The sequence below is a fragment of the Wolbachia endosymbiont (group B) of Erebia ligea genome (assembly GCF_947179575.1).
GTDB lineage: Bacteria > Pseudomonadota > Alphaproteobacteria > Rickettsiales > Anaplasmataceae > Wolbachia > Wolbachia pipientis_C.
The window spans coordinates 1-115,343 of sequence record NZ_CAMXBW010000003.1 but is presented as its reverse complement, the minus strand read 5'-3'; the positions used below and the strand labels follow the sequence as shown (position 1 = coordinate 115,343).

Here is a 115,343-nt window from a genome sequence, read left to right as displayed (position 1 = left end):
CTGGATATTCCTTTTTGATATTTGCCGCTGCAGCTTTTGCACTTTCTTCACTATCAAACATTCCAAAACACGCTACACCGCTGCCTGACATGCGAGAAACTATAGAGCCTTCTTGTGACTCTAGTGTTGATATTACATTCTGAATTTCAGGTACAAAACCTATTGCTGCTTCTTGAAGGTCATTTTTTGTCTCTTTAAGAAGCTCTAACAAATTCTCCTCAGTGTTATCACTCCACTTAATTGGCTGAGAGAAATCCTCTTTATACTTGGAAAATACTTCTGATGTATTCAAAAACTTTTTTTTTGGTTTCACAAGTACCAGACTTATGGGTAAAGAGCATTGTTTAATGGGACATAATTCCTCACCAACACCTCTAACAAAAACTGGCTTACTATCTACACTTGCAGGCACATCAGCACCAACGCTTAAAGCTATATCACTTAAAATTTGCCTATCAATATCCCACAGCTCTCCTAGCGTACGTATCACAGCTCCAGCATCTGAAGAACCACTACCAAATCCTGCAGCAATTGGTACATTTTTTATAACCTTTACAGTGACTTTAGTTCGTATAGGAGCATACCTAAGCAGTAGACTCAATGCTTTCGTTATAGTATTATATCGATAATTTATTTTAAACTCAGAGTTTACAAATTGAACTGTAGAGTTATCATATCTAAAGTTTTTTTCTCCTACTTTTATCTCTAAAAAATTAGAAAGTTTAGCAAAGACAACCAAACTTTCAATTAAATGATACCCTCTTTCTTCTCTATTTATAATATGTAAAAAAAGATTGATCTTTGCAGGAGCCTTTACACAAAAACTTTCCATCTGTATATCTTCACTAACACTATCTTATTTACTATACTTGAAATGCCACTTCAGTCAAACTTTATACACTCCTAATGAGATCAAATGCCATAAATCCTAACTTCTCTGTATGGGTAAGTGCATCAGCTGGTACAGGTAAAACAAAGATCTTAATAGACAGAGTATTAAGACTTCTATTAGAGAATAAGAGAAATATTCTCTGCTTAACATTTACCAATGCTGCAGCAAATGAAATGGAGGATCGCATTTACAGTACACTTAGTAAGTGGGCAATATGTCCAGAGGGTATATTGGTCTCAGATTTAGAACAATTAGCCCAGTATGTAACCAGAGAAAATAAAGATTATTTAACAAGAGCAAGAAGGCTTTTTTCTGAACTGGAAAATCTTGGTCTTAATATTCAAACTATACACGCCTTTTGTTACAAATTAATCTCCAGCTTTCCTACAGAAGCTGGTATCGCTCCAAATTGTACGTTGAGCGAATGTAAAGAATTGCATTCCATCGTATTTGAAAAAACGCTTCATAACGAAACTGTGCAGGACGATATCAATATCGTTGCAGCTGAAATTGATGAAAATAAGCTGCGTGATTTGCTCTATACCTTATGTATAAAGAGATCAGCTCTAGAAAATAATTTAGGATATATAAAAGATAAACTAAGCGTCCCAGACAAGATTGACAATTTACAGAATGAAACTATTGAGCAGATAAAAAGATTAGCTAAAATATTAAGTAAGGGAAGCAAAAGAGATCAGAGTTACAGTGCGATACTTTATGATTGGTGTAATAGCACAAAATCGTCCGTACCAAATGTTGTCATCCAAGTAGCTGACACTGGGATCCATATTTCTTTTTTTCTGGATCCCAGTGTCAGCTACTTGGATGACAACAAGATAGAGAACTTAGCTAAAGTATTTCTCAAATCAGAATCGTACGAAAAAAAGAGCATATCATCCATTATAACAAAGGGTGCTTTGGAAAAATTTGAAGACGTAGAGCAAATGATAGAAAGCATTCAAAATGCATTGTTTACCCATGCAAAGGACATAAATTCTTATCAAATATTCGCAAGAACCAGTAGTTTACTTAGTATATTTAAAGTATATGTTGATCTATATAATAGTGAAAAATCAAAGAATGCACTGCTTGATTATGATGATATCATCAATTTAGCAACAAATCTCCTTAGCAATCCAGGCTATAAAGATTGGATATTGTTTAATCTAGATCAAAAAATAGACCACATTCTTGTTGATGAGGCGCAAGACAATAGTATCAGTCAATGGAAAATTATAACAAATCTCTGCAATGAATTTTTTACCGGTGGTGACGAAAAGAGAACTTTATTCGTTGTTGGGGATGTAAAACAATCTATTTACAGATTTCAAGGAGCAAATCCCCATCTATTTAATTACATGCAGCAATATTTTCACACGAAAACCGGTGGCAGAGATTGGGTATCATGTCAACTTGAAAAGTCATTTCGCTCAACTCCAGAAGTTTTGATGCTTGTAGACAGAATATTTAACAATTTTCGTGAAGAAATATCTTTCAATGATAACAAGATAAAACATATTCCATATAGAGAAAACGATCAAGGATACATTGAAATTTGGCCGTTACTGCCAGGATATGAAGAGGAAGAGCAGCAAGCCTTACAAATTCATTTAACACAGAGGAAAGATTATGTAGTAAAGGATCGATTACTTGCTCAGGCAATAGCCCAAAGAATTCACAATTGGTTAAACGAAGGGCGGATTTTAGTCGCCAAAGATCGCCATATAGAACCAAGGGACATTATGATTTTGGTACGGCAACGAAATGCGCTAGTTGACTACATAATAAGTGAACTAAAAAAAGTAAATGTACCAGTTATAGGCCGAGATTATTTTAGAATTATGGATTACATAGCTGTCCAGGACTTAATAGCTTTAGCTGAATTTTTGCTCCTCCAGGCAAATGATCTTGCTCTTGCAAATGTTTTAAAATCACCGCTATTTAACTTCACTGAGGATGATTTATTCAATATTGCATACGATCGTAAAGAACAGTCGTTGTGGGAAAAACTTCAAGATTATCACGAGATTATCTCTAATGAATTAAACTATCTAATTAATTTATCTCAGACAAAATCCCCCCTTACACTATTCACGCATATATTGCGCACAGGCAGGAAGAAATTTGCTGCAAGGCTAGGTCTTGAGTGCTTCGAGATTCTAGACGAATTTATGAACCTCGTATTGCAATTTGAGCACCCATCTCTTCAAGCATTTGTTCAGTGGATCAAAGAAAATAATCCTGAGATTAAAAACGATATGCAATCAAAACTCAATGCTGTACGAATAATGACAATTCATAAATCAAAAGGTCTACAAGCTCCAATAGTGTTTTTAGTTGACACAAATACGGTACCAAGAAACAGCGAAAATATTTTGTTTGATGCAACGGAAGCACCATTTTGGTGTGGCAAAAATAGTAATGCTTATTGTAATCAAGTAAAAAGAGAGAAAAAACTAGAGGATTATAACGAATATTTGCGTTTGCTGTACGTGGCACTTACGCGTGCTGAAGATGAGTTATACATTTTAGGCAAAGAGCCAGTGCAAAAGGGCTCTTGGTATGATCTAGTTATTCAATATGGAGCATTATATGAGAGGAAAAAACTATACTTACAGCCGATATTTAAAGAAAAAGTTGAAGTGCTATGCATGAATGCAAACTACCCTTCTATTTATAAAAAACGTGATTATTTTGATGTTTCAGTGATTTCACCTCCATCAAACCTATCAATGTCATTGCAGCACGTGACGCTGGAACCTGGAGAAAAAAAGCCAGTGTCAAGTACTGGGATGACAGATGAGAATGCTGGAATGACAAAAAGGAGCATTGGGACGACAGACAGCTATGCAAGAGGCTTAATAATTCACAGTATATTGCAATATATGCCCAAGATAGAGAAAGACAGGAGAAAAAATTGGGTTAGGAAATATCTTGATAGCATAAACACTAGTGAAGATAAGGATGAAATTTACAGCAAAATATTAACCTTTAATGAAAAATATGATTACCTGTTCGACTTGGAGGGCAAATCAGAAATTCCACTTAGTGGAACAATTGACGGAAAACCAGTATTAGTGCGGCTAGACAGACTGTGCATAACAGAAGACAAAGCAATCATAATTGACTATAAATCACACCATAACGTTTCTATTTCCTCATCAAATGAAATAAAAAAGCAAATGTTGATCTATAAAACCTTAGTGCAAGAAGTCTATCCAGATAAGCAGGTAGAGTGCGTGGTTATTTGGATGGAAGATTTAACCTTACAATCTTTGATCTAAACTCAAATGTTCGTATAGTAGCTACTTGCATTTGTTGTAAACTCACTTTTACTCTATAGTTATCTTTTTACTACTTTATCTATTTTCTGAACTGATTTTCGTACTAGAAAACATCCAATAAGAAGAATTATAAAAGGAATAAACCATAAAATGTAGGTACTAGATTTTACAGGTGGTACAATGATAATTGAATCTCCATAAGAATTTTTTAACTCTGAAACTATTTGCTCGTTAGTATATCCATCACTGATCTTCTTGCGAATTGTCTTACGCATACCATATGCAACTTGAGACTCAGATTCGGATAATAATTCACCAGAGCATACTGGACACTTTATTACTGCAAATAAGCTACTTGCTCGCTCTTCCATGCTTTCGTCTCTTAGTTTATCATCCAAAGTAAAAGCATTTATGCTTAAATGGAATATCAATGTAAAAAGTAAGCTAATTACTATTCTCATTCTTGGTGAATTGAGTGATAAAATCAGTAGTGGATAATTTTCCAATAAAGCCTGAACCTACATTATTGTCGTACTTTATTGAAAATTGAATGTCGTTATTAGTGATTTTTTCTGATAAGGAAGATATTGATTTTTCCAATTTATCTGCAGTCTTTGAATCATTAGTCACAAACGAAATTAATTCTTTATAATTTGATATGGCTACATTGATTTTATCTTCAAATGAAGATGTAACTAAATTGTAATTACTTACTCCACCATTCGCAGCAATAGAAAAGTTATTACTCTCAATCAAAAATTTTTCTATGTTGAAATTAATCTTAGAAGCTGAAATATGGTTTACAAATTCATAATCTAATTTAGCGTCGACACTAAGGTAATTTTCAGGACTTGCAGTATGTTTATAACGGTAAGTATAAAAATCAAATTCTAGTTTAGTATTTTCATTCAGTTCTTTATCAAAGTGAAATTGAATGTAATTACTTTTATCATTCACTTCAGTTATAACACTTTGCTGATTTTCTAAAACATCACATTTTAATCCATAATCTTCGTAACGAAATGTATCTATATAGTCTATTACAGTGCTATTTCTGTTGAATTTTAATGAAGATAGTAAATCATTTAGTTTAACAACAAAGTGGCTACTCACGTGTGTGTGACACTTTATATTCTTTTTCTCATCACTACGGACAGCAATGTTTACTTTATTGCTTGGTATATAGATATATACTGACTTATCAAATAATCTGTTTTTTATCACTAAAGCTTCAGATGAAACAGTTAGTTGCTCATTAGAAAATTTTGGATTCGTTACACGAAAAACTAGGTTAAAAGGAAACCCCTTAAAATCATGTGAAATATCAACTTTTTCGTCATTAATGTAATCAGTTAAAAGACTTTTTACCTTAAATGCAGAAAAATACCAAAAACCACTGTAAGCTAGAGGAATAAACAAAGGTAAGGAGATGAGAATATAGATAAAAATTTTACGCATTATCCTCTTATTTATCTAATGATATATTTCTTGTACCTCTGGGCACGGTTACGCACAAACCGTCAATATCTTTTGTGATTTTTATTTGGCATCCAAGCCTCGATGTCTCTGTTAAACCGAAAGCTAGGTCCAGCATATCATTTTCCTCATCAGATATAGGGTTATGTGTTTCTACAACATCATAAAATTTTGAATCAACAATCACATGGCATGTAGAACAAGCAAGAGAGCCTTCACATGCACCTTCAAGCAGATCTGGATCACTTCTGTGGGCTAAATTAAGCAGAGTTTCTCCTTCTGCAGCTTCATAGCTTTTCTTACTTCCATCAGGTAAAATAAAAGTAACGGATGGCATACTATTAAAATCTCTATTAACTTTTCTATATTCTACAAATAATAACTATTATTTGCAAACTCTTTGAAATTCCATCGCCTATCTCTTGTAATCTGTATTCCTATTAGGAAAGTAAGACAGATACCACCAGCATCTCACATAATTGCAAGCATGGAATTCTCTTAGCTTGAGATATTACTAAATTAGCATCATTGAACTTGATCTGCCATTTCTTCTGATCTTAAGTTACAATTTTACTAATGCCATTTGATTAATTGCAACTTCAGCATTGCTATCTTTCAATAAATTTGCAGGACTATTACAATGGTATGTGATTGCAGCAACAACAAGACAACAAACTCCAATTCCTATCCCTAACGCTAACATTCCTGAGTAGACTGCAATAGCTACTTCTAAAGCAACTCCTACTACTGCTAACGTAGAAGCAACTATGATAGAAGTATTACGACACTTAATACGAAGCTCATTTAGTTTATCTAATGCAGGAGTACCATCTTTATATTTTAGCTCTCTTAGTACATCTTTATTTTCACATTTGTTAAACAACTTCCAAGCATAACTTAACCTTGACGCTTGACCATAAAACCCCTTCTCAACATATTCAACCAAGAGATCAAACGGAGTTTCACCTTGGTCATTTTTAACATCAAATCTCGCACCTGCACTCACAAGTGATTCAACTTTGCAAAGCATTGACTTATTGTAGTTCAAGTGTCTTAAAGCATGATGTAGAGGTGTATTCCCATTTTCATCCTGAAAATTACATTTCTTTCTATGTAAAAAGCAATCAAAAATCTTTTTATTGCAATTTCTTGTAACGATATTTTCTAAAGTAATACTTGAAATTTTTATGTTACTTTCGACTAGGAGATTTAGAGCTTCTTTATGGTTACATTCAACAATAATATCTACTAGTTTATTTAACGCAGGTGTACCTTCTAGCTTCTTTAGCTCATCGGTTTTACAACCAAGCACCACCGAAAGATTATTTAATTTTTCTACTACTTTTTCCTTACGAGAGAAGTATGTAGCATAATTGACCAAGAGATCAAATGGAGTTTCATCTTTGCTATTTTTAACATCAAGCCTTGCACCTTTACTAAGAAGTGACTTGACAAAACCTTGGTATTTCGATTTACCCAAATCCAACCATTTTAATGTATGATGTAAAGCTGTATTTCCTTCTTTATCTTTATAGTTGATATCTAATTTATCTAAGTAATTATTAAAAAAATAATCCAAAAACTCTTCAGATTGGTATTCATAAGCATAGCTTAAGATTTCATTTAGTGATATTTCTATCCTTCCTTCAAAGAGCTCGAAAAATTCCACAAGATCGTACGCAATAGCAATTTGCACTAGAAATTTAATGTCACGAGCATCAATTTTAACTTTCTTTATTATATCACAACACTCTTCATACTTATTTGACCAGATATTTAACAACAATCCCAGAATAGTGCTTACATATTCGCATTCAGTTGGTTCTTCAGTCTCTTTAGCTTTGCCCATCTTGCCTATTTCTTTTAAACTATTGTTTAGCCTTTCTACTTTCTCTTTGATTAATTTTTGACTTTTCGAATAATACATAATCCATATTTCATTAAAAATTTTTTCTCTTTTCTCTTCTTGTTTTAATTTACTAATCTCTTCCCGCAACAACTCCAGTTCATCACTACAATCCCCATCCTCATACTTTCCTCTATCGTACCGGCTTTTTTTTCTTTGGTCAGATAACACTTCGTATGCTGCTTGTATTTGATTGAATTTTGTCGATCCCTCTTCAAATGGAACTTGTCGATCTTCTTCCGACGATGATAGATGCAATTTATCTGGATGAAACTTAAGTGCCAATTTGCGATATGCTTTTTTTATCTCATCGTGAGTAGTATCTCTTTTTACTCCTAATATTTCATAATAATCAGGCATTTGTTCCTCCACTATTTTTATACATTTTTCATTATATCACTAATACCACATCTTTATGAAAGCACGGTACTGACATATAAACGTTTTAGCAAATATTGTAATAATTGTCAATTTATTAACAAATTGAGTGAAAATTTGTAGAAAAATGAGTTGTGAAAATGAAGGTTTAGAATTATTCCAACAACAGATTAATTTATATATTAATATTGCTCAACTTTACAGCATAATCAGTTAGCATAATTTCCACAAAGCTACAGAAGAGTTGTTTATGGTAATTGAGGAGCTACAACCGCATGACGTCTGCCATTAATAACTATTTCACTTATTGCAACTGCTGCAAAAACAAAACAATAATATACTTTTGTTAGTACAGCAATAGGTGAAAGAGAGGCAATGCTGCTTGCTAGCAATATTTGAGAACCATAAGGTAAGATACTTTTTGTGATCGCAGTAAATATTTCTAATAAATACGCACTACGGTGTGGTGCAATGTTATATCTTTGTGCAAGTCTTTTCGCAATATTACTAGTTAATAAAATAGCAACAATATTGCTGGAAACCAAAATAGTAAACATAGATGATATTCCTGCAATCATAAGTTCAGCTTGACTTCTTGTGAGATTCACCTCATCGGTGAATTTATCTATCTTTTTCTGACTGTATTCGTACATTAAGTGGCTTAATCCACTACTGAAAAGAATAAATATCATTACCTCATTCATCTTATTAAAACCCCTACATATATCATGAGAATAATCAATAATAGAATAATCAAAAAAAGCTATTCCTAATATTCCAGCAACAACCATATTAACAGCTAATGTTACCAGTGTGTTTATTTCAAATAAACCCATAATTATTAAAGATATATAAGGGATAATTTTGACTATGGATAAAGAATTCAGACTTGAGATAGAAACAACTTCTGTGCTATTTGAAATCATTACTAGATAAGTAAGTATTATAAGACCTGTAACAGATCCTGTCTTTAGGGTTAGTTTTAGTTTATCCTTTACTGAAGCTCCTTGTGAAGAAGTAGCAGCAATAGTAGTGTCAGATATCATTGAAAGGTTGCTGCCAAACATAGACCCACCTATCACAGCTCCAACGCCCACCGCACAATCAAAAGCTCCATTTTGTGCTAGATTCACAGCTATTGGTGTTATAAGTGCAATAACTCCGATTGATGTGCCTATTGCACTTGCAATAAACGCAGAAATTAAAAACATTCCAGGAAGTAATAATTGTGCTGGAAGAAAGCAAATAGTTAAGCTAGCAATAACATTTATACTACCAAGCGATTGAGTAACAGTAGAAAATGCCCCAGCAAGGAGAAAAATCAAACACACGGTAAGAGTAGTTTTATTTCCCATACCTTTTATAAGAGTATCAACGCTATGCTGAATTTCGTTTTTATTGAATAGAATAGCAAAAAATAATGCTGGTAATAGGCAAACTAACGGTGAAATTTGATGAAGAGGATTGTCAAGTCCTATAAAGGAAAAATAAGTACCACTACCAAGATATAAGGTTAAAAAAATAATGAGAGGGAGAAATGCAAACACTTGTCGTAATTAAATAAATTGAAAATATACTAGAATAAGCTATTTTAAGCAACTACTAATACAGTGTTTTTCTAATAATTTTGAACATCTTAAGCCATCTACTTTTGAATAAATTCCATTTGCATTTCTTGTATACTATCCTCTATTTGCTTTATTTGTTCTATTAGCCTTTCCTCTAAGTCAAAATTACCGCCCAGCCTTGCTTTAATTTTTTCTTCTTGTAATACATTTAATTCTTTCCGTAATACTATGTTATTCCAGACAGTTTCTGCCGATCTCTTCTCGCTTAATTGACTATTTAGTACGCTAGTTTTTTCAAATATAAACTTTATAACACTAGACTCCTGTAGCAGAATTTCTTTATTAAAGTTGCTCTCACTAGTTACCATATTAATTACGCACTGTTGTAATCTTTTCATCTCATTAGTAAATTCGAAATGAGAAAATTGCTCAAAAAATATAGGACGGTTCAAGATTTCAGGAAATTCTACGGCTATACGCAAAATTATGGCCTGATTTTGCTCTGCTTCAATTAGCTCTGGAGATTTATTGTAAAGATACTCACCTTGTGTTGCTTTGCTATTAAAAATCAGCTTTTTAAAGTTTCTTCTTAATTCACTGACCTTATTGTAAAAATAATCTCTATAATACCTTCTAATGCTGATGTTACTGATAGCATTTACATATTCCATAAATTTGTGCTCAAGAATTGAATATTTTTCCGGAGCAAATTTTTCATAATTTTGCAAATTGCTACCAATTATGTGATGCCATAAATATTCAGAGTGCAGTTCTGTTGAGCGGTTAAAAGCGGATAGTACATCTTCCGTCTTATATTCTAGTTCATTGCATATATCGTATGGGTCTTTATCGCTTGGCAAAGTTACAAACTTCAATGTATACCCAGGCTCCAGTATCGACAGAACAAGTTCTGCAATTCGAATAGCGGCACGACGTCCAGCACTATCGCCATCCATACAGATGGAGATTTCTTTAGCAAATCTCCATAGATTTTTTATCTGCTCTGCAGAAATTGCAGTACCAAGCGGGGCAACTGTATTGCTAATTCCCGCTTGATGTAGTGCTATTACATCCATATACCCTTCAACAACAAATATGTGTTGTTTTTTGCGTATTTCGCTTAAGGCAAGGTTTAGCCCATATAAATTCTCCCTCTTTTTGAAGAGCTGACTTTCTGGGCTGTTTAAATACTTCGGCTGTTGCTCAGAGTTCAGCGCACGTCCGCCAAAACCAATAACTTTGCCCGTGATGTTGTGTATAGGAAATATCAGCCGATCATAGAAATAATCACGAGAATTCTTATTTATTAACCCAACATCGATCAAAATCTCGTCTTTAATACCAGAGGAGTTCAAATATTCCTTCAAGCCAGAACTTGGTGCATAACCTATTCTAAATTTATCTATGATTTTGAGTGAGATCTTGCGCTGCCTTAAATAAGCCATAACACCTCGATTTTTCTGCGCGAACCAACTTGCAGCTAAGTCTAGCGTTGAAAACAATTTGTCGCTTTCTTTGGTAATATTGGGGTCTTTAGGTAACTCAACACCTGCAACTGATGCTAGCCTTTCCAATGCTTCTTTAAAGCTTAAGCCCTCAGTTTTTGAAATAAACTCAAACGCATCACCATGAGCTGAGCAACCGAAACAGTAATATAAGCCCTTAACATTGCTGACCGAAAAAGATGGGGTTTTTTCGTTATGAAATGGGCAGAGTCCAACAAAACTATCTCCTCTTTTTATTAACCTAACTTTTTTTCCTACTATGTCGGACAACAATAATTTTGACTTTATAATATCTATATGATCCATTTTACCGAATTAGTAGTTGTAGGATAAAAATTATATAGAATTTATGCATATCTGACTCGAAATTTATTCAGAAAGATCAGGAGAGCTTGACAAAAAGCTCAAAATAAATTACCCATATAAATACCCTTAAGTTGCAATTTCTTATATGTCAGATGTGATATCAGTTGCTTCAGACCACGCAGGTTATGAACTAAAATCAGAAATAAAGGCTTACTTGGAAACTTTAGATTATACAGTGATAGACCGTGGCTGCACTGCTGAACAAAAGAGTGTAGACTACCCTGACTATGCTGCTGAAGTTGTAGAAGATATAACAAACAAAAAAGCAAATTATGGAATATTAATTTGCGGTACAGGTTTGGGCATGAGTACTGTGGCAAATCGTTTTGAAGGAATCTACGCTGCTTTATGTAATAGTGTTGAGATCGCAAAATTAGCTCGCGAGCATGGCAACGCGAATATACTTTGTCTTGGTGCAGGGTTTACTGCGAGTGGATTAGCAAAAGACATAGTCAAACAATTCCTCGAAACAGAATTTTCAAAAGAAAGTAGACATAAAGAACGCCTTGATAAACTTAGCAATATTAACAAGAAAAAAACCACAAAAACTTATAACGAAGATGAAATATCAAAATTCGCTAAAATAGCAGGTGAATGGTGGGATGAGAATGGCAAATTCAAGCCATTGCACATGATGAATCCTGTGAGAGTATCATACATCGTTGAGAAAATAAAAGAATTAAAAAAATGCGATTTAAAAGAACTATCATTGCTCGATGTTGGTTGTGGTGGTGGCATTTTGTCAGAGTCAATGGCGCGTGTTGGTATTAGCGTTGCGGGAATAGATATATGTGAGGAAAACATAAAAGTTGCACAGTCGCACGCGAAGAAAGTAGGGTTAAATATAGAATACACACACACTAGCATTGAAGAGCTAAGCAATGACAAGAAGTATGACGTGGTTTTGTTGATGGAAGTGGTTGAACATGTCGATAATTTAGAGTTTTTCATGAAAAAAGCAATAGAGCTGTTGAAGCCAGAAGGGCTAATTTTTATATCGACGATAAATAGAACTATTAAATCCTTCTGTCTTGCAATAGTCGGCGCAGAGTACATATTAAACTGGCTGCCAAAAGGCACACATAATTGGAATAAATTTCTCAAGCCATCAGAAATTGCAAATCATCTAAGAGAGAACAATGTAACACTACAAGATATGACTGGTATGGAATATAATGTAATAAAGCGTGAATGGAACTTGACCAAAGGTGTGGATGTTAATTATATACTTTGTGGAAACGTTGTAATTTGAAATCTCATTCAAGTACTAGAAGGTAATGCAAATATTCTAGGCAGTTTTACTTTACTTAGCAGCTAATTTATCATATGTATTTCCATAGGGTATCGCTATATTAGAATATGTTACAATTACTAACCTTACTTGCTGTTATCACTTCGGTTGTATTTTTTGGTCATCTAGTTCCAATGGAAGTGAAAACCTTCTTGTATTCAATAAGCCTTAGTATAAAAGAGATCTTACTATTTATAATGCCTTTTATTGTTTTTGCATTAATCTTTAGTAGTGTTAACAATCTTAAGCAGTCGGCTATAAAGTTTATATTGTTACTTATTATAACGATTTTCTTGTCGAATCTAGCTTCAAGTTTAATAGCTTATTCTGTTGGGCATTTTATCACACAAAACACTTATTCAATACAAGATATAACATATGAAGAAACAATTGTTCCTTTATGGTCATTTAGGATACCTGCATTGCTTTCTAATTTTTATGCCCTTGCTTGTGGATTTGTGTTAAGCATATTAGTGTCCACAATATTACCAAAAAAAAGCAAAGAGCTCTCGAACAAAATGTTAGATTTAACTCTCTTTATTTTGAAGACATTTTTGACGCCAATTATTCCAATGTTTGTACTTGGTCTTGCTTTAAAAATGGAACATGATCAGGTTTTACCCATAATATTTAAGGATTACTCAATAATTTTTATTATTATATCATCTGCAACCTACCTTTATGTTTTTCTCTTATATGGAGCAGCAAATTCGTTCAAGATCACAAGCTGGATAGCTAGTATAGGTAATATGATACCAGCATTTATTACTGCAATGAGCACAATGTCTAGTAATATAGCTATGCCGCTTACTCTTGAAGGAAGCAAAAAAAATGTAAAGCAGCATGATATAGCATCGTCTGTTGTGCCAATAACCGCTAGCTTTCATTTAGTAGGTGATTGCTTTTTTATTATAATACTATCAATGATAATGACTTTTGGTGGTGCATTGTCTGCAACAGACTATGTGACTTTCCTTCTCTACTTTCTGTTATTTAAATTTGCTATTGTTGCAGTTCCAGCGGGAGGGATTATGGTAATGTTGCCCGTTCTTGAGAAGTATCTTAAATTCTCCCCAGAGATGCTTTCATTAATTACAGCATTGTATATAGTGTTTGACCCAATAATAACTTCAGCAAATGTTATGGGTAACGGTGCGTTCACTATGATGTTTACAAAGCTCTATGATAAGCTTAAGTGATGTCCATTCTAGCAATTAATACTGTAGGTGCTGGTAGTTCAATAGCAGTAATTGATTACGATGGTAATTGTTTTGTAGAACGCAATTCTGCAAACAATAGTCATGCAGAATCATTTTTTCAAATACTGAATACTTTGTTTGGTAAGCATAATTACAGCTACGATAAAATAGACCATTTAGCAGTGATAGTTGGACCAGGAAGTTTTACTGGAATCAGAGTTGGTATATCAACTGCACAAGGTATAAATCTTGCTACAAATAAGCCGTTATATGGGGTTAGTGCGCTGGAAGCTCAAGCATATGCAATATCGCTACTTTGTGCAAATAGCAAAAAAAATATTAAAGCTATAATCGAAGATGATCAAAAGTTTTATACGCAGTTATTTGATTTCAATTTGTTACCGCTATCAAATCCTGCTGTAGTAAGTGAACTCCAGCCTGAAACGCACTGCATTACATATATGGATTGCAGTTTACCAAAGTTGGATGCTAGCCATGCAGGGCTATTAGTCCGTTATAGACTAAAAAATAAACAAAAATTAAATGGAGTTGAGGCTCTATATTTAAATGAGCCTCAGTATATGAAATCTTTGCCTATTGCGTAAACACTATTAATTCGGCCAAGTTTGTACATCTGACTTACTATTTCTTCTGCTACTTCTTTTATACTCATATTTGAATTTTCTACCTCTATAGCATTTTGTGGTACAAATAAATCTTCCTCCCTAAATTTAATACTATTTATATTAGTAACCTTCCTATTTTTTCTTTGCTTTTTTGATATAGTACGCTCTTGTAATATCAATGGATTGCACCTAAGTACTATAGGGAGGATTTTTGTGCTCATTTTTTTACTAAGTTCTACTACTGAGTTATATATTCTTATGTTGTAATCATTATTTTTAATTAATTCATCAACAAATATATAATTTTTGTATCCGTTCAGAGGTGTGGTTTAAGAAACAACAGCTAGCAGGTTTTGAAAAGGGTTTAATTCCTTTTGTTTCCAAGTCAGATACAACGAAATTATCCGCTCAAGAAATCTATTCCCTCGCTCTGACTGTGCAAAATATGAATTCTTACGATAGACAACATAATGCCGTATCTGTCGCTCAACATGGTTATTCGTTAATGGAATATTCTCTGGGTCATCCAAAAATGTCCACATCATTGACTCGGATTTTATAATACCCTTTACCGTTCGTGAAGCTCCTTTTGCTTCAAGTATATAAGATATTTTTATCATGCAGTACTGTATGTATCTTCGTAATTCTTTAGCTTGCTTAGTGAACTTTGAAATACTAATTTCATTTTCTGACAAAGCGTTTTTTAATACAAACAATCCATTAGCTGCGTCTTTTAAACAATGGCCAAGTCTCATTACTTCACTATTCCAACTATGAGATAACCTCTCGAAATTTCTCAATAAGTGAGCCCAACAAATTTGTCGTTTTTCATCACTGAAGTGGTTGTAAACTGCATATCTGTCAGTAATTACCAGGTTTTTGTAATCACAAAATGCACTATTCTTTAAAAATTTCATTCCTCTTGTATCTGCTAACTTCATAAGACTTGCTTTATTGTTGGCAAACATCCAGCACCATCCCAATTTGCCTTTGTTGTAGTGACTGGTTTCATCAATATGCAAAATTTCGCTTGCTTTTATTTCTTCCTCTATTTGTTCATAGGCTTCTTTACATTTTGACGAAACCCTTGCTTCACTATTGGACACACTACCAACACTTATACTCATGTTAAAGATGTCTTTCATAATATTCGCTATTTCTCGCTTTGAATTCTTATAAAACCCACTTAGTGATGCAACTACTGACTTAACTCTAGGACCAAAGGTATCCGGTGTAACTCCTTCTGGTAATTTGCTACTCCTTCTTTTTCCGCATTTACGACAGCGACCATGTTCTAATTGATACTCAACTACGTAAGGCTTAATTTCTGGTAAATCAACTTTTTGATAGACATATGGTTTTTCCGATATTGCGATTTCTTCACCACACTCGCATCTATTTGGTAACTCTACCTTCACCACCTCATCTGCTTCCATTTTAGCTCGGCAATTCCCCTTATGTCCAACTTGACCACCTATCTTCCTGCCGCCCTCTGACTTATCTTCTGGTGTGTCTTTTTTTATTTTGTACAGCTCTTTTGAACTTGGTAAAGATGAATTCCTTGAGTTTAAGCCGAGTCTCTCTCTTAGTTCAGCATTCTCTATTTCTAAGATTTTATTTTTTTCTTCAATCTTTGCTACTTTCTGCTCTAAGTTTTTACATAACTCTACAATACTGATCAACAATTGAAGCATCTAGCCTTACTTTACTATCAACATTTTGTGTTATTACTACTTTAATATATTATGTCAATTGTTTTTTATCCTTGCCACACCTCTGAACGGATACTCTGCTTCCATTTTAGCTCGGCAATTCCCCTTATGTCCAACTTGACCACCTATCTTCCTGCCGCCCTCTGACTTATCTTCTGGTGTGTCTTTTTTTATTTTGTACAGCTCTTTTGAACTTGGTAAAGATGAATTCCTTGAGTTTAAGCCGAGTCTCTCTCTTAGTTCAGCATTCTCTATTTCTAAGATTTTATTTTTTTCTTCAATCTTTGCTACTTTCTGCTCTAAGTTTTTACATAACTCTACAATACTGATCAACAATTGAAGCATCTAGCCTTACTTTACTATCAACATTTTGTGTTATTACTACTTTAATATATTATGTCAATTGTTTTTTATCCTTGCCACACCTCTGAACGGATACTAATTTTTTGAGTCAATAGGATAGGCTTCTATTGCCTGAAACATAACATGTGTAGTGTTATATATTCTATCTCGAGCTTCTTTGGAAGTTTGATTATATTCAAGTCCACTTACAATTACTGCATTTATCATACTAGATAATACTATTGCTGTAGAAAGTTTACCACTTCCTGGAAGACCAGTGATATATATGAAAAATTTTATTAGCTGTTTTTTTATGTCAATATTTACCATATTATTTTTAATATTAAAACCTACACTTATAATAACATAAAAACGAGGCTTTAAAACATATGAAATATTACATAAAAAGTCGTTTTTATAGTTAAAATACTATGTAATCTAGAAATGTAAACTCTAATCACCTAAGGCAAGTAAAAGTGCTTAGTATTTTAATGTAGGTTCACCTTTTAGTTTGTAATAAACTTTTTTTCACGTATAAATCTTTAGAAAATTTTAGTCAAGAGCTATGTTATTAACAAATAGTGAGTTGAAAAGAGACCTAGTTAACGCCTATCAAATTTTATCTTATCTTAAATTAGATGATCATACGTATACTCATCTCTCTATACGTTCTGAAGATAAAAAGTCATTTTATGTTTATCCGTTTGGTATACGTTTTTATGAAGTAGATGAAAGTTCATTGATGAAAGTATCGTTTGATGGGAATATAATTGAAGGCAAAGAATATCAATATAATAAAACTGGCTATGTAATCCATGGCTTCATTTATCAAGCAAGGAAAGATATTCAAGCAATTTTTCATCTACATACCCTTCTATTGTAGCAGTTTCTTCTCTCAAGGATGGATTAATCCCAATAAGTCAGTGGGCGCTGCACTTTTATAATAAGGTATCTTACCATGATTATAATTCCCTGGCACTTGATGATACAGAAGGAAAAAAATTAATAGCTGATTTGAAAGAAAATTTTGTGATGTTAATGCGCAATCATGGATCTATAACATGTGGTCAGACTATACAAGAAGCAATGTTTTATACGTATCACTTAGAGCAAGCTTGTAAAACTCAATGCCTGACGCTAGCAATGAATAGGGAGTTGTCAATTCCAAGTGAAGAAATTTGCTCAAAAGCCGTAAAGGATCTTCTGTCTTTCGAAAGCAATCTTGGTGAGAGAGATTGGCACGCATGGGTTAGGTTGATTAAAGGTAAGTTATAAAAGTTTCTGACTCTTCGATAGATATTAGATTTCTTGCATAACCAGCCAGTCTGAAATCCAATAATGGTTTCATACGCTGTAATTCATGCAAGAAGTCTAATGTCTCCATCTCTACTTAAGTTAACACCCTTAACTAAGCAGATACAAGTAAATAACTAGTAAGTTTTTTCAATCCTGCTCCACAGCAAATTTTAATGCTATGTGAGTAGTTATAGTGCTGTTAACAATTAAAATGACAAAAATTAAGATGGTGATTAGTAGTGTATAAATATTCAAGGATAAATTTTCAAATTGAGTTAGCAATTTGAAATATACAAAAGTTGGCATTATCATTGGCAAAACAAGAATTTGCGACACTCCTGATACTAAGTTATTTCGACCAATCATTAATGCATTTCCAGTAGCTGAAATATTAATGATTATCAGCGTATTAAATAATAAAGACACTCCAACTGCTATTGAATGTTCAATATTATTGCCTAGAATTGCAAAGTTGAACATGAAAGAAATCACTGAAATCGGTAACCCAAATAACAACCAGTGAGCGAAGATTTTATAAGCAACTATCAGCCTAGAAGAGAGTGGCTGTACAAAGATTTGCTCTAATATTCCATCATGATAATCAGATGTAAATAAATTATTTGTAGAGATCTGCAAAACAAATGTAGCACATATCCATGTTAATGTTAATATGACTTCTTGTTTACTGTTGTTTTCAAGTGTATATGAAGATAAACTTAACATTATAATAAAAATACATACTATATAAGTAAGATTATTATTATTTATTACTAATTTTTTTACCGAACTAATCATACCAGGATTTTAAATGTTTATTATAAATTATAGTGTTTACTTTGAGGGTAGTATAATTTTTTGTGTTTACAAGTTATATAAGTTTTAGTATATTTTATTGATAATGCTATGGAAAAATTAATAAAAATAAAGTTACCAGAAGATTACGTTCCTTCAGAAAATGAAGAATATATGAACGTAAAACAACTGGAATACTTTAGCTTAAAGTTACAATCAATACTCTCTGAACTGGAGAAACAAGATCTAGAAGATAGTAGTATTTATTCTGATAGAGATAGTGAAAATGGAGAATTAATTAAGCGCCGAAAAGATAGAAAAGAAAAAATTAAGGAGGCGTTGGAAAAAATAAAATTAGGCATTTATGGTTACTGCGATGGAACGGGAGAAGAAATAGGAGTCGAAAGACTTAAAGCTAATCCGCTTGCTATGTATTGTATTGAAGAACAAGAGAGAATAGAAAAAGAAAGTATCCGTTCAGAGGTGTGGCAAGGATAAAAAACAATTGACATAATATATTAAAGTAGTAATAACACAAAATGTTGATAGTAAAGTAAGGCTAGATGCTTCAATTGTTGATCAGTATTGTAGAGTTATGTAAAAACTTAGAGCAGAAAGTAGCAAAGATTGAAGAAAAAAATAAAATCTTAGAAATAGAGAATGCTGAACTAAGAGAGAGACTCGGCTTAAACTCAAGGAATTCATCTTTACCAAGTTCAAAAGAGCTGTACAAAATAAAAAAAGACACACCAGAAGATAAGTCAGAGGGCGGCAGGAAGATAGGTGGTCAAGTTGGACATAAGGGGAATTGCCGAGCTAAAATGGAAGCAGATGAGGTGGTGAAGGTAGAGTTACCAAATAGATGCGAGTGTGGTGAAGAAATCGCAATATCGGAAAAACCATATGTCTATCAAAAAGTTGATTTACCAGAAATTAAGCCTTACGTAGTTGAGTATCAATTAGAACATGGTCGCTGTCGTAAATGCGGAAAAAGAAGGAGTAGCAAATTACCAGAAGGAGTTACACCGGATACCTTTGGTCCTAGAGTTAAGTCAGTAGTTGCATCACTAAGTGGGTTTTATAAGAATTCAAAGCGAGAAATAGCGAATATTATGAAAGACATCTTTAACATGAGTATAAGTGTTGGTAGTGTGTCCAATAGTGAAGCAAGGGTTTCGTCAAAATGTAAAGAAGCCTATGAACAAATAGAGGAAGAAATAAAAGCAAGCGAAATTTTGCATATTGATGAAACCAGTCACTACAACAAAGGCAAATTGGGATGGTGCTGGATGTTTGCCAACAATAAAGCAAGTCTTATGAAGTTAGCAGATACAAGAGGAATGAAATTTTTAAAGAATAGTGCATTTTGTGATTACAAAAACCTGGTAATTACTGACAGATATGCAGTTTACAACCACTTCAGTGATGAAAAACGACAAATTTGTTGGGCTCACTTATTGAGAAATTTCGAGAGGTTATCTCATAGTTGGAATAGTGAAGTAATGAGACTTGGCCATTGTTTAAAAGACGCAGCTAATGGATTGTTTGTATTAAAAAACGCTTTGTCAGAAAATGAAATTAGTATTTCAAAGTTCACTAAGCAAGCTAAAGAATTACGAAGATACATACAGTACTGCATGATAAAAATATCTTATATACTTGAAGCAAAAGGAGCTTCACGAACGGTAAAGGGTATTATAAAATCCGAGTCAATGATGTGGACATTTTTGGATGACCCAGAGAATATTCCATTAACGAATAACCATGTTGAGCGACAGATACGGCATTATGTTGTCTATCGTAAGAATTCATATTTTGCACAGTCAGAGCGAGGGAATAGATTTCTTGAGCGGATAATTTCGTTGTATCTGACTTGGAAACAAAAGGAATTAAACCCTTTTCAAAACCTGCTAGCTGTTGTTTCTTAAACCACACCTCTGAACGGATACTGGCATATATATTACAAAGATCCTGGAGATTTCGGCCTTCCTACTTCCTTTGACTGTCAGGGTAACATATCAAATATAGATATTCATTGGCCTACTCCCAAGGAACATGAAGATAAAGTTGGGGAAGTTACATTTGTTAGTAACATATATGAAGATATGGTGTTATTTCCCTTTAAAACTAATATCATTCCAAATCAGGAATACGTTGATATTAACTTTCATATAAAGTACGCAATATGTAAAGATAGGTGTATCCCTAAAAATGCCGAGATAAAAACCAGTCAACCACTAAAGGATTTTATGGATTCCGATATCAATAAACTCATAAATGAGTGGTATGAAAAATAGGATTTTAGCAGGCTTACTATAGCTTTTATAGTGTTACTTCTCATAAACAATAAGTTAGGTATTTTTCAATTTTTGCTATATACTCGAGTAAAAATCTCTCTTTTACAGATGGATACAGTAAAGTTTGTTTTATTACTGCCAACAATACTACTCATACTAGTTGCTGGTGTTTACCTATCGGTTAAACTAAAATGGTTACAGGTGTTTAGACTACCGTATGCCGTTTCACTTATTGGAGCTAAAAGAGGAGAAAATAAATTTTCTTCTATAGCCGCCCTGTTTACAATCTTAGGAGGAAATTTAGGAGTAGGAAACGTTTCAGGCACTGCTGTTGCTCTAAAAACCGGAGGACCAGGATCCATTTTATGGATGGCAATAATTATTGTTGTTACTTCTGTGATAAAATATGTTACTTGTTACCTAAGTATAAAAACCAGAAAAGAAAAAAATGGACGGTTTATAGGTGGACCTGTAGCCTACATGACTGATGCATTTAATTCTAGAAAAGCTACAGTTGTGTTTCTAGTTATTATGATGATGGTTTCAATAATAGTTGGTAACCTTGTTCAGGTAAATTCTCTATCAATACCACTCAGCATGGTAGATATACCTGTAGTCATTGGCGGCATTGTAATGGCCATAATATTTTTTGTTGTTGCAGCTCTCAGCTTAAAAAAAATTAAAATTTTTATATCGGCTATGATACCGATAATGACGGTAAGTTACCTCACACTTTGCGGTATCATATTATTTAAGTTTAGTGAAAATATTCTTCCTTCTCTAAAACTAATAACAAGCAATTTTTTTACAACTAGTAGCTTTAACTCTGGCTTATCTTTAGGTTTAATTTTAGAAATGTTGACTATTATTCAAGTAGGAACTCTGCGAGGTATTTTTGCAACAGATATAGGACTTGGCCTCGAAGGAATTGTACACTCCTCGATTACTCCTAAAAAAAATAACAATAAATTTATCATTGAACAGAGTCTAATCACAATAATATCTCCTTTTATAGTTGCACTCATAGTGTTCATTACAGCAATGGTACTGCTTGTCACAGATTCTTGGATTACTGATTTAGAGAGCACTAACATGTGCATTTTTGCTTTTAGAAAAGCTATGAATTGGCCCTATACTGACTATTTAATTATGGCTATAATGTTTTGTTTTGCCTTTACTACTATCTTTACTTGGTTTTTTTGTTCAAAACAAACAATACGCTATGTATCTATGGATAATAAATACACTAAAATCTGGACTGTAGTTTTTACCTTAATCATTCCATTTGGTGCAATCGGTGGAGTTAAGTTACTCTGGGATATCGCTGATATTTCAATTGCTGCTTTGCTGCTCATAAACATACTTGCTATACTCAAGCTCACTTCTCAAGATCCAGAAGTATTTACTATGAGTAGCAAATACTTGAAGTTGTAAAAACAGAGCTAAAGCAATATTTTAAGTTATCATCCCAGTCTGGAATCCAGCCTTTCATGCACTTCATCAAAAATGTTATGTTTTAACATAATACTTTTATGCTCACTAACTGAGTGCCACTGGATCCCAGTGTCAGCTACTCAAATGACATACTTTTTGGTGAAAATTACTCTTATATTACAACGTTTGTAGTTATGAATTTGACTATAGGATCAAGTCTAGAAAAATCTAGATTCCAGACTGGAATGACAACTTAAATTGCTTGATGTGAACATAAAATAGCTCATGTCATCACGTTAGCAATACAACTTCTTTAATAAAAACTAAATCAATTCCCGTAATAATTGTACTAGCTAAGGCTAAAAGGCAGAGGGTCATTAGTGAGGGAAAATATGAATACTCAAAGCACACAACAATATCATGAATTCATTCGAGGATTTTTTACTTTATTCGATGAAATAAAAAAGGAAGACGACCCAATTTATAATTCCAGAGTTGGTTTTAATGCAGTAAAGTTTCTAATAAAGCACTCCGTCTGGAATTTGGAGACAGATGAAGACAAAAATAAAGCTTATGAAGTTATTCTTCCAGAGCAGAACAAGATAAAGAAAGCCGAACAAAAGCTTGAAAGTGAAGTTAAAGCAAGGTTAAAAGAGTATGTTGATGATATCGCAGGAGTTTCAATATATGGCGATCACGCAAGTATTACACTGGGAGATGACAAAAAAGAGTTTAAAATCAGCGAGTTTTTAAATAGTGACTTTTGTCAGAAGAAAGGAATTTCGGGATTTTCAACGCTGCATAGTGATGGAAAGAGCGGAATGCACGGTTTTGTTGCCGAAGAAGGAGAGAAAAGAATAAGGCATTATGTTGTAACCGATGGTTCATATGAAATGACTTTGAATTGGCATGACAAAAATGGAAAAAAATGTACTATCAAAATCAAGATTGATAAAGATGGTGTAGATCTCACTGAACGTAATGGTGTTACTGAGGAACAATTAAAAGCAAACACAGATGTAAAAATAGGTGGCTTATTCCTATATCAAATACAATTCAAGGAGAAAGGACAAGAACAAGAGAATCAACAATCATCTGAAACTTTCATAGAAAATGATATTAGTAAAGGTGTTGGCGTTCAAGCTACTCAAGATCAAGAAGTTGAGTTTAAGCATGCAACGACTAGCACTACAAATTCTAAGAACGCATCTGCTAAAAAGATTCCACCGTCACTGCCACCTAGAGCTAGTTCATTACCTAATAATCAGAAAAAAGATGAGTATCAGCCAATACGGATTAATAGTAGAAATAACTACAATTCTCCATATTCTGATGCTTCTTCAAGCAGTACTATTTTCACCAAGTCTGTAATCTACAATCAAGATAATACACAAGAGGATGAACGGTATGACAATCCTACATTTGCTACATTTGGACATGCTGTACCTGGAAGCCGAAAATCAGATGAAAGTGAGCAAATATCTAATAATCGGCAAAAAGGTGCAATTTTTGATCCTACAACTACTGAAAGCGCTGCACCAGTACAAGACGTTGCATTCAAAAAAGTTAAAGATGCATTTAAGTATGAAAACGCTAAAGAATCACGCAATACTGGAAATAAGCAACCACTAAATGATGTAGCTTCGATTCTTGCATGGAAAGTAAAAAATGAGTTATTACGTAGTGAAAGTGAGTATGATGAAGAATTTTCTGACTTCGAAGATGGTTGGAGCGATAACGAAGATGAGTATATAACGCTTTCAAAGCGTCAATCAGATTATAAACAAGAAAAAGATTATCTTAGCACTAAGGAAAACGAAGAAAGAGGAAACGATAAACAAAAAGAAACCGAAGATAAATTACAAGAAAATGAATCTCTAGAATACAGCTCAACAGACATAAAAACAAACGATTCGGGCTATTCATCTCCAACTCACTCTAATCATGAAAAATCTCGAGTAAATTCTGGACAGTTAAAAGCGAGCCTAATGAATGTTGAACAAAGAGATGATAACCTACTTACGGAATTTACCAGTAAGTTGGATAAAGAAACTCAGAAATTCCTGCTAAAACCAGTAAATCAAAAGAAAATGAGTGGGCAAACAAAAGAACATTTATTAGCAGCTGGATTGCTAAAAGACAATGCAGCGGAGAAAGAAATAAACGACTCAGGTTACTCATCTCCAACTTACACTAGCCACTATAATTTTCAGGTCAATTCTGAGCAATTAGAGAAGAGATTAGAAACCATTGAACCAAAAGATACATTGGAAAAATTGAATAAAGGATTGAGAGAACCTTCACACCAGGCTACTAAAGATTTATTCTCAGAAAGTATGTTGAAAGAAGTAAAAGAAGGTAAAAAATATGACCCTGTACGTAAGTTATTAGAAAGAAAAGTGGCAGAACAAGAAGCAGAACAAGAAAATGATAATACTAATCTGACTATAGACAAAAATAGCGAACTATATAAATTGCTAGAAAAAGATGCAGCACAACTGAAAGCTGGAATAGTAGAAGAGGAAAGAAAAGATACTTTAACAGAACGCAATGATAGTCCTGATCGCAATAGAATTGCATTAGCAAATAGAAATAGAATCTGGGCTAAACTTATTGCTGAAGAAAAACAAAAAAAGGACAATGGTATTAGTATAGGTTAAAGGTATCCGTTCAGAGGTGTGGTTTAAGAAACAACAGCTAGCAGGTTTTGAAAAGGGTTTAATTCCTTTTGTTTCCAAGTCAGATACAACGAAATTATCCGCTCAAGAAATCTATTCCCTCGCTCTGACTGTGCAAAATATGAATTCTTACGATAGACAACATAATGCCGTATCTGTCGCTCAACAGGGAACGTTCAAAAAAGTGTGTCAAACCGTATTTTTAATTCAACTCAATTTTTAATCTATCAGGAAAAAAGATATCAAGTTGAGATATAGTTAAAGCCCAATTAGGTAAAGCCATAGCCCATTTTTGCTCTACTTTTTTTATAGCACAATATACCTGTTTATACAAGGCATTTGTATTAGTAAATGAGCCTTTGGTTTTAGTAAATTTTCTAATCTGTCTGTGCAGTCCCTCAATAGGATTAGTGGTATAAATTAGCCTCCTAACAGGACCTGAATACTTAAAATAACTGGACAAATTTTCCCAATTATTCTGCCAAGATTTTATGACTAATGGATACTTTTCGCCCCATTTTTCCTCCAGTTCAAGCAAATAATTTTCGGCAATTTCTTTACTTGAAGCACGATATATTTTTTTCAAATCATTCATGAAAACTTTTACATCTTTGCTAGATACATATTTCAGTGAATTCCTTATCTGATGCACTATACATAGTTGTACTTCTGCTTTAGGAAATATACTATTTATAGCTGTAGAAAAGCTTTTTAGCCCATCAATGCAGGCAATTAGAATATCTTCTACTCCTCTTTCTTTGAGGTCATTTAGCACTCCCAACCAGAAATTAGCTCCCTCACTTTCAGCCAAATAAAAACCTAATACTTCTTTTCTGCCATTTTGATCTATGCCTAATATGTTATACATACACTTGCTTACACAATGTCCATCCTCCTTAACCTTAAAAAACATGCCATCCATGAACACTATTGGATATACTGATTGCAGTGGACGGCTGCGCCATTCATTGATTATTGGTAGCAGTTTATCAGTAATACTGGATATCTCTGCTGCTGATATTTTGTGGTCATATATTTCCTCAACGTGTGAAGCTATGTCTCTGTATCCCATGCCACTGGCGTATGTACTTAATACCTTTGCTTCAAGTTCTGGATGTAGGCTTGTTTGCCTTTTTCTAACTATTTGTGGTTCAAAACTTCCCTCCCTATCTCTTGGTGTTAGCAGCTCAAATGAGCCTCCACTCGTGCGTAAAGTTTTTGCGTTTCTCCCATTTCTTCGGTTATTTTCTTCACTTTTAGCTGACATGTGGTTTTCTATTTCACCTTCCAGACTTGCCTCTAGCAACCTTTTTATAAACGGTGTTAATGCTCCATCTTTTCCTGTCAATGGTTTTCCTTCTCGTATAGATGACAGGATATTTGTTTCTAATTCTTTATAATCTACCAACCCATTAGTTCTATTTGCTTGACTCATATCAAACCTCCATTTTTTATATCAATTTATTACTTTACTTCTCGGTTTGACACACTTTTTTGAACGTTCCCGCTCAACATGGTTATTCGTTAATGGAATATTCTCTGGGTCATCCAAAAATGTCCACATCATTGACTCGGATTTTATAATACCCTTTACCGTTCGTGAAGCTCCTTTTGCTTCAAGTATATAAGATATTTTTATCATGCAGTACTGTATGTATCTTCGTAATTCTTTAGCTTGCTTAGTGAACTTTGAAATACTAATTTCATTTTCTGACAAAGCGTTTTTTAATACAAACAATCCATTAGCTGCGTCTTTTAAACAATGGCCAAGTCTCATTACTTCACTATTCCAACTATGAGATAACCTCTCGAAATTTCTCAATAAGTGAGCCCAACAAATTTGTCGTTTTTCATCACTGAAGTGGTTGTAAACTGCATATCTGTCAGTAATTACCAGGTTTTTGTAATCACAAAATGCACTATTCTTTAAAAATTTCATTCCTCTTGTATCTGCTAACTTCATAAGACTTGCTTTATTGTTGGCAAACATCCAGCACCATCCCAATTTGCCTTTGTTGTAGTGACTGGTTTCATCAATATGCAAAATTTCGCTTGCTTTTATTTCTTCCTCTATTTGTTCATAGGCTTCTTTACATTTTGACGAAACCCTTGCTTCACTATTGGACACACTACCAACACTTATACTCATGTTAAAGATGTCTTTCATAATATTCGCTATTTCTCGCTTTGAATTCTTATAAAACCCACTTAGTGATGCAACTACTGACTTAACTCTAGGACCAAAGGTATCCGGTGTAACTCCTTCTGGTAATTTGCTACTCCTTCTTTTTCCGCATTTACGACAGCGACCATGTTCTAATTGATACTCAACTACGTAAGGCTTAATTTCTGGTAAATCAACTTTTTGATAGACATATGGTTTTTCCGATATTGCGATTTCTTCACCACACTCGCATCTATTTGGTAACTCTACCTTCACCACTCATCTGCTTCCATTTTAGCTCGGCAATTCCCCTTATGTCCAACTTGACCACCTATCTTCCTGCCGCCCTCTGACTTATCTTCTGGTGTGTCTTTTTTTATTTTGTACAGCTCTTTTGAACTTGGTAAAGATGAATTCCTTGAGTTTAAGCCGAGTCTCTCTCTTAGTTCAGCATTCTCTATTTCTAAGATTTTATTTTTTTCTTCAATCTTTGCTACTTTCTGCTCTAAGTTTTTACATAACTCTACAATACTGATCAACAATTGAAGCATCTAGCCTTACTTTACTATCAACATTTTGTGTTATTACTACTTTAATATATTATGTCAATTGTTTTTTATCCTTGCCACACCTCTGAACGGATACGGTTAAAGTAATTACTTAGCAAGCAATGGGTTTCATGTAATGGTAACCCTATTACAGAAGAGTATGAGCCACGTAAAAATAATACAAACATTCCTGCAAGACCTTGTATGTTGTACCCCCCTGCCCTGTTTTTCCACTCTTCTGATGCTAAATAATATTTAATTTCTTGTTCGCTGAGACGCTTAAATTTCACTATTGTAACTACAGTCCTAATATGCTGTTTAGATTGATCAGGAGTTAATAAACACACACTGGTGTATACTCTATGCCTTCTTCCTGATAACAAGCGAACGCATTTTTCTGCTTGCTCAACGTTTTCAGCTTTGAGCAGTATCCTTCTACCACAAGCAACAACTGTATCAACACCAAGCACAAAGTAATTTGGATTTGCACTTTGTATTTTCTCGGCTTTACTTTTTGCCATACGGATTGAGTAATCTTTTGGCAGCTCTTTCTTCAAAGGCGATTCATCTGTATCTGCTGGCAAAACCAAACCTGGCTTAATATTTATTTGTTTTAGTAAGGCTACTCGCCTTTCTGATGATGAAGCAAGAATAAGATTATCTAGAGATTGTTCTATCACTTGAGCCTTTTTATTATCCTACCCTTTCTTGCATTCCTATCATAAATACTCATCTCAACTAACACTCTATCGCCTATAATAATACGTATTTTACTTCTTCTCACTCTTCCTGATACATGACAGATAATCTCATGTTCATTGTCCAGCTTCACTCTAAATTCTGCTGCAGGTAGTAAAGCAGTTACTGCCCCTTCCACTTCAAAAATTGTTTTTGATTTGTCTTCTTTTATCATTGTTGTATTATAATTTAATAATCTTTTTCAGTCTACTATAGATTTTAAATTATTATCAATACAGGAGATTTTTATACTCTACGTGAGTATTCCTCTTGCAACTTATCTCCATATAATACAAGAGGAAAGCAAGTTACCTACGTTTCTACTCTCTGCCACCTTCTCAACAGAACTTATAGAACTTATGTTAGAAGATAAATCATTATCACAATTTTCCTCATCGCTATCAAGTCCACTATCAAAACTTGAAGATCTGGATAACTCTGTCTTCTTTTGTGAGGCACTATCAGGCTCACTAAAAACGTTTCCTGCTAGAGTATAAAATTGATGATTGAAGCTTCTTTGTTCAATAGAACTCATGTTAGAAGATAAACCATTATCACTACCATATCCGCCATCAGAGCTTGAAGATCTGAGTAACGTCATCTTTTCTTCCAGTGGAACACAAGACTCATTATTAGTCTCATTAAAAATATTTCTTGTTGGAGTATAAAATTGATTATTGAGGCTTCTTTGTTCATCAGCATGAATTTTTTCTCCCAGTCCATCAGCTATTTCTACAACTTTATCATCCCATTCATTCTCACACTCTAGCTTGCTTCTTAACTCTTCAACTTCCCATGCTAGTTTGCATATCCCTTGTTCATAAGATTCCAGTTGTGCTTTATGCTCATCTTTCAACTCTTGCACTTGAAGTTTTAAATTGCTTATATACTGCTCCTTTTCCTTCATTATGTGTGCTGCTTCTTTTAATTTGTCTTCTAACTCCTTCTTTTCTGTATTAACACCTTTTAGCTTACCCTCTAGCTTTCCTTTTGCTTCACATACATTTTTAAGTTCTTGTGCTTTCTCTTGTAACTCTGCTAACACACTTGCTAACTTTTCATCTTTTTGTGCCAGTTCAGTTTGCAATTCCGTGTTTTTTCGCTCTTCTTTTTCAAAACTGTTTTGTAAATCAGTTATTTGTTGTGAAGCAATTTCTGGTTGAGTTTCAGTGTGCTGTAAATTGGCTTCCAATGCATTGCTATTAATAGAAGGAGAAGAAGGAAGGCTATTATCAGCATCAACTTTATGATCTAACTTCCCCTCTGGTTCCTTACCTTGATAAGCCACCATAGATTCATTGTAAAAATTAATAGGAGTAGCCCTATCCTCTTCTAGTGATTCCATTACAGCATCATATAAGGAGAGACCTTGAATATATAATTCATCGTTTTGCTTTATTAATTCTAGAATCTCCTTCGATGAAACAAAATCTTCACCATTAAATTTTAGTATTTCAGTTATGCCATCGCTACTCACATTCATAATCATGGTACACATTCCTGATCCATCTTTTGCAGCCCAAGTGCTTGTCATTTCATAATATGCACCTTCTTTAAATTCATAATATCTTTTCTTATCTTTTTTATGAGCGTGCATTTCATGTTTTTTATTGCAATAGATATTCAGTTCTTTAATATCTTTCTCTTGCTGTAAAACGTCATTAATCTTTGTTGGCTCACTATTGTCGTAATGAGTAAGGTTAATATTCAAAACTTTATTATTATTGTCAATTTCTTCACAGTAAACTTGAAAGTCCTCTTTCCATTTTCCAAAATACCTACTTGCAACTTCTTTTCCTTCCTTTACTAACTCTATGTATTTACCTATATTTTTCTCAAAGTCCTCATTAACAGGCTTTTCTCTTTCTTTTACTGCTTCATCCACATACATTCGCTTAAAATCATTATCACCTATTAGATTACTAAAACGCCAATTACCATAAGCTTTTTGTATATCAGTAAAGTCCATCTTTTCTCTTAAAAGCGCTAATAAGCTTATCCTATCTCTCAAATTTTCTAACTCACAATCGAGAAAATCATCGAAACTGCATAACTTTTTATACAGTTCTCTATCTTCTATAATTGAGCGAAGAAATTTCATTATAGTAAGGTTCTTAATGGAAGGCTCATTTTTTTCTACATCATTAATATAGCTTTTGAGAAATTGAAATATACCAAGCCCATCACTATCTTGGACAAACTTCTCTCTATCATTAACACAATTGTTGCCCTGTGATGAACATAATCTATTATGCAATTTTTGCAAGTCATGTATTGACTTAACTACATATTCTGCAACTGACAATTCTCTCAGCTGATCACTTGTTTTTTCCGCTTTTATTGCTTTGTCTCCCTTAGTCAAACCTGCAATCATAATACGCCTCCATTAACTATGTTTATATTATAACAATCAACATGTATTTAAGAAAAATCACACTACTCACTGTACGTTTACGCTGCTACTTTGCATAATAGATTGCTTGAAGTCACACAAGTATCGTTTTTTATTAGATAAAAGTTAACAAGACGTTTTCATAGATTTTTAAGCTTAATAACATCCTCTCTATTGGGACTAGTTGAAATTAGATGAATTGATACGCCTATTAATTCTTCTATTTTTCTCACATATTTCATCAAATTTGCAGGTAATTCCTTAACTGACCTTTTGCCTTGAGTTTTCTCTTTCCAACCAGGAAATTCTTCATATATTGGCTCTAATTCTTTTTGTATTGAATGTGATGCGGGTAAATAATCATACATTTTTCCGCCATACTTATAACCAGTGCCTATTTTAATAGTATCAAAAGAATCAAGAATATCTAATTTGGTTAATACAATGCTTGAAACTCCAGAGAGTTGTACGGCCTGGCGCACTAAAACTGCGTCAAACCATCCGCAGCGCCTTCTTCTATTGCTTACTGTTCCAAGTTCCTTACCTATAGAAAATAAGCTGTCTCCAATCTCGTTATTTTGTTCAGTAGGAAATGGACCATTACCCACTCTTGTTGTATACGCTTTTGCTACACCAATAATGTGCGCATTGTAGGATAATCCTGAGCCTGTTATCGCTTGAGATGCTACGGTATTACTTGAAGTAACAAAAGGGTAAGTTCCGTGGTCGATATCTAAAAATGCGCCTTGAGCGCCTTCAAATATTATTTTCTTACCTTCTTTCATAAAATCATTTAGTATCTTCCACACAGGTTTTTTATATAAAAGAATTTTTTCTGAAATCTCTTGAATTTCCTTTAATATTTCTTCTTTTTTAACTACCTGGTAGTTAAGTCCTTTTCTGATAGCATTATGGTAACTCAGGAGAGCGTCCACTCTTTGATTGAGCTCATCTGTGTTTTCTAAGTCACAAAGGCGTATAGCTCTCCTGCCAACTTTATCTTCATAACATGGCCCTATCCCTTTGTTTGTTGTACCAATTTTGTGATTTCCATTTAAATCTTCAAATAGCTTTTCCTTGTCCTTATGTACGCTAAGTATTAATGGACAGCTCTCGGATACCATCAAGTTGTTATAGTTTACGTCCACTCCTTTAACTTTCAATGACTCTATTTCTGAGACTAGAGCATGTGAATCAAGAGCAACACCGTTTCCTATAATAGATATTTTGTCCGCTCTCAAAACAGCAGAGGGCAGTAAATTTAATTTATAAACCTCATCATCTATTACTATAGTGTGCCCTGCATTATTTCCTCCCTGAAATCTCACAACTACATCTGCATTCTCAGAAAGATAATCTACTATTTTACCCTTGCCTTCGTCACCCCATTGCAGACCAACAATTACAATATTATTCATCACTATTTTCTAGATTAATACGTAAATATTAATGCAGCATGCTACAAATGAAAAGAGAAATCTACGCCTTTCCTATATCTCTAAAATAAAGAAATATACTATCGATTTTCTTAATATATTATCAAATTATTCATCATTATATGTTACAACTTACAGCATATTTATAGTAAGGTGTTAATTATGAAAGAGGCAAAGAAGAGTCCGGTAATTAGATTAAAGGCCACAGCTAAAGAATTCAATTTTAGTAAATTAAGAGCAGATCAAGATAATAAATTAGCGAATTCCGGTGAAACAATGTTCTTAGATTTTCAAAGAATGAATTTTATTATTAATGAAAAAGAAATAGATAAAAATTTTATTATTGCATTTAAGGAAGGAGCTAAAGATTATAAAAATGAGATTTTTAACCGTGATAATTTTGATAACCTCTCTGAAGAAGGTAAAGCTTTTATGGAACCAGTACTTAAGGAGCTTGATCAAGATAGACTATCTGAAGTTTGGGAAAATCATTGTAATAGCCCTACAGTTGCTGATGAAAAAAAAATTGATGAATATAGAAAGGAATTTGAGAGATTTTATAACGCAGGGAGAAGCTCTTATCATCTATTCTCCAAAAAAGATTACCGTGCATTAGCAAAGGAAATTTTTAAGGAAATGTTTAGATACGCTGGAGCAAGGGTTCCAAGTGATGCTATTTTAGAAGAGTTAGTCACCAATTGTAATCAAGCAGGGTATGGGGCTGGTATATTTAATGAATCTCATGCTGCACTCAGTAGTTGTAATTTAACTCCACACAGTCCTAAAAAAGTGCTAAACATTTACTGCACTGACCACAACCGCATAAAAGTGACGTCTGATATGGCAATACCTATAACCACGATTGACAATCCGGAAGAGAAAATATGTGACCTATCCAGCTCATTAGAATTTACACTTGAGTCTCAATATGGTGAAGACCTTGTAAAATATGGAGATGGTAAATTATCACTTACTATTCCTGAAGAGTTGAAAAACTATAAAGACAATGGCAAGACCTTGTTTGACATTATTAAAGAATATTTTCAGAAATTCTGTGCAAAACTAGGATTTAAACCTGAGGCAAAAATACAAATAGAGCATAGCTTAGGTACTCAAATCAAAGTAAACAACTATTTAGATGGTACAATATCTACTACAGGATCGGGTGCAAATGAAAAATTTACCAATCTTTTAAAGAAAAATCTCAGAGAGAGATTATTGGGATCAGGAGTTGCTCTAGGAGGTGAAGATGTTGATGATATTATTGAAGTCAGAGTATCTGCAGTTATGGATCTACTGCGTGATTATACTAAATTGGAAGATAATAAAGAAAACAGAGAGTTATTAATAAGTGAAGTAGCAGATAATTTAGGGCTTTCCACTCAAGATAAAACAGCATCAGAAGTATTGATGGAATTAAACTCTTTACCTTCTTCGATAAAAGGTCAGGTTAATCATAATCAAGTGCAGTTTGTTGTAAATATTTTTACCAATTTAATTGTTGAAGGAAAAAGCGAAGTATACAAAGAAAAAAATGCAATTAATGCAATTCATCAGAAGATAGATAAGGCAATTGTTGAGCAAGAAAAAAGAGCAACCAACAAACAAGATATAGAAAATGATAAATGGACAGATAAAATAAAAAAACAGAGATTATCTATGGAATCACATGGGCATTTGCATTAAAGATACTGTGTACAGAGGCGTAGTATGCTCAATTTTCGCCTTTCATTTAAAGAACTCAAATTGACCAAATACACTCAATCCAAAGCGTTTGTAGATTCGATATCTTGAGTAACTTGACGCAGAGAGAATTGTATACCTTAGTCAACTTTTCTATCGGTATCCATAAGGTAAATCATTATTTGAGTGTTACACCCAAGCCCTCTTTATTTTCCTCTGTTATCAAGCTGAAAATACCATTTGGTTTCATTATGTGTACGAAACTATTATGCTTGCAAGAAAAAAAACCTAAAAAACTGGAAAAGAGAATAGGGATTTGACATAAGCTATTCCCAAATTTTCAATGTTCATATGGTTATAAGAAGTATAGCTATTAATCATCCATTATTGATATACCTGAATTATTATCAGTAAATAAATCAAGTATAATGTTAGGTACTCTACCATCAACTATGTGAACAACCCCTGCACATTCTTCTACCATTTTAGTATATGACATAAGCCTTTCAACAAATTTTTCTCCTTTAATTTTTCCACAATCAATCGATTCTTTTAAATTTTTAATCAAGACTCTTCTATTGCCAACTTTGCTTATTTCTTCATCTGTATCACTCAAGATTATCATTTTAGATGCGTAAACTGCAAGTGCGATTGCACTTGCAGTGCTATCAGTATCAATATGATATGTTTCTCCATTTTTTCCATAACCGATAGGTGCAATAACTGGTATAGAATCTGATTCTTCAATAAAGAATAATATATCAGGATTGATTTCAGTTGGTCTACCGATAAATCCCATGTCTAGTATTTTTTCAATATTATTTAATCTATTTTCCCTAAACGTAGTGCTTATCTTTTCAGCTTTTATGAGGTTGCCATCTTTTCCACATAGTCCAATAGCTGAACCACCAGCAGAATTTATATTCTGAACAATTTTTTTATTAATTGAACCACACAGTGCCATTTCAATGATTTTCATAGTGCTTTTGTCTGTAAGTCTAACACCATTTATAAACTTATCATTCATACCTAGCATTTTTAACACTGAGTTAATTTCATATTCTCCGTCATGAACTACCACCGGATTTATACCAAGCTGTTTCAACAGAACAACATTATGCGCAAAAGCACTAAGCAGCGTTTCATCTGAGATTATTACACTGCTGCATTTGATGATAAAAGTTTCGCCTACAAATTTAGGTATGTTAGACAGAACTTCAAATAATATTTCTGTTTTTTCCTTCAATGGCATCTTACCATTTAAAGATTCATCACTTTTCATTTTTTTATCTTGTAAATTTGAAAAACTCATCTCTTATCTTGGTGATTTTATGCTTAACACGAATGCTTATTTGATGAATTGACACATATCCATTATTAACCCACTTTTGAGTATTTTCTAGAATAGCATCTAGACTTTCCTGACTCACTTTATCTATTTTTGTTAGCACAATATTAAAGTTAATATTATTACATATTAACCAATAAACAAAGTCTTTGTCTATTTCTTTTAATCCTACCTTGCTATCTATAAGCACAAACACTCTTTTTAGATTTCTCCTGTGAATTAGATAGTACTCAATTAGGTTTAAGTATTGTACTGCTTCTTCCTTGCTTGCACAAGAATAGCCATAACCCGGTAGGTCGACAATCCTAAACTTATCATTGTACATAGAGTAAAAATTTATTTGTCTAGTGCATCCAGGTTTAGAAGAAACTCTTGCAGCTTTTTTGCTGTTTATCAGCAAGTTGATTAAACTCGATTTTCCTACATTTGATCTACCAGCAAATGCAATCTCTGGAGCCGACTCATCTGGTAATGATTTTTTGTCTGAAGCTCCAAATATGAAGCTGCAGATTGATGTTATCTGTTTTGCCATTATACTTAGGTAGAAATATTCGAGACAATTATAGTGTTATTGCTTGATATAAGAAATTTTTTATTTCAGTATATATTACTTACTTAAACAGCTGAAAACTAGACCTGTACTATATGGATATAGAGAATAATTTACAAGACTTAAAAAAAAAGTTTTCTGATGTAGAGAGAAATCTGGAAAACCCTACCAATTTGAGTCAAAAAGAATTCGTTAGTTTTTCAAAGGAATACTCTGAACTCAGACCAATTATCGAGATAATCGATGAATATAATATATTAAAAGAGGAAATTTCAGATTTAGAAGAAATCATGAAAGCTGAGAACAGCGATGGTGATATAAAAGAGTTAGCAAAAGAAGAACTTCTTGAGAAGCAAAAGATACTATTACCGAAAGTAAAAGCAAAACTAAAGTTGGCATTATTACCCAAAGATGAAGATGACTCAAGAAATGCAATATTAGAAATTAGAGCAGGCACAGGCGGAGAAGAAGCAGCATTATTTGCAGCGATGTTATTTCGTATGTATCAAAAATATGCAGAAAGAAGAAATTGGAAGTTTGAGCCAATAAGTATTTCTAATACAGGTATAGGTGGCTATAAGGAAGCTTCTGCACTCATTAATGGAACAGAAGTTTTTGCAAGACTGAAATTTGAGTCAGGGGTGCACAGAGTACAAAGAGTGCCAGAAACTGAATCATCAGGAAGATTGCACACTTCCGCAGCTACTGTTGCAATATTACCTGAAGTAGAAGAGGTTGACTTTGAAATAGAAGAAAAAGATTTACGCATAGATGTTTATAGATCCAGTGGTCCTGGAGGGCAATCAGTGAATACAACTGACAGCGCAGTAAGGGTCACCCACTTGCCAACAGGGATAGTTGTAATACAGCAAGATGAAAAATCGCAGCACAAAAATAAGGCTAAAGCGCTCAAAGTGTTGAGAGCAAGGCTATACGAAATTGAAAGACAAAAAAAAGAAATGGAAAGGTCAACAATGAGGAAAAGCCAAATTGGTTCTGGAGATCGCTCTGAACGTATAAGAACTTATAACTTTCCACAATCAAGAATAACAGATCATAGAATTAATCTCACTTCACATCGACTAGAACAGATTATAAAAGAAGGTGAACTAGATGAATTTATTGAGGCATTGATTTCACGAAATGAAGCAGAAAGGTTGACTGGAGGAGGTAATGTTACTTTTTGATGGAAATTTGAAACAAAGCATAGGTATCAGGTTAAAAAGAAGTAAAGTTAGTTGTTCATAAGGTTGACAATTATTTAAATTTATGCTGTAATTGGCAGCTCTATAACTTACAGAAACTATGGAAGTTGACTTTAATCAATATGTTAATAGTAACACCTTAGAGTTAAATAATCTATATGTATATATGGAGAAGCTATAGTATTTTCTAAAATGGATGATAAAGTTCCATTATGGTATTACCAACCAAAAGCTGTAAGTCTGTATATTTATACATGAGAGATCTGAGGCGGCTTTTGATGGTATGCCAACAGTATTCTATAGGATTCAAATCTGGTGAATATGTTGGAAGATACAGCAAATGACAGCCAAAAGACTCTATTAATGATTTTGTTTTAGTGGTCTTATGAAATGTAGCATTATCCATAACTATAGTTGTGCCAAGTGGCAATTTAGGTAATAACATCTTCTCCAACCATGTATTGAATACCTCTTTGTCACACCCACCTTTGAAAGTCATTGGTGCAATAAATCTCTTTCCAATCCACCCGGCTACTATACTGATTCTCTCTCGAGTTCTCCCTGGAATATCTGCATAAATTTTCTTTCCTCTTGGAGCGCGTCCATATTCTCGGTATAACTTATTATCAACTCCTGCTTCATCTATATATAAGATGTTGGAATGGTCTATTTTTGAGATTTTATCAATAAATTGCTCCCTATCTTCTTGATTGCGCTCTTGATATAGTGTGACTTTTTTTTAAAGTAATTTTTAGCTGTTTTAGTCTATACCAAATTGAGTTTATTCCAAATCCAAGATTTTGTTTCATCTCTGCCAGAGTATGATCTGGATTCTTTGTAACATATTCTTCGAGTATTTTGGGGTCTATTTTTCGAATAAAGCTACCGTTTTAGATGGCTTGAGGCTTTCACCAGCAGCTTTCTTTTTTAACCAACGGTACAGAGTTGCTATTCCTATCTCCATAAGCTCTGCTACCTCAACCTTTGTCTTACCTTTTTCTATCATCAATACTGCCTTTTCCCTTAAATCCACACTATATGCCATTATAACTCAAATACTTTATTATACCTTTATCATTTACTTTAGGAAATACTATATATGCCATTATAACTCAAATACTTTATTATACCTTTATCATTTACTTTAGGAAATACTATAGTAAACTTTTTACAGAAAAAGCAAAATATTACAAGCTTGACTTTATCTAATTGTTATATTGATGCTCAGTGCGGAGAAGTTTTAAATGAAGCATTAGAGAATATTAATCTTCCAAATATTACTGAGTGTAAATTAACTTCTAGCATTATTGGCGCAGAAGGCTCAATAGCAATCACTAAATTGTTAAAGAATGGGTAACTTTCCAAATCTTGTTAAACTTGATTTAATTTCTAATGATATTGATGTTGAAAGTAGAATAATATTAATGAGTGCGCTAAGGGGTGGTAGTTTTTCAAATATTAAAGAATTTAATTTACTTTATGACGACGTTTGCAACGAAGGCATAGCAGCATTACGTGAATCATAGAACAACAATATGCTTCCAAATCTTATTAAGTTTAGTTTTTCCTTTAGTATTACTAATGATAACAAAGATATGGAAATGTCAAGCGAATACCTATTCGGTTAATAGCATCATATAGAAAAAGGCAAGTTACATTTATTTGTTGCTGCTCATAGAACATCCAAATTCAACTATAGACCTGCTAAAAGGTGTAGGAAATCTTACTGCTATTGACATTATTGCGAAAATTCCATCAATTGATAACTTCCTATTCTGTGTAAAAAAATAAGAAAGGAGAGGAAAAAAGGATTAGTTTCTTTTATGATTATCCAAGAAGTCTAGTCTAAATTCAAGTTTTGTGAATAGGCCTAGCGCTTAAATTTTTGATCAAAAAGGGACAAGTTTAGTAAAAAATAATGATATTATAAGTGGAACATAAAATAGTCCCACTGCAGTACTAATTAGGAGCAATAAAGTAGCTTTATCTGGTTGGTAATTTAAAATATTAGCAAGTATTATACTGGATCCAGAAATTGGAATAATAGCCAGTAACATCAGTGCTTTATAGATGCTTTCATCATATATACCTGTAACATGCTTGTCTAGTAAGACAATTCCCAAAACAAATAACGGCCAGAATATGTACTTTGCTACAATAGTGGTCAAAGCAAGCTTCCAATCTACTTTAAAATTTGTAATTTGTGCAATACTTACTCCAAGCAGCACCATTCCTAATGTGATAAATGTACTTCTAATATTTATCATAACATCTGTCAAAAAAGTGGGTATTTGTATATCATATATACTTAAAAAGAAGCCTAGAATCATCGCATATAATGAAGGAAGTTTGAGTAACTTTAATACGCATTCTTTTGCAGTATAGATACCATTTGCAGCTATATAAAATCCCAAGCTATTTTCAAATAGTGCCATTCCTATGTAACAGACAACATACACAGACACTGAATCTTCATCAAATAAAGCCATGGCAATCGGTAGACCAAAATAACCCATGCTTGTGCTGCCCGAGCTAAACGCTAATATGTTTCTCATGTTGTCCTTAAATAAAAAAGAAGAAAGATAATACACTGATAAGGACATAGTACTACCTATAAACCATATCAAAATCGGCAGAGAAATTACTTTTAAATTAACTTCTGTATGAGATACTCCGTATAAAATCACTATTGGATTAGCTATATAAAAGAGTATTTGAGATATAGTATTTCTATCAATTTTAAGATATCTTCCTGCTAAGTAACCAATAAGTATTGTAATGTAAATAGGTAATATTTTGAGGAAAAGAGTGAAGAACATACTAGCCTATTGTGATATCTTTGCTGATAAAGTGATATTAGATTTTAAGGTATTGTAAAAGCAAGTAAAATTTATTTTCCAATTAATCAAGTTCATAGTTAGTTAAAAAAGATTCACTGAGTGCCAAAATTTGTTCTTATATAGGACTTAATAATGATATTTTTATGATTAAATTATGTTAAGTTTGTATAAAGCTCCTTGTATATTTTTATAAACCACTTGTAGTAATTTAGGTAGATTGTTGAAAAAACACTCATCTTGAATGGTTCTCAGGAATTCTTGCCTTAATCATTAAAATCGCACTATTACTTTCCATAATTTTTTTAAAGCCAACTTTTTCGTAAACACGGATTGCACAAACATTTGCTATACCTGGGTCGACAAAGGCATTCTCATAAACTTTAAAGACAAATTTGTTTAAAAATATATTCAAAGCTTGTGAACCAACTCCTTTACCTACATAATTCAGCTCTCCGATATACCAGTCTATAGCAGCACAACTTTCTGGAAGTTCTAAAGTGTTATAGATCTGTTCAGGTGGGAAATCATGTTTGTTGTAATATTGAATATAACCAATATCAACTCCATCACAATTAATAATGAATGCGTGCATTGGTTTTTCAATAATTTGTGTCTTAAATTTCAAACGTTTGAATCCTTTAACGTAGTTGCTATATTTTTTCTCAATTAACTCTTGTGTCCAATTTATATCCGTATCCCACCACTTCTTTATATGGGGCATTTCTACCCATTTTAATAATAGTGAAAAATGTTCTTCTTTCAACGCTTTAAATGTGATATTTTTATTCATTAATTAAAGATTTTAAGTGTTACTACCGTTTTTATTAATTCTATCTCTAATTGCTAAGTTCATTGAAATTGATATTTCTGTACCTAGTTTTCCTGATATAGTACGCTATTTTAACGTACCGGAAGGCACAATTCAATTAACTATTGCTTATAATTTTTTAGGCGTTTGCATAGGAGGGTTATTTTTTGGTCCATTGTCTGAATGCTATGGCAGAAGAAGGATGATGATCATAGGCAACACTTTGCTACTCATCGGTGCTGTTGGCTGTGTTTTTGCGCTGTCAGTTTCTTGGCTTTTAATCTCTCGCTTTATTCAAGGCATTGGTGTTAGCACATCTGTAGTTGTGTTTGCAATTATTGCAGATAGCTATAAAGGCAACGAAGCAGTAAAATTTATTGGAATCATGAATTCTATTATCACAGTTCTCATAGCAATTGCACCAGTATTAGGCAGTTTCATCAACAAAATTGTTGGGTGGCGTGGCAACTATGCAAGTGTTGCAATACTTTGTTTCATCTCTTGGGTTTTGCTGCTTTTTCTGTTACCAGAAACAAAAAAGGACCGTGATATTTTTAGTCTAAAAAAATGATGAAAGACTATAAAAAATTATTATCAAGTTCAAAATTTATGGTGTTGTCTTTGGCACAGAGCCTTTTTTCTGCGGCTTATATGTCATTCATTACTTGTGGCCCTTTTTTGTATATGGAAACTTTTGGTTTATCCAGCACTATTTATGCGCTACATCAAGGTGCAATGGTTGGGTCTTTCTCACTAATTAGCCTGTTTTCCAGTAAGATCTTAAAGAAACTTGGAGCAATTTGGTGTGTAATTTCCGGTACAGGCGTAATTGCTATTGGATCCCTATCACTTTTAATATTCAGTATAATCATGCCCAGTGCTTACTACTTAGTAACGCTGTCTATGGTTATTTTTTGTATTGGCTGTGGAATTTGTCAAGCAGTCATTTTCAATGCATCATTAAATATTTTCCCTGAAATGAAAGGCACAACTTCTTCTGCAATTTCATTTATTAGAGCTTCTATCATGGCTATTTTTATCGGCTTAACAAGCTACGTTTACGATGGTCAAGCAACCAGTGTAGCTATTCTTGTTTTTTTTGCAGTAGTTCTAATTTACTGTCTATTTATTGTTTTCAAGGTCTGGAAAAATCTATAATCACCATATAGATCCTTCTCATTTCTAGTTATTGCGGTAATATGTATTGTAACTTTGCCGGCTGCTCTAGATGTATCTCTTCCAAATCACCTAATCTATATTAGTTAAAGAGTATTATCTTGCTCATGCGCCTAAAGTTTGAGAGCCAATTTTCAGCAATCCAATCAAATTCCAATTTTTTTCAAACAACTGTTTCTTGCTATTTTTGTACCTTAAAAAATTTAGCTTACTTTTACGCTAGCTTGTTCAAATAGCATTAGTACGATTTACTTTTTTTGAATGTAGAGATTTTCTAGGGATTGTCCTCTTAAATTCTATAGTATCTTGTTTAACATTGAAACGAGAATCCAGTTTCAAGCATTGAGGTGATGAAGAAAGGGCTGCTTTTATTCCACCCCTCTCAACTACTCGAGTAGTGGACAATGGAATACGATTACTTTCGTTTATACTAATCAGCACGTCAAATTCTATGCTATTATTGTGTTGTTTGATGTTGCTAGCTCTAATTTTACCATTTCCAAACCAAAACTTTATAGAATTACTCGCATCATGATTGATGTCTGCAGAATCAGGCAAAATAGCAAAATTCGCGTTGTTTACAAATCTAGAAAACGCATTTTTGATGTCGTTAAATGTACCGTAATGGTCTATATGGTCGTCATTAATACTTGTTACAACAGCAATATCTGCAGGAATTTTTAACATAGTTCCATCAGACTCATCAGCCTCAATTAAGAAAATGTCACTTTTGCCAAGTTTTGCATTACTCTGATAGGAATTTAATATTCCTCCAACAATTACAGTGGCGTCAGCACCAGAATGATCAAAAATGGAAGCAATCATAGCTGTCGTCGTCGTCTTGCCACTTGAACCTGAAACTGCTATCACATATTTACCTTTCATAATTTTAACCAGCATGTCTGACCTATGCAAAACGGTTTTATTGTTATTTCTTGCTGCAACTAGCTCCACATTATCAGGTTTTATTGCGGAAGAATGTACAACTATTTGAGCTTGTCTAATACTACTTGCATTGTGACCAATATAGACCTCTATACCTAATTTTTGTAACCTATCTATATTGTCGTTTGATTGCGTATCACTGCCTTGAACTTTATAACTGGAATTATGAAGAATTTCAGCAATTGCGCTCATTCCAATTCCACCTATACCGATTATATGTATTACTTCTTTTTTAGTGCTGTGCATATTTGGCAGTAGACGTTTACTTATTACTAAATTTATTATAGTATAATTTAAAATCCTCATGGTATCGAACCATTTCACTAAGTACAATGATAAAAAAACTAGCCTTTCTATGTCTAATATTCGTTTTGATGAGTAGTTGTAGTTTTAGCAATAGGTGTAATCACACCGCAGGTCATTATAAAATTGGCAATAGCTATACAATAAATGGTATCACCTACCACCCAAAATACTGTAGCTGTTATGAGGAAGTAGGAATAGCATCGTGGTATGGAATAGAAGATCATGGCACAATTACAGCTAACGGTGAAGTGTTTAATCGTCACTTGATTTCTGCAGCACATAAGACCTTGCCCCTACCCTGCTTTGTTCGTGTTACTAATTTAGAAAATGGAAGAAAGCTTGTTATAAGAGTTAATGATAGAGGGCCATTTGTTGAAGGTAGAATAATAGACTTGTCAGAAAAAGCAGCACAAGTTTTAGGACTTCATAAGTCTGGGCTTGCGAAGGTAAAAGTCGAGTACTTAAGAAAGAGGTCAGAACAATTGATACAAAATACTCCTCATTACAAAAGGCAATATGAAAAAGAAATGCAGAAACGTCACCCAAAACAAAACAATGCAGAAAGTAAGGGATATGTAGCATTTTTTGTAAACGCTCAGGTAGCTAAATCAGCTGCATCAAAGCTTCGTAATCAAGGAATAGAAAATGTTAGATTGCTTTTCAAGAATGATCAATATTGCGTAAAAGTAAGTTAAAACCTGCATTACAGATTGTGTAGCATGCCAGAAACTATTTGACAAATGAGAATGTTCCAAAAGCATGTGCGTCAAGTTGAGAAACTATCGTGAAATATAGCAATATTTAAGATTGGTATTTTATTTGTTACATTTCAGGTAGTGACAGCTACCTCAGCTATAGCTGTAAAAAATAATCTACCACTTAAGAAATTTCATTAAAAAAATAGCATAATCTTATTTCTCTAAAAAATACTATCTTCAACTTGAATATGTTGAAAAATATTTTGCGTATTATCCAAAAAGTCATCCTTTATAGCAGCTAGCTCGGATTGTTTTTGAGATAGATTATCTTCTATTGTTCTATTAAAACAATCAAGATCATTGCACTTTAGTTGAGAGCGCATGTCTCCATTTTCATATAAACCTCGTATAACGTCATAATATGCTCGAGTTTCATCAGTTTCTGGTTGTTGCTTTTCTTTGAGTATTGCCTTTAATTTTGAATCTATGTCTAATTCTCTTTTTATAGCTTCAGTAGCATTTTTATGATATTTTTCATAATCTTCAAAACTTTTTAATATTTTACCTTTTACTTCATTTTGTAACGTCTTTAGCAAATCTTTAGCATGAGGTTTTTCAATTTTTTCCTTCCACTCATCATACGTATATTCTTGTCGACTACCATATTTTGTATCTTGACACTCACTTCCTATGTTAAACAGCTCTTTGTTACAGATTTTATCACCCTGATAAAAGTAATCGCTTATATTAATTTTATCGCTAGTTAAGGTTTGTCTAATTGCTGCTTTATTTTCTGCAAGTTCTTCTCTGTACTTGCTAATGCAATTTAGTAATTCTTTTTTGCAATCTGTAGTCATAATCTGGCTCCTTTAATAAAATTAGACCTAATTTAGTGTAAAATAATTAATATTTTATTACTATTTTGGTTATAACTAAGATAGTAATGAGAAGTTCAGTGTCTACAAAGTTCGTTTAAACTATTTTCAAAATGGGTATAATATAATTTTAGGTTAATAAAATGAGTTACGATGTAATCATTTCAGGTGGTGGGCTGATTGGTCTTATTACTGCTATTGGCCTTAGTGATGATTCTGTATCTGTAGCCGTAATTGAAAAAAGTAGTTTGCCACGTACAGTTGATGATAATCGAGCATTTGCCATTTCTCAAGGATCAAAAAAAATACTAGAAAAATTAGGGATTTGGCGGCTCTTAGAAGGCGAAGCTGAACCAATACTTGATATATGCATATTAGATGGAAATAGCCCATTTACTGTGCATTATGATCATAAAATGGTCGGTGAAGAACCAATGGGTTATGTAATCAAGAGCGCTATTATATGGAATGCAATCAATAACAATTTTTTGCATAAACTCAATATATATTCTCCACGTTCCTATAAAACAATTTCTTGTGACGAAGGATACATGGAAGTTACTCTTGATAATGATCAAAAATTGATATCATCGCTATTTATCTGCGCTGAAGGTAAAAACTCTAAGCTGCCAGAGCTGTTTTCTATACCAATGATAAAATTTGGTTATAAACAAAATAGCATGGTATTTAATGTAAAACATGAACTACATCACCAAAACTTAGCTGTAGAGCGGTTTTTTCCTGGTGGTCCATTTGCAATTTTGCCAATGAAAGGTGGCTATACTTCTTCAATAGTTTGGACAGAAAAATGCGAAATTTCAAAAATGCTGATGAGCTTATCCGAAGAGGAATTTGTCATAGAACTCAAAAAAAGATTTGGTTCTTATTTGGGAGAAATTGAGTTAGAGGGTGAAAGAAGATTCTATCCTTTGAGTTTTTCTTTTGCAAGAAAGCTGCATAAAAGCAGAATTTTGCTGATTGGCGATGCAGCACATTCAATCCACCCGGTTGCAGGTCAAGGACTTAACCTTGGAATGAGAGATGTAGAGAGTGTTATTAGACAAATAACTGCTACAAAATCCTCTGGCATTGATGTTGGCAGTAATTATCTATTGAAGAAAATTTCATGTGACAGATACTTTGATAATTTTACTATGGCACTTGCAACTGATGGACTAAATAGAATATTTTCCAACAGAATACTTTGCGCTCAAGTTCTGAGAAATCTTGGTTTAATGGTAGTTGAAAATTCAGATTTTCTTAAAAAAAGCTTCGTTCGACATGCTATGGGGTTTATATAAATCATTAGATTTCTTTCATCATAATCAGGTGTCATTCAAATAGCTGACACTGGAGCTCAAATTCCATAATGTCATGCCAGTGCCCAGACACTGGCATCCAGAAAAATTTATAAGCAAACTTGAGCTTATGCTAAATTTGATGAAATGAAAAACTGGATTCCAGCGTCACGCACTGGAATGACAAGAAAAAGGGTACTGGCATGACATTAGATGATTTTCCTTATTTTAGCATTAAACGCGATGAAGAAAATCATTTATAATCGCTATAGCAACTAGTGTTGAAACCTGACGTACCTTTTGGCTTGACAAACGAGAGTTTTTATCTGATTTGACAACAAGGGCTTCTAGATGACTTTGAAAGTAAATATTACCACGCTTATCTTCGATAGCTTCTATTACCCCGTCATTGGCAAATGCTGCAATTTTATATCCAAGTAGCTCTAGCCTTCTTCTATTCTCTGTAGTATTACTTACTGTACCTGAATGAGCATTCGGAAAATAAGTTGAAAACCAGCCATTTTGATTAGGTAGTAAAAATCTAGCTACCACTTTTTCCAAACGACTACCTGGAACAATTTTTATCTGCTGAAGAGGTATATTCTCTTTTTGTGCTGATTTTAAATGATTCTTCTCATCATTAACAACATTTGTTACTTCAATTTCTTTTGCATACATAATGTCTTGTAAACCACCGCATATGGCAAGCAAATGAATTGTAGGATTGTCATCTACTATTTTTACAATTGCTTCATTCACAAGCTGGCGGTAAGGGTTAAGAGCTGAATGAAAGTTATCTGAAATAAATATTCTGTTTATCTTTTGCTTTTTGATAAATTTTGCAACTTCAACTTTTATTCGATCTAGTATCAGCTTTTTTGCCAATATTTCATCTTGTTTTGCAAACTCTTCTTGGATTTCTTTTAGATTAATTATTTTGTCGTAGTCAATGAATATAGTTTTAACCCCAAAATTATTGAATATCTCATAGATATTTTGAGATTCATCTGTTTTCAATAAACCAACAATTATATTATAATTTACTGCATTCTCTGCTGTCAAAGCAGATGGTTCTTTGTTTGCTTTTTCACTATAAGCGATATTACTTAATAGTAGAAATGTAATTAATAGTATATTAAATATTCTATTGTAACATTTATACATTATTTCCTAAATAATTATATTAATACTATAATATACTATAGAACATTAAGAAAAAGAATGTGGCCTGAGCAGGAATCGAACCAGCGACACAAGGATTTTCAGTCCTTTGCTCTACCAACTGAGCTATCAGGCCAACTACGTACTTTCATTTTTAGACAAAAAACGTTATCATGTCCATCAAAAGTTTTTGAAGTATAGAAACAAAGAATGAACATTAATAACAAAATAGGAATTTATCCTGGTACATTTGATCCTATAACTTTGGGGCACCTTGACATAATAAAAAGAGCATGTAAGCTAGTCGATAAGTTAGTAATTGGTGTTGCAGAAAATGTTAACAAACATACTAGTTTCAACATAAATCTACGCACAAGCATGGCTGAAAATGAAGTGAAAGGACTAGGAATTGACGCAGATGTCATATCTTTCAATGGATTATTAATGAATTTTGCCAAAGAGCAAAATGCTTCTGTTATTATCAGGGGGCTCAGAGCAGTATCAGATTTTGATTATGAATTTCAAATGAGCTGGGTAAACTATAAACTCCTTCCTGAAATCGAAACTATATTTCTTCCTGCATCTGAAGATACTCAATTTATCTCATCAGTTTTTGTGAAAGAAATAGCGAGATTAGGAGGAGATGTTAGCAATTTTGTATCAAAAAGTGTCCAAAGCGAATTGATTAATCTAAATAGGGTAAAAAATGGAGAATAAATATTTGTTGTTTTCTCCACTTCAAAGCGGTTATGCTCGATGTACAAAATACTATAAAATAAAGGAGCAGTATGTCAGAAGTGAGGGATAATAATCTAATAGTTTGCTGCTGTGGTGATGAGAATGATGATGGTTCTGGTCATCCAGTAGTATATTTACATAAAGAAGGAGAAATGTATTGTCCTTATTGCAGTAAGCCCATGAGTGAAATAGTAAACTCCGAAGAATTTCAATTTGTTGAGGTGAAAGCAGTGAATAAAAAGGAAAGGACCAAAGGTTAATAGCACTGTATCCGTTCAGAGGTGTGGCAAGGATAAAAAACAATTGACATAATATATTAAAGTAGTAATAACACAAAATGTTGATAGTAAAGTAAGGCTAGATGCTTCAATTGTTGATCAGTATTGTAGAGTTATGTAAAAACTTAGAGCAGAAAGTAGCAAAGATTGAAGAAAAAAATAAAATCTTAGAAATAGAGAATGCTGAACTAAGAGAGAGACTCGGCTTAAACTCAAGGAATTCATCTTTACCAAGTTCAAAAGAGCTGTACAAAATAAAAAAAGACACACCAGAAGATAAGTCAGAGGGCGGCAGGAAGATAGGTGGTCAAGTTGGACATAAGGGGAATTGCCGAGCTAAAATGGAAGCAGATGAGGTGGTGAAGGTAGAGTTACCAAATAGATGCGAGTGTGGTGAAGAAATCGCAATATCGGAAAAACCATATGTCTATCAAAAAGTTGATTTACCAGAAATTAAGCCTTACGTAGTTGAGTATCAATTAGAACATGGTCGCTGTCGTAAATGCGGAAAAAGAAGGAGTAGCAAATTACCAGAAGGAGTTACACCGGATACCTTTGGTCCTAGAGTTAAGTCAGTAGTTGCATCACTAAGTGGGTTTTATAAGAATTCAAAGCGAGAAATAGCGAATATTATGAAAGACATCTTTAACATGAGTATAAGTGTTGGTAGTGTGTCCAATAGTGAAGCAAGGGTTTCGTCAAAATGTAAAGAAGCCTATGAACAAATAGAGGAAGAAATAAAAGCAAGCGAAATTTTGCATATTGATGAAACCAGTCACTACAACAAAGGCAAATTGGGATGGTGCTGGATGTTTGCCAACAATAAAGCAAGTCTTATGAAGTTAGCAGATACAAGAGGAATGAAATTTTTAAAGAATAGTGCATTTTGTGATTACAAAAACCTGGTAATTACTGACAGATATGCAGTTTACAACCACTTCAGTGATGAAAAACGACAAATTTGTTGGGCTCACTTATTGAGAAATTTCGAGAGGTTATCTCATAGTTGGAATAGTGAAGTAATGAGACTTGGCCATTGTTTAAAAGACGCAGCTAATGGATTGTTTGTATTAAAAAACGCTTTGTCAGAAAATGAAATTAGTATTTCAAAGTTCACTAAGCAAGCTAAAGAATTACGAAGATACATACAGTACTGCATGATAAAAATATCTTATATACTTGAAGCAAAAGGAGCTTCACGAACGGTAAAGGGTATTATAAAATCCGAGTCAATGATGTGGACATTTTTGGATGACCCAGAGAATATTCCATTAACGAATAACCATGTTGAGCGACAGATACGGCATTATGTTGTCTATCGTAAGAATTCATATTTTGCACAGTCAGAGCGAGGGAATAGATTTCTTGAGCGGATAATTTCGTTGTATCTGACTTGGAAACAAAAGGAATTAAACCCTTTTCAAAACCTGCTAGCTGTTGTTTCTTAAACCACACCTCTGAACGGATACATAGCACTTCATTCTTTAGCTTATGTAAATAGCAATAAAGGGGGCAGTAAAGATGAAACTGTCCATACGGTCAAGTACTCCTCCATGGCCAGGTATTATACTTCCACTATCTTTAACATTGTAAACTCTTTTTATGAGTGATTCAGTAAAGTCTCCAAGTTGGGCTAGAATAGCAATTGTAACGCCAATTATTGGGGAATAGAAAATTGGAAATAAACTCAAAAATATTGAGCCAAAAATTGTACACACTATTCCAGCTAAGACTGCACCAAAAAGTCCTAACCAAGTTTTCCCAGGGCTAATGATTGGACAAATTCTAGTTTTACCAAAATTTTTGCCGAAAAAATAGGCAGCAATATCGATGCTCCAAATAGTTAAGATAAGCCATACTAATGCATATTTTCCCTGTGGTAGATTATATAAGCATATTAGCGAGGCATTTGGTAGTGCGATTAATAGTAATGCGAAAATGTATAAGATTCTATTGCCCTGAGTTAGATTATACCATTCAAAAGAAGATAAAACTGCAATTGAAAAAATTAGTAGATAAAATGATAAATCACTGAAATATGTAGCAAAAGAAAATATGAGTAATATTACTATTGAGGACAATATTCTAACCATAAAGTTATTATCTACCATATTTTTTTTCTCTTTTTGTATAATCTTCTAGTGCTTTGGTCAAATCTTGACAAGAAAAATCGGGCCACAAAGTATCACAAAAATACAATTCAGCATAAGCTGCTTGCCATAATAAAAAATTGCTTAACCTTTTTTCGCCACCAGTGCGAATTAATAAATCCAATTTTGGCAAATCTTTAGTATACAGAAATTTTTCAAATTCCTCTTCCAATACGCAATCAATATTTCCTTTTATGACGTTGTTGATAGCATGTATAATTTCCTGCTTTGCTCCATAACTAACTGCAACAGTGAGTAATAGACCATCGTTCTTATGTGTCACTTCTTCTGCTTTTTTGATTTGATCGAATATTTTACTGGGCAATAGACTTAAATTGCCAATAAAATTTAACTTAATGTTACAATTGTAAATGAATTTCATTTTATCTTCATTAGTTAAAGTGGAGTAAAATAAATTAAATAGGTAGTCTGTTTCGTTTTCAGATCTGAGCCAATTTTCCATGGAAAATGCATACAAAGTTAAGTAAGGTATGGCCAGGACTGTGCAATGCTTAGCAATATCAAATGCAACCTCACTGCCTTTTCTATAGCCATCAATTTTTACCCTTCCTTGATTGTTTGCCCACCTACCATTACCATCCATAATAATTGCTAGATGTTTTGGCAGAGATTCTAGATTCAACATTTGAATTCAACCTGTTCTAATTAGCTTAATGTCTATATCTCTGTATGAAACGTTCACTATATCCACCTAAAACTATATTATTACTGAAAAATCATTGATAGTCTATATTACAAAAATTTTCTCAACCTCGGTGTCAGCTGCCAGTGATTTTACCAAGAAAATATAGTAAAAATAGTCTGATATAGATGGTTTTACGATATAGTAAAATTATTATAAATAAATGAATTTGGTGTTATTAGAAATACCTAGCTCTTTTATGTGGATTGATATTCTCAATAACCTGCTCTAAAGATAAATTATATAATTTTGACACAGGTTCTTTGCATTCAATATATCTTTCAAATGTAAGGAATGGTACAAGTGAATTTATATTTATGTCCTGCTCTTGAGGAAGATCTTTACCGCCTAAGATAATCCCTGGGAAAGGATATTGAGTATATATACTCAGCTCTTGGGGAACATATTTAATTATATCTTCGTAAATACGTTCCTTGTTGTTCAAGTAATCGATATTAATATCTGTAATTTTACCAGCTTTACGCAGGAGTATAGCAAGCCTCAAAGTCGACTTTACGCTAGGTTTAAAATTTTTAAATATATTAACAAATACCTTACCAGTAACATTATCTGTTATTGCTTTTAGCTCTTGAGTGGTAACAGAATTGATGCCCTTAACAGCGTTTTGATCTTCTAGTACTTCTATAATATCCTGAAGACTAAACTTCTCAAATATGAGTTCTGATTTCTCAGGAGCAATATTTTCTAGTACTTTTATAATATCTTGAAGACTAAACTTCCCAAATATGAGTTCTAATTTCTCAGGAGTAATCGAATTGATGCAATCAACAATTTTCTGATTTTCTAGTAATTCTATTGTATCTACACAGTTAAGCTTATCACTATAAAATATGAGTCGAAATTTTTCAATGTTAAAAGAAATGATATTCTCAACAACCTCCTGATTTTTTAGTAGTCTTATAATATCGCTAAGAAGAAACTTATCATTACAAAGTATGAATTGAAGTTTTTCATAATCAATAAAATTGATGTGCTTAACAAGCTCTTGATTTTCTAGCAAACGTATAATCTTGTGACTGCTACTAGCATACTTGCTACTATTAAACTTATCACTATTATGAATGAGTTCAAATTTTTCATAATCAATAAAATAGAGGTATTCAACAACTCTTTGATTTCCTAATAACTCTATAATATTTTCACCACTAAACTTATCACTCTTGAGTATAAGTTGAAGCTTTTTATCATCAAGAGAGTTAATTAGATCAATAGAACTCGAATCTTTTAGTAATTCTGTAACATTTTGCTCACTAAGCTTACCATCACTCTCAACTATCATCCATTGAATAAAACGGATATTCCTAATAGCATTTTGATTGTCTAGTGGTACTCCCACATCTGCATCGTTACAAAACTGAACATCATCAACACGTTTTTCATTAGTTCCTTTATCTCCTAATGCTTCTTTGGCGAAGTTATTCGGATCATTTTTTTCATCTTCCTCGTAATCAAAATTATCATAATATCCATAATCTTCTTCATTCTCCTCGCCATCACTACTGTCAAATTCACTACTGCGAACCTCTTCACCTTTTAGTATTTCTAGAATATTGTGCTCCGAAGGTGCATCATTTAGCATGGACCTAAACATTTCATCATCATAATCGTTGATGTGATTAACAATGCTTTCATCTAATAGTAATTCTTCAATACCTTTGTGACTAAACTTATTATGATACTTGCATAAGATTTTAAGCTTACTGTAATCCATTGAATTGATACCATCAACAACTCTTTGATTTGATAGTAATTCTCTGTTATAAGTCTTACATATCAGTTGAAGTTTTTCGTTATATAAGTCTTCTGCATTGCCTGCCTTATCAAAATCCATAATCTTATTTCAATTTACTTAGTATTTTAATTTTGCATGTATTAGGAGGAAATAATCAAGCATTATGATAAAAGGCCTAATGAATTTATTAGTTTATTTATGTTTCTTTTCATGTATAAATTTATAGAAAGTTTTATGTAGAAGTTATTTTATGAGCAAAATTATAGAAATTAGAGCGCCAAAAACTCTTGGTGGTGAATCGGTTACGGAAGGTATAGTAAAAATAAAGAAAAATATCGGTGAAGCAATAAAAGTAGATGACTTGATCTTTGAAATTGAGACTGACAAAACAGCACTAGAATTAACTGCAGAAGCTTCAGGACAAATAACCGAATTTCTTGTGAAAGAAGATGATGTAATCAGCCCTGATCAATTATTGGCAAAACTTGCTGTAGGAGAAGTAAAAGAAGAAGTGAAAAAAGAAGATAAAGGCGAAAGCCCTGATAAAAAAGATGCCCCTTCAGCTCGTAAAATTATGGAAGAAAATGCAATTAGTGCAGAAAATGTAAAAGGAACTGGCATGGGAGGCAGAATAACTAAAGCGGATGTGATAGACCATATGAGTAAGGCTGAACAACCTGCGGTAAAACAATATGAATCGCCAAAAAGCGTAGCAAGTGGAGAGAGAAGAGAAGAACGAGTGAAAATGAGCAAAATAAGGCAAGTCATTGCTGCTCGTTTGAAAGCATCGCAAAATACTGCTGCAATACTGACCACGTTCAATGAAATTGACATGAAAAACGTCATGGATCTGAGGGCAAAGTATAAAGAAACTTTTGAAAAGAAATATGGAATAAAACTGGGTTTCATGTCGTTTTTTATAAAGGCAGCAGTGCAAGCACTAAAAGAAATTCGTGAGATTAACGCTGAGATTTCAGGTGATGAAATTGTATATAAAAATTACTATGACATAGGTGTTGCTGTTGGCACTGACAAAGGTCTTGTTGTACCAGTTATTCGTGATGCTGATCAAATGTCATTTGCCGAGATTGAATTGACTTTAGTTGCTCTTGGCAAAAAAGCACGAGAAGGTAAGCTGCAAGTATCGGAAATGGAAGGTGCAACATTTACTATCTCAAACGGTGGTGTATACGGTTCACTTCTTTCTACTCCAATAATCAACCCTCCCCAATCTGGAATACTTGGCATGCACTCAATACAAAATAGGCCAGTTGCTGTGAGTAGCTCAATTGAAATCAGACCTATGATGTACATTGCCTTCTCTTACGACCACAGAATAGTTGATGGTAAAGGAGCAGTTACTTTCCTTGTTAAAATCAAAAATTACATAGAAGATCCAAATAGATTGGTTTTGGAAATTTAAACAGATTAAAAAACGACAAGTAAGTTTTTCTGAAGTTTTCAAGTTGGGTGTTACAGTTGTACAAACATTTGCAAAGGTAACTCATACGAAAAATGGTCAGTGTTTACTGTACGAGAACTGTGATTTAGGACTAAAAAATGCGAGTAGCCCCTTTGGTGTTATCCAAGTACTGGGATCCAGATTGCAAGTAATGCATTAGGTTGGGTGAGTGTTATAGAATGATGGTGTCATTCCAGCGCGTGAAGCTGGAATCCAGAAAAATTTACAAAGCTTATGCTAAATTTGATGAGATTAAATGAAAACCAGCATCATGCGCTGGAATGACATCATTTACTATGTGCCAAATTGCAATGTTCGTAAAGTTGTGTGTGTGGTCCACCAAGGGGTGTCAGCTACTTGCATGACACTATCTACTATTTCTCCTTGTCTGAATGAATACAAAACGATTTTTGGTTACTCACGAAATAGATTTGTCCATTTTGCTCTTATTATTTAAAACGCTTTTATGTCAAATATGTCAAAATTTTTATTTGACATATGTTAAAAACATTCTAAGACAAGGCTATTTATAGAATAAGGGGTATATAATGTTAAGTAATTCTTCTAAAGAAAAAAACTCTGAGGCTGTTCAAGGAACACCTGGACCAGTGTCAAGTGATAAATCGAATAGGACTTTCAATTTTCCTCCGAATAATAGGGTGAGAGAAGATGATCATCCATTTTTAGGTACCAAACATGACCGCAAAATTGAATATTTAGATTGTGATGATGAAGAGTCAAAAAGGCGAATTCTTGCTGATAGCTCTCCTTATAATTCAGAAAATGAAAATCACGGTAAATATCTAAAAGGCAAGATTATTGATGAAACTAAGCAAGAAATTGCTAAACACATAGAAAACAGTGATGTAGAATCTGTACAGCTTAGAGTGAGAAGTCCAATTAGAACTATGTTGACTGCAAGAATTGTGCTGAATGATAATAAAGGAAAAATAAACATTAGTAATATTTTAACTAATGATTTTTTTGAAAGCAATAGGATAACGGCGGTTACATTGTTGCTACCTGGAGATGAAAAAAGAGGAATGCGTGAACGAGTTGATGAGCATGGAGTAAGAATTTATGAAGTAGCTAATGGCTCATATAACATGACTTTGAATTGGTACGATGAAGAAAAAGAGTGTAAAATGAAAATTAATATTAGTGATGACGGTTCTATCAAGCTTATTGAAAGCAATGATATCACTTGGGAGCAAATAGCTGCACATAAAGAAGTAAAAGTAGGAAAACAATACGAAGCGAAGTCCTTGCATGATGCACTATCCTACTTACGTAAAGAAGGTTCTGAAATAGTAAAAGTTTCACAGAATCCTTCAACAAGTATGGAAAGTGTGACTATATCAAAACAACTTTCTTTTGCTCAAGGAGTAAGTAAATAAGAAGACTTTATGAGCTGTTTGCAAATGTAGGCAGCTTATATTTCAGTATCCTTATTTCATGTTCTCTAGAGTATTTTCTGTACTTTCTTTATAAAAACCACAGGCGCCAGTGGATTTTTAGCCAAAGTAAAGGTCAAGTGTCTGGAATTCTGGACATAAAATCCTCCTGTGTAAAAAAGAGTTAGAAAGAAAATGCAGTGCACATACGACAGATATACACTGAAGAATACATTTTTTAATAAGTTTGATTAAAAAGTCTGCAGACTAAAGATAGATTTTGAGCCCTTAAAATATCTCTATTTGTAATTATAATTAGATTGAAAATATGCGGAAGTAATTTTTATACGTTAGCTATGTTTTAAAACATAATTGACTTTACTCAGTTAATATTCCAAATTATAAGAAAGGCAAATAATTTTATGGCAACAAGTCTATTGCAGGGCAAAAAAGGGTTAATAACCGGAATAACAAATAAAAGATCAATAGCGTATGGTATAGCAAAGACTCTCTCAGAACATGGAGCTGAGCTTGCAATCACTTATCAAAATGAAACAATAAAAGAGAAATTATTACCAATAGCAAGTGAATTAAATGTAGAGTTAATATTGCACTGTAATGTTTCAAATGAGGAAACTATAGATAATGCTTTTAAGGAAATAAAGGAGAAGTGGGGTGCTATTGATTTTTTGGTACATGCAATAGCATTCTCCGATAAAAATGAGCTAAATGGTAAATATGTCAATACTTCACTAAACAACTTTATTAATGCAATGCATATATCGTGCTATTCTTTTACTGCTTTAGCGCAAAGAGCGGAAAAAATGATGTTAAATGGCGGTAGTTTACTTACTTTATCTTACTATGGTGCTGAAAAAGTTATGCCAAATTATAATGTGATGGGTTTATGTAAAGCAGCACTTGAAGCAAGTGTAAAATATATAGCATGTGATCTCGGACCACAGAACATCAGAGTAAATGCAATTTCTGCTGGTCCAATCAGAACTTTGGCATCTTCTGGAATAAGTGACTTTCACTCCATATCGGAATGGAATAGAAGTAATTCTCCACTTAGACGCAATGTTACAATAGAAGATGTTGGCAAGGCAGCACTATACTTATTAAGCGACCTGAGTAGTGGTACAACTGGAGAAATTTTACATGTTGATTCAGGGTATAATGTTGTGGGAATGAAGATAGTAGACTAATACAGTACTGCAGATGCATGTGAAGCCTGTGTTTTTTTGTTATCCGAGTAATTGACATTGGAGCCCAGTATCAGCTACTAGAATGACAACATTTTTTACTTAAGTCTTCGCATATTAACCATAGAGTTATTATTTTACAAGTATTTGTTGCCGCTGATCTTCTATTTTTACTTCTTCCATTTGGGTTAAGAGATTGTGCGTGAGGGTTGCTCTTGAAGTTGCCTTGCAAGGAAAAAGTCTTTTTCCTCCCGATCTTGGAGTTGCTTTGCAAGCAAGAAATCCTATTGTTCTTATGTTTGTTTTGCTAAGACTTTATTCTTATTAAGCAGTGGTTAAAAATGAGCATGGCTTTTATTATAGAATGCCCCCTATAGAAGTATGTTGATAAAATGCTTTTCCTACACGTGCTTCTTCCACACTGCATCTTCTTGATAAGACTGGCTCCTCAAGGCATTTTATACGTTGCTGTACATCATTAATGCACTGCGCTATAACATCACCAATGTTTCCATCAGCATTTTTTGCCAATAACTCATCAAACCTCTTCTCAACCTCTGCTCTCTCAGAGATATCCTTTGAAAGGTTACAATACTCCAAAATTTCATCTAATTGAAGTTCTTTTGCTAATTGAAAGTCTTCTTGCTCTTGAATTTCCTTGGTTATAACCCTAGCTCTAGAGTAATGGTTTCCACCCAGGTATATTACTTCCTTCTTCTTATTGCCCCATAATTCATCTTTCCTTACATACTCAGGATTTATCATGTTTGGGTCTGGTTTATATATTGTCATACCTTCCTGACCCTCAAAATATGCTTCGATTTCAGTATTAGATAAAGAAGCTAAAATAGGGATTTCACCGTGAAAAACAAAATACCCTTGTTTTTGTATTGCTTTGAGGTAAGTCTGATAGAAGTCTTTTTGACCAATAACTGAATCTAATATTCTGTCGTTATTAATTATATATTCCTCTTTATATTTTTCTTTAGTAAGCGTGGTGTCAAGTCTATATGCACAAGACTCAAGCTCTTCCTCTACTCTATTATACAATGTTTTCTCATTTTCTTTCTTTAGTAAATCTTCAATACTAAGTAAATCTCTTTGCTGCGCATTACGCTCATTATATGCATTGGTAGCTTGCTTTATTACTTCATATATTTCATTACAAAATTTTTCATCTTCAGAAAACTTTTCTATAATGTTATTTTTTAAAGCTTTCGTTCTTTCAACACTTTCATTTATTACATCGTCAACTTTTTTATTTATTTCCTCAATGAGCTCTTTTCATCTCTTTTGGTACATTAAGCACTTCCCCAGTGTTACTCAATAGATCTACAAAGAATGTTCTCAAGTGTTGCTTAAGAGCATTTGGCATTTTCGGATCATTCAATGATTTAAACTGATTTAAAAATTCGCGCCACTCTTTACGCATTGCTTGAGCTTTGTCAGTTTTGTATACATTAGAACTATTTTCACCAAACACGGCATGGAAAAAGCAATTGCCATCTCCTGCAGTATCATACTTAGCTACTTGACTGCTAGAAAGTTTTTGTTCCACATCACTAACGGACTGCCCTACAACATCACTAAGTTTACCTTCATAGAAATCGTTAGGGTAAGAATTACTATTTAAAAGAGTTATTTCTTGCCCAAAGCTCTTGAACCTTTTCGGACTTTCAACACCGTGAAGACCACTTGATGATTTCCGTTTCCTAGGTACATTCATTTGCCCTAATATCCTGGGCCTTCCTATTCCAACCTCAACATCATGAAAGTCACTTGGTAGTTTCCGTTTCTTAGCTGTAGTCATAGTTTTTACTTTAATTTAAGCTATATACCAACAAAATTGTAACTAATTAAGTATAGCAGAAATTTTTAAATTATGCAATAGTTATAATTTTACATAGCAAATATGAGCTTTAACTGTGGCATAGTTGGACTGCCAAACATAGGAAAATCAACTTTATTTAATGCGCTTACAGAGTCAAGTGCAGCTGAAGCTGCAAACTATCCTTTCTGTACAATCGAGCCAAATGTTGGCAAAGTGCCAATACGAGATCAGCGTTTGAAACAAATTGCCGCAATTGCTCACTCAGGGAAAATAATCTACAATCAACTGGAAGTTGTCGATATTGCCGGCTTGGTTAAGGGTGCGAGCAAGGGTGAAGGACTAGGAAATAAATTTTTGAGTCATATCAGAGAAGTTGATGCCATTGTTCATCTGCTCAGGTGCTTTACGGATGACGATATTAGCCACGTACACAGTAAAATAGATCCAATATCAGATGCTGAAGTGGTAGAAATGGAATTAATCCTAGCTGATATTGATAGCATAGAAAAAAGGCTTCCTCAGTTGGAAAAAAAAGCAAAACAAGGCGATAAAGAGCTAAAGAGACAACTTGAGCTAATGCAAGAGGTATTAGCTACTTTAAAACTCGGTAAACCGGCAAGAAGCTTGGAGAATATCAATGAAGATGAGATGAAGTCGCTTCAATTGCTAACAACAAAGCCCATTATGTACGTTTGCAATGTTGAAGATACAAATGTTATAACTGGCAATGAATTATCTAAAAAGGTAGAGAGAATGGCGGAGGAAAATAAAAGCAAATTTTATTGCATTTCAGCAAAACTTGAAGCAGATATTGCAAACCTTGATAGCGAAGAGGAAAAACAGAGTTTTTTATCAGAATTTGGCTTACAAGAATCAGGCCTTGATGGAGTAGCGCGTATCATGTATGAAGTGCTGAGTATGATAACTTTCTTTACTGTAGGGCCAAAAGAAGCACGTGCATGGCCAATAAAGATAGGATCAACAGCTGACAAAGCAGCAGGTGTAATTCACACTGATTTTGAAAAAGGCTTTATAAAAGCAGAAACGATAAGCTTTGCAGATTATGTAAAATATAGAAGCGAATTAGCCTGCAAAGATGCAGGCAAAGTTCGCTTCGAAGGCAGAGAATATGTAGTGCAAGATGGTGATATAATGCACTTTAGGTTTAATGTGTAATTAACGAAAACGATCATAAGATCTATACTCTGGGTTTGATTTTTCTTCTGCAGATGGCCCTTCAAGCATAGTCCTAGGAAGATAATGATCATATGCTCCTCCTATACATCCTGCTTGTAATTCCCCTGGTTTTAGTGAATTTAATAAATGACTAGATGGATTAAGCGTTATAATACATTCCTTTTTCTGTGATTGTGCATCTTGCTCCAGATATCCTTCTAAAAATTCATGTAAAGCTTTACCTTCCATAAGTACATCCTTATTTTGCCTAGCTAATTTCAAAATTTCGTCTAGTTCAACATCTTTACCATTAATATAGTATTTCCTAAAGTAAATGATAAAGGTATAATAAAGTATTTGAGTTATAATGGCATATAGTGTGGATTTAAGGGAAAAGGCAGTATTGATGATAGAAAAAGGTAAGACAAAGGTTGAGGTAGCAGAGCTTATGGAGATAGGAATAGCAACTCTGTACCGTTGGTTAAAAAAGAAAGCTGCTGGTGAAAGCCTCAAGCCATCTAAAACGGTAGCTTTATTCGAAAAATAGACCCCAAAATACTCGAAGAATATGTTACAAAGAATCCAGATCATACTCTGGCAGAGATGAAACAAAATCTTGGATTTGGAATAAACTCAATTTGGTATAGACTAAAACAGCTAAAAATTACTTTAAAAAAAAGTCACACTAGGGAACGTTCAAAAAAGTGTGTCAAACCGAGAAGTAAAGTAATAAATTGATATAAAAAATGGAGGTTTGATATGAGTCAAGCAAATAGAACTAATGGGTTGGTAGATTATAAAGAATTAGAAACAAATATCCTGTCATCTATACGAGAAGGAAAACCATTGACAGGAAAAGATGGAGCATTAACACCGTTTATAAAAAGGTTGCTAGAGGCAAGTCTGGAAGGTGAAATAGAAAACCACATGTCAGCTAAAAGTGAAGAAAATAACCGAAGAAATGGGAGAAACGCAAAAACTTTACGCACGAGTGGAGGCTCATTTGAGCTGCTAACACCAAGAGATAGGGAGGGAAGTTTTGAACCACAAATAGTTAGAAAAAGGCAAACAAGCCTACATCCAGAACTTGAAGCAAAGGTATTAAGTACATACGCCAGTGGCATGGGATACAGAGACATAGCTTCACACGTTGAGGAAATATATGACCACAAAATATCAGCAGCAGAGATATCCAGTATTACTGATAAACTGCTACCAATAATCAATGAATGGCGCAGCCGTCCACTGCAATCAGTATATCCAATAGTGTTCATGGATGGCATGTTTTTTAAGGTTAAGGAGGATGGACATTGTGTAAGCAAGTGTATGTATAACATATTAGGCATAGATCAAAATGGCAGAAAAGAAGTATTAGGTTTTTATTTGGCTGAAAGTGAGGGAGCTAATTTCTGGTTGGGAGTGCTAAATGACCTCAAAGAAAGAGGAGTAGAAGATATTCTAATTGCCTGCATTGATGGGCTAAAAAGCTTTTCTACAGCTATAAATAGTATATTTCCTAAAGCAGAAGTACAACTATGTATAGTGCATCAGATAAGGAATTCACTGAAATATGTATCTAGCAAAGATGTAAAAGTTTTCATGAATGATTTGAAAAAAATATATCGTGCTTCAAGTAAAGAAATTGCCGAAAATTATTTGCTTGAACTGGAGGAAAAATGGGGCGAAAAGTATCCATTAGTCATAAAATCTTGGCAGAATAATTGGGAAAATTTGTCCAGTTATTTTAAGTATTCAGGTCCTGTTAGGAGGCTAATTTATACCACTAATCCTATTGAGGGACTGCACAGACAGATTAGAAAATTTACTAAAACCAAAGGCTCATTTACTAATACAAATGCCTTGTATAAACAGGTATATTGTGCTATAAAAAAAGTAGAGCAAAAATGGGCTATGGCTTTACCTAATTGGGCTTTAACTATATCTCAACTTGATATCTTTTTTCCTGATAGATTAAAAATTGAGTTGAATTAAAAATACGGTTTGACACACTTTTTTGAACGTTCCCTCACACTATATCAAGAGCGCAATCAAGAAGATAGGGAGCAATTTATTGATAAAATCGTATCCGTTCAGAGGTGTGGTTTAAGAAACAACAGCTAGCAGGTTTTGAAAAGGGTTTAATTCCTTTTGTTTCCAAGTCAGATACAACGAAATTATCCGCTCAAGAAATCTATTCCCTCGCTCTGACTGTGCAAAATATGAATTCTTACGATAGACAACATAATGCCGTATCTGTCGCTCAACATGGTTATTCGTTAATGGAATATTCTCTGGGTCATCCAAAAATGTCCACATCATTGACTCGGATTTTATAATACCCTTTACCGTTCGTGAAGCTCCTTTTGCTTCAAGTATATAAGATATTTTTATCATGCAGTACTGTATGTATCTTCGTAATTCTTTAGCTTGCTTAGTGAACTTTGAAATACTAATTTCATTTTCTGACAAAGCGTTTTTTAATACAAACAATCCATTAGCTGCGTCTTTTAAACAATGGCCAAGTCTCATTACTTCACTATTCCAACTATGAGATAACCTCTCGAAATTTCTCAATAAGTGAGCCCAACAAATTTGTCGTTTTTCATCACTGAAGTGGTTGTAAACTGCATATCTGTCAGTAATTACCAGGTTTTTGTAATCACAAAATGCACTATTCTTTAAAAATTTCATTCCTCTTGTATCTGCTAACTTCATAAGACTTGCTTTATTGTTGGCAAACATCCAGCACCATCCCAATTTGCCTTTGTTGTAGTGACTGGTTTCATCAATATGCAAAATTTCGCTTGCTTTTATTTCTTCCTCTATTTGTTCATAGGCTTCTTTACATTTTGACGAAACCCTTGCTTCACTATTGGACACACTACCAACACTTATACTCATGTTAAAGATGTCTTTCATAATATTCGCTATTTCTCGCTTTGAATTCTTATAAAACCCACTTAGTGATGCAACTACTGACTTAACTCTAGGACCAAAGGTATCCGGTGTAACTCCTTCTGGTAATTTGCTACTCCTTCTTTTTCCGCATTTACGACAGCGACCATGTTCTAATTGATACTCAACTACGTAAGGCTTAATTTCTGGTAAATCAACTTTTTGATAGACATATGGTTTTTCCGATATTGCGATTTCTTCACCACACTCGCATCTATTTGGTAACTCTACCTTCACCACCTCATCTGCTTCCATTTTAGCTCGGCAATTCCCCTTATGTCCAACTTGACCACCTATCTTCCTGCCGCCCTCTGACTTATCTTCTGGTGTGTCTTTTTTTATTTTGTACAGCTCTTTTGAACTTGGTAAAGATGAATTCCTTGAGTTTAAGCCGAGTCTCTCTCTTAGTTCAGCATTCTCTATTTCTAAGATTTTATTTTTTTCTTCAATCTTTGCTACTTTCTGCTCTAAGTTTTTACATAACTCTACAATACTGATCAACAATTGAAGCATCTAGCCTTACTTTACTATCAACATTTTGTGTTATTACTACTTTAATATATTATGTCAATTGTTTTTTATCCTTGCCACACCTCTGAACGGATACAATATTAGTATATTTGCAAAATTAAGGAATGTATTATGTTTCGAGGAAATTTACAGGGTTTCAATAGTGAGGAAAAGGGAGTAGATTTACAACAAAAGTTGGATGATTTTTCAAGTTACAGTGTAATTCGAGACATTATGCGTATATGCTCCAATAAATGTCAAAATAGTTCATCACTGCAAGAATGCCTACAACAATGTCTTCAAGTATTATCATTTTATAGTCTTGAACTTTCCGAACCTCGTTCACAAATTAGTGAGAAATTAGCAGCTATAGTATTTCCTAAAGTAAATGATAAAGGTATAATAAAGTATTTGAGTTATAATGGCATATAGTGTGGATTTAAGGGAAAAGGCAGTATTGATGATAGAAAAAGGTAAGACAAAGGTTGAGGTAGCAGAGCTTATGGAGATAGGAATAGCAACTCTGTACCGTTGGTTAAAAAAGAAAGCTGCTGGTGAAAGCCTCAAGCCATCTAAAAACGGTAGCTTTATTCGAAAAATAGACCCCAAAATACTCGAAGAATATGTTACAAAGAATCCAGATCATACTCTGGCAGAGATGAAACAAAATCTTGGATTTGGAATAAACTCAATTTGGTATAGACTAAAACAGCTAAAAATTACTTTAAAAAAAAGTCACACTATATCAAGAGCGCAATCAAGAAGATAGGGAGCAATTTATTGATAAAATCTCAAAAATAGACCATTCCAGCATCTTATATATAGATGAAGCAGGAGTTGATAATAAGTTATACCGAGAATATGGACGCGCTCCAAGAGGAAAGAAAATTTATGCAGATATTCCAGGGAGAACTCGAGAGAGAATCAGTATAGTAGCCGGGTGGATTGGAAAGAGATTTATTGCACCAATGACTTTCAAAGGTGGGTGTGACAAAGAGGTATTCAATACATGGTTGGAGAAGATGTTATTACCTAAATTGCCACTTGGCACAACTATAGTTATGGATAATGCTACATTTCATAAGACCACTAAAACAAAATCATTAATAGAGTCTTTTGGCTGTCATTTGCTGTATCTTCCAACATATTCACCAGATTTGAATCCTATAGAATACTGTTGGCATACCATCAAAAGCCGCCTCAGACCTCTCATGTATAAATATACAGACTTACAGCTTTTGGTTGGTAATACCATAATGGAACTTTATCATCCATTTTAGAAAATACTATAGTCTACACGAGTTGCTTCATAAGTTCCAATTATTGACTCCTGAGTTTTTTCATTAGTTTCACTAAAAATAGTAAGAAAATCTTCTTTTGATACTGTTCCTAAAAGTTCAACAATATCTCCAATATCTCCATTACCTCTAAATCTTTGATATAATTGTTGAAATGATTCTTTCTGTTTTTCTGTTAATGGCATATCAAACTCTATTAAAAATAATAATATACTTTAATTATGATATATTTAAATAATAAAGTCAAGAATTTAACTAGTATTGCAAACACTTAAACAAGAAAAAGGGGCTTTTACTCGAATAGATATTTTATAACGTCTTAATGCTAACTCCACCGACATATAAATTTGCGTGGCTTTTTCCAGTATTAAGCAATGCAAGTCCAATATTGTCGACACTAGAGCGTAGTTCTCCTACTTCTTCATTATGTTCACTGATTACTTTAGTGCCAATATTTGGAAGTGCATTTTTTCCCTCAACAAGGTAAAGTTTCCTTCTGAATTTTTCTTGTCTGCTCATTCGATTTACAACTTCCTGACCTATATAGCACCCTTTATTAAAGCTTATACCATTTATCTTATCGATTAAATATTGCAGCGGAAATGATGAATTTTGCACCATATCTTTTGCTCCATCTGGGACAAGGTTTTTAATTCTAACTTTTTCATACTGAATAAAATCTCCAACCGGTTCTTTTATTTCATCTTCATGTATGATCCTCATTCCTAGCAGCTTGTGCCTTGGATCTTGAAAAATAACTTGTGACTTACTACTACACTCCGCCAACTTAGCATCAAACAAAACTCCAACCTTATATAGTGAACTAATGTCTTTAATCCTCACTCTAAGGTAAGTTTTGAGCAAGTCTAATTTTTCAATTATTTGCTGTAGATGGGCATTTTCACACTCCAAATAAATATATTTATCATGCTCAATGAGGAAAAAATCGTACAGATATTTTCCCTGAGGGTTGAGTAATAAAGAGTAAATTGCCTGCTGGCTACTTAGTTTATTAATATCATTTGTTATAACACCCTGAAGAAAATCTCTCGTATCTGGTCCGTATAAAGATATTAGACTACGGTTTGCTAGCGGTATGTAACCCATAAAACTTCTGTTCAAATCTTAATTATACACTTTTACTAACTCCAACCCTTGAAATGTAACCTTTAGATGACTATATAGAATAGAATTGTAGGTTAATCTATTAATGAGGAAACATAAATGTCAAGTGTAAATTTGAATGTATTAGATGATAACGTGCTAATAAAGCCTATTACTGAAGAAAAACAAGGTGGAATTGTACTACCATCAAGTGCTGAAAAGAAGCCTATTAAAGGTGAAGTTATAGCAATTGGTAGTGGTTCACGCAACTCAAGCGGAGAGCGTATAGCTTTAACTGTAAAAACTGGTGATAAGGTTTTCTACAGGCAGTGGGCTGGCACAGAAGTAGAGCATGACAATGAAAAGTATGTCGTGATGAAGGAGTCAGACCTACTTGCTGTTATCAAGTAGGTATCCCTATTTTACTAAACTAATGCGCTATATAGTGCATTATGTATTTTAATATTCTAAATTTTTTATTAAGTTAAGGAGTGATAAAAATGGCTAACATAGTAGTATCAGGCGAACAGTTGCAAGAAGCCTTTCGTGAAGTTGCAGCAATGGTTGACTCAACGGTGGGAGCAACTGCAGGGCCTAGGGGAAATACAATAGGAATTAGTAAGCCATATGGTGGACCAGAGGTCACAAAGGATGGCTATAAGGTAATGAAAGGTATAAAGCCTGAAAAACCATTACACTCTGCGATAGTAAGCACCATTGCTCAAAGTGCTTCTCAGTGTAATGACAAAGTTGGTGATGGTACCACAACATGCTCAATACTGACTAGCAATATGATAATGGAAGCTTCAAAGTCAATTGCAGCTGGAAATGATCGTATTTGTATCAAAAATGGAATACAGAAGGCAAAAGATGTGATATTAAAGGAAATTACATCAATGTCTCGCACAATTTCTTTAGAGAAAATGGATGAAGTTGCACAAGTTGCAATAATTTCTGCAAATGGTGATAAAGATATTGGTAATAGCATTGCTGATGCTGTTAAAAAGGTTGGAAAAGAAGGCGTCATCACTGTTGAAGAGAGTAAGGGTTCAAAAGAATTAGAAGTTGAACTTACAACTGGTATGCAGTTTGACCGTGGTTATCTCTCTCCATACTTTGTTACAAATAATGAAAAGATGAGCGTGGAGCTTGATGATCCATATTTGCTGATTACAGAAAAAAAACTTAATATTATTCAACCTTTACTTCCTATTCTTGAGGCTATTTTTAAGTCTGGTAAGCCTTTGTTTATCATTGCAGAAGATGTTGAAGGTGAAGCATTAAGCACTTTAGTGATCAACAAATTACGTGGTCTAAAAGTTGCTGCAGTAAAAGCTCCAGGTTTTGGTGATAGGAGAAAGGAGATGCTCGAAGATATAGCAGCTTTAACAGGTGCTAAGTATGTCATAAAAGATGAGCTTGGAATCAAGATGGAAGATTTGACTCTTGAAGATCTTGGTACTGCTAAAAATGTTAAAATCACTAAAGACAATACCACAATTGTTAGTGAAGACAGCGACTGTGACAAACAAAACAGAGTAAATGCTAGAATTAACCAGATTAAATCTCAGATTGAAACTTCAACCTCTGATTATGACAAAGAAAAGCTAAGAGAGCGTTTAGCAAAATTATCAGGCGGCGTTGCTGTACTCAAAGTTGGTGGAGCAACTGAAGTAGAGGTAAAAGAACGTAGAGATAGAGTAGAAGATGCACTTCATGCAACAAGAGCTGCAATTGAAGAAGGGATAGTTCCAGGTGGAGGAGTTGCACTTCTTTACGCTGCATCTGCTCTTGATAAGCTAAAAGCTTCAAGCGATGAAGAGCAAATAGGTATCAACATTGTCAAAAAAGTTCTCAGTGCTCCAATCAAAAGATTGGTTAAAAATGCTGGTCTTGAATCTGCTGTTATAATTGACTATTTGATTAAGCAGAATGATAAAGAGCTTATATACAACGTTGAGGCTATGAACTACGCTAATGCATCAACAGCTGGTGTAATTGATCCGGCAAAAGTAGTTCGTATTGCTTTTGAAACGGCAGTGTCTGTAGCAAGCGCACTTATTACTACTGAATCTATGATAGTTGATCTACCAAACAAAGAAGAAAATGCTTCATCACCTATGGGTGCAGGAGCAATGGGCGGAATGGGTGGATTCTAAGTAAACAAGAGCCTTGGAGCAAGTTGCTCCAAGGTATCTTTCTAGTTCTAAAAAGTCTTACATTTATAAAGGAAATAAATTTGTGATTTTCTATGCAAAGCCACTACTATTTATATTTGTTACGTCTTTTTAATATTATAACTGCTTAAAAATAAAAAAATAATATATGAAAGTTATAATTGCTAGTATATTTCTATTAGCATAATATTATATTAACAAATGATTTATATAATATTTTTATTATAATAGATAGAACTTAAATTATTTTCTTCATAAATAGAGTATTTATGAAAATACGTATATACTCAATCCTACTTTTACTTTTTTCTTGCACTCAATTGTGCGCTGAAGAAGAAGTTGCAAAATTTGATCTGCTCATTGGTAAGGTAAATAAAGCAAACCTCACCATTGAAGGCGCAATAAAGGTTACAATAAAACCAGGTTGGCATATGTATCCGTTCAGAGGTGTGGCAAGGATAAAAAACAATTGACATAATATATTAAAGTAGTAATAACACAAAATGTTGATAGTAAAGTAAGGCTAGATGCTTCAATTGTTGATCAGTATTGTAGAGTTATGTAAAAACTTAGAGCAGAAAGTAGCAAAGATTGAAGAAAAAAATAAAATCTTAGAAATAGAGAATGCTGAACTAAGAGAGAGACTCGGCTTAAACTCAAGGAATTCATCTTTACCAAGTTCAAAAGAGCTGTACAAAATAAAAAAAGACACACCAGAAGATAAGTCAGAGGGCGGCAGGAAGATAGGTGGTCAAGTTGGACATAAGGGGAATTGCCGAGCTAAAATGGAAGCAGATGAGGTGGTGAAGGTAGAGTTACCAAATAGATGCGAGTGTGGTGAAGAAATCGCAATATCGGAAAAACCATATGTCTATCAAAAAGTTGATTTACCAGAAATTAAGCCTTACGTAGTTGAGTATCAATTAGAACATGGTCGCTGTCGTAAATGCGGAAAAAGAAGGAGTAGCAAATTACCAGAAGGAGTTACACCGGATACCTTTGGTCCTAGAGTTAAGTCAGTAGTTGCATCACTAAGTGGGTTTTATAAGAATTCAAAGCGAGAAATAGCGAATATTATGAAAGACATCTTTAACATGAGTATAAGTGTTGGTAGTGTGTCCAATAGTGAAGCAAGGGTTTCGTCAAAATGTAAAGAAGCCTATGAACAAATAGAGGAAGAAATAAAAGCAAGCGAAATTTTGCATATTGATGAAACCAGTCACTACAACAAAGGCAAATTGGGATGGTGCTGGATGTTTGCCAACAATAAAGCAAGTCTTATGAAGTTAGCAGATACAAGAGGAATGAAATTTTTAAAGAATAGTGCATTTTGTGATTACAAAAACCTGGTAATTACTGACAGATATGCAGTTTACAACCACTTCAGTGATGAAAAACGACAAATTTGTTGGGCTCACTTATTGAGAAATTTCGAGAGGTTATCTCATAGTTGGAATAGTGAAGTAATGAGACTTGGCCATTGTTTAAAAGACGCAGCTAATGGATTGTTTGTATTAAAAAACGCTTTGTCAGAAAATGAAATTAGTATTTCAAAGTTCACTAAGCAAGCTAAAGAATTACGAAGATACATACAGTACTGCATGATAAAAATATCTTATATACTTGAAGCAAAAGGAGCTTCACGAACGGTAAAGGGTATTATAAAATCCGAGTCAATGATGTGGACATTTTTGGATGACCCAGAGAATATTCCATTAACGAATAACCATGTTGAGCGACAGATACGGCATTATGTTGTCTATCGTAAGAATTCATATTTTGCACAGTCAGAGCGAGGGAATAGGGAACGTTCAAAAAAGTGTGTCAAACCGTATTTTTAATTCAACTCAATTTTTAATCTATCAGGAAAAAAGATATCAAGTTGAGATATAGTTAAAGCCCAATTAGGTAAAGCCATAGCCCATTTTTGCTCTACTTTTTTTATAGCACAATATACCTGTTTATACAAGGCATTTGTATTAGTAAATGAGCCTTTGGTTTTAGTAAATTTTCTAATCTGTCTGTGCAGTCCCTCAATAGGATTAGTGGTATAAATTAGCCTCCTAACAGGACCTGAATACTTAAAATAACTGGACAAATTTTCCCAATTATTCTGCCAAGATTTTATGACTAATGGATACTTTTCGCCGGGAACGTTCAAAAAAGTGTGTCAAACCGAGAAGTAAAGTAATAAATTGATATAAAAAATGGAGGTTTGATATGAGTCAAGCAAATAGAACTAATGGGTTGGTAGATTATAAAGAATTAGAAACAAATATCCTGTCATCTATACGAGAAGGAAAACCATTGACAGGAAAAGATGGAGCATTAACACCGTTTATAAAAAGGTTGCTAGAGGCAAGTCTGGAAGGTGAAATAGAAAACCACATGTCAGCTAAAAGTGAAGAAAATAACCGAAGAAATGGGAGAAACGCAAAAACTTTACGCACGAGTGGAGGCTCATTTGAGCTGCTAACACCAAGAGATAGGGAGGGAAGTTTTGAACCACAAATAGTTAGAAAAAGGCAAACAAGCCTACATCCAGAACTTGAAGCAAAGGTATTAAGTACATACGCCAGTGGCATGGGATACAGAGACATAGCTTCACACGTTGAGGAAATATATGACCACAAAATATCAGCAGCAGAGATATCCAGTATTACTGATAAACTGCTACCAATAATCAATGAATGGCGCAGCCGTCCACTGCAATCAGTATATCCAATAGTGTTCATGGATGGCATGTTTTTTAAGGTTAAGGAGGATGGACATTGTGTAAGCAAGTGTATGTATAACATATTAGGCATAGATCAAAATGGCAGAAAAGAAGTATTAGGTTTTTATTTGGCTGAAAGTGAGGGAGCTAATTTCTGGTTGGGAGTGCTAAATGACCTCAAAGAAAGAGGAGTAGAAGATATTCTAATTGCCTGCATTGATGGGCTAAAAAGCTTTTCTACAGCTATAAATAGTATATTTCCTAAAGCAGAAGTACAACTATGTATAGTGCATCAGATAAGGAATTCACTGAAATATGTATCTAGCAAAGATGTAAAAGTTTTCATGAATGATTTGAAAAAAATATATCGTGCTTCAAGTAAAGAAATTGCCGAAAATTATTTGCTTGAACTGGAGGAAAAATGGGGCGAAAAGTATCCATTAGTCATAAAATCTTGGCAGAATAATTGGGAAAATTTGTCCAGTTATTTTAAGTATTCAGGTCCTGTTAGGAGGCTAATTTATACCACTAATCCTATTGAGGGACTGCACAGACAGATTAGAAAATTTACTAAAACCAAAGGCTCATTTACTAATACAAATGCCTTGTATAAACAGGTATATTGTGCTATAAAAAAAGTAGAGCAAAAATGGGCTATGGCTTTACCTAATTGGGCTTTAACTATATCTCAACTTGATATCTTTTTTCCTGATAGATTAAAAATTGAGTTGAATTAAAAATACGGTTTGACACACTTTTTTGAACGTTCCCTTTTCGCCCCATTTTTCCTCCAGTTCAAGCAAATAATTTTCGGCAATTTCTTTACTTGAAGCACGATATATTTTTTTCAAATCATTCATGAAAACTTTTACATCTTTGCTAGATACATATTTCAGTGAATTCCTTATCTGATGCACTATACATAGTTGTACTTCTGCTTTAGGAAATATACTATTTATAGCTGTAGAAAAGCTTTTTAGCCCATCAATGCAGGCAATTAGAATATCTTCTACTCCTCTTTCTTTGAGGTCATTTAGCACTCCCAACCAGAAATTAGCTCCCTCACTTTCAGCCAAATAAAAACCTAATACTTCTTTTCTGCCATTTTGATCTATGCCTAATATGTTATACATACACTTGCTTACACAATGTCCATCCTCCTTAACCTTAAAAAACATGCCATCCATGAACACTATTGGATATACTGATTGCAGTGGACGGCTGCGCCATTCATTGATTATTGGTAGCAGTTTATCAGTAATACTGGATATCTCTGCTGCTGATATTTTGTGGTCATATATTTCCTCAACGTGTGAAGCTATGTCTCTGTATCCCATGCCACTGGCGTATGTACTTAATACCTTTGCTTCAAGTTCTGGATGTAGGCTTGTTTGCCTTTTTCTAACTATTTGTGGTTCAAAACTTCCCTCCCTATCTCTTGGTGTTAGCAGCTCAAATGAGCCTCCACTCGTGCGTAAAGTTTTTGCGTTTCTCCCATTTCTTCGGTTATTTTCTTCACTTTTAGCTGACATGTGGTTTTCTATTTCACCTTCCAGACTTGCCTCTAGCAACCTTTTTATAAACGGTGTTAATGCTCCATCTTTTCCTGTCAATGGTTTTCCTTCTCGTATAGATGACAGGATATTTGTTTCTAATTCTTTATAATCTACCAACCCATTAGTTCTATTTGCTTGACTCATATCAAACCTCCATTTTTTATATCAATTTATTACTTTACTTCTCGGTTTGACACACTTTTTTGAACGTTCCCGCTCAACATGGTTATTCGTTAATGGAATATTCTCTGGGTCATCCAAAAATGTCCACATCATTGACTCGGATTTTATAATACCCTTTACCGTTCGTGAAGCTCCTTTTGCTTCAAGTATATAAGATATTTTTATCATGCAGTACTGTATGTATCTTCGTAATTCTTTAGCTTGCTTAGTGAACTTTGAAATACTAATTTCATTTTCTGACAAAGCGTTTTTTAATACAAACAATCCATTAGCTGCGTCTTTTAAACAATGGCCAAGTCTCATTACTTCACTATTCCAACTATGAGATAACCTCTCGAAATTTCTCAATAAGTGAGCCCAACAAATTTGTCGTTTTTCATCACTGAAGTGGTTGTAAACTGCATATCTGTCAGTAATTACCAGGTTTTTGTAATCACAAAATGCACTATTCTTTAAAAATTTCATTCCTCTTGTATCTGCTAACTTCATAAGACTTGCTTTATTGTTGGCAAACATCCAGCACCATCCCAATTTGCCTTTGTTGTAGTGACTGGTTTCATCAATATGCAAAATTTCGCTTGCTTTTATTTCTTCCTCTATTTGTTCATAGGCTTCTTTACATTTTGACGAAACCCTTGCTTCACTATTGGACACACTACCAACACTTATACTCATGTTAAAGATGTCTTTCATAATATTCGCTATTTCTCGCTTTGAATTCTTATAAAACCCACTTAGTGATGCAACTACTGACTTAACTCTAGGACCAAAGGTATCCGGTGTAACTCCTTCTGGTAATTTGCTACTCCTTCTTTTTCCGCATTTACGACAGCGACCATGTTCTAATTGATACTCAACTACGTAAGGCTTAATTTCTGGTAAATCAACTTTTTGATAGACATATGGTTTTTCCGATATTGCGATTTCTTCACCACACTCGCATCTATTTGGTAACTCTACCTTCACCACCTCATCTGCTTCCATTTTAGCTCGGCAATTCCCCTTATGTCCAACTTGACCACCTATCTTCCTGCCGCCCTCTGACTTATCTTCTGGTGTGTCTTTTTTTATTTTGTACAGCTCTTTTGAACTTGGTAAAGATGAATTCCTTGAGTTTAAGCCGAGTCTCTCTCTTAGTTCAGCATTCTCTATTTCTAAGATTTTATTTTTTTCTTCAATCTTTGCTACTTTCTGCTCTAAGTTTTTACATAACTCTACAATACTGATCAACAATTGAAGCATCTAGCCTTACTTTACTATCAACATTTTGTGTTATTACTACTTTAATATATTATGTCAATTGTTTTTTATCCTTGCCACACCTCTGAACGGATACAAATTATTCCCTTCAGCGCTCCCATTCGCAAATGCTCTAATGTTATTGCATGTTTGTTTCTCATTAGCTGTAAATGGTCAGTTATTACGTCTGCTAGCGCTTTAAGTTCACTTTCTGATCCAAATGCCCTTATTCCCTGTACTTCCTCTGGTAACACTACATCATCATGCGGAATATGTGGAATCGTAAATGTTCTTACCTTTCTTTTTCCTCTTTTTCCTACTGTTGCTGGCGCCCCTGGTACTTGCGTTGGTAATAAACTTAATACTCCGTTGTGTTCTTCTATGGTAATATGTCTAAATCTTACTGACCTACTTGGAAACAAATTTAGATTTTCAACTCGTCCATAATTTATCGGCAATATATTTATCGCATTTGTTAGTGCCGTCATGCTAAATGCTGTATTTGTAAATGGATTTTGCATTTTTTCTCTCCTTTTTTTCCTATTAATTTTAGTTAAATTCCCTTGCGGACAATGATCCCTCGTGCTTCAAGTTGCTTTATTGCTGCAGCTTTCTGCTCTTCAGTGATATTTGCTGGCCACACAACCGCATGATCTGCTAGTATTGCACAACGAGTAATAATTACTGCTTTAGCATTTTCTGTCGCATTTACATCACTTACTACTGCACCTATCGCTGTTTGTGTACCATCTGTGGCAGTTGGATTTATTATCTTAACCATGCTATCTTTATCGAGAGCCACTACTGTACCAAGCTTTAGGTTCTGCCCTTTTGCTACTGTTATCTGATCTCTTGAATATAGACTTGATGCCTCATACTTTAATAAGTCACCCAGATTATTTTGTTCGCTTATACAACTCATAAATTTCTCTCCTTAACTGCTTACCGCCGCTTTTATCAATGCTATATACGGCGGTTATAAAAATACTTTAACTCCTACGACTTTTCGCTACCTGCATCATCAATTCTTCTCCTGAATTCTGTGGTATTGCACTCAGTATCTCTGTCTTCTTTGTTCTCTCTGTAAGTAATTCCATTAAAACTTCCCTAGCTTGCTCAACACTTACACTTTGCTCAATAAATTCTCCTATCTTTTCTGGCATCTTCGATAAATTACATAAACGTATTAATTCAAGAACTTCAGTACGATACTTGGTTAAATTATCAGTTTCTAGGTCATTTGTAGTTTGTTCATTCATAGTAATACTCCTGTTTTTATTAATAGATGAAAGAATTGTCATTCCGTCTGCAAGGCCTATTTCTACTGCTTTCTCCCCAAAATATAGCCCTGCCTCTGTTGATCGAATCTTTTCAATTGAAAGACCTCTGTTCCTTGCTATTAGCTGCAAAAACATTTCATATAGTCGGTCTACTTCTTTTTGTAAGCTTCCCAGACTTTCAGACGTCATTGGCTCATGTGGGTTTAAATCATTCTTTCGACTACCAGCAAAGATTGTGGTGTACTTAACACCTTGCTTTTCATCAAATCTACTTTGATCTATATGACTTGCTATTACTCCAATACTGCCAACACCAGAAGTTCTGCTCACAAATACCTTCTCAGCGCTTGAAGCTATAGCATATGCAGCAGAGTATGCATCATCATTTGCTATCGCTATTATCCTCTTTTTTGCTCTTGATTCATAAATAAAGTCAGCTAGGTCAAATATACCGTTTACCTCTCCTCCGGGGCTATCTATTTCCAGCATAATTGTCTCTATGCTACTATCTGCTAATGCTTGTTTGATTTGTTCTTCTATTTGCTCATATGATGTCATCCCGAGCATTTCATCAAACGCACCTGGTTTTTTAGTCAAGATTCCATGTATTGCTATAATTGCAGTTCTTTCTACGTTACTTTTGATGGAGTGCTTTATGTTTTTAAACGTGGGATGTTTTTGATTGTTTAATGACAATAGCTCAAAACTCCTTGGTTCAAGCATTAATGGTTTTCCTAAGAGCATCATAATCCTTTACAATCAGAGTCAAACATTAAGTTGAGACTATTTGCACGTTTTTGATCTTCTGCTATTTCTTGATCTATTTCTTCAACATCGTAACCCATTTCTGATACTACTTCCGATCGACTCTTAAATCCATTCCTTACTGCCATTTGCTGCGATTGCTGGTCTTTCAGTGGATCCACCCAATCAAATCCCTGTGGTATCCATTTTACTTCTTCTTTCGCTGCTTTTACTACTTTTTCATCTATACTCAGTTCTCCACAAAACACTGCTAATTCTAGCCATCTATTCCAAATAGGTCTACAAAACTGGAACACTATCACGTTATGCTGTAACATTGCGCACCTTCTGCGAAACTCTATCAACCCTGCCCGAATGGATGAATAATTAACGCTTGTTAAATCTCCTGTTAGCTGCTCATATGTTATTCCTGTACCTATTGCTATTGCCCTCAGTTGCTGTCTCATGAATGCTTCATAACTTCCTCCAACATCTGATGGCTCTGAAAATTTTATGTCCTCTCCTGGGTCTAAAAGCTGCATTGTTCCAGGTTCCAGGCCAGATAGTGCTACTCCTTGCTCACTTGCTTCACCTTCTCCCATGATATTTGCTTCTGGATCAAGTCTCGTAATAAATCCCGCAAACATTGCTGCAGTCTTTTTTCGTACTAATTCTGCATCATCATATTGATCAAGTTCATAGAGCTTTAGCAGTATACTCGAAAGCCATGGCTCTCCTCTAATTTGCCCAGGTCTTAGTGGTCTATAAATATGTAAAACATCATTTGCTGGTACTCTTACTGATTCTCCAAATGAGCCTTCGCCTGGATGTTCTCTAAATAAGTAATATGCTTCTCTTTGCCCAAGCTTGTTAAACTCAATCCCGTTTCTTATTACATTACCATTTGCTAAAGTTTGATTTGTTTTATTGTCTAAATGTTCAGACTCAAGTACTTGCAGTTGTAGTGGTACAGAAAATCTATCTTCCAGCTTTCTCGTTCTTAAACGTACAAAACATTCTCCTCCCTCTATCATACTTCTGCATACTAGAGCTTGTAATCCATAAAAATCACTTACTCCACTACTGTCTGCTTCATCTGTCCATCTTAGCCATAATTCTTGCACCTTCTTTCGAAATTCTCCATCTCTTGCTTTTGATTGTGGTTTTATTCCTGTTCCAATAGAGTTACTTACTATCGTATCAATTATATTTGCAGCGTAAGGATTTTTTCTCACCATATCACGTGATCTACTACGTAAAGTTTCAAGGCTTTGAGACAGCAAATTGTTTATACTTCCTAACTCTGGTTGAAAGTGAAAAAATCTTCTTCCTGAGCCTGCTGCATCCCACGCTGAGCTTTTGATTTTTGGCTTACTAAATAGTTGTTTGAACGATTTTAATAGCATTTTGCCTCTTTGATTATGCAGCAGTTTGTTGCGCAATTTGACATTAAAAAATTACAGCAAGCTGCTGGAGAGTCTGGCTGTTAACACTTTATAAATTATGCATGAGGCTCTTGCACAAATACCAACGCTTATTCTGGGCTGCGTTCATAAATGTCCTTCCGATGTCCCATTGCAGTAATAGTTACTGTGTGTTTTGAGTAATTTATCCTATAAATTACACGATAATCACTTACTCGTATCCTAAAATACCCTTTGAATTCATGCGATAATGCTTTACCTATTGCTTTAGGGTTGGTTGCAAGACGACTATCTACAGCTCTTCTCACTCTAGATCTTATCGTTTGTGGTAATGCAAGAAAGTCCTCCTCAAGAACTCTTTTTGAATAGATAATATCGTATCCCAGCTTGTATCTCCACCTTTAGACTGTTTTTGCAGATAATATTCTATTCCAATCTACATCCTCACTTCTAATTTCTTCATCACCTCTAGCATCACGCTCAAGAGAAAGCTTAGCCAACTTTATATCTACTTCATCTATTTCATCATCTTCTTCAGATAATTTGCTTGCTTCAATTTCTTCTTCCACTAGGTCCTTTACAACTTCTCCTATAGTTCTATTTTGAACTTTTGCCATTTCTATAAGGTAGTGAGCAAATTCCCCCTCAAAATTTACATTAACATTAAGCCTTTCTTGACTTTGATCCATATTTTAACTAGAAAATACCAATCTTAAACTATAACATTTTTACACAATTTTGTCAATCCCCTTACTTGTCGCAATCACAATTCTTCTCTTCGGTCTCACACCTGCAACTTTCAGTTCAGCTTTAATACGTTGTCTTAAGTTTAGTAAATCATTTATCTGAACTTCAGCATATCTCACAACATGGTCACCATATGCAATTGATACTACTCTCTCTCCATTTTGTAGTTTCTTTATCGCTTCTTCGACTTGAATTAAATAATCTTCGTTATACATTTATTACTTGCTTCTAAGAAACTTCCCCTATCAGCTCATCTTTTTTTATCAGGATATAACCAAATTCATTGGCTTTTTTACCCAGATTCTTTACTACTCTTTCCTTATATAACTTTTCATAATAATCCATTCCTTTTTCTACATATTCTTGTCCACATTTCAGCATTTGATAAAAAATACATGCTAATTTTCTTGCTGTAGCAGTTATTGCTTTTGGTGCTCCCAATCGATTTTTCAATCTTCTACAGTACGCACCTAATGCACTTTTACTGTGCAACATAGAATAACCAGCAAGTCGAAAAGCATTTGCAGCACGGTTAATTACTTTACGAGTTCCACTTCTAATCACTCTTTCTCCTGTAATCCTATTAAATGGACATAATCCCAACCAAGAAGTAAAATGTTTTTCTGATGGCCATTTATTAGCATTAAGACCAACTTCTGAGAGGATGGTCTGTATATTTGATGTATTAAGCCCTGGAACTTTGGTGAAATCCATGCCAGTTATTCGATACAATTCTTCGTGTGCAGCAAAGTTTGGTTTGTTTCCTGCAGACCTCTTTACTTTACTGCATTGCTTATTTTCATTTGATCTTGTTTCAAGTGTTTTATAATAGTTTTCCATACTTTTATCACATTCTTTTATTTGCTCTTGAAAAAAAGTATATGCTTCGTATTCTTGCTTTAATGTAAACAAATGCTCTTCTCTATAGTCACCTGTTAGTGCTTTTGCTATGGTTGATCTGTCATTTTTTATTCGTCTATCACTCAATTCAGCCAATCTATTAGAGTTTCTTTCACCCGCAATTATTGCTTTAATGATTCGCATACCAGTTACACCTGTAATATCACTAATAACCTTGTGTAATTGAATGTTCATTTGAATTAATGCTTTTTGCATACGTTGAGTGTGTACAGCTGCACTTTTTATCAGGTTGTCATGTTGTCTATTATAACCACGTAGTACACAAATTTGGTTATCAGGCCTAAATGATCCTTGAAGTAACCCATAGCTATGTAATTGCTGTAACCACTGGCAATCTTGAACGTCTGATTTTCTTCCAGGTACATTTTTTACATGTCGTGCATTTACCAGTTTAACTTCGAATCCATATGATTCAAGTATTTGAAACAAAGGAATCCAATATACTCCTGTTGATTCCATGGCTATCGTTCTAACTTCACACTTTTTCAACCACTTTGCTAGGTTATGAAGATCTACTGTAAAGCACCCAAATTTTTGAACGCGTTGTTTATCTCTCCCTTCTGGTACGCATGCATAATGTACAGATGAACCAATATCAATCCCTGCTGCATTAGGATTCACTACTTCTAATTTACTTTTTGCTTTTGCCATATAAAATCCCTTATATATACCTTATAATGAAGAAGTGCTTTAGCTTGGGGCGGTTATATTACACAATCTTCTAAACGAGGTAGCTAAGAAGCTCCATCAATGGTTTGACCGTCCCTTCCAAAATCATACTGATCCACGGGCATTTATTGCACCATTGCGAACTCGATTATAACTGCAGAAGCACTTCTTCATAAAATTATATCCAAAAATTACTGCAATGTGCATTAGGACGTTTCTTTCTGGTTTAACAGATTTTGTCTGTTCCGGTGCTGATCCACTTGCTTTTGACTATTTTCTTTGATTTTTTGCTTTCTGGTTTTTCACTATTCCATTTACTCTCTGGCCAACGATCAATTCCAAGCGCAATAGATGCTGCTCTTGCGTAAATTCGGCAATCTAGTACTTCATTTCTTTCTCTTACCTTTTGCCACTCTTGTTTGGTATATCCTTTCACTACTTTACTGACTAATTGCTCTGCCGTTAGCTGCTTAAAATATTCAGGTGCATACTCAGGAAAATGACAATATCCTGCTGGCACTTTCTCTTTTTCCCCGCTTTTTAAAATATTAAGTAGCTGAAAAAGCTCTGATTTTAATATCGATACTCCTACTGGCCAGAGCTTTATTCCTCTCTTTAGCTTTTGACCACCAACTGTTATATCTACTCTACTTGGGCTGCTAAGTGGTACTAGTGCTTTATTTACACCTTTCACTGCCATTACTCTTCCCGATCCTTGATGACTTCTCACCCAGTTGTAAACTTCCTGCGTTGCATACCCTGCATCAACCGCCATCATGCTTATCATATATTCAAGCCCATTTTCACCGATAAAATGATGATTTAAGAGCTCAGAGAGTTTTCCCCATACTTCTCCACCTCCTGTATCTCCTTCAAATACTCGATAGTCTATTGACCAACTTTCACGGCTTTTTCCCCAGGCTACAACTTCTACTTCTAAACGATCTTTTTGGACATCTACTCCTGCTGTGAGAACCACTTCACCTTTTGGTACTGTGCCTACGGGAAAAAATTCTCTCCTGTTAAATAATTGCTTCCAATCTGGTACTTCTCCTTTATCTACCCAGGTTTCTCCAAGCGTAGTATTTATCCAAACCTTCAGTAATTGTTCGCTTTCCTTTGCATGGAGAAAGTCCTCTACTGCTTGTTGCCAACTATACCAGCCTACTGGACTATAAAGACTTGAAAGATGAAATCCTTTTTTCTCCCCTTCTTTTGCCCCTGTAGCTCTCCATTCTCCACGGTCTAGCATCTCTGTCTTTTGATGATTTTCTATCTTTTCACCACATTCTATACACATATAGTGTGCTGTATTTGGATTTTTATCTTCCCATTTTATTTGTGACCACTTTAAAATTTGGTAATAATTACAATGCGGACATGGTACAAAAAAATATCTCTTGTCTGTAGCTTCAAATTCCTTCTCAATTCTGCTTATTCCATGAATCGTTGGCGTTGATACTAAAAAAATCTTTCGCCGTGCAAATGTATTAGTACGGGCTATGCTGAGTAAAACTGGATCTCCTTCACCTCCCGAATCTCCTGGATAGGCATCTATTTCATCAAGAAAGAGATATTTTACTGGCATAGATCGGAGGCCTACACTGCTATTTGCTCCGGTTATTACTACTATTCCACCTGGAAATTCCTTACTTTGTACAGTATTCCCTGAATCTCTTGATCTTGGGTCTTTTACTTTACTTTTTAAACATGGTGTACTTTCAATCAGTGGCGCAAATCTTCCTTTTGACCAACGTTTTCCCATTTCAACTGTTGGCTGTACTACTAGCATTGGCCCTGGTGTTTGATCGATGATATAGCCTATCCAATTGTTACCAGCTTCTGTTCCCCCAATCTGCGCTCCTTTCATGAATACTACTTTTTCTGCAGGTGAAGAAGGAGAAAGTGAATCCATTATTTCTTTTAAATAAGGAGTTCTTTCTGTTCTCCATTTCCCTGGCTCTGATGCTGCAGTTGGTGCTAGAACTCGATACTCATTTGCCCACTCTGATACTTTAAGCTCTGGATCTGGTCTTAAACCTTCAGAAAAAGCTCTAGCGTATATCATTGTCTGCATCTACTCATAATTGACTCTATCTCAACATCATTAACAGTAGAACTACACTCTTCCAGTTCCATAAACATCTTTTTCTGAAATTCCTTTTCTATGTATCTTTTGCTCATCTCACTTATCATTATTGCTATAATAAGCGCAAGTATTCCTGTTGTTGTTGCAAAAATGATTGTACTGCTTATTGTTGTTGCTGTTAAACCTATATATGCTGCCATTGCTACTGCGCTAACTGTAATACAGATGCAGATAATATTATTATGTTTTTTCATCCTTTTATCTGCTATTTCTCTCTGTGCTATATATTTATTATGAAGGGTTGGAAAATTAACAACGGTATCTCTGCAGAGTAACGCTCCATTTTTTTCAGTAAATAAAACTTTAAGTAACTCTAAATTATTTGACTTGATTGCTAAGTGCAAAACAGGTGTATAGTTTGCTCCTTTTTTCAGTAGTAATTTTACTACATGTAAATGTCCTTTTTCTGCAGCAAGGTAAATAGGTGATAAACCTTTATTATTTACAATATCAATATCAATTTCTTCCTTTAAGATTGCATCTACAAGCTCAATTTCTCCTCTTTGTGCAGCTAAATGGAGTAGACTATTCTTTTCAGAACCGTATTTATTACTCATCAAAGCCTTCTTTATCTCAGGTTTAGCGTAATCAAATGGTGTCTTGCCCCTATCGTCTTTTACCAGAGGGTCTATATCTTCTCGCGTTAGTAAGACCTCTATTGTTTTAAGTCTTTCAGCGTAATGTAGAGGTGTTCTATTTTCGTAGTCCTGCAAATTGACTTGAGCATTAGGCTCCTTTATTAAGCATTTGAGAATATCAAGACATAAATCCCTTTCATCGTAATTAGTATTACTTACAGCTATATGCACAGGTGATAATTTCATCGAGTTTTGTCCTACACGTGCGCTATTTACATCTGCTCCTAGCTCCAGTAATAACTTTACTATCTCCAACTTCTTGTTATTAACTGCATAGTGCATTGGTGTCTGATTTCGTGCATCAAAGACATCTATTTCAGCGCTTCCTTCTTCCACTAAAATTTTGACAACATTTTCATGTCCTATGCCTGCTGCTAGATGTAATGGAGTATGATGCAGAGCATTTCGTACATTAACGTCAATACCTTTTCTGATCAAATATCTAACTGCATTAATTTCACCTATCATTGCAGCTAAATGAAGTAAGCTATCTTGTTCTGATCCGTATTTGTGATTGATTAATGCTTGTAATATTTCTGCTTTTTTACCTTCTTTGGCATAATCTAAGGAGGTTTTGCCTTCATTGTCCTCAACAAAAGGATTAATGTTCTTTTTCGTGAGTAACAGATCTACCATACTTAATTCATCAAACTCTATAGCGCAATGCAGTGGAGTTTTTCCGTTTAACCCTCTGACATTAACATCTAATCCAGGTTGATTAATGAGGCATTTTATTAACTCTAAACTTAAGTTATCAGCCATTTTATATTCAAAATCTTTTTTATATTTGAAATTTAGTATTAGATAATTCTTGTAATGAGTTTGTAATCTCTTCGGTTAGCGCCATATGAATCTTTTCAGTGTCGCTCAGTGATGCAAGCAGTGCTGAAACTCTATTTGGAATATTAAGCAAATTATTACGGACAACTCTTGCTACATTAAACGCATCGCGCTTTACTTCTTCTACTGCTACAAGTTCTCCTATCTCAGCCTTAGCTTTCGCCTCAAGAAGTTTACCTCGCTCCATTTCATTTTTTATTCGCGTTTTAAGCAACATCGTGGAAAGTTTTTCTCCGCTTTCTGAATAGTTTTTTCTTCTCAGTGGTTGACTTGGATCTCTGATTGTTTCTATAGCCCTGTTTGCTTGTTCTCGGTCAATGAGTCCATCTTCCAGCTCAACTATTCCTTTTTTTACTAAAGAACAGACATATTGCTTTGATACTCCTATCTCTCTTGCCCATTCTGTTTGTGTGATTTTTTCCACTCTTTTCCTCCTCTCTTTTCGCTCCTTTTTACGAATTTTCTTCTTGAATTTCCGCAAAAGTTTTACCAGTACTGGCTAAAAGGGCATCTCTTCCGGTATATATTTGCCAACGTTTTATGGTTACATCTACAAATTTTGAATCTAGCTCTATTGTCCTACAGATTCTTCCTGTTCTCTCACATGCAATCAGTGTACTTCCAGAACCACTAAATGGATCAAATACTATATCTCCAGGTCTACTGCTATTAACTATTGCTCTCTCCATTAGCTCTACTGGCTTCATTGTTGGATGTAATGAGTTATGTGTTGGCTTATCATAAAACCACAGATCACTTTGATTTCTTCCTCCATGCCACTCACGTTTATTACCGCTTTTCCATCCATAGAGCATTGCTTCGTATTGTCTTTGATAATCTGATCTTCCTAGCGTAAAGTGACTCTTTGCCCAAATGATAAATGTTGACCATTTTCCTCCTGCCTCCTCAAATGCTTTTTTCAACGTTGAAAACTCTGATGATGATATGCAAATGTAAATTGCTCCCTTCGTATATGCTAAAATATGGGAACAGATGTCATAGAGAAAAAGCTCATACTTTTCACCTTGATTATCGTTTAGTATCTTTTTATCCTCTCTTTCTTGACTGCTACCATAATCAACGTTATATGGAGGATCACAAACAGTAATGTCTGCCATTTTATCATCTAACAGCGCTTTATATGATTCAACTACAGAGCTATCACCACAATAGATTCTATGATCACCTAAAATCCATAAATCCCCTGGTTTTGTTATTTCTACCCTTTTTTCATCACCAACCAAGTCAGAAAAATCTTCTTTTTCACCATCTAAGTCATCAAGGAAATGTTGAACTTTTTCTAGCTCAAATCCAGTCATTTTAAGATCAAATTGTAAATCTTCTAACTCTTGAATTTCCACCTTCAAAAGATCATCATCCCACTTTGCCCAATTAGCTGATTGATTTGCCAGTAACCGAAAAGCTTTGGTTTGTGGTTCATTTAAATTATCACTTAAGACCACTGGAATACTCTCCATACCAAGTTTTCTTGCTGCTTTAAGTCTTAAATGGCCATCAACCACAGTCCCATCGCTTTTTGCAACTATTGGTATACGAAAACCAAACTCCCGAATAGAAGCACACATTCTATTTACTACGTCATCATTTTTACGTGGGTTACGCTCATATTCAACTAGGTTTCGAGTAGGATAGTAGTGGATTGCTAAATTCATATCTTAATAATTAAAAAGTTAATATTCAAAATATCTCTGACGCTAGAGAAGGCCTGGGGTCGAACCCACCAAACCCGCCATTATGGCCGAAAGGACCCACTTTTTATGGGTTTTTTGTCTTATTAATATCTTTACTAATATAGAACATTAATGCCAAAGCATCGGCCTCATTATCATCTCTAGGTGAAAAACTTTTTTCACGTATCGCTTCAATAACTTCACTCTTACTTGCATTGCCTTTGCCTGTTATAAAGCGTTTTATAGTTTTAACATTAACACCTTGGTAGGGAATATTGTTCTCTTCACACCAAGCAGACAGAACTGCGAGAAAACCGCCATAGCAATGCGCTGCATCAGTTCCTAGATGTCTTCTTACTTCCTCAAAATACACTGCAGTGAACTCATGTTTCAAAGAATTAAGCCAATTGTGAAAACTTAAAAAACACATTCCACCTCCACTGAAACGGCTACCATGAAAGCTTTTGCTTCCACTTTCAATTACTCCATCTGTAAGAATTGCCCAGCCGGTTTGCTTGCCGAGATCTAGCGTTAAGATTGACGTACAAAAACTCCTTTGTGTAATTAAAGTTCAATGCCCTGTATAATATATATGTACGATGACTCGCAAATTCGTCCGCAATTTTGAAAAAAAATTAAAAAAAATTTCATATCCTGCCATTTGAGTTTTTTTCATCTTTACTTATCTTAATAACTATTTTACATAACTTATATTACGCCAATATTTATATTATTATATTATCATATATTATATTTTACCTGTATTTAAATATATATATAATATATATAAGACTTCAGTAATCCGTAAACCCTCTTTACTGGCCGATTTTAGCCACTTAACTTTAGAAACGGCTTTTAGGAATAGAACATAAAAAAGACAATATTATCAATAACTTAACGATTACTGCTTTCTGAAATACTAATTAGTAACTCAGAAATTAGGTACGAAATTGGTAGTTTTTTACCTATGAAAAAGTAGCTTCAGTAGTGTATCAAAACGTTTAAATCTTATTTTAATTTTTAAAGATTTTATTCTTTTAGATAAAAAAATTATTACTACTTTTTTATAATAAATTAGTCATACAAAGTCTTGGTAAAAATCTCTATTCATGAAACTTTTGGAGTTTTTATGAAGAATTCTTATCAAGGAATCGATTCTACAATTGTTAAACATGTGAGATTTCAAGCTTCGCGCCTTAAATCCAAAAGCTGTTTTATTAACGAAAGTCTCGAAGATATAGAACAAGAGCTTTTTTGTCAGGTTTGGCAATATCTTAACCAGCACGATGAGAAAAGAAGTAGTTTTAGTACTTTCGTTGCTAGATTAGCTAATTATTGTGCTCGCAATATGTTACGCAATCAGTTATGTCTAAAACGTAATATAACTTTTGATGATATAAACGACGATATTCCAGATCATAGGAACTCGGAAATCGAAGCGATAATTCGCACTGATATAAATAATATAATTTCAACTTTGTCTGAAAAAGATAGTAATTTATGTCAATTACTTAAGGTATTTACTATTACTGAAGTTTCTGTAATAACCAAAATACCAAAGACAACTATCTATCGCACACTAGAACGAATACGCAATAAATTCTCAGTTTTAGAGAAGTTATAAGCTCTCGATTATATTTGCTCAAAATTTTTTTTTTGCAAATTGCGGACGAATTGCCTAGGTCATCGTACATATATATTTAGGTACTGGGAGAAAAATGAAAATAATGAACAGCAATGAACGGCTAAAAGTTCAAACAGGTATAAAAATGGTCATCTTTGGTCCTTATGGTATAGGTAAAACTAGTCTCTTAAAGACCATAAATGAACCAACACTTTGTCTTGATTTTGAGGCAGGTTTACTTGCTGTTCAAGATTGGCAAGGGGATTCTGTAAGTATTCGTACTTGGAATGAGGCAAGAGATATTGCATGTCTCATAGGTGGTCCTAATCCTGCGTTAAAATCTGACTCAGCATATAGCCAAAGACACTATGAGCATGTATCCAGTAAATACAAAGAGCTTGCTTCGGAGTTTCTCAAGTATCGATGTGTTTTTATCGATAGTATTACAGTAGCCTCGCGTTTATGTCTTTTATGGTCAAAAATGCAACCTGAAGCTTTTTCTGAAAGATCAGGAAAACAAGATATGAGAGCTGCTTACGGGTTACTTGCTCAAGAAATGATGGCTTGGCTCAATCAGTTTCAACATATTCCAAATAAAGACATCATTACAGTTGGAACTCTTGGACAATACCTCGATGATTTCAATCGCTCAACTTGGCTACCTCAATGTGAAGGAGCTAAAACTGCAAGTGAAATTCCAGGTATTGTTGATGAGGTAATCAGTATGGTTGGAATCAAGAAAGATGATGGTACAGAGGTTCGTTCATTTGTCTGTCAGACGATTAATTCTTGGGGATATCCTGCTAAAGATCGAAGTGGTTGCCTTAATATGGTTGAAGAACCGCATCTAGGAAAACTTCTTACAAAAATTAAAACTAAAGCTTTTGCAATTCAACCTGTCACGCCCAACATATAGGAGGTTATTATATGCTACAAAACTTTTTAACTATTGGTCAAAAAATTCCTTTTTTCAGTGTGAAAGAATACTTGGACGATCGATCGCCAATACCAGAGGATATAATCTCACCAAGAATTTTAACAAAAAGAGGCTTATTGGTACTGGGTGGCCCACCTAAAATCGGCAAAAGTGACTTTTTGATTTCATGGCTCGTTCATATGGCTGCAGGTGTTCCTTTTCTTGGTATGGTTTCAAATAGACCTTTAAAAATTTTCTACATGCAAACTGAAATTGAATATGAATATATGAAAGAACGTTTGCAACAACTTGATAATGAACTTTTGAATGTAGCTGCTAACAACTTAATCATTACGCCAAAAGTGCACTTATCATTTAATCATGATGAAATAAGTGAAATTAAGGAGATTGTAAATGAACGCTTTAAACCTGATGTTTTGGCCATAGATCCATTACGTAACATCTTTAGCAGTGAATATGGGAATGAAAATGATAATAGTGCTATGCTGTTCTTTCTGCAAAAGACTCTTGAGAAGCTACGCAGTGCTGTCAATCCAGATGCTTGTATTGTACTCACTCATCATACAAAAAAATTATCGAAAAAGATGCTCGAAGAAGATCCATTTCAAGGCCTAAGTGGTGCTGGATCTTTACGTGGATTTTACAGTACTGGTATGGTGATGTTTGCTCATGATGAAGAAAGCAGTGCACGCCAGATAGTATTTGAGCTTCGCAATGGTGAACGCGTGCCAAACAAACTTGTCGATAAGATAAATGGTCATTGGCAGCTAATGGAATAGCTAACTTTCACTTTAAAGTCAACTTATAGGAGAGCGTATGCTACAAGATTTTTTAACTGATTTTAATAATGCAAAACTGCAGAGCAGTTTAATACCGAAAGGTACAATAGTCAAGGTAAAAATGGCAATAAAGCCTGGAGGTTATGAAAATTGGTTCACTAAAAACTACACTACTGGCAGTATCTATTTAAATGTAGAATTTACCGTCACTGAAGGCCCATATGCAAAACGCAAGATTTTTCAGATTATAGGTATCAAAAATGGCAAAGCAGAAGGTGAAGAAGACATCTGGGGAGAATCTGGACGTTCTATGCTGCGTAGTATTTTGGAATCATCCAGAAATATTCATGCAAATGACACTTCAGAGAAAGCAGTTACTGCTAGAAGAATAAACTCTATAGCTGATTTCAACGATTTAGAGTTTACAGCAAAAGTAGGCGTTGAAACTAATAATACATACGGAGATAGAAATAGGATTACTACAGTTATTACTCCAGAATTACAAAAAAATTTTCAAGATGATTGGTTGCCATTTTGAAGTATGACGAAGGAAAGTTGTGGGCTGCTGTTATTACTAGAGCTATTCAGGATGCAGCAGGAAAAAACCCTAAACTTAAAAAAGAGGCTTGTCAATGGATTCGCTCACGATCTTTTGAAACTGTTTGTGAGCTGGCTAATCTTGACTTTAAACGTCTAAAAAATATGTTGAACAAATTTGGAATAAACAAGGAGAACTTTATGGATTTTTCATCTAAAAATGCTTTGAAAATAAAATCGTTATTAATTAATAATATCAAAGATTGTTTATCTTATTTGTTGCCTGATGGCAAATCTTACCAAGATAAATTCTATATTGGAAGTAGAAATGGAAATAAGATAATAGTTGAAATGGAAGGAGAAAATGCAGGAAATTGGTACAACCTGATCGAAGAAAAGAAAGGAAATATAATAGACCTTTGGACTTTAGTTAAAGGTAATATAGATTCTGCTGAAACATGGTTGAACGGTAAAGATGAAAGAAGTTCCATATTACAAGAAAAACAAAACGAAGGAAAAGCATTTTCTGTAAATCATTACTTAAATGACAAATCACCAATGCCACAAGATATAATAGGCCCAAGAATTTTGACACCAGGTGGTCTTTTGGTCATAGGTGGTACTCCAAAGATTGGCAAAAGTCATTTTCTTCTTTCTCTATTAGCACATCTGGCAGCAGGAAGATCATTTCTTGGCATGAAACCTACAAGACCGCTAAAAATATTCTATCTACAAAATGAAATGGAATATGATTATATTAGAGAACGTATACAACAACTCAATAAACTTCCTCACTTAGCAACAGAAAACTTAGTTGTGACGAACAAGATGAATTTGACCTTAAATGAAGAAGGTATAGAAAAAATAAAAAATATGGTAGAGGAAAAGTTTGATTTAGTTGTGATTGATTCTCCTTATAATTACGTTAACTATGGTCTACAGCATGCAATAGAAAAACTACGTTCCAAGATTAATCCTATGGCTGGAATAATCATCACAAATCACACCAAAAAAGTATCTACCTCTACATTGGAAAAGAATCCATTTCAAGCTCTCGTTGGTGCTAATGCTTTAAGAAGTTTTTATACATCTGGAATAGTAATATTTCAACCCAATAAACGTACAAATATCTTGCAAGTAGTATATGAACTTAGAAACGGTAGATCTATACCAACAAAATTCATCAACAAGATTAATGGATGTTGGAAATCTGCTAACGTTATAGCTAGAACATAAAAATTCTTCAGGTAGGTATGGATATTTATTGTTCACAAAGAAATGGACATTATAAATTATTAGGGAAGAAAGAACAGTTAAGAACTCAACTCCTATCAAATATAAGGTCATGTCTTTCTTATTTACTGCCAAGAGGAACTTTTCGTGGTGATAAGTTCTATGTAGGTGATCTACAAGGCAATAAAGGACAAAGTATGATAGTGGAGTTAACTGGCAGTAAAGCCGGATTATGGCATGATTTTTCTACCGGAGAAGGAGGAGATATTTTTGATCTTTGGGCTGCTGTTACTGGAAAAAATCAATTTACTGATACGATAGAAGATATTGCTAAGTGGATTGGTTATTCGGAAAAAAATAACACTCTGGGGCAACCAACGGCATCATGGAACTATTACGATAAAAGTGATCAAGTGATTGTTACAGTTTATCGTTATAACACTGATTCAGGAAAAAGATATCTTCCTTTTGATGTAAAAAGGTCTAGTTTTACTCTACCAGAGACCAGGCCTTTATATAATATTCCAGGTATCATGAAATCTGATAAGGTAATTTTAGTTGAAGGTGAAAAGTGTGCAGATGCTCTGATAGAGCAAGGTATGACTGCCACAACTGCAATGTTAGGAGCAAATGCACCAATAGAAAAAACAGACTGGTCACCACTTAAGGGTAAGCATGTTATTATTTGGCCAGACAATGATGAACCAGGTAAACAATATGCTGAGAAAGTTGTGAAAAAGCTTACTTTTCTTGGTGTTTTATCACTTACTCTTCTTGAAATACCGGAAAATAAACCAAAGGGATGGGATGCGGCAGACGGCATACAAGCAAATATAGATATTTCTGAATTCATTGAAAGTAACTCGAGAAAAGTAATTGTTAAGCAATTGCTTAATATTCAAGAATGGAGCATAGAACGTTTTATAGGTCCAGTACCAGAGCAAAAGTTTCTTGTTGAAGGGTTATTTCCTTTAGGAGTGACATCTATTCTAGCTGCAATGGGAGATACTGGTAAAGGTATGCTTCTGCTTGATTTAGCACTGAAAGTTGCGAGTAGAAAAGATCAGCCATGTGGTTTTGGTCCTTTAGTTACTGAACATGGATCTGTGGTAATTTTCTCAGCAGAAGATGATATGAGTGAAATACATCGTCGTTTGGAGCGTCTTGACTCACAATGCGAGAGATTAAAATATAAAGATAGGCTCTTTATTGTACCATTACCAAATGTTAGTGGATCACTTACAATCATAAAGAGTGTTTCAGGTAAAGTGATAGAGACTTCTCCTGAATTTGAATCGATAACAAAACAACTTAATAAAATAAAAGACTTAAAATTAATCGTATTTGATCCACTTGCATCATTCGTGCATGCTGATTTAAATACTGACCCAGCCGTAGGCGATTATTTGATGTCTTTATTATCTGATTTAGCAGGTAGCACTGGAGCATCAATAATTACTGCCCATCATATGAGAAAGCCAAAAAGTGAAAAACCTATATCGACTGTTGAGCAAGCACGTGATGCCATTAGAGGTACATCTGCTCTTGTTAATGGTGTTAGGTGTTCATACGCTTTTTGGTCTGTGGAAGATGCAGCTAAACCGACAATTTTTAAATCAATAGGAGAATCTGTAAGACAGAACGCATTATTTTATGGAGCAATTGTTAAAGCAAACGGTTTGGCTGATCGCACTTTACGCACTTATTTAAGAAATGAAGAAACAGGATTGTTAGAGGACATAACTGAAAGATTAAGAATAAAAAATATGAACGAAAAAGATTCAAAGCAGCATCTTATAACTGCAATTACACGAGCAGCAATTTCTGGACATCCATTTACCCATACAGGAAGTACAGGAGTGTATAAACAGCGGCATAGACTACCTGAGGAGTTTCACAGTATAGGAAGAGATAGAATGGAGCGTATAGTTCAAGAGCTGTTACAAGCACGGAAGTTGGTTAAAGGAATGGCTACTGGTTCAAAAGAAGATAAATGGCTTGACATTCCTAGCGGACCATTTGCTCGCGGTGTTGGAAAGTTTAGCTGTGGAGCTGAGCTATTCTCCTAAAAAATTTTCCTGATATAAAAAAATATTTTGATTTTTGCGGACGAATTTTGAACTCACCGTACATATATAATATAGGGGGCTTAATTAAAAATGTCAATACTCACACAGTCAGGAAGAGCAGCAATAGCAGCCAGCATCAAAAAGCAATCTATCCATCTTGCTTGGGGAACAGGTGATTCAAGTTGGGAAAGTAGCCACAAAGTAGAAAAAACTTTCGTTAAGGGTGAAATAAAATTTGATCATCAACCTATTAAAGATGTGAAGGTTTTTACAGGGCAAACAACTTATCAGCCAAGTATTGACTATACAGTTAATGGCAGTACTGGTGTAATAAAACTTACGGAAAATAGCTCTATTCCAGTAAGTGATAAAGTTACTGTAGAGTATAGTGAAAGCACACCACCAGAGCTGATAACTTCTGAAAAGCTGCTCAATGAACTTGGCAGACGTACTGCAGACGAAGTGCTATTCTGCACAGGTGATGAAAACGGTGAACTTATAACTCCATCTGGAAGGTTTAGGCCCTCAAATGTACCAACTAATAATCTCTATCTCAAATTTACTTTCGATTTCACAAACGCAGCAAATCAAGTTATACGGGAATTAGGGGTTATGGTTGGTACTAAAGTAAAAGAAGAATTACCTATAGGACAGAGATATTTTGAACCACAAGATATAGAAGACCCAGGGATCTTATTAATTTTAGAGCATACAGTACCGCTCATTAGGACTTCAGCAACCCGGGAAACTTTTTCGTTTGTAGTGACATTTTAGAAAAAGAGAAAAAAGATGACCTTAAATAGCTATTATAACCGCTTTAATCCTGACAAAGAATACGAAAAAAGCTTGTTTCTTGCAGGAAGAGGTCTACAGTCTGCAGAATTAAACGAGACTCAGGAGTATGCTCTCTCTAAGCTTAAAGGCATAGGCGATGCAATATTTCGTGATGGCGATGTTATAACAGGAAGCAATTGTATTATAGATGGGGAAACTGGTAAAGTTACACTTGAGTCAGGAAAAATCTATCTTCGTGGAGCAGTTAGAAAAGTAGAAGCAAAAGAGTTTGTTATTCCACTGAGTACCACAGTGCGTATCGGTGTTTATTATCTAGAATCTACGATTACAGAACTTGAGGACGAAAATCTTCGTGATCCTGCTGTTGGTACACGTAATTATCAAGAAGTAGGAGCTGCAAGACTTAAAGTTTCCACCATTTGGGGTTATCAAGCAGAAGGTGTTTCTTCCACTTTTTCTGTAAATGGCGAATTTTATCCAATTTATAACATTGAAAATGGAGTATTGATAGAACATTCACCGCCACCACAAGCAAATATAGTAACTACTGCTCTTGCTCGTTATGACAAAGAAGCCAATGGTTCCTACGTCGTAAATGGTCTTGAAGTAATGTTCCTGCAAAAGGAAGAGGGAGAAGGAGGAAAAAAAATATTTGTGATTAATGAGGGCAAAGCTCATGTTGATGGCTATGAGATTGAACTTCCTCACAGTATTCGTGTTTCTTTTGATGAAGATCCGGATATAAAATCAGTTGAATCAGAACCACATACTTTTCAGCCAAATAGCCAAAGAGTAATGGAACTTAAAGTTAATGATTTTCCAATAAGTGAAATTAAAAAAGTAGATATAACCGTTCAAAAAACCATTACCATTACTCATGGTTCATATTCAGGAGCTGTTGATCCAATACCTGACTCTGCAGTACTTGAGATTATTCAAGTTAAACAAGGCAATGTTATTTATGAAAATAGTATAGATTACAAATTAAACGCAGGAAATGTTGATTGGTCATTACCAGGTAAAGAACCAGCTCCTGGAAGTAGTTATCAAATAACTTACCGCTGTCGTACTCATGTAAGTCCTGAAGATATAAGTGAACAGGGATGCAAAGTAAAAGGAGCAGTTGATAACAGCTTGGTTTTGATTGATTACACCTGGAAAATGCCCCGCTATGATTTAATTACTATCGATAGCAAAGGGGTGGTAAGAAGAATAAAAGGAATTTCCCACTCTTGGAGACCATCGATGCCTAAAGCACCTAGCGGACAACTTTTGCTCTGCTACATTCATCAGACATGGAAAAACGGAGAAAAAGAAGGGGTAAAAATAGTGAATAATGCTATTCATGCTGTACCGATGAATGAGCTTGAAGCAATGAAAAAAGGAATAAATGATCTTTATGCGCTGGTTGCACAGGAACGTTTACGCAGTGATGCAAATTCAAGAGAACCTACAACGAAAAAAGGAGTATTTGTTGATTCGTTTTTTGATGATGATATGCGTGATCAAGGAATTTCGCAGTCTGCAGCAATAGTAAACAAAGAATTAATTTTACCTATAGATGTGGAAATTATTGATGTTGAAAGAGGTAAAGAACCTTATCTTTTACCTTATAAACTTGAACCGGTACTGGAGCAGCTTTTACAGACTAAAGGAGAAAAGATCAATCCATATCAAGCTTTTGATCCAGTTCCGGCACAAATTACTCTAAATAAAAACATTGACCACTGGACAGAGGTTACCACGAATTGGAAAAGTCCAGTAACCAGAGTATTTAATGTTAAAGAAACAACAGAGCTGCTGTCAAGTACCTCATACGAAACTGAATTTATGAGAGAAGCAGTACAGAATTTTGAAATTGAAGGTTTTGAGCCAAGTGAGAAGCTTAAAGAGATAAAATTTGACGGAATAATTATTCAACCTATAGCATAAAAATATGTTAATAGTTAACAATCAAGGACAAATAAGTGGAAAAATAAAAATCCCAGCAAATATTCCAGCAGGTACTAAATTAGTACAGTTTTATGGTGATAAAGGAAGCTATGGAGAAGCAACGTACACTGGTAAAAAAACTATTACCATAGAAGAGAGAAGAAGAGTTATCGCAGCAAGAAGAGTTGATCCTTTAGCGCAAACATTTACTTTAAATGAGAGCAGACACATAGGAGGTCTAGAGTTATGGTTTATAAATAAAGGCAAAAAACGTGTTGTTGTGCAGATTAGAGAAACAGCAGTGGGAATGCCCTCGCAGACTGTCATTGCTGAAAGTTATATTGAGCCAAAAGATATAAAGATAGATGGCACAGCAACACGTATAGAATGGTCACCAATGTTTTGCCATGCAGGAGAGGAGTATGCGATAGTACTACTTACTGATGATGCAGATACTGCAGTAAAAATAGCAGAGCTTGGCAAGTATGATGCAGTAAATAGCCGTTGGGTAACAAGTCAACCATATCAAGTAGGAGTATTACTGTCATCTAGCAATGCAAGCACCTGGACTCCACATCAAAATTTAGATTTAACGTTTCGACTACTAGCTGCAAAATTTAGTGAAGTTTCTCATGTTGTTGACCTGGGCAAAGTTACTGTAAATAATGTATCAGATTTAATTGTTTTGACGAACGTCGAAAAAGTAGCATTTGATACCAATGTAGAATTTATCTTAACAGATGAAGAGGGAAGAGAAAACTTTTTGTCTGATAATTTGCCGCTCGCGCTGCGTGAAAGAATAAATGGGGAATTAACGGTAAAAGCAAGCCTAAAAGGAGGGCGAGAAAAAAGTCCTGTTCTCTATCCTGGGTTACAGCTAGTTCTGGGTAATCTTTCAGAGTTCGGAGATTATGTTACAAGAAGCATTACAGCAGGAGCTAACACTAAGATTACCATAACATATGATGCGCTGATACCTGGCACTGCAGATGTTAAAGCATATGTACAAAAAAACGTGGATTGGCAATTAGTAAATTTAACATCAGGAAAACCAATTGGAGAAAATTTGGTAGAGAGAACTCATGTGCTATCAAATTTTAATGGTAATGATACAAGGATAAAATTGGTTTTAAGTGGAACGGTTGTCTATCGTCCAAAAGTCAAAAATCTACGAATCATTATCACTTAGCAGAATGTCAGATGATAAAACAAGTAGAGGATACTCTTTGCCTCATCCAGAAAACATTGCTGTGCAAGATGTTGTTCGTATCCGTACCACAATTAAGAAAATAGATGAAGATATTACCGAAAGAGAAGATGAGCATAATCAACTTAAGAGTAATTTTGAGCGGTTTAATTTTGAGACTTTTTTAAATTTTTGGAAATGAAAGAAGCAATATACCAAAGGATAAAGGATTTAGCAGCAAACAGCACACCTGATCAACTGGCATATCTTGCAAAATCGCTGGAATTGATAGCAGATAAAAAAGCTATTGCTGACATTGTGCAGATGACTGAGGTAAAAGAGATAATTGATGCACTACAAAAGAGGCTTAAGGATTTAGCAGCAAACAGTACACCAGATCAATTAGCATATCTTGCTAAAGCATTGGAATCAATAGTCGACAAAAGTGCAGTTTCTGAAATTGTACAGATGACAGATGGTAAGTTAAATGAACTTTTAAGCGCTGCAAGGACGCACTTAAGCGACATAAACAGCAATAAGGAAAATTCAATATCTGCAATAACTGAAGCGAAAACAGATTCTGTCAATGAAATTAACAAGCTTAGGGATAATTCCTTAAACACTTTAAAAGCATCATCAGATTCACACATATCGCTACTTGATACGAGAAAGAATGCCAATATTGCAGCAATAAATAGCATTAGTAACAGTCATAAAGATGGTCTTAAAGGTTTAGTAGAAGATTTTCGTGCTGTTAATAATGTACCACCTGGCTCATCAATTATAGGAGAAATAGAAACTCGAATTGAAAACATCTCTAATGAGGTAAAAACTCGGGATGAACAGTTAAAAGCGTCTCTTATAAATGAAATAAGAAAGCGCAACATGGTTGAACCAGGGTCATTACCTTTCTTATTTGGTGTACTTGGAAGAAAAAATAATTACTTTGGCCACGGAACTTTTACGACAGAGCTTGGAAAGTGGAGTAGTGATATAACAAAAACTGACTATATGTTACAACTACTAGCAGGTAGCCATACGTACAATACAGATTACGTTAGTTTTTATCGGCCAAGACAACTAAGTTTTATAGAGGGAAGCAAGGGAACATTTATTTACGGAGAGTTATGCACAAAAAGCTTCTCGGGTAGTTATGATGAGATATACTATTACCCATATGCTGCACTTGGAGTAGTATTTATAAAAAATACAACCAATGTGAACATAAATAAAGCAATAGAATTTGTTGGATCATCGTATTCGAGTACGGAGTATGGGGGAGCAGGATTATTTGTGGGAACTCCTGATAACACTAATTCTAATAAATCAAGTATTTCAAAAATAGTATGGAAAAATGTTTACCAATACACGAGTTCTGATAGCAAGTTAGCTGGATCTGGTAATGTGGAAATTCCAGCAGGAAAAACAGTTGCAACATTACTTTACACATCATCTTACCTATGTTCCAGAACACAAGTCAGTCAAGGTATGCTTGCATCAAATTATGTATACAACTATGGTCAATTTATTCAGTGGGGGATTTATAACATACGTAGCAATGTTCTAACTACAGGGCTTGAAGTGGACGTAGAGAGAACGCTAAAAGCTTGGCAATGTCCAGGATTAGAACGAACTGATCAAATATGGCAATGAGGAGGAATTTGTGACTATTTATATACGTTTTGAAAACCACAAGCAGATTGAAACAACAACACTTGAAAACAAGCCAACTGGAAATGATTGGTATGAAGCGCCAAAAGATTTTGATTGGCAAAAAAGTTATTGTTTAACAGAGGGAGGAGAAATTGCTCAGCGAAATCAAGAAGATATTGAGTTGGAGTTACTTGAAAATGCGAAGCTTTCTGCACTTTCTAATCTTCGTGCTTATTATGATAACTATACTCACCAATACGCAGGGCATTCTCACCAAAAAGCTAAATCTTATGAGATTCAAGCGAAAGCCGCAGAGAACATTTTAGCAGTACCAGAATCTATGAATGAAAAGGATGCGGAAATTATAGAGCCATTAGCAAAAGTCCGTGATATTACAGTTATCGAAATGGCAAGGATAATCGAGGAAAAAGTGAAAAAAGCAGTAAAAGCAATAATTAAATGTGAAGAGCTTGAAGATTTGGTCAAAAAGAAAATTAAAGAAGCCAAAAGCGAAGGAGAGCTAGAGGCTTTGCTCAATGATTTTAAACAAAGAATGCAAGAAAGTTAAAAAGAAAAAATGCCAGAAGAATTTTTACACGGAGTAAATGTTATTGAGATAACCTCAGGGGCAAGAACAGTACATACAGCTAAATCATCAGTGATAGGTGTAATTGGTACTGCATCCGAAGCAGATGAGCAAAAATTTCCACTGAATAAACCAGTACTGATAGCAGGAAGTTTAAAGGAAACAGCAAAGCTTGGAAAGAGTGGCAGTTTACCTTCTGCAATAAATGGAATATTTTCCCAAATTGGTGCAACAGTAGTAGTTATTCGAGTTGAAGAAAGTGAGAACAGCGATCCAAAATTAAAAAAAGAAGAAACGCTGAGAAATGTAATTGGAGGAGTTGATAAAGAAACCGGAGAATATCAGGGAATTGAGGCATTTCTCAGTAGTGAAAGTATAGTCCATGTTGCGCCAAGAATATTAATTGCACCTCAGTTTACTCATCAGTTACCTGAAATAGATGGAGTAAATTCAGTAGTGAGTGCTTTAATTTCCATAGCAGAAAAATTAAGAGCAATTATTGTTGCAGATGGACCAAATACCAATGATGAAGAAGCAATAAAGTGGAGAAAAAGTGTAGGCAGCTCAAGAGTTTACGTAGTTGATCCATGGGTGAAGGTACTTATTGAAGAAGAAATCTTGCCATCGAGTCCATTTGTAGCTGGTTTAATAGCTAAGATAGACAGCGAGCAAGGCTTCTGGCAGTCACCTTCAAATAAAGAGATAAACGGTATTGTTGGAACAAGCAGGCCTATTGATTTTACGCTCGGTAATACAAATTGTAAAGCAAACCACTTAAATGAAAATGAAGTAACAACGATAATTCATCAAAATGGCTATAGGCTTTGGGGCAATAGAACATGTTCAAATGACTCAAAATGGGCTTTTTTGTCAGTGAGAAGGACTGCAGATTTAATCAATGATAGTTTACTTCGAGCTCATTTATGGGCAGTTGATCGCAATATTACCAAAACTTATATAGATGATGTGATTGAGGGGGTGAATTCTTACCTTGCAAGTTTAAAAGCGCAAGGAGCTATTATCAGCGGAAAATGTTATGCAACACCAGAGCTCAATACACCGGCAAACATTGCAAGCGGGAAAGTGTATTTTGACTTCGAGTTTACACCACCATATCCGGCAGAACAGATTACTTTCAGGTCACATCTTGTGAGTGGTACAATATTATAAAAATGGGAGAAAGAGATGTTACCGAAGATTTTAAAGAATTTTAATGTATTCGTAGATGGTCGTGGTTATGCAGGAAAAATAGATGAAATTACGCTACCAAAGCTTACCATAAAAACAGAAGAGTACCGTGCTGGTGGTATGGATATTCCAGTAAATATTGATATGGGCATGGAAAAGATTGAAGCAGATTTCACTTTTTCTGAATACGATACAGAGCTCTTTCGGCTATTTGGTCTAATAAATGGGAATTCAGTAGCTTTGACGCTCCGTGGTGGAATGCAAGGGAGTGGAAGTAATGATATTGAAGCAATAATCATCAACCTCAGAGGCATTTTTAAAGAGTTTGACTTTGGTAATTGGAAACCTGCTGAAAAAGCAACGCTAAAGTGTACTGTAGCTGCCCATTACTACAAACTTACTATAGGTGGTAATGAATTAATAGAAATCGATGCTGAAAATATGATTAGAAAGATAAATGGTGTTGATCAAATGGCCTTGCTGCAAACGGTTTTAGGAATATGAAAACTTACTTGAAATTTTATTTTTTAAGGAGAAGCATATTAAAATAACTTTAAAAGTGTAAAAATATTTTATTTTTTAGGAGAATTTTATGAAAACTATAACACTTAATAACCCAATAACAGTTGATGGAATTTCTGTCTCAGAACTTACCGTTAGACGTCCAAAAGTTAGGGATTATCTAGCTATTGAGAGACTTAATGGTAGTGATCTAAGTAAGGAAGTAACTTTGACTGCCAATTTGACATCAGTTGCAAAAGAAGCGATTGAAGAGTTAGATATTGCTGATTATGTGAAAGTACAAGAGGTATTAAAGGATTTTTTTTCACCAATTATTCAAAAGACTTGAGATTAGAAGTACTCGTGCTTAGCTCTATCATAGGTGGTGGAGTTGAGCACATTCTTGATATGGAATTTAACGAATTTATCTTATGGGCAGAAACAGCAAAGAGGTCTAAATGTCAACGTTATCTATAAAAATCGGAGCAGTCTTAGATGGCAGCTTTAATACTGTAATAAAAGGAAGTAGTAGTCAACTTACTCGTCTTGGTGAGAATATAAGAAAGCTTGATTCATCTTTAAAATCAGTATCAAAATTTAAACAGTTAGGTCATGATGTTTTGACTAGCAAGAGGTCATGGAAAGGTTTTGAAGATCAAGTAAAATCTTTAGCTAAACAAATGAAAGCGATAGAGAAACCGAGCAAAACTTTAAAAGCAGAATTTGACAAGGCCAAAACCTCCGTAATAAAAGCAAAAGAAGCATATTTGAAAAAGAGAGATGCTTTACATTCATTCAATGAAGAAGTAAGAAAAAGTGGCAGAAATATTAAGTCATTAGTAAGTGATCAATATAAACTTGGCTCTTCTATTGAAGTACTAAAAGGTAAGTATGGTAAGCTTGGGTCTGCAATACGTAGTCACCAAAGTTTTTTAGCAAGCAAAGCACATTTTAAGTCACAAATTATAGAGACTGTTGGACTAGGACTTTCACTTGCGGCACCAATTAAAGTTGCGATTGACTTTGAAAGTGCTATGGCTGATGTTAAGAAGGTAGTAAACTTTACTCAGAACACAAATGAGGCCGAAGAATTTGCTCAAAAATTAAAGAAGTTATCTCGTGAAATACCGCTATCAGCTGCAGAGTTAGCACAAATAGCTGCAAGTGGTGGTCAGCTTGGTATCGACAAAGATAAGCTACTTGAATTTACCACAACAGTAGCTAAAATGGCCACAGCATTTGACATGTCTGCTGAACAAGCTGGTGATTCTATTGCCAAACTCGCTAACATTTATGGAATCGCAGTAGAGAAGATGGAAGAAGTTGGTGATGTTATAAATTACCTATCAGATAATACTGCAGCTAAGGCGAACGATATGATTGAAGCACTCGCTAGAGTGGGTGGTAATGCAAAACAATTTGGTTTAGATATTAATCAGACAAGTAGTTTAGTAAATGCCTTCGTTAGTTTAGGTAAACAACCTGAAAAAGCAGCAACTGCTGTCAATGCTCTGCTTTCTAAACTTCAAACTGCTGAAGGGCAAGGAAAAGAGTTCAAAGCAGCATTGGAATCGATAGGTATCACTGCAGAGGAAATGTCACAAAAGGTTGCTGAAAACGGGCAAAACGCTCTACTTCATTTTTTTGAAATTTTAGAAAAAGTAGGACAGGAACGTTCACAAATCCTTCTCAATCTCTTTGGTCAAGAATATCAAGATGATATTGCATTGATAGTTGGGAGTTTGGAAGAATATAAAAAAGCAATAGATTTTGTGGCTGATAAAGAAAAGTATAATAAATCTATGCAAAAGGAATTTAATAACCGTGCAAGTACTACAGCAAATAATTTGCAGCTACTTAAAAATACAATAGCAGAGCTAGGAATGAACTTAGGGTCAGTTATGCTACCTCCTTTAAATTGGATAAGTAAGATTTTGAGGTCAATATCTACAGGTATAGCTTGGTTCGCAGAGAAGTGTCCAATTTTAACTACAGGAGTTATGAGCATAATTTCAGCTCTTATTATTGGCAAGATTGCAGTGGTAGGTTTTGGTTATGCATTTGCATTGGCTGGAGGTGGAATACTAACTTTTAAGGCTATTTTGCAGGGAACACTTTTGCCAGTATTAACTTCGTTATCAGCGCGAGTAATTCCAGCAGTAATCATGGGACTGAAAGCTTTAACGCTAACCAATCCTATAGGAGCTGCTATTGCTGGACTATCAGTTGGTGCAGCGCTTGTAATTGCTAATTGGCAGAAGGTAAAGGACTTTTTCTCAAGTATCTGGAAATCAATTACAAAATCTATAGAAAATTGGATTGGTATAGGAAAATTTTTTAATGATAGTCCAATAAAAGCATTAGAGAAACCAGTAGAAGCAAAAATAGGCAGTGCAACTAGTGAAAATAATGTTTTTAGTAAAGGAAATCCTTTATTGAATAATAATGCTTTTAGTAGAATTTCGAATAGTAGAACGAATATTGAAAGTGTGATTACAGAAAAAAGTTCTGTAGCAGATAATTCAGAGAAAGTTTTAAAAGACTGTGAAAAGTGTGAACAAAAAATTTTCAATCAAACTTTTACATTTAATATAAGTATAAAAGCAGAACCTAACCAAGATGTACGTAGTCTTGCTGATGCAGTAATAAAAAGAATAAGGGAAAAATCTCGTGATGTTTTATTTGATTCAATAGAACCAATTTACTAATGCTATCACTTGGTCAACATAAGCTTTCTCCAACAAGTGTAAGGTATAGTAAAGAAAATCGTTGGAGTACAATTGAGTGCATTGGTAAAATACCTTCATTACAAAATATTGGTCAAGGTGCAGAAAATATAGACTTAGAAGGAGTAATTTATTTCCATAATCTGAATGATTTAAATCAATTAAAAAGTATGAAAGAAACTGAGAAAAATCATGAACCAAGTATCTTAGTAGACAATTTAGGGAATGTTTTGGGAAGATTTGTTATTGTGCGGTTAGAAGAAAAGCAAACGTCGTATTTTCCCTGTGGATTACCAAAAAAGGTTGAATTTAGCTTAAGTTTAAGGAGTTATGTATGACAGTACATTATATAACCCGAGAAAATGAAATGTTAGATTACATATGTTTTAAGCACTATGGATATAGCTCTGGAGCAGTAGAAATAGTATTGGAGGCTAATCCTGGTCTTGCAGAGTATGGAAGTTTTTTGCCTACAGGATTAAAGATCAGGTTACCTAGAATACAAGAGCAATTAAAAAAATCGAAGTTAAAAGTGTGGGAATAAATGAAACCTGAATTTAGCATTGAAGGAATAAAAGATCATGTAATATCGGTGCATCTTACTGATGAATCTGGTACTATAGATGATGTTGCAGAGGTATGCGTTGATTATGGCAATGAAAATGTGGAAGTTCCAAATGAATTGAACATAGCACTAGGTTATAAGGAATTTGGAATCTTTCCAATGGGTATATATACAGTCAACGAAGTGACTATACAGGGTCCACCTAAGACTCTACTAATCAAAGCTCATGCAACAAATTTAAGAATATCTTTGAAGGCAAAAGTATCAAAAGAATGGCGCCAAATTACCATAGAAAACTTAGTAAAAGAAATAGCCCAAAAACATGGATATGGACATAAAGTTGCTGAGGAATTTAAGAATGTATTAATACCCCACATTAATCAGGTAGATGAAAGTGATATAAGTCTGTTAACAAAGATCGCAACAGAGCGTGAAGCAATGGCCAAATTAGCTGGTGGGTATGTATTGTTTATTTCAAAAAATATGGCAAAATCAGCCACAGGAAAAGCTTTAGGAACAACAACTATTAGACCTCAAGACACAATTAATTGGAAAGTGCATTTTACCGTACGTGATAAGTATAATTCAGTAGTAGCAAAATGGCACAGCTATGAAAAGGGCGAAACTATTAAAGAAACAGTTGGTAGTAGCGAGCCAAGTTATATTATGCTGGAACTTTACTCTAATGCAGAGTCAGCGCTGAGTGCAGCAAATGCCAAGTTGAAACAATTGAAGCGTAACAATGAAACTTTAGATATAACTATGCCTGGTAATCCAGAGTTATTTGCAGAAGCTAAACTTAATCTTATAGGTTTTAATCAAGCGGTAGATGGTGAATGGATAGTTAACAGAGCGGAGCATACTTTAAATAGCTCGGGTTACCTTACTATGTTGTCAGCATCTTTGAGTAAGTAATGTTAAGAAAAAAATGAGTAATGATCTATTTAATATGAAGAAACTGTGTGCGAAATATGAAAAAAATAAAGTCTAATGAAAAATATAAGTTACATTTCGCATGGTTCGCACTATTAATAGTATGTCTTGTTATTACATATTGCTATCAAAAATCTAAAGCTACAGATAATTACAAAACAATCTTACGCATTGCTTCTGAAAATTGTAATCTAGATGTAGTAAAGTTTTCAGTAAAGAACCTATTGAGCATTAACACACAAATTCCTAGATTAACGGCGCTACATTGTGCAGCAGAAGGAAAATGTCTAGAATTAGTAAAATTTCTAGTGAATGAAGGAGTTGATATAAATGATACAGGTAGATATAAAGGATGGACAGTATTACATTCTGCCGCATACGGAGGCAATTTAGAGATAGTTAAGTTCTTATTAGAAAGAGGTGCTAATCCTAATACTAGAGATACAGATGGAAAAAACCCTCGGGATGTAGCTGTAATAGAATCAAGGCACAACAAAGATAAACCTTACAGAGAAATTATTAAGCTACTTGCAAATGCAGAGGAACAGCATAAATCAAAATAGTAGTTACTAAAGTAGCTATCCATAATAAATTCACATTTTAAATCATTATGCAAAATCAAAAAATCCCAATTACATTAATTATCACGTTATTAATCCAAACCGTAGCATTGATATGGTGGTTATCCAAGTTAGACTCAAGGGTACAATTTCACGATAAACTTATTGAATATGGTTTAATGGAAAAAGTGTTAGTACTTGAGGAAAGGGTGAAAAATCTTTCTGAGGAATTAGATGAATTCAAAGATAACTTAAAGTCTGGTGTATAATGCTTAGACTGCGATTGGCGATTTTTCCAATTTTTGACGTATTGTTCAACTAGTGGAGAATCTCCTGTTATGATCAGTAGGTTTTCAGCATTTCTTTGCTGAGCGGCATCTGAAAAGTTAAATGATCCGGTTATGATTTTTTGCTCATCAATAATAATTACCTTGCTATGAGCAATAGCGGGTTTAAAGTCAATCCATATCGGGATTTTGTGCTCAAATAATTCGTTAATTACACTATGTTTTGAACTATAGTATTTTCTAAAATGGATGATAAAGTTCCATTATGGTATTACCAACCAAAAGCTGTAAGTCTGTATATTTATACATGAGAGGTCTGAGGCGGCTTTTGATGGTATGCCAACAGTATTCTATAGGATTCAAATCTGGTGAATATGTTGGAAGATACAGCAAATGACAGCCAAAAGACTCTATTAATGATTTTGTTTTAGTGGTCTTATGAAATGTAGCATTATCCATAACTATAGTTGTGCCAAGTGGCAATTTAGGTAATAACATCTTCTCCAACCATGTATTGAATACCTCTTTGTCACACCCACCTTTGAAAGTCATTGGTGCAATAAATCTCTTTCCAATCCACCCGGCTACTATACTGATTCTCTCTCGAGTTCTCCCTGGAATATCTGCATAAATTTTCTTTCCTCTTGGAGCGCGTCCATATTCTCGGTATAACTTATTATCAACTCCTGCTTCATCTATATATAAGATGCTGGAATGGTCTATTTTTGAGATTTTATCAATAAATTGCTCCCTATCTTCTTGATTGCGCTCTTGATATAGTGTGACTTTTTTTTAAAGTAATTTTTAGCTGTTTTAGTCTATACCAAATTGAGTTTATTCCAAATCCAAGATTTTGTTTCATCTCTGCCAGAGTATGATCTGGATTCTTTGTAACATATTCTTCGAGTATTTTGGGGTCTATTTTTCGAATAAAGCTACCGTTTTAGATGGCTTGAGGCTTTCACCAGCAGCTTTCTTTTTTAACCAACGGTACAGAGTTGCTATTCCTATCTCCATAAGCTCTGCTACCTCAACCTTTGTCTTACCTTTTTCTATCATCAATACTGCCTTTTCCCTTAAATCCACACTATATGCCATTATAACTCAAATACTTTATTATACCTTTATCATTTACTTTAGGAAATACTATAGTTTGTGATTCATCTAGAATAACCTTAATATCAACTCCACGCTTTTTAGCTTGAACCAAGGATTCAGCAATAGGCTTTGAGGTAAATTGGTATGCCTGAACCAACAAGGATTTTTTAGCATGACCCACGGAATCAATTATTAGGTTGGTGCAATTTTCTCCAGGCGTGAAGCAGACTGTGGCTTTTGGGCAGGAAACACATCCCGATAAAAGCGAACAAGTTAATAAAATCAATAAATACCTAACCATGGCAAAATACATCCTTTCAATTGACGGCGGAGGCATAAGAGGCATCATACCAGCCATTATTCTAGCAGAAATAGAAAAAAGAACAAGAAGAACTATAGCTGAAATCTTTGATCTAATGGCTGGTACTTCAACCGGTGGGATTGTTGTGGCAGGATTATGTAAAAAAGATAAACCTCAATATTCTGCTAATGATTTAGTCGAGTTCTATCGGGAATATGGACCATATATTTTTAAGTCTTCATTTTTGAGAAGATCAATATTATCTTGGTTTAACTGTACACAATACCCACATAAAAATATTGAGTATGTACTTCATAAATATTTTGGCGATGATGTCTTTAAAAACACTTTAAGTAATGTGTTGATTACGAGTTACGATATTCACAATAACTGCCCATTTTTCTTCAAAAGCTGGAAAGAGGATAGGAATTTTATTAAATTAAGGGATGTATTAAGAGCAGCAACTGCAGCACCTACTTACTTTGCACCTAAATATCTTAAAATTAACCAAAAGGAAATGGTATTAGTGGATGGAGGGGTTTTTGCCAATAATCCAGCGGCTTGTGCATATGCAAGTAGTAAAAGGTTATTTCCAAATGATGATATTGTACTGTTATCGATAGGTACTGGAAGAACAGATAGAAGCATAGAGTATGCCAATTCAAAGAGATTTGGAAAAATAGGCTGGGTAAAACCACTACTACATGTGATGTTTGCCTCAAGTTTAGATGCAGTAAATTACCAACTTGATCAAGTTATAGCTGATAAATATATACGCATACAATCGCAATTGAAAATAGCATCACCTGACATGGATAATATTACATCAAAAAATATCAAATCTCTTCAGCAAGAGGCAAAGGCAATGATAGAGAATAATCAAAAAGTAGTCGATAAATTTTGTAACATTGTGTCTTAATTTACATCAAGTAAAATATAAAGCTTTCATTGAGCCAGAAAAGTAAAATAAGCAAATTTGCCTTGTTGAGAAATCTTATTATCTTTGTGTACTACTTTCTTTTTCACTACTAAAAAATCCACGTAAATGGTTAAAAACCTTTTCAATAAAAAGCTCGCTTTCCTCTCCTGTAAAAGCTTCTTTTATTTCATGCAAACTACTTGTTACCTTATTGCTATTTTTTATGACTGAGTAGCTTTCAATAGCTTGGCAAGCAGACAAAATAGTTATTGCCCCTATTATAGTTGAAACAATTATGGCAATTAAAGGTGCTATTGTTGTAAGTACTGCTGCAATTAATGAGATGCCAACACAAAACGCAATAGCTGAAATGCAAAATGCTACTGTATGTTTCTTTTCATGACTAACCATACACACCTTCTTAATAAATCTGTTAAAAGGATAACTTATTTTTTTAGTACCGTCAATATTTTTAGAAAAATTGGCATACTCAAGATAATCATTTGTGATACCAATGAATTACATTAAGCAAATTCTAATTTAGTTAATTCACTTCAATCTATTTGAACATTATATATTAAACACAGAAGCACAAGAATTTCATTCAGTAATTTAGATATATTAAATATACAATTATTTTTATTGATATTTTAATGTATTATTTATGAGTAAGTAAACTACTGAAATCTTTAATCCAGGTTAAGTTTTGAAAGCATGATTTTCAAGCTCCTCAATAGAAATGTCCAGCATAAGTAGATTATTTGCAACCTTTATCTATATTAAGTATATAACTACTTTTACTTATATCTTTAACACAATTCAATTTTCACACTCATCAGTAGTTAGGCCACTTGCTCGCACAATAATATCAATAGCAACACCTGCCTTTGCTAGATTTTTCGCAACTTTGATCTTTTCTATTTTTTTAACTTTTTTCTTGCCATTTTTCATACTTTCAGATAGAGATTTGACTAGTGATTCTTGTTCTCCGTACTCATCCATTAAACTCAATAGCTTTTTGCTTTCTCTTGTTTTAGGTAGCAGAACTTTAATATTCACTGATAATCCTTCTGCTATTTGATATAATTTGTCAAATGATATGGCAGTGTATCCTATTTCATATTCGTGTATTTCCTTGAGTGCTAAACCAACTTTATCCGCCAAATCTTTTTGAGTATATCTTCTTATCAACCTCCATTCTCTTATTCTTTGCCCTATTCTGTAGTATATAGAATCAGTGCAGACTTCTTTCTCTGTATTATCATACTCGTAAATAGATAAGCCGGTTGCTTGGGAAATTATGTCAACTGAAACTCCTTCTTTAACTAGATTTTTTGCTACTTCTAATCTTGCCTCCTCTTGATTGATTTTCTCGCTAATATGAACAAACCTGATTAATGAAGGTACTATTTTGCCTAACTTTTGATTCTCATATATTTTTGTTAGATAGAGTATTTCTTCGTCTTCATCTTCATACTCTCTTACTGTTATTGGTTTAGGTAATAGATCTACAACATTAACTGACAGTACTCTTGCTATTACATATAGTACTTCAATCGGAATAGGAATATACCCATTTTCATAATTGGTTACTTCTTTATATGCTAATCCGATTTTACTTGCTAACTCTGCTTGAGTACACCTTTGCATTAATCTACAATCTTCTATTTTTTGCCCTATTTTGTAGTGTATAGAACTAACATCTCTTACAGAAACAAACATATATACCTTACTTAGAAATAAATTTTCATGCAATTTGATCAGCGGATAAACCAACTATTTGCAAAATAATATCAATAGAAATTCCCCCTTTTACTAAATCCTTTGCAACTTTGATCCTTTCCGCTTTTCTTACTTTTTCTTCACAAATCCGTATGCCTTCAAACAAAGATTTTATTAGTGCATTACGTAGTTCTTGACTTTCAATCTTTTTGTATTCTTCAATTAAATTCGGTAGTTCATTTTCTACTTTACTACCTTCCTCTATTAGCAGATCTGTAATATTAATCGATAATGTTTCTGCTATTACATATAATTTTCCCAGTGGAGTAGCTACACGTCCTTGTTCATAGTTGCTTATTTCGTGACGGGTTGTATTCATTTTCTTTCCTAAATCTTTTTGAGTATACTCTTTTACTAGCCTCCATTCTTTTATCTTCCTTCCTATTTGGCAGTAAATAGAACCAACTTTTTCTTCAACACATTCATCAGCAGAGAGACTGATTGTTTTTGCAATAACATCAACAGAAACTCCTGCTTCAACCAAACCCTTTGCAATTTTTACTTTCTCTGCTTTCCTACTACTTTTTTCACTAACTTGGACAAATTGGGTTAATAAACAAAACATCTTACGTAACTCCTGATCATTAATCTTTTTATATTCTCTTACTAGATTTAATATTTCTTCTTCCTCATCTTCAAGACAGATTTTTTCATTTGATACAGGAATAAGATCGGTAATACTGATTGATAGTGCCTCAGCTATAGCATATAACCTTTCAATTGAAATTCTACGATTCCCTTTCTCATATTGCAGTATTACCCAGTATTTTACACCAATTTTCTCAGCTAAATCTTTCTGAGTATACCCCCTCTCTAACCTCCAACTTTTCACTTTTTCCCCTACTTCATAGTCTAGAATTTTTTCCACGCAAAGAACCATACATATAATATTTTCTACTATAGCTCAAAGGCTCCAGATATAACGGTAGAAAAAACCTCTGGAACCTTAAAGTTTGCTGTAGACGCATTAAAGTTCCCTAAAGGTTTCTTTACTACCTCCACATACCCTATTTACCCATGAAGACAATACTTCATCATTGCTAATCTCTTTTATAGCATACTTTTCATTCCATATGCCACATCTAGTGAAATTACCTCTTTCTACCACTTCCTTAAGCTTCACTCCCCCAAAGAGGCAATTTTTTCCAATTTCTTCGCCTCTTTTTTGTAACTCAGCCCACATTTCCTTGTTTTCTACTCTGACTTGTACTTGATCATATTTTTTTACATCGTGGTACAATATAATATTTAGCTTACCAATGCTTGTAGGAAACTCTAATATAATAGAGCTTTCATCTGACATATCGATATAGTTTCTTATACCTCCCTTCTCACTTTTAACCTCAACTGCATCATTGCCAATTTTTAAAATATTAATTCCTAACTCTCTCAGTATTTTGGCTACCTCTACCTTGCTATCCCCAGAAAATTCTATATACGATGTTGTATTATCTATCTCAACATCTATTAATTCTCCTTCTTGCATAGCATTTTCGCCAGCTTTCTCTAGTTCTTCTAGTCTCTCATCTATCTGTGGCTGAACTTCTGGCTGTAGCTCATTATAGATTTCACCTATTAGTTTATTCTGCAATAAAGTATCATGAAAATCTGCACCACTTAGCATTAATTTACGCATTATCTTTTTTCGATCAGTCTTATCAAATTTATGAAAATGTGTACCCAATACTACATACTCTGCAATGCTCCATTCCCCATCGTTATATGCATTTATTCTTGCTCCAGAGGCTAGTACTTGGTCTATAGTTTTGTGCAATTCATTTACGTTTTTTGCCTCTACCACTTCACTTTTAAACCAGCTCAACTTTTCGCTTTCGCTTATACTTGGCTTTATTTTTTGCAAAGCTGAAGCAAATGGATTTAACCCTTCTGGATAATCTGCTTGATTACTCAAAGGTTTTGTGCCATAAATATAGTCAAATCCTTTCCCATAGTTGATTTGGTTTTCGCGAACTTCTCTACAAGGGAAAGGTACTACTTCTTTATCTCCAAGCTTTTTAGCATTATTAATTTTGCTTACAAAGGTGGATTGCTCCTTAGTACGACCAATTCCTACAATAGCATTTAACATCTCACCTTTTGATAATCTATCAAGATCAACGTTTAACTCGTAAACACCCCCCTCTTTATCACTAAAAGGTACAATTATTTTATTATTCATATTAGCCTCCGCTATTAAATATACTTTCTAAGTGTATAGTTATTATACACTGTATTACTTATTATAAATTATAGTGAGTAGATTTGCAAATACTTTCTGCTATAACAATCCGTTTTCTCTAAAGCTAAAATAGCCACCACTTGTGATGATAATGTGATCAAATAACCTAACGCTTACAGTACTACATGCTGCTGCTAAGCTCTTCGTTACTTCTTGATCTTCTTCTGATGGTTCTAAGCGTCCCCCAGGATGGTTGTGTGACATTATTACTAATGTTGCATTCTTTATTAATGCTTTTCTTATAATTTCCTTTATGTATACTGGTGCTTTTTCCATTTCACCAATATAGGATTCTTCTCCAATTAGTTGACGCCTTTTATTCAAGTACAGTATTTTTACACATTCCCTCTCTGCATGACCTATACTTACGTTTAAGTACTCTACTAGCCCTTGTAAGTCCATTATTGGCTCACTCTTAAGCTTTTCTTTCAGTACCCTTTCTAGTGTTTCCTTAACACACATAATCATTGCTACTGCAGAATCAGTTACTCCTTCTATAACTTTCAGGTCATCCATTTCTCGGCCTAAAATCCTTCCTACTCCCGTATAAGTGTTCACCAGATTTTTAGCAATTTCTTGAGCTTGTGGTCTTTCATGTACTGCACTTAAAAACGTTTCCATTATTTCACGATCAAGTAGTGCTTTGCCTTTGCTTTCTAATATTCTGAATTCGATTTCTTCTTTACTTTTATTCATATAATTTACCCTTCACTAACAACAAACTTTTTTTAAATATTTACTGCTGTTTTTTTATCAGCATTGGCATAGAGCCATAGCTTTCGAGTGAAGTCAAATCAATTTTTCAATCTTTTTTACTTATTTTTTCATTAAGAAGTAAAAATATTAATATATAATGATTTTTTATTTTAAATTTGTTGAATTTCGTTCAAAGAGATGCCTACCGCTTGCAAAATAATATCAACAGAAATTCCTTCTTTTACTAAATCTTTTGCAATTTTGATTCTTTCTTCTTCTCTAATTTTCTCCTCACAAATTTGTATGCTTTCAAACAGAGATTTTATTAGCGCATAGCGTAATTCTTGACTCTCAATTTTTTTGTATTCTTTTATTAAATCAGGTAGCTCACTTTCTACTATCTCATCTTCCTCTATGAGCAGATCTGTAATGCTAATTGATAATGTTTCTGCTATTGCATATAATTTTTCCAGTGGAATGGCCACACGTCCTTGCTCATAGTTGCTTATTTCATCACGTGTTGTATCCATTTTCTCAGCCAAATCCTTTTGAGTATACTCCCGTACTGCCCTCCACTCCTTTATCTTTTTTCCTATTTGGTAGTAGATAGAACCCGTTTTTTCTTCAACACATTCATCAGCAGACAGACCAATTGTTTTTGAAACAGTATCAACAGAAACTCCTGCTTTAATAAGACCTTTTGCAATTTTTATTCTCTCCGTTTTTTTACTATTTTTCTCACTAACTTGAACAAATTTGGTTAGTAAACAAAACATTCTACGTAATTCCTGATCATTAATCTTTTTATATTCTCTTACTAGATTTAGTATTTCTTCTCCCTCATCTTCAAGACAGATTTTTTCATTTGATACAGGAATTAGGTCTACAATACCAATCGACAATATCTCTGCTATAGCATACAACTTTTCAATCGAAATTTTACGTGTTCCTTTTTCATATTGTAGTACTACTTGATACGTTACACTGACTTTCTTCGCTAAATCTTTTTGAGTATATCCTCGCTTTAACCTCCAGTTCCTTACTTTTTGTGCTATCTGATACCTTATTGAGATGTTTGCCATAAATATTATACATGTTAATACTACCAAACAAAGATATACAAAAACTTCTATGTTTGCATTTTAGTTGAATATTTCTTCAGAATTGTGTATAATTATTAATGCTTTTTAGGTACTCTTGCTATGGCTCTCTCGAAGTTTCTGGATCCCAAGAATGATGTCGCATTTCGCCGTATCTTTGGCACTGAAAAGAATAAAGACATCCTCATTCACTTTCTCAATGATATTCTGGGTTTTACTGGCAAAAATGAAATAAAGGATATAGAGTTTTTAAGTACTATTCAAGACCCTGATATTGCCTCTAAAAAGCAAAGCATTGTTGATGTATTATGTAGAGATTCCACGGGGATGCAATGGATTATTGAAATGCAGGTCGCTAAAACCAAAGGCTTCGAGAAACGTGCCCAATACTATGCTGCTAAAGCCTATTCAAGACAAGCCGATAAAGGTGATCAATACCAGGACCTTAAGGAAATTATCTTTATTGCTATAGCAGATTGTATTTTATTTCCTGATAAGTCTGAGTACAAATCAAAGCATACTATTCGCGATGAAGATACTAATGAACGTGATCTAAAAGATTTTTACTTTATATTTATTGAGTTGCCTAAATTTCCAAAAACAAAAGAAGATCAGCTTTCAAGTATAGTTGAAAAATGGGTCTACTTCTTTAGATATGCAGATGAAACTAGTGAAGAAGAGCTAGAGAGAATAATAGGAAGTGATCTAATAATTAAAAGAGCGTATGAAGAATTAAATAGGTTCAACTGGTCAGAAAAAGAATTTATAGCCTATGAACAAGAGATAAAGCGTATTCGTGATGAACAGGCTGTCCTCGCTCAAAAACTCGATGATGCCACTCAAAAAGGTAGACAAGAAGGCATCCAAATCGGCCATGAAAAAGGCAGAAAAGCAGAGAAAATTGAGGTTGCAAAGAATCTACTTAAAGCAGGAGTTTCTATTGACATTATAACTCAAACTACTGGTCTTTCTGTTGATTATATTGAGAAAATTCAAGAAAAGAAGTTTTAGCCATAACGTTTTTTTATTAAACCCTCTATTCTGGTAATTTTAATATTGCAATCCATTCTAATTTCTGTATAATGCCTTTTTTACATGACACTGTTAATACTTAATAGGGGGGATAATGCCAACACAGAAAGAGCTTCGGGCTACGATGTCCAAAAAATTACAGGAAGCTATTAAACATCCAGATCCAGCAGTTGTTGCCGGGAGGAAGTCAGCTATCAAGAGATGGGTGGGAGTCCTTCAAGATAACTTTATGGAGCACATAAAATACTTTAAGGGTGATAAGTTGAAGTTTTTGCACAATGTATTTCAAGATGAAGGTTGCTGGTCAGGTGTAAGGTTGGATAATGCTGCTTTAGGTCAAAGGTTTACTGAAGAAAAAATAGGTGGAATAGATAATCCACTTCGCAAATATGAGATGGCTTGTAGTTACTGTGTAGTGGATAAAATTCATCCTCTCTTTCAAAAAAGATTTGAATCTTATAGGAACAAGTTTCCTCCTGGTGCATTTGATGGTAAAACTGAAACTGAATTTGGCAAATACGTACGAAACTCGTTACTAGATAGCATAAAGAGGAAAGGTCCTGTATTTGATTTCTGGATCGATAGAGAATCTGGGGAATTAAAGAAGTATGATGCAGTAGAAGGTTTTGACAGTGCTGTAAAACTTAAGTGGAGTGAAGGGGTAGAGTATTTTTATAATCATTTAAAAGAAGAAGATAAGGAAAAGAAGCTCACAGAAGCTATTCTTGCTCTTTCTCGCGTTCAATCTGTTGAGAAAGACGCCCCTATTTTAGATTTTTGTGTAAATAAGATAGTCGATAAAGATACTCTTTTACAGAAATTATCACAGAAAGATAAAGGAGTATATTCCCTTTTTGCTGAATTAATAGAGTCATGTTTTTTTGATACGGTTCATGATTTGGTACAGTGCTGGTGTTATAAAGAAGTTTCAGCAAGAGGAGACTGTTCGGACAAAATATTCTCACAGCGAGACTATGAGCTTTTTCTTTCCTCTCTTTCAGATGTGATGTTGAAAAATCCTGAATCAAATGTTCAAGCTAGATCTCTTATTATGGAATTTTGGGAATGTGGTAGCTTGTATCAATACAGAAAAGCTGCTGTTAATACTTCTAATTATACAGTTCCTACAAGTGGTGTATTTGCAGAGTTAATAGTCAATTGGAGACGAGAAGACATTTATAAGACTGATGAAGAAAAAGAAATAGAGAAAAAAGAAATATTAGATATGATGTCATTTGCCAAAGATTGCTTTCCTGAAAAGTTTGAGCTCTTTAAAAAACTAATAATAAGAGACCTTAGATTATGCGGTAGGGAAGGTAAAAGAGTAAATGTAGATTACGG

General features: G+C 34.2%; 112 protein-coding genes, 1 tRNA gene and 13 pseudogenes (1 of these 126 running past the window's edge). 60 read left to right on the top strand and 66 right to left on the bottom strand.

Annotation, left to right across the window (positions count from 1 at the left end; genetic code table 11):
* Window positions 1-832 carry the 5' portion of a 4-(cytidine 5'-diphospho)-2-C-methyl-D-erythritol kinase gene (locus OM962_RS05390; protein ID WP_264331077.1) on the bottom strand. It extends 35 nt beyond the left edge of the window, so 832 of the gene's 867 nt are visible here — the first part of the coding sequence; its start codon is at window positions 830-832; its stop codon lies off the left edge, out of view.
* Between the two features lie 74 nt (window positions 833-906).
* Here OM962_RS05390 and OM962_RS05385 point away from each other — a divergent pair, with 74 nt between their 5' ends.
* The gene (locus OM962_RS05385; protein ID WP_264331076.1) at window positions 907-4,176 is read left to right on the top strand and encodes a UvrD-helicase domain-containing protein; all 3,270 of its coding nucleotides are present in this window, start codon (window positions 907-909) and stop codon (window positions 4,174-4,176) included.
* A 59-nt stretch (window positions 4,177-4,235) separates the two neighbouring features.
* Here the strand turns inward: OM962_RS05385 and OM962_RS05380 are convergent, their stop codons facing one another.
* The 6 genes from OM962_RS05380 to dnaG all read right to left on the bottom strand — a co-directional run bounded on the left by OM962_RS05380 (window position 4,236) and on the right by dnaG (window position 11,315).
* Entirely contained in the window at window positions 4,236-4,637 is a 402-nt protein-coding gene (locus OM962_RS05380; RefSeq protein ID WP_143689605.1) for a cytochrome c-type biogenesis protein, read from the bottom strand.
* Entirely contained in the window at window positions 4,621-5,634 is a 1,014-nt protein-coding gene (locus OM962_RS05375) for a hypothetical protein (protein WP_264331075.1), read from the bottom strand. The genes OM962_RS05380 and OM962_RS05375 overlap by 17 nt, the downstream gene beginning before the upstream one ends.
* Before the next feature lie 7 nt (window positions 5,635-5,641).
* Window positions 5,642-5,989, bottom strand: a complete 348-nt coding sequence (locus tag OM962_RS05370) for a ferredoxin family 2Fe-2S iron-sulfur cluster binding protein (RefSeq protein WP_007302681.1) — start codon at window positions 5,987-5,989, stop codon at window positions 5,642-5,644.
* Between the two features lie 225 nt (window positions 5,990-6,214).
* Window positions 6,215-7,918, bottom strand: coding sequence for a TomO hydrophobic C-terminal domain-containing protein (locus OM962_RS05365; RefSeq protein ID WP_264331074.1), 1,704 nt, complete (start codon window positions 7,916-7,918; stop codon window positions 6,215-6,217).
* Between the two features lie 266 nt (window positions 7,919-8,184).
* Entirely contained in the window at window positions 8,185-9,483 is a 1,299-nt protein-coding gene (locus OM962_RS05360) for a Na+/H+ antiporter NhaC family protein (RefSeq protein ID WP_264331073.1), read from the bottom strand.
* A gap of 98 nt (window positions 9,484-9,581) precedes the next feature.
* A complete protein-coding gene (dnaG, locus tag OM962_RS05355; protein ID WP_264331072.1) occupies window positions 9,582-11,315 on the bottom strand; it encodes a DNA primase in 1,734 nt (577 codons plus the stop codon).
* 145 nt (window positions 11,316-11,460) lie between these two features.
* On the opposite strand from dnaG, the gene ubiG reads away from it, so the two are divergent.
* The 3 genes from ubiG to tsaB all read left to right on the top strand — a co-directional run bounded on the left by ubiG (window position 11,461) and on the right by tsaB (window position 14,470).
* Complete coding sequence (gene ubiG / locus OM962_RS05350; RefSeq protein ID WP_264331071.1) at window positions 11,461-12,627, top strand: bifunctional 2-polyprenyl-6-hydroxyphenol methylase/3-demethylubiquinol 3-O-methyltransferase UbiG; 1,167 nt, start codon at window positions 11,461-11,463, stop codon at window positions 12,625-12,627.
* A gap of 107 nt (window positions 12,628-12,734) precedes the next feature.
* On the top strand, window positions 12,735-13,865 hold the full coding sequence (locus OM962_RS05345) for a dicarboxylate/amino acid:cation symporter (RefSeq protein ID WP_264331070.1): 1,131 nt from the start codon (window positions 12,735-12,737) through the stop codon (window positions 13,863-13,865).
* The gene (gene tsaB, locus OM962_RS05340) at window positions 13,865-14,470 is read left to right on the top strand and encodes a tRNA (adenosine(37)-N6)-threonylcarbamoyltransferase complex dimerization subunit type 1 TsaB (protein ID WP_264331069.1); all 606 of its coding nucleotides are present in this window, start codon (window positions 13,865-13,867) and stop codon (window positions 14,468-14,470) included. The genes OM962_RS05345 and tsaB overlap by 1 nt, the downstream gene beginning before the upstream one ends.
* Here tsaB and OM962_RS05335 read toward each other — a convergent pair.
* The 4 genes and pseudogenes from OM962_RS05335 to OM962_RS05320 all read right to left on the bottom strand — a co-directional run.
* A pseudogene (locus tag OM962_RS05335) lies at window positions 14,440-14,799 on the bottom strand (hypothetical protein); the annotation flags it as partial. The gene tsaB and the pseudogene OM962_RS05335 overlap by 31 nt on opposite strands.
* A gap of 21 nt (window positions 14,800-14,820) precedes the next feature.
* Window positions 14,821-16,173, bottom strand: a complete 1,353-nt coding sequence (tnpC, locus tag OM962_RS05330; protein WP_264330459.1) for an IS66 family transposase — start codon at window positions 16,171-16,173, stop codon at window positions 14,821-14,823.
* 105 nt (window positions 16,174-16,278) lie between these two features.
* Window positions 16,279-16,536, bottom strand: a pseudogene (locus tag OM962_RS05325) (IS66 family transposase); the annotation flags it as partial.
* Window positions 16,537-16,644: 108 nt separating this feature from the next.
* Window positions 16,645-16,875: pseudogene (locus OM962_RS05320) on the bottom strand (hypothetical protein); the annotation flags it as partial.
* A gap of 235 nt (window positions 16,876-17,110) precedes the next feature.
* Here OM962_RS05320 and OM962_RS05315 point away from each other — a divergent pair.
* Window positions 17,111-17,820 (top strand): annotated as a pseudogene (locus OM962_RS05315) (class II aldolase/adducin family protein).
* A gap of 168 nt (window positions 17,821-17,988) precedes the next feature.
* Here OM962_RS05315 and OM962_RS05310 read toward each other — a convergent pair.
* The gene (locus OM962_RS05310) at window positions 17,989-18,636 is read right to left on the bottom strand and encodes a heme exporter protein CcmB (RefSeq protein ID WP_264331068.1); all 648 of its coding nucleotides are present in this window, start codon (window positions 18,634-18,636) and stop codon (window positions 17,989-17,991) included.
* 108 nt (window positions 18,637-18,744) lie between these two features.
* Here OM962_RS05310 and OM962_RS05305 point away from each other — a divergent pair, with 108 nt between their 5' ends.
* The 5 genes and pseudogenes from OM962_RS05305 to OM962_RS05285 all read left to right on the top strand — a co-directional run bounded on the left by OM962_RS05305 (window position 18,745) and on the right by OM962_RS05285 (window position 25,024).
* Window positions 18,745-19,131 (top strand): TraR/DksA family transcriptional regulator, encoded by a 387-nt coding sequence (locus OM962_RS05305; RefSeq protein ID WP_264331067.1) that lies wholly within the window; start codon window positions 18,745-18,747, stop codon window positions 19,129-19,131.
* A gap of 77 nt (window positions 19,132-19,208) precedes the next feature.
* Window positions 19,209-20,561 (top strand): IS66 family transposase, encoded by a 1,353-nt coding sequence (tnpC, locus tag OM962_RS05300; RefSeq protein ID WP_264330459.1) that lies wholly within the window; start codon window positions 19,209-19,211, stop codon window positions 20,559-20,561.
* A gap of 21 nt (window positions 20,562-20,582) precedes the next feature.
* Window positions 20,583-20,930: pseudogene (locus OM962_RS05295) on the top strand (protein-disulfide reductase DsbD domain-containing protein); the annotation flags it as partial.
* A 108-nt stretch (window positions 20,931-21,038) separates the two neighbouring features.
* Window positions 21,039-22,364, top strand: a complete 1,326-nt coding sequence (locus OM962_RS05290; RefSeq protein WP_264331066.1) for an alanine:cation symporter family protein — start codon at window positions 21,039-21,041, stop codon at window positions 22,362-22,364.
* Window positions 22,365-22,756: 392 nt separating this feature from the next.
* A complete protein-coding gene (locus OM962_RS05285; RefSeq protein ID WP_264331065.1) occupies window positions 22,757-25,024 on the top strand; it encodes a hypothetical protein in 2,268 nt (755 codons plus the stop codon).
* Window positions 25,025-25,047: 23 nt separating this feature from the next.
* Here OM962_RS05285 and OM962_RS05280 read toward each other — a convergent pair.
* The 7 genes and pseudogenes from OM962_RS05280 to OM962_RS05250 form a co-directional block, all read right to left on the bottom strand.
* Window positions 25,048-25,206: pseudogene (locus OM962_RS05280) on the bottom strand (IS66 family transposase); the annotation flags it as partial.
* Window positions 25,207-25,244: 38 nt separating this feature from the next.
* Complete coding sequence (locus OM962_RS05275; protein WP_264330447.1) at window positions 25,245-26,477, bottom strand: IS256 family transposase; 1,233 nt, start codon at window positions 26,475-26,477, stop codon at window positions 25,245-25,247.
* Between the two features lie 66 nt (window positions 26,478-26,543).
* Window positions 26,544-27,745 (bottom strand): annotated as a pseudogene (gene tnpC / locus OM962_RS05270) (IS66 family transposase); the annotation flags it as partial.
* A 77-nt stretch (window positions 27,746-27,822) separates the two neighbouring features.
* On the bottom strand, window positions 27,823-28,434 hold the full coding sequence (locus tag OM962_RS05265; protein ID WP_264331064.1) for a Maf family nucleotide pyrophosphatase: 612 nt from the start codon (window positions 28,432-28,434) through the stop codon (window positions 27,823-27,825).
* On the bottom strand, window positions 28,431-28,667 hold the full coding sequence (gene infA, locus OM962_RS05260) for a translation initiation factor IF-1 (RefSeq protein WP_007302820.1): 237 nt from the start codon (window positions 28,665-28,667) through the stop codon (window positions 28,431-28,433). Before infA ends, OM962_RS05265 begins: the two co-directional genes overlap by 4 nt.
* A 102-nt stretch (window positions 28,668-28,769) precedes the next feature.
* Window positions 28,770-30,866 carry a hypothetical protein gene (locus tag OM962_RS05255; protein WP_264331063.1) on the bottom strand — a complete coding sequence of 699 codons (2,097 nt, stop codon included), beginning with the start codon at window positions 30,864-30,866 and terminating at the stop codon, window positions 28,770-28,772.
* Between the two features lie 158 nt (window positions 30,867-31,024).
* A complete protein-coding gene (locus tag OM962_RS05250) occupies window positions 31,025-32,302 on the bottom strand; it encodes an adenylosuccinate synthase (protein ID WP_264331062.1) in 1,278 nt (425 codons plus the stop codon).
* A 180-nt stretch (window positions 32,303-32,482) separates the two neighbouring features.
* On the opposite strand from OM962_RS05250, the gene OM962_RS05245 reads away from it, so the two are divergent.
* Window positions 32,483-34,006, top strand: a complete 1,524-nt coding sequence (locus OM962_RS05245) for a hypothetical protein (protein WP_264331061.1) — start codon at window positions 32,483-32,485, stop codon at window positions 34,004-34,006.
* Between the two features lie 370 nt (window positions 34,007-34,376).
* Here the strand turns inward: OM962_RS05245 and argB are convergent, their stop codons facing one another.
* Both argB and yihA read right to left on the bottom strand, forming a co-directional pair.
* Window positions 34,377-35,315, bottom strand: coding sequence for an acetylglutamate kinase (gene argB / locus OM962_RS05240; protein WP_225247199.1), 939 nt, complete (start codon window positions 35,313-35,315; stop codon window positions 34,377-34,379).
* Window positions 35,290-35,886 (bottom strand): ribosome biogenesis GTP-binding protein YihA/YsxC, encoded by a 597-nt coding sequence (gene yihA, locus OM962_RS05235; RefSeq protein WP_264331175.1) that lies wholly within the window; start codon window positions 35,884-35,886, stop codon window positions 35,290-35,292. The genes argB and yihA overlap by 26 nt, the downstream gene beginning before the upstream one ends.
* A gap of 110 nt (window positions 35,887-35,996) precedes the next feature.
* On the opposite strand from yihA, the gene prfA reads away from it, so the two are divergent.
* Window positions 35,997-37,088, top strand: a complete 1,092-nt coding sequence (gene prfA, locus OM962_RS05230) for a peptide chain release factor 1 (RefSeq protein ID WP_264331060.1) — start codon at window positions 35,997-35,999, stop codon at window positions 37,086-37,088.
* Window positions 37,089-37,293: 205 nt separating this feature from the next.
* Here prfA and OM962_RS05225 read toward each other — a convergent pair whose 3' ends face one another.
* The 3 genes from OM962_RS05225 to OM962_RS05215 are packed head-to-tail and all read right to left on the bottom strand — an operon-like array spanning window position 37,294 to window position 38,151.
* Window positions 37,294-37,776, bottom strand: coding sequence for an IS630 family transposase (locus tag OM962_RS05225; protein WP_264331174.1), 483 nt, complete (start codon window positions 37,774-37,776; stop codon window positions 37,294-37,296).
* 28 nt (window positions 37,777-37,804) lie between these two features.
* Window positions 37,805-37,924 (bottom strand): hypothetical protein, encoded by a 120-nt coding sequence (locus tag OM962_RS05220; protein WP_264330464.1) that lies wholly within the window; start codon window positions 37,922-37,924, stop codon window positions 37,805-37,807.
* Window positions 37,925-37,971: 47 nt separating this feature from the next.
* Window positions 37,972-38,151: a transposase gene (locus OM962_RS05215; RefSeq protein WP_264330453.1), complete on the bottom strand. Its 180-nt coding sequence runs from the start codon at window positions 38,149-38,151 to the stop codon at window positions 37,972-37,974.
* A gap of 150 nt (window positions 38,152-38,301) precedes the next feature.
* Here OM962_RS05215 and OM962_RS05210 point away from each other — a divergent pair, with 150 nt between their 5' ends.
* On the top strand, window positions 38,302-38,463 hold the full coding sequence (locus OM962_RS05210; RefSeq protein ID WP_264331059.1) for a hypothetical protein: 162 nt from the start codon (window positions 38,302-38,304) through the stop codon (window positions 38,461-38,463).
* Between the two features lie 532 nt (window positions 38,464-38,995).
* Here OM962_RS05210 and OM962_RS05205 read toward each other — a convergent pair.
* Window positions 38,996-39,925, bottom strand: coding sequence for an AEC family transporter (locus tag OM962_RS05205; protein WP_264331058.1), 930 nt, complete (start codon window positions 39,923-39,925; stop codon window positions 38,996-38,998).
* A 253-nt stretch (window positions 39,926-40,178) separates the two neighbouring features.
* Complete coding sequence (locus OM962_RS05200) at window positions 40,179-40,736, bottom strand: acetyltransferase (protein WP_264331057.1); 558 nt, start codon at window positions 40,734-40,736, stop codon at window positions 40,179-40,181.
* Between the two features lie 16 nt (window positions 40,737-40,752).
* On the opposite strand from OM962_RS05200, the gene OM962_RS05195 reads away from it, so the two are divergent.
* Together OM962_RS05195 and OM962_RS05190 are read left to right on the top strand one after the other, a co-directional pair.
* Window positions 40,753-41,325, top strand: coding sequence for an MFS transporter (locus OM962_RS05195; RefSeq protein ID WP_254229636.1), 573 nt, complete (start codon window positions 40,753-40,755; stop codon window positions 41,323-41,325).
* Window positions 41,322-41,912, top strand: coding sequence for an MFS transporter (locus tag OM962_RS05190; RefSeq protein WP_245801406.1), 591 nt, complete (start codon window positions 41,322-41,324; stop codon window positions 41,910-41,912). Before OM962_RS05195 ends, OM962_RS05190 begins: the two co-directional genes overlap by 4 nt.
* A 440-nt stretch (window positions 41,913-42,352) precedes the next feature.
* Here the strand turns inward: OM962_RS05190 and OM962_RS05185 are convergent.
* Window positions 42,353-43,181 (bottom strand): annotated as a pseudogene (locus OM962_RS05185) (Mur ligase domain-containing protein); the annotation flags it as partial.
* 26 nt (window positions 43,182-43,207) lie between these two features.
* Here OM962_RS05185 and OM962_RS05180 point away from each other — a divergent pair.
* A complete protein-coding gene (locus OM962_RS05180; protein WP_012481726.1) occupies window positions 43,208-43,876 on the top strand; it encodes a septal ring lytic transglycosylase RlpA family protein in 669 nt (222 codons plus the stop codon).
* A 224-nt stretch (window positions 43,877-44,100) separates the two neighbouring features.
* On the opposite strand, the gene OM962_RS05175 is transcribed toward OM962_RS05180, so the two are convergent.
* Window positions 44,101-44,736, bottom strand: coding sequence for a hypothetical protein (locus OM962_RS05175; RefSeq protein ID WP_264331055.1), 636 nt, complete (start codon window positions 44,734-44,736; stop codon window positions 44,101-44,103).
* Window positions 44,737-44,897: 161 nt separating this feature from the next.
* Between OM962_RS05175 and ubiH the strand changes: the two genes are divergently transcribed.
* Window positions 44,898-46,055: a 2-octaprenyl-6-methoxyphenyl hydroxylase gene (gene ubiH, locus OM962_RS05170; RefSeq protein ID WP_264331054.1), complete on the top strand. Its 1,158-nt coding sequence runs from the start codon at window positions 44,898-44,900 to the stop codon at window positions 46,053-46,055.
* A 231-nt stretch (window positions 46,056-46,286) separates the two neighbouring features.
* Here the strand turns inward: ubiH and OM962_RS05165 are convergent, their stop codons facing one another.
* Window positions 46,287-47,216 carry a gamma-glutamyl-gamma-aminobutyrate hydrolase family protein gene (locus OM962_RS05165; RefSeq protein ID WP_264331053.1) on the bottom strand — a complete coding sequence of 310 codons (930 nt, stop codon included), beginning with the start codon at window positions 47,214-47,216 and terminating at the stop codon, window positions 46,287-46,289.
* Window positions 47,217-47,276: 60 nt separating this feature from the next.
* A tRNA-Phe gene (locus OM962_RS05160) sits at window positions 47,277-47,349 on the bottom strand.
* Between the two features lie 74 nt (window positions 47,350-47,423).
* On the opposite strand from OM962_RS05160, the gene coaD reads away from it, so the two are divergent.
* The 3 genes from coaD (at window position 47,424) to tnpC (OM962_RS05145) (ending at window position 49,677) form a co-directional block, all read left to right on the top strand.
* Entirely contained in the window at window positions 47,424-47,930 is a 507-nt protein-coding gene (coaD, locus tag OM962_RS05155; RefSeq protein WP_063630499.1) for a pantetheine-phosphate adenylyltransferase, read from the top strand.
* A gap of 71 nt (window positions 47,931-48,001) precedes the next feature.
* Complete coding sequence (locus OM962_RS05150; RefSeq protein WP_264331052.1) at window positions 48,002-48,211, top strand: zinc-finger domain-containing protein; 210 nt, start codon at window positions 48,002-48,004, stop codon at window positions 48,209-48,211.
* 113 nt (window positions 48,212-48,324) lie between these two features.
* Window positions 48,325-49,677, top strand: coding sequence for an IS66 family transposase (gene tnpC / locus OM962_RS05145; RefSeq protein WP_264330459.1), 1,353 nt, complete (start codon window positions 48,325-48,327; stop codon window positions 49,675-49,677).
* Window positions 49,678-49,713: 36 nt separating this feature from the next.
* Here tnpC (OM962_RS05145) and OM962_RS05140 read toward each other — a convergent pair whose 3' ends face one another.
* From OM962_RS05140 to OM962_RS05130, 3 genes are all read right to left on the bottom strand, one after another.
* The gene (locus tag OM962_RS05140; protein ID WP_264331051.1) at window positions 49,714-50,340 is read right to left on the bottom strand and encodes a phosphatidate cytidylyltransferase; all 627 of its coding nucleotides are present in this window, start codon (window positions 50,338-50,340) and stop codon (window positions 49,714-49,716) included.
* Window positions 50,330-51,025, bottom strand: a complete 696-nt coding sequence (gene uppS / locus OM962_RS05135) for a polyprenyl diphosphate synthase (protein ID WP_063630495.1) — start codon at window positions 51,023-51,025, stop codon at window positions 50,330-50,332. The genes OM962_RS05140 and uppS overlap by 11 nt, the downstream gene beginning before the upstream one ends.
* A 235-nt stretch (window positions 51,026-51,260) precedes the next feature.
* Window positions 51,261-52,934, bottom strand: a complete 1,674-nt coding sequence (locus tag OM962_RS05130) for a hypothetical protein (protein WP_264331050.1) — start codon at window positions 52,932-52,934, stop codon at window positions 51,261-51,263.
* Window positions 52,935-53,085: 151 nt separating this feature from the next.
* Between OM962_RS05130 and odhB the strand changes: the two genes are divergently transcribed.
* From odhB to OM962_RS05110, 4 genes are all read left to right on the top strand, one after another.
* On the top strand, window positions 53,086-54,258 hold the full coding sequence (gene odhB, locus OM962_RS05125; RefSeq protein ID WP_264331049.1) for a 2-oxoglutarate dehydrogenase complex dihydrolipoyllysine-residue succinyltransferase: 1,173 nt from the start codon (window positions 53,086-53,088) through the stop codon (window positions 54,256-54,258).
* Window positions 54,259-54,845: 587 nt separating this feature from the next.
* A complete protein-coding gene (locus OM962_RS05120) occupies window positions 54,846-55,694 on the top strand; it encodes a hypothetical protein (protein ID WP_264331048.1) in 849 nt (282 codons plus the stop codon).
* A gap of 419 nt (window positions 55,695-56,113) precedes the next feature.
* The gene (locus OM962_RS05115; RefSeq protein WP_264331047.1) at window positions 56,114-56,899 is read left to right on the top strand and encodes an enoyl-ACP reductase FabI; all 786 of its coding nucleotides are present in this window, start codon (window positions 56,114-56,116) and stop codon (window positions 56,897-56,899) included.
* A 199-nt stretch (window positions 56,900-57,098) separates the two neighbouring features.
* The gene (locus OM962_RS05110) at window positions 57,099-57,224 is read left to right on the top strand and encodes a hypothetical protein (RefSeq protein ID WP_264331046.1); all 126 of its coding nucleotides are present in this window, start codon (window positions 57,099-57,101) and stop codon (window positions 57,222-57,224) included.
* 29 nt (window positions 57,225-57,253) lie between these two features.
* Here the strand turns inward: OM962_RS05110 and OM962_RS05105 are convergent, their stop codons facing one another.
* Window positions 57,254-57,946: a hypothetical protein gene (locus OM962_RS05105; RefSeq protein WP_264331045.1), complete on the bottom strand. Its 693-nt coding sequence runs from the start codon at window positions 57,944-57,946 to the stop codon at window positions 57,254-57,256.
* A 220-nt stretch (window positions 57,947-58,166) separates the two neighbouring features.
* Window positions 58,167-58,706, bottom strand: coding sequence for a hypothetical protein (locus tag OM962_RS05100; protein ID WP_264331044.1), 540 nt, complete (start codon window positions 58,704-58,706; stop codon window positions 58,167-58,169).
* A gap of 102 nt (window positions 58,707-58,808) precedes the next feature.
* Here OM962_RS05100 and ychF point away from each other — a divergent pair, with 102 nt between their 5' ends.
* Entirely contained in the window at window positions 58,809-59,903 is a 1,095-nt protein-coding gene (ychF, locus tag OM962_RS05095; RefSeq protein WP_264331043.1) for a redox-regulated ATPase YchF, read from the top strand.
* On the opposite strand, the gene OM962_RS05090 is transcribed toward ychF, so the two are convergent.
* Window positions 59,904-60,152 carry a hypothetical protein gene (locus tag OM962_RS05090; RefSeq protein ID WP_264331042.1) on the bottom strand — a complete coding sequence of 83 codons (249 nt, stop codon included), beginning with the start codon at window positions 60,150-60,152 and terminating at the stop codon, window positions 59,904-59,906.
* A gap of 118 nt (window positions 60,153-60,270) precedes the next feature.
* On the opposite strand from OM962_RS05090, the gene OM962_RS05085 reads away from it, so the two are divergent.
* Genes OM962_RS05085 through OM962_RS05075 form a run of 3 tightly spaced genes read left to right on the top strand, consistent with a single transcriptional unit; the run spans window position 60,271 to window position 61,895 of the window.
* Window positions 60,271-60,450 carry a transposase gene (locus OM962_RS05085; protein WP_264330453.1) on the top strand — a complete coding sequence of 60 codons (180 nt, stop codon included), beginning with the start codon at window positions 60,271-60,273 and terminating at the stop codon, window positions 60,448-60,450.
* Window positions 60,438-60,641 carry an IS630 transposase-related protein gene (locus OM962_RS05080; protein WP_319606764.1) on the top strand — a complete coding sequence of 68 codons (204 nt, stop codon included), beginning with the start codon at window positions 60,438-60,440 and terminating at the stop codon, window positions 60,639-60,641. Before OM962_RS05085 ends, OM962_RS05080 begins: the two co-directional genes overlap by 13 nt.
* A gap of 21 nt (window positions 60,642-60,662) precedes the next feature.
* Window positions 60,663-61,895 carry an IS256 family transposase gene (locus OM962_RS05075; protein ID WP_264330447.1) on the top strand — a complete coding sequence of 411 codons (1,233 nt, stop codon included), beginning with the start codon at window positions 60,663-60,665 and terminating at the stop codon, window positions 61,893-61,895.
* Window positions 61,896-62,006: 111 nt separating this feature from the next.
* Here the strand turns inward: OM962_RS05075 and tnpC (OM962_RS05070) are convergent, their stop codons facing one another.
* Window positions 62,007-63,359, bottom strand: a complete 1,353-nt coding sequence (gene tnpC / locus OM962_RS05070; RefSeq protein WP_264330459.1) for an IS66 family transposase — start codon at window positions 63,357-63,359, stop codon at window positions 62,007-62,009.
* A 141-nt stretch (window positions 63,360-63,500) separates the two neighbouring features.
* Here tnpC (OM962_RS05070) and OM962_RS05065 point away from each other — a divergent pair, with 141 nt between their 5' ends.
* Genes OM962_RS05065 through OM962_RS05055 form a run of 3 tightly spaced genes read left to right on the top strand, consistent with a single transcriptional unit; the run spans window position 63,501 to window position 64,648 of the window.
* On the top strand, window positions 63,501-63,800 hold the full coding sequence (locus OM962_RS05065) for a hypothetical protein (protein ID WP_264331041.1): 300 nt from the start codon (window positions 63,501-63,503) through the stop codon (window positions 63,798-63,800).
* The gene (locus OM962_RS05060) at window positions 63,790-64,137 is read left to right on the top strand and encodes an IS630 transposase-related protein (RefSeq protein ID WP_213864026.1); all 348 of its coding nucleotides are present in this window, start codon (window positions 63,790-63,792) and stop codon (window positions 64,135-64,137) included. Before OM962_RS05065 ends, OM962_RS05060 begins: the two co-directional genes overlap by 11 nt.
* Before the next feature lie 10 nt (window positions 64,138-64,147).
* Window positions 64,148-64,648 (top strand): IS630 family transposase, encoded by a 501-nt coding sequence (locus tag OM962_RS05055; protein WP_319606738.1) that lies wholly within the window; start codon window positions 64,148-64,150, stop codon window positions 64,646-64,648.
* Here OM962_RS05055 and OM962_RS05050 read toward each other — a convergent pair.
* On the bottom strand, window positions 64,645-64,851 hold the full coding sequence (locus tag OM962_RS05050) for a hypothetical protein (RefSeq protein WP_264331040.1): 207 nt from the start codon (window positions 64,849-64,851) through the stop codon (window positions 64,645-64,647). The two genes, OM962_RS05055 and OM962_RS05050, sit on opposite strands and share 4 nt — an antisense overlap.
* Before the next feature lie 124 nt (window positions 64,852-64,975).
* On the bottom strand, window positions 64,976-65,773 hold the full coding sequence (ygfZ, locus tag OM962_RS05045; protein WP_264331039.1) for a CAF17-like 4Fe-4S cluster assembly/insertion protein YgfZ: 798 nt from the start codon (window positions 65,771-65,773) through the stop codon (window positions 64,976-64,978).
* A 117-nt stretch (window positions 65,774-65,890) separates the two neighbouring features.
* On the opposite strand from ygfZ, the gene OM962_RS05040 reads away from it, so the two are divergent.
* From OM962_RS05040 to tnpC (OM962_RS05025), 4 genes and pseudogenes are all read left to right on the top strand, one after another.
* Window positions 65,891-66,181, top strand: coding sequence for a co-chaperone GroES (locus OM962_RS05040; RefSeq protein WP_264331038.1), 291 nt, complete (start codon window positions 65,891-65,893; stop codon window positions 66,179-66,181).
* A gap of 89 nt (window positions 66,182-66,270) precedes the next feature.
* Complete coding sequence (groL, locus tag OM962_RS05035; RefSeq protein WP_007302814.1) at window positions 66,271-67,929, top strand: chaperonin GroEL; 1,659 nt, start codon at window positions 66,271-66,273, stop codon at window positions 67,927-67,929.
* 287 nt (window positions 67,930-68,216) lie between these two features.
* Window positions 68,217-68,420 (top strand): hypothetical protein, encoded by a 204-nt coding sequence (locus tag OM962_RS05030; RefSeq protein WP_264331037.1) that lies wholly within the window; start codon window positions 68,217-68,219, stop codon window positions 68,418-68,420.
* Window positions 68,421-68,486: 66 nt separating this feature from the next.
* Window positions 68,487-69,749: pseudogene (gene tnpC / locus OM962_RS05025) on the top strand (IS66 family transposase); the annotation flags it as partial.
* 35 nt (window positions 69,750-69,784) lie between these two features.
* Here tnpC (OM962_RS05025) and OM962_RS05020 read toward each other — a convergent pair.
* Window positions 69,785-70,096: pseudogene (locus OM962_RS05020) on the bottom strand (transposase); the annotation flags it as partial.
* Between the two features lie 71 nt (window positions 70,097-70,167).
* On the opposite strand from OM962_RS05020, the gene OM962_RS05015 reads away from it, so the two are divergent.
* Complete coding sequence (locus OM962_RS05015) at window positions 70,168-71,400, top strand: IS256 family transposase (RefSeq protein ID WP_264330447.1); 1,233 nt, start codon at window positions 70,168-70,170, stop codon at window positions 71,398-71,400.
* Here the strand turns inward: OM962_RS05015 and OM962_RS05010 are convergent.
* The 15 genes and pseudogenes from OM962_RS05010 to OM962_RS04940 all read right to left on the bottom strand — a co-directional run bounded on the left by OM962_RS05010 (window position 71,380) and on the right by OM962_RS04940 (window position 85,282).
* Window positions 71,380-72,363, bottom strand: a complete 984-nt coding sequence (locus OM962_RS05010; protein WP_264331036.1) for an IS256 family transposase — start codon at window positions 72,361-72,363, stop codon at window positions 71,380-71,382. The genes OM962_RS05015 and OM962_RS05010 overlap by 21 nt on opposite strands.
* 66 nt (window positions 72,364-72,429) lie before the next feature.
* Window positions 72,430-73,632, bottom strand: a pseudogene (tnpC, locus tag OM962_RS05005) (IS66 family transposase); the annotation flags it as partial.
* 107 nt (window positions 73,633-73,739) lie between these two features.
* Window positions 73,740-74,162, bottom strand: a pseudogene (locus tag OM962_RS05000) (major capsid protein); the annotation flags it as partial.
* A gap of 32 nt (window positions 74,163-74,194) precedes the next feature.
* A complete protein-coding gene (locus OM962_RS04995; protein ID WP_047759659.1) occupies window positions 74,195-74,563 on the bottom strand; it encodes a head decoration protein in 369 nt (122 codons plus the stop codon).
* A 67-nt stretch (window positions 74,564-74,630) separates the two neighbouring features.
* A complete protein-coding gene (locus OM962_RS04990) occupies window positions 74,631-75,665 on the bottom strand; it encodes a S49 family peptidase (protein ID WP_264331172.1) in 1,035 nt (344 codons plus the stop codon).
* Window positions 75,665-77,071 (bottom strand): phage portal protein, encoded by a 1,407-nt coding sequence (locus tag OM962_RS04985; RefSeq protein ID WP_264331035.1) that lies wholly within the window; start codon window positions 77,069-77,071, stop codon window positions 75,665-75,667. Before OM962_RS04985 ends, OM962_RS04990 begins: the two co-directional genes overlap by 1 nt.
* 128 nt (window positions 77,072-77,199) lie before the next feature.
* Window positions 77,200-77,460: a type II toxin-antitoxin system RelE family toxin gene (locus tag OM962_RS04980; RefSeq protein ID WP_256359319.1), complete on the bottom strand. Its 261-nt coding sequence runs from the start codon at window positions 77,458-77,460 to the stop codon at window positions 77,200-77,202.
* Between the two features lie 30 nt (window positions 77,461-77,490).
* The gene (locus OM962_RS04975; protein ID WP_007302904.1) at window positions 77,491-77,778 is read right to left on the bottom strand and encodes a hypothetical protein; all 288 of its coding nucleotides are present in this window, start codon (window positions 77,776-77,778) and stop codon (window positions 77,491-77,493) included.
* A 39-nt stretch (window positions 77,779-77,817) separates the two neighbouring features.
* Window positions 77,818-78,051, bottom strand: a complete 234-nt coding sequence (locus tag OM962_RS04970) for a gpW family head-tail joining protein (RefSeq protein WP_114517730.1) — start codon at window positions 78,049-78,051, stop codon at window positions 77,818-77,820.
* Window positions 78,052-78,064: 13 nt separating this feature from the next.
* Entirely contained in the window at window positions 78,065-79,408 is a 1,344-nt protein-coding gene (locus OM962_RS04965; protein WP_262986668.1) for an IS110 family RNA-guided transposase, read from the bottom strand.
* Window positions 79,409-79,652: 244 nt separating this feature from the next.
* Window positions 79,653-81,494, bottom strand: coding sequence for a phage terminase large subunit family protein (locus tag OM962_RS04960; protein WP_264331034.1), 1,842 nt, complete (start codon window positions 81,492-81,494; stop codon window positions 79,653-79,655).
* On the bottom strand, window positions 81,491-82,975 hold the full coding sequence (locus OM962_RS04955; protein ID WP_141457102.1) for an ankyrin repeat domain-containing protein: 1,485 nt from the start codon (window positions 82,973-82,975) through the stop codon (window positions 81,491-81,493). Before OM962_RS04955 ends, OM962_RS04960 begins: the two co-directional genes overlap by 4 nt.
* 19 nt (window positions 82,976-82,994) lie before the next feature.
* Window positions 82,995-83,477 carry a hypothetical protein gene (locus OM962_RS04950; RefSeq protein ID WP_141457100.1) on the bottom strand — a complete coding sequence of 161 codons (483 nt, stop codon included), beginning with the start codon at window positions 83,475-83,477 and terminating at the stop codon, window positions 82,995-82,997.
* A 28-nt stretch (window positions 83,478-83,505) separates the two neighbouring features.
* Window positions 83,506-84,726: a DNA modification methylase gene (locus OM962_RS04945; protein WP_264331033.1), complete on the bottom strand. Its 1,221-nt coding sequence runs from the start codon at window positions 84,724-84,726 to the stop codon at window positions 83,506-83,508.
* 103 nt (window positions 84,727-84,829) lie between these two features.
* The gene (locus tag OM962_RS04940) at window positions 84,830-85,282 is read right to left on the bottom strand and encodes a crossover junction endodeoxyribonuclease RuvC (RefSeq protein ID WP_226079873.1); all 453 of its coding nucleotides are present in this window, start codon (window positions 85,280-85,282) and stop codon (window positions 84,830-84,832) included.
* A gap of 591 nt (window positions 85,283-85,873) precedes the next feature.
* Here OM962_RS04940 and OM962_RS04935 point away from each other — a divergent pair.
* From OM962_RS04935 to OM962_RS04835, 21 genes are all read left to right on the top strand, one after another.
* A complete protein-coding gene (locus tag OM962_RS04935; RefSeq protein WP_010962699.1) occupies window positions 85,874-86,368 on the top strand; it encodes a sigma-70 family RNA polymerase sigma factor in 495 nt (164 codons plus the stop codon).
* 94 nt (window positions 86,369-86,462) lie between these two features.
* Window positions 86,463-87,284, top strand: a complete 822-nt coding sequence (locus tag OM962_RS04930) for an ATP-binding protein (RefSeq protein WP_253303059.1) — start codon at window positions 86,463-86,465, stop codon at window positions 87,282-87,284.
* 11 nt (window positions 87,285-87,295) lie between these two features.
* The gene (locus tag OM962_RS04925; RefSeq protein ID WP_015589004.1) at window positions 87,296-88,084 is read left to right on the top strand and encodes an AAA family ATPase; all 789 of its coding nucleotides are present in this window, start codon (window positions 87,296-87,298) and stop codon (window positions 88,082-88,084) included.
* Between the two features lie 37 nt (window positions 88,085-88,121).
* Window positions 88,122-88,622, top strand: coding sequence for a hypothetical protein (locus tag OM962_RS04920; protein ID WP_010962695.1), 501 nt, complete (start codon window positions 88,122-88,124; stop codon window positions 88,620-88,622).
* Window positions 88,607-89,857, top strand: coding sequence for an AAA family ATPase (locus tag OM962_RS04915; RefSeq protein WP_264331032.1), 1,251 nt, complete (start codon window positions 88,607-88,609; stop codon window positions 89,855-89,857). The genes OM962_RS04920 and OM962_RS04915 overlap by 16 nt, the downstream gene beginning before the upstream one ends.
* A gap of 17 nt (window positions 89,858-89,874) precedes the next feature.
* Complete coding sequence (locus OM962_RS04910; protein WP_253303056.1) at window positions 89,875-91,923, top strand: AAA family ATPase; 2,049 nt, start codon at window positions 89,875-89,877, stop codon at window positions 91,921-91,923.
* 90 nt (window positions 91,924-92,013) lie between these two features.
* Window positions 92,014-92,697 carry a hypothetical protein gene (locus OM962_RS04905; RefSeq protein ID WP_264331031.1) on the top strand — a complete coding sequence of 228 codons (684 nt, stop codon included), beginning with the start codon at window positions 92,014-92,016 and terminating at the stop codon, window positions 92,695-92,697.
* A 15-nt stretch (window positions 92,698-92,712) separates the two neighbouring features.
* Window positions 92,713-94,650, top strand: coding sequence for a DUF4815 domain-containing protein (locus OM962_RS04900; protein ID WP_019236465.1), 1,938 nt, complete (start codon window positions 92,713-92,715; stop codon window positions 94,648-94,650).
* A 4-nt stretch (window positions 94,651-94,654) separates the two neighbouring features.
* Window positions 94,655-95,839 (top strand): hypothetical protein, encoded by a 1,185-nt coding sequence (locus OM962_RS04895; protein WP_253303054.1) that lies wholly within the window; start codon window positions 94,655-94,657, stop codon window positions 95,837-95,839.
* Between the two features lie 4 nt (window positions 95,840-95,843).
* On the top strand, window positions 95,844-96,038 hold the full coding sequence (locus OM962_RS04890; RefSeq protein WP_015589010.1) for a hypothetical protein: 195 nt from the start codon (window positions 95,844-95,846) through the stop codon (window positions 96,036-96,038).
* A complete protein-coding gene (locus OM962_RS04885; protein WP_264331030.1) occupies window positions 96,035-97,489 on the top strand; it encodes a hypothetical protein in 1,455 nt (484 codons plus the stop codon). Before OM962_RS04890 ends, OM962_RS04885 begins: the two co-directional genes overlap by 4 nt.
* 10 nt (window positions 97,490-97,499) lie before the next feature.
* On the top strand, window positions 97,500-98,057 hold the full coding sequence (locus OM962_RS04880; protein WP_264331029.1) for a hypothetical protein: 558 nt from the start codon (window positions 97,500-97,502) through the stop codon (window positions 98,055-98,057).
* A 9-nt stretch (window positions 98,058-98,066) separates the two neighbouring features.
* Window positions 98,067-99,245, top strand: a complete 1,179-nt coding sequence (locus OM962_RS04875; RefSeq protein ID WP_264331028.1) for a phage tail sheath subtilisin-like domain-containing protein — start codon at window positions 98,067-98,069, stop codon at window positions 99,243-99,245.
* A 15-nt stretch (window positions 99,246-99,260) separates the two neighbouring features.
* Entirely contained in the window at window positions 99,261-99,767 is a 507-nt protein-coding gene (locus tag OM962_RS04870) for a phage major tail tube protein (RefSeq protein WP_264331027.1), read from the top strand.
* Window positions 99,768-99,855: 88 nt separating this feature from the next.
* Window positions 99,856-100,113 (top strand): phage tail assembly protein, encoded by a 258-nt coding sequence (locus OM962_RS04865; protein WP_264331026.1) that lies wholly within the window; start codon window positions 99,856-99,858, stop codon window positions 100,111-100,113.
* Between the two features lie 109 nt (window positions 100,114-100,222).
* Entirely contained in the window at window positions 100,223-102,472 is a 2,250-nt protein-coding gene (locus tag OM962_RS04860) for a phage tail tape measure protein (RefSeq protein ID WP_264331025.1), read from the top strand.
* Window positions 102,472-102,828 carry a phage tail protein gene (locus tag OM962_RS04855; RefSeq protein ID WP_038536970.1) on the top strand — a complete coding sequence of 119 codons (357 nt, stop codon included), beginning with the start codon at window positions 102,472-102,474 and terminating at the stop codon, window positions 102,826-102,828. The genes OM962_RS04860 and OM962_RS04855 overlap by 1 nt, the downstream gene beginning before the upstream one ends.
* Window positions 102,825-103,034 carry a tail protein X gene (locus OM962_RS04850; RefSeq protein WP_038536967.1) on the top strand — a complete coding sequence of 70 codons (210 nt, stop codon included), beginning with the start codon at window positions 102,825-102,827 and terminating at the stop codon, window positions 103,032-103,034. The genes OM962_RS04855 and OM962_RS04850 overlap by 4 nt, the downstream gene beginning before the upstream one ends.
* The gene (locus tag OM962_RS04845; protein WP_264331024.1) at window positions 103,035-103,970 is read left to right on the top strand and encodes a phage late control D family protein; all 936 of its coding nucleotides are present in this window, start codon (window positions 103,035-103,037) and stop codon (window positions 103,968-103,970) included.
* Window positions 103,971-104,026: 56 nt separating this feature from the next.
* Window positions 104,027-104,551 (top strand): ankyrin repeat domain-containing protein, encoded by a 525-nt coding sequence (locus OM962_RS04840; RefSeq protein WP_007301895.1) that lies wholly within the window; start codon window positions 104,027-104,029, stop codon window positions 104,549-104,551.
* Between the two features lie 47 nt (window positions 104,552-104,598).
* Window positions 104,599-104,817 (top strand): hypothetical protein, encoded by a 219-nt coding sequence (locus OM962_RS04835; protein ID WP_264331023.1) that lies wholly within the window; start codon window positions 104,599-104,601, stop codon window positions 104,815-104,817.
* On the opposite strand, the pseudogene OM962_RS04830 reads toward OM962_RS04835, so the two are convergent.
* From OM962_RS04830 to OM962_RS04810, 5 genes and pseudogenes are all read right to left on the bottom strand, one after another.
* Window positions 104,808-105,062 (bottom strand): annotated as a pseudogene (locus OM962_RS04830) (phospholipase D-like domain-containing protein); the annotation flags it as partial. The gene OM962_RS04835 and the pseudogene OM962_RS04830 overlap by 10 nt on opposite strands.
* A 13-nt stretch (window positions 105,063-105,075) precedes the next feature.
* Window positions 105,076-105,558 carry an IS630 family transposase gene (locus OM962_RS04825; protein WP_264330460.1) on the bottom strand — a complete coding sequence of 161 codons (483 nt, stop codon included), beginning with the start codon at window positions 105,556-105,558 and terminating at the stop codon, window positions 105,076-105,078.
* A gap of 28 nt (window positions 105,559-105,586) precedes the next feature.
* On the bottom strand, window positions 105,587-105,706 hold the full coding sequence (locus tag OM962_RS04820) for a hypothetical protein (RefSeq protein WP_264330464.1): 120 nt from the start codon (window positions 105,704-105,706) through the stop codon (window positions 105,587-105,589).
* Between the two features lie 47 nt (window positions 105,707-105,753).
* Entirely contained in the window at window positions 105,754-105,933 is a 180-nt protein-coding gene (locus OM962_RS04815) for a transposase (RefSeq protein WP_264330453.1), read from the bottom strand.
* On the bottom strand, window positions 105,923-106,234 hold the full coding sequence (locus OM962_RS04810) for a phospholipase D-like domain-containing protein (protein ID WP_405196977.1): 312 nt from the start codon (window positions 106,232-106,234) through the stop codon (window positions 105,923-105,925). Before OM962_RS04810 ends, OM962_RS04815 begins: the two co-directional genes overlap by 11 nt.
* On the opposite strand from OM962_RS04810, the gene OM962_RS04805 reads away from it, so the two are divergent.
* Window positions 106,233-107,153 carry a patatin-like phospholipase family protein gene (locus tag OM962_RS04805; protein WP_264330454.1) on the top strand — a complete coding sequence of 307 codons (921 nt, stop codon included), beginning with the start codon at window positions 106,233-106,235 and terminating at the stop codon, window positions 107,151-107,153. The genes OM962_RS04810 and OM962_RS04805 overlap by 2 nt on opposite strands.
* 78 nt (window positions 107,154-107,231) lie before the next feature.
* Here the strand turns inward: OM962_RS04805 and OM962_RS04800 are convergent, their stop codons facing one another.
* From OM962_RS04800 to wmk (OM962_RS04775), 6 genes are all read right to left on the bottom strand, one after another.
* Window positions 107,232-107,564 carry a WD_0736 family protein gene (locus tag OM962_RS04800; RefSeq protein WP_264330455.1) on the bottom strand — a complete coding sequence of 111 codons (333 nt, stop codon included), beginning with the start codon at window positions 107,562-107,564 and terminating at the stop codon, window positions 107,232-107,234.
* A 408-nt stretch (window positions 107,565-107,972) separates the two neighbouring features.
* On the bottom strand, window positions 107,973-108,875 hold the full coding sequence (wmk, locus tag OM962_RS04795; protein ID WP_264330456.1) for a WO male-killing family protein Wmk: 903 nt from the start codon (window positions 108,873-108,875) through the stop codon (window positions 107,973-107,975).
* A 25-nt stretch (window positions 108,876-108,900) separates the two neighbouring features.
* Complete coding sequence (gene wmk, locus OM962_RS04790) at window positions 108,901-109,815, bottom strand: WO male-killing family protein Wmk (RefSeq protein ID WP_264330457.1); 915 nt, start codon at window positions 109,813-109,815, stop codon at window positions 108,901-108,903.
* Between the two features lie 87 nt (window positions 109,816-109,902).
* On the bottom strand, window positions 109,903-111,114 hold the full coding sequence (locus OM962_RS04785; protein ID WP_264330458.1) for a hypothetical protein: 1,212 nt from the start codon (window positions 111,112-111,114) through the stop codon (window positions 109,903-109,905).
* Between the two features lie 99 nt (window positions 111,115-111,213).
* Window positions 111,214-111,870, bottom strand: coding sequence for a JAB domain-containing protein (locus OM962_RS04780; protein WP_264330402.1), 657 nt, complete (start codon window positions 111,868-111,870; stop codon window positions 111,214-111,216).
* Window positions 111,871-112,040: 170 nt separating this feature from the next.
* Entirely contained in the window at window positions 112,041-112,952 is a 912-nt protein-coding gene (gene wmk, locus OM962_RS04775; RefSeq protein ID WP_264330403.1) for a WO male-killing family protein Wmk, read from the bottom strand.
* A gap of 120 nt (window positions 112,953-113,072) precedes the next feature.
* On the opposite strand from wmk (OM962_RS04775), the gene OM962_RS04770 reads away from it, so the two are divergent.
* Together OM962_RS04770 and OM962_RS04765 are read left to right on the top strand one after the other, a co-directional pair.
* Entirely contained in the window at window positions 113,073-113,981 is a 909-nt protein-coding gene (locus tag OM962_RS04770; protein WP_264330404.1) for an Rpn family recombination-promoting nuclease/putative transposase, read from the top strand.
* Between the two features lie 115 nt (window positions 113,982-114,096).
* Window positions 114,097-115,343: cytoplasmic incompatibility factor CifA (locus tag OM962_RS04765; RefSeq protein ID WP_264331022.1), on the top strand; the 1,247-nt coding region annotated here is incomplete at its 3' end.

Bases quoted from the DNA above. Each gene is read 5' to 3' on its own strand.
- ubiG (WP_264331071.1), top strand. From the start codon at position 11,461: ATGTCAGATGTGATATCAGTTGCTTCAGACCACGCAGGTTATGAACTA.
- OM962_RS04810 (WP_405196977.1), bottom strand. From the start codon at position 106,234: ATGGTTAGGTATTTATTGATTTTATTAACTTGTTCGCTTTTATCGGGA.
- OM962_RS04925 (WP_015589004.1), top strand. From the start codon at position 87,296: ATGCTACAAAACTTTTTAACTATTGGTCAAAAAATTCCTTTTTTCAGT.
- OM962_RS04905 (WP_264331031.1), top strand. From the start codon at position 92,014: ATGTCAATACTCACACAGTCAGGAAGAGCAGCAATAGCAGCCAGCATC.
- OM962_RS04845 (WP_264331024.1), top strand. From the start codon at position 103,035: ATGAAACCTGAATTTAGCATTGAAGGAATAAAAGATCATGTAATATCG.
- OM962_RS04935 (WP_010962699.1), top strand. From the start codon at position 85,874: ATGAAGAATTCTTATCAAGGAATCGATTCTACAATTGTTAAACATGTG.
- OM962_RS05120 (WP_264331048.1), top strand. From the start codon at position 54,846: ATGTTAAGTAATTCTTCTAAAGAAAAAAACTCTGAGGCTGTTCAAGGA.
- OM962_RS04870 (WP_264331027.1), top strand. From the start codon at position 99,261: ATGTTACCGAAGATTTTAAAGAATTTTAATGTATTCGTAGATGGTCGT.
- uppS (WP_063630495.1), bottom strand. From the start codon at position 51,025: ATGTTGAATCTAGAATCTCTGCCAAAACATCTAGCAATTATTATGGAT.
- OM962_RS05275 (WP_264330447.1), bottom strand. From the start codon at position 26,477: ATGAGTCAAGCAAATAGAACTAATGGGTTGGTAGATTATAAAGAATTA.
- OM962_RS05010 (WP_264331036.1), bottom strand. From the start codon at position 72,363: ATGAGTCAAGCAAATAGAACTAATGGGTTGGTAGATTATAAAGAATTA.
- coaD (WP_063630499.1), top strand. From the start codon at position 47,424: ATGAACATTAATAACAAAATAGGAATTTATCCTGGTACATTTGATCCT.
- OM962_RS04770 (WP_264330404.1), top strand. From the start codon at position 113,073: ATGGCTCTCTCGAAGTTTCTGGATCCCAAGAATGATGTCGCATTTCGC.
- OM962_RS04875 (WP_264331028.1), top strand. From the start codon at position 98,067: ATGCCAGAAGAATTTTTACACGGAGTAAATGTTATTGAGATAACCTCA.
- OM962_RS04855 (WP_038536970.1), top strand. From the start codon at position 102,472: ATGCTATCACTTGGTCAACATAAGCTTTCTCCAACAAGTGTAAGGTAT.
- OM962_RS04860 (WP_264331025.1), top strand. From the start codon at position 100,223: ATGTCAACGTTATCTATAAAAATCGGAGCAGTCTTAGATGGCAGCTTT.
- OM962_RS04995 (WP_047759659.1), bottom strand. From the start codon at position 74,563: ATGAGTTGTATAAGCGAACAAAATAATCTGGGTGACTTATTAAAGTAT.
- OM962_RS04960 (WP_264331034.1), bottom strand. From the start codon at position 81,494: ATGATATACGCTAGAGCTTTTTCTGAAGGTTTAAGACCAGATCCAGAG.
- OM962_RS05075 (WP_264330447.1), top strand. From the start codon at position 60,663: ATGAGTCAAGCAAATAGAACTAATGGGTTGGTAGATTATAAAGAATTA.
- argB (WP_225247199.1), bottom strand. From the start codon at position 35,315: ATGAGTTTTTCAAATTTACAAGATAAAAAAATGAAAAGTGATGAATCT.
- OM962_RS05190 (WP_245801406.1), top strand. From the start codon at position 41,322: ATGATGAAAGACTATAAAAAATTATTATCAAGTTCAAAATTTATGGTG.
- OM962_RS04970 (WP_114517730.1), bottom strand. From the start codon at position 78,051: ATGTATAACGAAGATTATTTAATTCAAGTCGAAGAAGCGATAAAGAAA.
- OM962_RS04900 (WP_019236465.1), top strand. From the start codon at position 92,713: ATGACCTTAAATAGCTATTATAACCGCTTTAATCCTGACAAAGAATAC.
- prfA (WP_264331060.1), top strand. From the start codon at position 35,997: ATGGATATAGAGAATAATTTACAAGACTTAAAAAAAAAGTTTTCTGAT.
- OM962_RS04990 (WP_264331172.1), bottom strand. From the start codon at position 75,665: ATGCTCTTAGGAAAACCATTAATGCTTGAACCAAGGAGTTTTGAGCTA.
- OM962_RS04840 (WP_007301895.1), top strand. From the start codon at position 104,027: ATGAAAAAAATAAAGTCTAATGAAAAATATAAGTTACATTTCGCATGG.
- OM962_RS05150 (WP_264331052.1), top strand. From the start codon at position 48,002: ATGTCAGAAGTGAGGGATAATAATCTAATAGTTTGCTGCTGTGGTGAT.
- OM962_RS04865 (WP_264331026.1), top strand. From the start codon at position 99,856: ATGAAAACTATAACACTTAATAACCCAATAACAGTTGATGGAATTTCT.
- OM962_RS05255 (WP_264331063.1), bottom strand. From the start codon at position 30,866: ATGATTGCAGGTTTGACTAAGGGAGACAAAGCAATAAAAGCGGAAAAA.
- OM962_RS04930 (WP_253303059.1), top strand. From the start codon at position 86,463: ATGAAAATAATGAACAGCAATGAACGGCTAAAAGTTCAAACAGGTATA.
- tsaB (WP_264331069.1), top strand. From the start codon at position 13,865: ATGTCCATTCTAGCAATTAATACTGTAGGTGCTGGTAGTTCAATAGCA.
- OM962_RS05130 (WP_264331050.1), bottom strand. From the start codon at position 52,934: ATGGATTTTGATAAGGCAGGCAATGCAGAAGACTTATATAACGAAAAA.
- OM962_RS05060 (WP_213864026.1), top strand. From the start codon at position 63,790: ATGGCATATAGTGTGGATTTAAGGGAAAAGGCAGTATTGATGATAGAA.
- OM962_RS05050 (WP_264331040.1), bottom strand. From the start codon at position 64,851: ATGCCATTAACAGAAAAACAGAAAGAATCATTTCAACAATTATATCAA.
- infA (WP_007302820.1), bottom strand. From the start codon at position 28,667: ATGATAAAAGAAGACAAATCAAAAACAATTTTTGAAGTGGAAGGGGCA.
- wmk (WP_264330403.1), bottom strand. From the start codon at position 112,952: ATGGCAAACATCTCAATAAGGTATCAGATAGCACAAAAAGTAAGGAAC.
- OM962_RS05175 (WP_264331055.1), bottom strand. From the start codon at position 44,736: ATGACTACAGATTGCAAAAAAGAATTACTAAATTGCATTAGCAAGTAC.
- OM962_RS05015 (WP_264330447.1), top strand. From the start codon at position 70,168: ATGAGTCAAGCAAATAGAACTAATGGGTTGGTAGATTATAAAGAATTA.
- OM962_RS05250 (WP_264331062.1), bottom strand. From the start codon at position 32,302: ATGAATAATATTGTAATTGTTGGTCTGCAATGGGGTGACGAAGGCAAG.
- ygfZ (WP_264331039.1), bottom strand. From the start codon at position 65,773: ATGGGTTACATACCGCTAGCAAACCGTAGTCTAATATCTTTATACGGA.
- OM962_RS04835 (WP_264331023.1), top strand. From the start codon at position 104,599: ATGCAAAATCAAAAAATCCCAATTACATTAATTATCACGTTATTAATC.
- OM962_RS05370 (WP_007302681.1), bottom strand. From the start codon at position 5,989: ATGCCATCCGTTACTTTTATTTTACCTGATGGAAGTAAGAAAAGCTAT.
- OM962_RS04985 (WP_264331035.1), bottom strand. From the start codon at position 77,071: ATGCTATTAAAATCGTTCAAACAACTATTTAGTAAGCCAAAAATCAAA.
- dnaG (WP_264331072.1), bottom strand. From the start codon at position 11,315: ATGGATCATATAGATATTATAAAGTCAAAATTATTGTTGTCCGACATA.
- OM962_RS05140 (WP_264331051.1), bottom strand. From the start codon at position 50,340: ATGGTAGATAATAACTTTATGGTTAGAATATTGTCCTCAATAGTAATA.
- OM962_RS05215 (WP_264330453.1), bottom strand. From the start codon at position 38,151: ATGGCATATAGTGTGGATTTAAGGGAAAAGGCAGTATTGATGATAGAA.
- OM962_RS05030 (WP_264331037.1), top strand. From the start codon at position 68,217: ATGAAAATACGTATATACTCAATCCTACTTTTACTTTTTTCTTGCACT.
- OM962_RS05380 (WP_143689605.1), bottom strand. From the start codon at position 4,637: ATGAGAATAGTAATTAGCTTACTTTTTACATTGATATTCCATTTAAGC.
- OM962_RS04920 (WP_010962695.1), top strand. From the start codon at position 88,122: ATGCTACAAGATTTTTTAACTGATTTTAATAATGCAAAACTGCAGAGC.
- OM962_RS04955 (WP_141457102.1), bottom strand. From the start codon at position 82,975: ATGGCTGATAACTTAAGTTTAGAGTTAATAAAATGCCTCATTAATCAA.
- OM962_RS04785 (WP_264330458.1), bottom strand. From the start codon at position 111,114: ATGAATAATAAAATAATTGTACCTTTTAGTGATAAAGAGGGGGGTGTT.
- groL (WP_007302814.1), top strand. From the start codon at position 66,271: ATGGCTAACATAGTAGTATCAGGCGAACAGTTGCAAGAAGCCTTTCGT.
- odhB (WP_264331049.1), top strand. From the start codon at position 53,086: ATGAGCAAAATTATAGAAATTAGAGCGCCAAAAACTCTTGGTGGTGAA.
- OM962_RS05090 (WP_264331042.1), bottom strand. From the start codon at position 60,152: ATGGAAGGTAAAGCTTTACATGAATTTTTAGAAGGATATCTGGAGCAA.
- OM962_RS04945 (WP_264331033.1), bottom strand. From the start codon at position 84,726: ATGAATTTAGCAATCCACTACTATCCTACTCGAAACCTAGTTGAATAT.
- wmk (WP_264330457.1), bottom strand. From the start codon at position 109,815: ATGGTTCTTTGCGTGGAAAAAATTCTAGACTATGAAGTAGGGGAAAAA.
- OM962_RS04895 (WP_253303054.1), top strand. From the start codon at position 94,655: ATGTTAATAGTTAACAATCAAGGACAAATAAGTGGAAAAATAAAAATC.
- OM962_RS05310 (WP_264331068.1), bottom strand. From the start codon at position 18,636: ATGATTAGTTCGGTAAAAAAATTAGTAATAAATAATAATAATCTTACT.
- OM962_RS04965 (WP_262986668.1), bottom strand. From the start codon at position 79,408: ATGGCAAAAGCAAAAAGTAAATTAGAAGTAGTGAATCCTAATGCAGCA.
- OM962_RS05115 (WP_264331047.1), top strand. From the start codon at position 56,114: ATGGCAACAAGTCTATTGCAGGGCAAAAAAGGGTTAATAACCGGAATA.
- OM962_RS05345 (WP_264331070.1), top strand. From the start codon at position 12,735: ATGTTACAATTACTAACCTTACTTGCTGTTATCACTTCGGTTGTATTT.
- ychF (WP_264331043.1), top strand. From the start codon at position 58,809: ATGAGCTTTAACTGTGGCATAGTTGGACTGCCAAACATAGGAAAATCA.
- OM962_RS05040 (WP_264331038.1), top strand. From the start codon at position 65,891: ATGTCAAGTGTAAATTTGAATGTATTAGATGATAACGTGCTAATAAAG.
- OM962_RS05205 (WP_264331058.1), bottom strand. From the start codon at position 39,925: ATGTTCTTCACTCTTTTCCTCAAAATATTACCTATTTACATTACAATA.
- OM962_RS04815 (WP_264330453.1), bottom strand. From the start codon at position 105,933: ATGGCATATAGTGTGGATTTAAGGGAAAAGGCAGTATTGATGATAGAA.
- OM962_RS05290 (WP_264331066.1), top strand. From the start codon at position 21,039: ATGGATACAGTAAAGTTTGTTTTATTACTGCCAACAATACTACTCATA.
- OM962_RS05365 (WP_264331074.1), bottom strand. From the start codon at position 7,918: ATGCCTGATTATTATGAAATATTAGGAGTAAAAAGAGATACTACTCAC.
- OM962_RS04890 (WP_015589010.1), top strand. From the start codon at position 95,844: ATGTCAGATGATAAAACAAGTAGAGGATACTCTTTGCCTCATCCAGAA.
- wmk (WP_264330456.1), bottom strand. From the start codon at position 108,875: ATGTTTGTTTCTGTAAGAGATGTTAGTTCTATACACTACAAAATAGGG.
- OM962_RS05100 (WP_264331044.1), bottom strand. From the start codon at position 58,706: ATGACTACAGCTAAGAAACGGAAACTACCAAGTGACTTTCATGATGTT.
- OM962_RS05375 (WP_264331075.1), bottom strand. From the start codon at position 5,634: ATGCGTAAAATTTTTATCTATATTCTCATCTCCTTACCTTTGTTTATT.
- OM962_RS05385 (WP_264331076.1), top strand. From the start codon at position 907: ATGAGATCAAATGCCATAAATCCTAACTTCTCTGTATGGGTAAGTGCA.
- OM962_RS04780 (WP_264330402.1), bottom strand. From the start codon at position 111,870: ATGAATAAAAGTAAAGAAGAAATCGAATTCAGAATATTAGAAAGCAAA.
- OM962_RS05165 (WP_264331053.1), bottom strand. From the start codon at position 47,216: ATGTATAAATGTTACAATAGAATATTTAATATACTATTAATTACATTT.
- OM962_RS04800 (WP_264330455.1), bottom strand. From the start codon at position 107,564: ATGGTTAGTCATGAAAAGAAACATACAGTAGCATTTTGCATTTCAGCT.
- OM962_RS04805 (WP_264330454.1), top strand. From the start codon at position 106,233: ATGGCAAAATACATCCTTTCAATTGACGGCGGAGGCATAAGAGGCATC.
- OM962_RS05180 (WP_012481726.1), top strand. From the start codon at position 43,208: ATGATAAAAAAACTAGCCTTTCTATGTCTAATATTCGTTTTGATGAGT.
- OM962_RS05085 (WP_264330453.1), top strand. From the start codon at position 60,271: ATGGCATATAGTGTGGATTTAAGGGAAAAGGCAGTATTGATGATAGAA.
- OM962_RS05065 (WP_264331041.1), top strand. From the start codon at position 63,501: ATGTTTCGAGGAAATTTACAGGGTTTCAATAGTGAGGAAAAGGGAGTA.
- OM962_RS04975 (WP_007302904.1), bottom strand. From the start codon at position 77,778: ATGGATCAAAGTCAAGAAAGGCTTAATGTTAATGTAAATTTTGAGGGG.
- OM962_RS04885 (WP_264331030.1), top strand. From the start codon at position 96,035: ATGAAAGAAGCAATATACCAAAGGATAAAGGATTTAGCAGCAAACAGC.
- OM962_RS05285 (WP_264331065.1), top strand. From the start codon at position 22,757: ATGAATACTCAAAGCACACAACAATATCATGAATTCATTCGAGGATTT.
- OM962_RS05305 (WP_264331067.1), top strand. From the start codon at position 18,745: ATGGAAAAATTAATAAAAATAAAGTTACCAGAAGATTACGTTCCTTCA.
- ubiH (WP_264331054.1), top strand. From the start codon at position 44,898: ATGAGTTACGATGTAATCATTTCAGGTGGTGGGCTGATTGGTCTTATT.
- OM962_RS04910 (WP_253303056.1), top strand. From the start codon at position 89,875: ATGGATATTTATTGTTCACAAAGAAATGGACATTATAAATTATTAGGG.
- OM962_RS05200 (WP_264331057.1), bottom strand. From the start codon at position 40,736: ATGAATAAAAATATCACATTTAAAGCGTTGAAAGAAGAACATTTTTCA.
- OM962_RS04850 (WP_038536967.1), top strand. From the start codon at position 102,825: ATGACAGTACATTATATAACCCGAGAAAATGAAATGTTAGATTACATA.
- OM962_RS05245 (WP_264331061.1), top strand. From the start codon at position 32,483: ATGAAAGAGGCAAAGAAGAGTCCGGTAATTAGATTAAAGGCCACAGCT.